This is a genomic window from Micromonospora sp. NPDC005413 (assembly GCF_040606435.1).
GTDB lineage: Bacteria > Actinomycetota > Actinomycetes > Mycobacteriales > Micromonosporaceae > Micromonospora.
Map to the genome: position 1 here is coordinate 1 of NZ_JBEXEV010000001.1, position 114,674 is coordinate 114,674.

Genomic DNA, 114,674 nt, shown 5'->3' on the forward strand with positions numbered 1-114,674 from the left:
TACGGATCAGATCGGTACGCATGATGGCGTGCTCCTCTGCATTCAGGGGGAACCCACACGACACTCAACACGGGGGGACGGTGCGACCGTGCGGGGAAAAGTTCACGGGAACGGCCCGGCGATCCGGGGGGGGGACCTGCTCGGTGTTCCGGGGGGATGTAACCGGGGCGGCCTACCGGATGTTCCCGGCGGCTGCCGCGCACCGGGCCCGGGGGCCACGGTCGCATGCCAGGTATAACGACGTCGGCCGGCCCCCGATTCCGTCGTCAGGGTGGCACCCGCCACGGGACGAAACCCCCAGACGGAACAAATCGCGCCCAGGCCGATCCCGGGTAGTGGGCAACGGGCGATGATCCACTCCGGTTCGGCGATGTTGCGGTGTCCGGAGGTGGGGATGCCCCCATGTCGGCGATACGGAGTCGATCACGGCCGGATTGTCCGTTAGCGCCCTCGGGCGGGACCTCGGGCGGGACCCCGGGGGTTGGCCCACCCCCATGCCTCGGGCGCGAATCAGACAAGGACCCGCATACCGCCCAGCCCTGACCGCAGGTCGATGGAGGGTGTCACCTTCACGCCGCCTCGGACCAGCCCCGACAGGACCAAGGGCCGTTGCGCGACGGGCATCGTCGAGCCTCGGTGGTGTCGATCGAGGGACTTCCGCTCTGCCACGTCGACCGTCCAGCGCGGAGATTCAGGCGCTGTCGGAGGGCTTCGCGGCGTCGCCGGCCTGGGCGTGCCGCTCCAGCAGCCGCTGCCGGATCTCCTCCGGGGTGTACGCGCGCCGGCGTCGTTCGGCCCGCGCGATGACCACGCCGGAGGCCGCGACGCCCGCGAGGCCGGCCAGCCCGAGGACCTTCCACCACCGCATTCGTTGCCGCATCGGCCTAGGCTAGACCCCCATGAGCATCAGCCTGGACGAGGCCGTCGAGTTGACCCGCACCGGCGACGTGTGGGTGTTCCGGGGTAGTAGCGTGCCGGACCGGGCGATCCAGTTCACCACCAACAGCCCGGTGAACCACGTCGGGATGGCGGTGGTGCTGGACGACATGCCACCGCTGATGTGGCACGCGGAGCTGGGCAGGTCGTTGCCGGATCTGTGGTCGGGCAGCCACCAGCGCGGTGTCCAACTGCACGACCTGCGGGACGCGGTCTCCGTCTGGGCCAACCGCTACGGCCAACGGGCCTGGCTGCGGCAGCTCGATCCGCCGGCCGACGGGGAGATGGAGCGGGCGGTGCTGCGTACGATCGCGCGGCTGGACGGCACGCCATTTCCCTCGACGGCGCAGTTGGCGTGGCGATGGGTGCGTGGCCGGGTGCCGGCTCTGCCACACCTCGGTCGGCCGGCGCTGCCGCGTCTCGGTCGGTCGGCGCTGCCGCGTCTCGGTCGGTCGGCGCTGCCGCGTCTCGGTCGGCCGGCACCTCGGCCGACCCCGGACAGGTCGGCCGCCTCCCCGGTGGAGCGGGACCGGGCGCTGGAAACGGCGTACTGCGCCGAGGTGGTCGCGGTGACCTATGAGGCGATGGGGTTGCTGCCGGCGGGCCGGCGTCCAAACTGGTACGACCCGGGGCGGTTCTGGAGCGGGGACGACCTGGGTCTGGCCGCCGACGCCCGCCTGGGCTCGGAGATCGAGGTGCGGGTGCCGCCGCGCTGAGGTTTGACCTGGGCGGTGACCGGCAATTGCTGTCGCCGTGAATGCCTCCACGGATCTCGACACGTTGGCCGACTTCTTCGACCGGTACGGCGTGGCGTTGACCTCCGGCGACGTGCCGGCCATCGCCGGCTGTTACGCCCTGCCGGGGCTGGTGGTGGCCGACACCTACAGCTTCTCGTTCACGTCGCCAGCGGCGGTGGCGTTGTCCTTCGTGGGCGCCGCACCTGACTACCAGGACCGGGAGGTGGTCGCGGCGCATGCCCAGATCGAGGACGTGCAGCCGGTGTCCGCGCGGTTGACGATGGTGGCGGTGGAGTGGGAGTTCCTGGACAGCCGAGGGCAGGCGGTGCCGGGGGAGCGGTACCGCTACCTGTTGCGTACCTCGGATGAGGGGCCGGTCATCTGCACGGTCATCCGGACGGGCTGACCAACCGGGACCGTCCGCCCGCCGAGCCGTTTTCCGTAATGGGTCGGCCGGTCGGCCCGATCCGTACCCGCTGGGTTCCCGGTCTGCCCGGTGCTGGCTACGCTGTCGCGTCGGTGGGGACGAGGGGAGACCTGATGGCGGTGCGGCCGGACGGTGCGGCGGGGTCGCGGGCGGCCCGGGTGTTGGCATCGGTGCCGTGGATCGTGGTGCTGCTCGGTGTGGGTGCGCTGGTGGTGCTGCTGGTGGTCGCGTTGCTGTCGTTCCGGACCAGGGAGCGCGATGCCCCGCCGCATGCCGCGCCTCCGGTGTTTCTGCCGACCATGCCGGCGGCCGCATCGGCCACGGGTGGGCCGACGCCGGCCGCCGTGGAGCGGCGCACGGTGTCGCCGCGGCCGTCGCGCAGCAGTCGGGCGCCGTCGCCGCGGGCCACGGTGACCGGCTCGCCGACTCCGGGGCGGACGAGTGCCCCGCCGGTGCTGGCGGCTCCGGCGAACGACACGGTGAGCGCCCGGTACCAGGTCGGTACGGACGGCTGGGACGGGGACGCGGCGGTGCTGTCGATCGCCAACGAGTCGAGTCGGTCGGTGGATTGGCTGGTGGAGTTGGCGTTCGACGACGACATGTGGGCTCTGCGAGTCGCTGACGACTCGGGGATCTCGGTACGGGGGCGCGGCAACGGCGAGTTCGTGTTGCGCGGCACCCGTTCGCTGGACCCGGGTGACTCTCGGACGCTGCGGCTGCGCCTGGGCCGGGGTGAGTCGGCGGAGCGGCCGCTCCGGTGCACGATCAACGGGGTCGACTGTCGGCTCGACTGAGCTGGAGCCGGGTCGGTGGCGCCGCAGAGGGTGCGCCGTCGGCGCTTCCGGGCCCGCCCGCCGATCGCTACGCTGCCCGGACGGTCCGCTGAGGGAGGTACATGTCCGGCATGCGTCGCGTCCCGCGACTGTCGCGTGGTCCGGCCGCGATCGTGTCATCGCCCTGGATCATGGTGGGTGCTGGTGTCGTCGTGATGGTGGTCCTGCTCTTCGTGGCCCTGGGCGCGTACCGGGGGCCTAGTCCTGCGCCGGACGCCGCGTCGGTGCCGCCGGCGTTGCCGCTGCCGTCGGCGGTGGCCGCGCCGAGCGCACCCGCGCGGGTGTCGTCTCCGGCGCCGGTGGTGCCGGGGTTGTCCGGGCGTGCGAGTGGGCTGCCGCCGAGCACCGCGCCCGGGTCGCGATCACCGTCGGCCGGCCCGTCTGTCGGCTCGACACCTGGGCCGACGGCGACGCGGTCGCCGAGCCGGGCTCCACAGGGGCAGCCGGCGGTGAGTGGGCGGTACCGGGTGGTGCAGAGCTTCGACGGGGGTTTCATCGGCGAGGTGTTGATGGTCAACGCGTCTGCCGAGAGCCGTGGTTGGACAGTGGTGTTCGAGTTCTCCGGTGGGCGGTTGGTGACCACCTGGGTGGAGGGCGTACCACAGGGGACGGTGCGGCAGACCGACGGCGGCTTCACGTACGTCAGCGGGGTGGACGTGCGGCCCGGTGGTTCGGTGTCGTTGCGGTTCCACCTGGAGCGGGCGTCCGACATCCCGCGGGAGTGCACGGTCGACGGGGTGCGCTGCAGCGGGTTCTGACCCGGATGGACACGGCGCTTCCGCAAGGAGGCTGCTTTGTTGCGACCATGTTTGCAAGGTATTGCAGAATGTTTCGGCGAGGGTTAGCGTGCGGCCAATCAGCGACCAGAGGAAGGCGTCGATGAAACCCCCGCCGAAACCGCGCACCGCCCTGCTGGCCCTCGTCTCCCTGCTCACTCTCACGCTCGTCGGCACCCCGGTCGCCGTGCATCCAGCCGCCGCCGCTGCCCCCCGGCCGTCCGGCAGTGCTTTCCTCGCCGTCGGCGGCGCCGCCCAGTGGCGCGATGAACCCACCGCCGACGCGCTGCTGAAGGCGGGCGGCAACTCCGCGCGGGCCGAGCAGTTCTACTTCGTCCTGCCGGACCGGTTCGCCAACGGTGACCCCCGCAACGACCGCGGTGGCCTCGCCGGTGACCGGCTGCGCACCGGGCTGGACCCGACCGACAAGGGCTTCTACCACGGCGGTGACCTCAAGGGTGTCATCGACAAGTTGGACTACATCCAGGGGATGGGCACCACGGCCATCTGGCTCGCCCCGATCTTCAAGAACCGGCCGGTGCAGGGTGCCGGCAACGACATCTCGGCCGGTTACCACGGCTACTGGATCACCGACTTCACGCAGGTGGACCCGCACTTCGGCACCAACGAGGAGATGAAGCGGCTGGTCAAGCTCGCCCACCAGCGCGGCATCAAGATCTACCTCGATGTGATCGTCAACCACACCGCCGACGTCATCAAGTACGCAGAAGACACGTACGCGTACGTGGACAAGGCGACCTCGCCGTACACCGACGCGCAGGGGCGGGCGTTCGAGGACCGCAACTACGCCGACGGCAGCCGTGCCTTCCCGCCGGTCAACCAGGGGTCGTTCCCGTACACCCCGACGTTCGCCGACCCGAAGGACGCGACCGTCAAGGTCCCCGCCTGGCTCAACGACGCCACCATGTACCACAACCGGGGTGACTCCACCTTCGCTGGCGAGAACAGCGAGTACGGCGACTTCTTCGGCCTCGACGACCTGTGGACCGAGCGCCCCGAGGTGGTCCAGGGGCTGACCAAGGCGTACGGGGACTGGATCGGCGCGACCGGCGTCGACGGGTTCCGGTTGGACACCGTCAAGCACGTCAACATGGACTTCTGGCCGCAGTTCAGCCAGGGCATCGAGCGGGCCGCCGAGAAGGCCGGCAAGAAGGACTTCTTCATGTTCGGCGAGGTGTACAGCGCCGATCCGGAGATCAGCTCCAGCTATGTCCGGCAGGGTGGCCTGCCGGCGACCCTCGACTTCGCCTTCCAGGAGGCCGCGCGCGGGTTCACCGCCGGCGCCGGCTCGGCGAAGGCGCTGGCCGACGTGTACGCCCGCGACGACCTCTACGCCGCCCGGGACACCGATGCCGGCCGGTTGACCACCTTCCTCGGCAATCACGACATGGGCCGGATCGGTTCGTTCATCGCCGGCGGTGGCACCGACCCGGCCAGCCATCTGCGCCGCGACCAACTCGCGCACCAGCTGATGTTCCTGACTCGTGGCCAGCCGGTGATCTACTCCGGCGACGAGCAGGGCTTCACGGGCCCCGGCGGGGACAAGGACGCCCGACAGGACATGTTCGCCTCGTCGGTTGCCGACTACCTCGACGACGACCTGCTCGGCACCGACCGCACCCACGCCAGCGACCAGTTCGACACCGGCCACCCGCTGTACCGGACCATCGCGGAACTGGGCCAGCTGCGGCAGGCGCACCCGGCGCTGCGCGACGGCGTACAGGTCACCCGGTACGCCGCCGACGGACCCGGCGTCTTCGCCACCTCCCGGATCGCCCCCGCCGATCGCACCGAGTACGTAGTGGCGGTGAACAACGCCGACACCGCGCAGACTGTCACCGTGGACACCTGGTCCGCCGGCGCCACCTTCACCGGCATCTACGGCGGCGCACGCACCACGACGGCGGGTGCGGACGGCAGGCTGACCCTGACCGTGCCGCCGCTGTCGGCGGTGGTGCACCGGGCCGGCACCCCCATCGCGCGCCCGGCCGGCGCGCCGCGCATCACCATCACCGCCCCGGACGCGCCCGTCGCCACCCGGGCCGCGGTCACCGCCCAGGTGACCGGTGACCCGCTGGCCACCGTCACCGTCGCCGCCCGGGTCGCGGGCGGTCGGTGGACGTTGCTGGGCAGCGCCGACCACGCGCCGTACACCGTGCAGCACGACCTGACCGGCCTGGCCGGTGGCACCCGGGTCGAGTACAAGGCGGTGGTCCGCGACGGCCGGGGACGCACCGCGACGGCCCGGTCCACCGCCATCGTGGGCACGCCGGCGCAGGGCGAGTCCCGGGAGTGGGCGGTGGTGCACTACCAGCGCCCGGCCGGTGGGTACGACGACTGGGGGTTGTACGCCTGGGGGGACATCGACCCGGCGTACGTCACCGAGTGGCCCAAGGGGCAGCCGTTCGCCGGGGAGGACTCCTACGGCCGGTTCGCCTGGGTGAAGCTCAAGCCGGGCGCGAAGTCGGTGAGCTTCCTGGTGGTCGACCGGAACGGCACCAAGGACGTCGACGCGGACCGCAGCATCGACGTGACCCAGACCGGCGAGGTCTGGCTCAAGCAGGGTGACCCGGCGATCTACCCGAGCAGGCAGGCGGCCACCGGTGAGCCGGCGCCGCCGGTCGAGGAGGGCACCGGCGTGATCCACTACCGGCGGGCCGACGGCAACTACGACGGCTGGGGCCTGCACCTGTGGGACGGCGCGGCCAACCCGACCGAGTGGTCCACCCCGTTGCGGCCGACATCCGTCGACGCGTTCGGGGCGGTGTTCCGGGTGCCGCTGGCGGCCGGTGCCACCGGGCTGAACTACATCATCCACCAGGGCGACACCAAGGACCTGCCCGACGACCAGCGGCTCGACGTCGCCAGCGTGGGCCGCGAGGTGTGGCTGCTCGCCGCAACGCCGGGCCGGTTGCTGCCGTCGACGACGACCAGCGCCAGCGGGGACACCGACATCAGCAAGCAGAAGGCGCACTGGATCGACCGGTCCACCGTGGCGTGGCAGACTCCGCCGACCGACGGCAAGACGTACGCGCTGGTCGCCGCGCCCACCGGCGGGGTCAGCGTGGTCGACGGGGAGCTGACCGGGACGTACACCACGTTGCCGTTGCGGGCGCAGCGCAACGGGCTCACCGAGGCTCAGCGCACGGCGTTCCCGCACCTGTGGTCGTACCGCGGATTCGCCCTTGACCGGGCGGACCTGGCCAAGGTCCCGGCGGCGCTGCGGGGGCAACTGCTGGTCACCGAGCGCGATGCCGAGGGTGCCCTGCTCGCCGCGACGGGCGTGCAGATCCCCGGTGTGCTCGACGACGTGTACGCGGGGGCCACCGACGCCACGCTCGGGCCGACGTTCGCGGGCCGTACGCCGAGCGTCGCGCTGTGGGCGCCGACCGCCCGGACGGTGGCGCTGCACCTGTTCGACTCGCCCACCGCCGCGCCGAGGACGGTGCCGATGCGTCGCGACGACCGCACCGGCGTCTGGTCGGCGCGCGGCGACCACACCTGGACCGGGAAGTACTACCGGTACGAGGTGCAGGCGTGGCAGCCAGCGGCGCAGCGGATGGTCACCGCGTCGGTGACCGACCCGTACTCGGTGGCCCTGGCGGCGGATTCCACGCACAGCCTGCTGGTCGACCTGAACGACCCGGCGCTGGCACCGGCGGGCTGGCGCACGCTGCGCAAACCGGCGCCGGTGCCCCCGGCGAAGGCGCAGGTCTCCGAGCTGTCGGTGCGGGACTTCTCCATCGCCGACGACACCGTGCCGGCGCAGCGGCGGGGGACGTTCCTGGCCTTCACCGACCCGAAGACCGCCGGCATGACCCACCTGAAGGCGCTCGGCGACGCCGGTGTCACCCACCTGCACCTGCTGCCGGCGTTCGACTTCGCGACGATCCCGGAGAAGCGGGCCGATCAGCGTCAGCCCGCCTGCGACCTGGCGGCGCTCCCGCCGGATTCCGCCGAGCAGCAGAAGTGCGTGACGGCGGTCGCCGAAACCGACGGCTACAACTGGGGGTACGACCCACTGCACTACACCGTGCCCGAGGGCGGCTACGCCGTCGACCCGGCCGGTGCGGCGCGGACCACCGAGTTCCGCCGGATGGTCGCCGGGGTGAACGACGCCGGGCTGCGGGTCGTCATGGACGTGGTGTACAACCACACGTCGGCCGCCGGCACCGACGACAAGTCGGTGCTCGACCAGATCGTGCCCGGCTACTACCAGCGGCTGCTGGAGGACGGCACGGTCGCCAACTCCACCTGCTGCGCCAACACCGCGCCTGAGCACGCCATGATGGGCAAGCTGGTCGTCGACTCGCTGGTGACCTGGGCCCGGCAGTACAAGGTGGACGGTTTCCGGTTTGACCTGATGGGCCACCACCCCAAGGCGAACATCCTGGCCGTACGAAAGGCCCTGGACCGGCTGACCATCGCCCGCGACGGTGTGGACGGCAAGGCGATCCTGCTCTACGGCGAGGGCTGGAACTTCGGCGAGGTCGCCAACGACGCCCGGTTCGTGCAGGCCACCCAGGCCAACATGGCGGGCACCGGCATCGGCACCTTCAACGACCGGCTGCGCGACGCGGTACGCGGCGGTGGGCCCTTCGACACCAACCCGCGGGTGCAGGGCTTCGCTTCCGGGCTCTACACCGACCCGAACGGCGACGCGGTCAACGGGTCACCGGCCGAGCAGAAGGCCCGGCTGCTGCACGCCCACGACCTGATCAAGGTGGGGCTGACCGGCAACCTACGCGGGTACCGGTTCACCGACACCGCCGGGCGGCAGGTCACCGGGGCGCAGGTGGACTACAACGGCTCCCCGGCCGGCTACACCGCCGCGCCGGGGGAGGCCGTCACCTACGCCGACGCGCACGACAACGAGATCCTGTACGACGCATTGGCGTACAAGCTTCCGCAGGCCACCACGGCGGCGGACCGCTCCCGGATGCAGGTGCTGGCGCTGGGCACGGTGGTGCTGGGACAGGGCACCGGGTTCGTCACCGCCGGCACCGAACGGTTGCGGTCGAAGTCGCTGGACCGCAACTCGTACAACTCCGGTGACTGGTTCAACCAGATCCGCTGGGGCTGTGAACGGGGCAACGGGTTCGGCGCCGGTCTGCCACCCGCGCAGGACAACGAGGACAAGTGGTCGTACGCGAAGCCCCTGCTGGCGGATCCGGCGCTGGTGCCGGACTGCGCGGCGATCAACACCACTGACGCCCGGTACGCCGAGTTGCTGCGCGTCCGGGCGTCGTCGCCGGTGTTCGGGCTGGCCACCGCCGAGCAGGTGCAGCAGCGGGTGGCGTTCCCGCTCTCCGGCGAGACGGAGACGCCGGGCGTGCTGACCATGACGCTGGACGCCCGCGGGCTGGGTGGGACGTGGAAATCAGTGACCGTCGTCTTCAACGGCACCCCGGAGACGGCGAAGCAGACCCTGACCGGTCTGCGCGGGGCGAACGTGGCCCTGCATCCGGTGCTGGCCAACTCGGCCGATCCGGTGCTGCGTACGGCCTCCTTCGACCGGGCGTCCGGCACGTTCACGGTGCCGGCGCGCAGCGTGGCGGTGTTCGTCCAGAAGTAGTGCGAACCGGCCCCCTTCCGCGTCTCGCGGAAGGGGGCCGGCCCGGTTTTCGGTCATCGTGCCGCCGTCACCGGCCGCACATCACCGTCAGGCGAAGCAGTTCTCGATGGTGCCGCCCGGGATGGCCAGGCAGTTCGTCGGGCGGTTCGCGGTGATCGCGGACTTGTCGTCCACGTTCACCTCCCCGAAGAAGCTGAAGACACCGCCCGGAGCGAAGGTGGAGAAGTTGTGGGCGACCTTCGTCTTCGACAGGTTGACCTCGCCGAAGATGTTGAAGATGCCACCGCCGACCCCGATCGGGCCGATGGCCCGGTTCCCGACGACCTCGCTGTCGCGCAGCGTGGTGACGCTGTCGGCGTTGAACAACCCGCCGCCGAAGAAGCCGGCGGTGTTGTCCTTGATGCTGCTCTTCTCGAACGTGACCGCGCTGTCGAAGGCGATGGCCACACCGCCACCAACTCCGGCGGTGCTGTTCCTCTCGATCGAGACGTTGTGGAGGTTCAGCTGGCTGTCCGCCGCCGCCAGACCGCCACCGGCGAGAACCGCGGTGTTCGAGACGAACTTGGTCTCGTACGCGGTGGTGTTGCCCTCGATGTCGAGGAGGCCACCGCCGAAGCCCAGCGTCTCGTTGTCGCTGATCTCACCCTTCTTGATCTCGACGGTCCCGCCGTCGACATCGTCGGTGAAGATCCGTGCGGCGCCGTTCGAGATACCGCCACCACCGATGACGGCGGTGTTGTCCTTGATCTTCGACTCCTCGACCTTGAGCAGGCCGGCGTTGAAGACGCCGCCACCGAAGAAGAAGGCGGTGTTACGGGTGACGGTGCTATGCCAGATCTTCGTGGTGCCGAAGTTGGCCACGCCGCCGCCGTTGCCGCCCGACTGGTTGAGGACGACCTCGGACTCGAGGATCTCGGCGGTGCCGCCCGGCTGGACCAGGATGCCCGCGCCGTCGCTGTCTTCCGGCTCCTCAACGAGCGGCGTGACGACGCCCTCCTGAGCGGTCGGCGCGGCCTTGGGCGTGGCCTTCGGAGCCGCCTTCAGCCCCGCCTTCGGGTTGGCCTGCCGCGTGGTGAGCGCCTGGTTCAGCGGGACACCGGACTTCACCTGCGCCGCGATCGCCTCGGAGTCCGAGTAGGTGCCCCAGACCGCCGCCGGCTCGACGGACATGTACCGCTCGAGGGTCTGGCCGCCCTTGATGGTCAGGCCCTTGATCGTGAGTTGCCCGCCCGGGCCGACGTTGAGGATGCGGAAGTAGTCGGCCGTCGCGTCCCGGACGATCGTGGTGTGCTCGCCCTTCAGCGTGATCCGCTCGGTGATCACCGGCAGGCCGTTGCCCTCGTAGTCGTTCCGGGTCAGGTTGTAGGTGCAGCCCTTGGCCAGTTCCAGCACACCGCCGTGCCTGCCGTTGGCGAAGACGATCGCCTGGATCAGCTTGTCGGTGTCGCAGGGCACCTCCTTCCCGCGCTCGCGGTCCTTGTCCTTGTCCCGGTCCTTGTCCTTGTCCTTGTCCCGGTCACGGTCACGGTCGCGACCCTCGTCGGCCCGCTGGTCGCCGTCCCTGCTGACCTGCGCGGTGTTCCACTTCAGGCCGGCCACGCCGACAGCTCCGGCGCTGCCCGCGACTGCTACCGCGGCGAGGCTGACCACGCCCGTCAATCCGGCTACGCCACTGGCGAGCCAGAGCTTGCGGCGGCGCTTGGCCGCCGCCCGCCCGGAGGCTTCGTTGTTCGTTAGGTAGTTGGACATCGGAGCTCTCTGCCCTCTCCTCGTACCAGACAGGGTCGCCGCCCTCAGGCGGGTGTCCCCTGCTACAAATCGGTTGTAGCTCCCAAAAACACCGTATGAGAATGTTCCTCGCTTGGCGGGCTTATCCGAAAGAAGCCCACATTCGGTTCATGTTCGGCCCCTCATGGCTCGGACGCCCCGGCCGGGCACGCCACCGCCCAACCCGGCCGTGCACCCTTGTGCACTGCCCAAACGGGTACGCCCCTCCGGGCCGGCGATCGGCTCGGAGGGGCGCACCCTCTATGTGGTTCAGCCCCACCGATCAGGCGAAGCAGTCCGGAACGTTGAAGCAGTTGGTCGGTCGGTTGGCGGTCACCGCGGACTTGTCGTCCAGGGTCACCGTGCTGCCGAGCCGGTTGAAGATGCCGCCGGGCGGGAGGGTGGCGAAGTTGTGCGCCACCGTCGTCCGGTGGAGGCTGACCTCGCCCCCGTCGGTGTTGTAGATGCCGCCTCCGCGGGCGAACGGACCGATGGCCCGGTTGCCCACCACCTCGCTGTCGCGCAGCGTGGTGACGCTGTCCTCGTTGAAGAGGCCGGCGCCGAAGAATCCGGCGGTGTTGTCCTTGATGGCGCTGTTCTCCACGGTCGCGGTGCTGTCGAAGGCCACCGCCACGCCGCCACCCACGCCGGCGGTGCTGTTCTTGGCCACCGTCGCGTACTCGAGGGTGAGCTGGCTGTCGGCCACGGCGACGCCGCCACCGGCGAGGACGGCGGTGTTGTCGCTGACCGTCGTGTAGTGCAGCGTCGTGGTGCCCCCGACGTCCAGGACGCCGCCGCCGAAGCCGAGCGTCTCGTTGTCGGTGACCTCGCTCTTGTAGACCCAGACCGATCCGCCATCGACGTCGTCGGTGAAGATCCGCGCCGCGCCGTTGGAGATGCCGCCGCCGCCGATGATCCCGGTGTTGTCCTTGATCTTCGACTCATCGACCTGGAGCACCCCGGCATTGAAGATGCCGCCGCCGAAGAAGAAGGCGGTGTTGTACGCCACCGTCGTCTTGCTGAGCCTGGCGCTGCCGAAGTTGGCCAGCCCGCCGCCGTTGCCGCCGGACTGGTTGTAGAGCAACTCGCTGTCCAGGATCTCCGCGCGACCACCGGGCTGCACGAGCACCCCGGCGCCGTCGGTGAACGCGGGCTGTTCCACCAGCGGCACCACCGCTGGCCCGGCCGCCGTCGGCTTCGTCGGCTTGGCTGCCGTCGGCGCCGCGGTCTTGGCTGCGGGCCTGGCAGTCGTCGCTGCCGCGGCCTTGGCGGCGGTAGCCGCACCGGCCTTGGCGGCCGTCGTCGCGGCGGCCTTGGCCGCGGGCTTTGCGGCCTCCGGCTTGGCCGGCTTGGCCGCCGTGCCCGGTGCGATTGCCGGGTCGGCCGGCTTGGCCGCCGTGGTCCGGACCGACGCCGAGTACGGCGCCCAGGCCGTCGCCGCGTCAGTTGTCATCGCCCGCTGGAGGGTCTGGCCACCCTTGATGCTCAGGCCCTTGAGGGTGAGGTGCCCGCCCGGGCCGACGTTGAGGATGCGGAAGTAGTCGGCGGTGGCGTCGCGGCCGATGGTGGTGTGCTCGCCCTTGAGGGTGATGGGCTGGGTGATCACCGGCAGGCCGTTGCCGTCCTGGTTGCGGGTCAGGGTGTAGGTGCAGCCCTTGGCCAGCTCCAGCACGGCGCCGTCCTTGTTGTTGGCGAAGGTGATCGCCTGGATCAGCTTGTCGGTGTCGCACGGGACCTGTTCGGTGCGGTCCTTCTCATCGCGCTTGTCGCGGTCGTCGCGCTTGTCGTCCTTGCCGGACTGGTCGTCGAAGCCGCTCCAGCCGTCGCCGCTCCACTCGTCGTCCTGACCGCCGGCATCGTTGGCGCCGTCTCCCTTGGCACCGTTGTCGTCCGCGCCGCCGGCGTCGCTGACGTTCTGCCGTTCGGGTGACGACTGCGCGTCGGACACCCGGTCGGAGGTGGGTTTGTCGTCCCGGGCGGCCAGGCCGCCGAGGGCCGCCAGGCCGACCACACCGGTCAGCCCGGCCACGCCGGCGACCCAGAGCACCCGTCGTCGTCGTGTCGGCGGAGCTGTCGATGCCCCGCCGTCGGTACTCGTTACGTCGTTGGACATCAGAGCCTTCCGCCCTTTCCTGCTATCAGACGGGGTCGCACCGCCCGAGGCGCCACGACCAGCTACAAATGGGTTGCAGCCTCTGATCCCCACCGTATGAGAACCATCTTCGCGATGCGGACGTATCCGAGATAAGCCCACATTCGGCGCAGGTTCGCCCATGGGCGAGCAACCGGTCCTGGTCGACAGGAAGGGTGTGAGCAGCACAAACACCGACGGACCTCGTCGCCGGAGCGCTGACGTTCGAAACGTCGCGGCCCGGCGGCGAGGTCCGCCAAGGGTCGAGGTCGGTGCTGCGGTCAGCCGGGCAGGCGGGGGCCCGCCTCGCGCTGCTCGGCCAGCCAGGTCTCCACCTCGTCGGAGGTGCGCGGCAGCCCGGCCGAGAGGTTCACCGCGCCGGTCGCGGTGACCAGTACGTCGTCCTCGATCCGGATGCCGACGCCGCGCAGCTCGGCGGGGACCAGCTCGTCCTCCGGCTGGAAGTACAGCCCCGGCTCGACGGTGAGCACATAGCCCTCGCCCAGGGTGCCGTCGCGGTAGGTCTCCTTGCGGGCGTTCGAGCAGTCGTGCACGTCGATGCCGAGCATGTGACCGAAACCGTGCAGCGTCCACCGGCGGTAGATCGAGGACTTCTCGTCCATCGCCTCGTCCACGCTCACCGGCAGCAGACCCAGCTCGGCCAGACCCTCGGCGAGCACCCGCATGCAGGTCAGGTGGACGTCCTTGAACGCGACCCCGGGCCGGATGGCGTCGATGCCGGCCTGCTGTGAGGCGTACACGATGTCGTAGACCTGGCGCTGCAGGGCGGTGAACCGCCCGCTGACCGGCAGCACCCGGGTCACGTCGGCCGTGTAGAGGTTGCGGCCCTCGACACCCATGTCCATCAGCAGCAGGTCACCCGGACGGGTGGCGCCGTGGTTGTGCACCCAGTGCAGGATCGTGGCGTGCTCACCGGCGCCGACGATCGAGCTGTACCCGACGTCGTTGCCGTCGTGCCGGGCCCGCAGCGCGAAGACACCCTCCAGCAGCCGCTCCGAGACGGCGCGGTCCGCCGGCAGGATCCGGGCCACGTCCTCGAAGCCGCGTACGGTGGCGTCGATCGCGTCCTGGAGCTGGCCGATCTCCCACTCGTCCTTGACCAGCTTCTGCTCCGAGATGGCGATCGCCAGCTCCCGGTCCCGGGCCGGCTGCCCCTGGGCGCGGACGCCGTCGTACGGGCGGACGGCCGCGTCCACCTGTGCGTCGAAGCCGCGCAGCACCCGGGTACGCCCCGGCGCCAGGTCGGCGAGCGTCGCCTCCAGGCCGGTCAGGTCGGCGGTCGGCAGGCCCAGCTCGGTCGACTTCTCGCTGAGCGTGTGCCGCCGGCCCACCCACAGCTCGCCGTGGCGGCTGCGGAAGAACTCGTCGGTCTCCCGTGACGACCGGGGCCGCATGTACAGCGTCGCGTCGTGCCCCGAGCCGTTCGGACGCAGCACCAGAACGCTGTCCGCGTCGTGGTCGCCGGTCAGGTAGGCGAAGTCACTGCCCGGCCGGAACGGGTAGGCGGTGTCGTTGGCCCGGACCTTCTCGGGGCCGGTCGGGATCACCAACGTCTCGCCGGGGAAGGCCGCCGAGAGCGCCGCCCGGCGCTTGGCGTAGTTGGGCACCTCCGGAAGGGGTGCGACCGGGAGCGCGGTGTCGCGCCAGCCCTGCCGCATGAAGGACAGGAAGGCCTCCGGGAAGTCCGGATCGTGCGATTCCGTACCGTCCGTCGGCGTACCGTCGGTGCGTCCCTCGGTCATTGCGCCGCTCCCTCCGCGTCGTTGCTGGTCCCGACGGTACCGCGCGCCCGGTTCGCGGTGACGCCCGCCGGGAGCCGTGCGGATCGACGGACGGCTGCGACGGGCCGAAGCGCGCGTGGGAAGATGACCACCATGTGCGGACTCCTGGCCTTCTTCAGCGCGAACGGTAATGCCGCCGCGCACCGCGACCACATCGCCGGAGCATTGGAAAGCCTGCACCACCGCGGCCCCGACGAGACCGGGGTCGAGGTGGTCGGCGACGCCTCCGGCCGGTACGCGGACGGCGTGTTCGCCCACAAGCGGCTGGCCATCATCGACGTCGCGTCGAGCCACGAGCCGCTGCCCTACGCGAACGGCCGTTACCTGCTCACCTTCAACGGTGAGATCTACAACTACATCGAGCTGCGCGAGGAGCTGGTCCGGAACTTCGGCGCCCAGTTCGCCACCGCCGGTGACGGTGAGGTGATCGTCGCCGGCTACCACTTCTGGGGCGAGCAGGTGCTCACCCGGCTGCGGGGCATGTTCGCCTTCGTCATCTGGGACCGGCAGGAGCGGCGCGCGTTCGGTGCCCGCGACTACTTCGGTATCAAGCCCATGCACTACCTGGAGACCGCCGACGGCCTGTACCTGGCGTCGGAGAAGAAGGCGTTGCTGCCGTTCGCGCACAGCAACTACCAGGGCGACGCGGGCGTCGACACGGCCAACCTCAGCCACTACCTGACCCTGCAGTACGTCCCTGAGCCCGGCACCCTGCACAAGGGCATCAGCCGGATCGGCTCCGGGGAGTACCTGAACTGGACCCCGGGCGGGCGGATCGACGTACGGCGGTGGTACCGGCCGGTGTTCCGTCCGGCGCCGGTCGACGACGAGCAGAAGCTCTACCACGAGATCCGGGAGACTCTGCGGGAGAGCGTGCGCATGCACATGCGCTCCGACGTGCCGGTCGGCTCGTTCCTGTCCAGCGGCATCGACTCGACCGCTGTGGTCGCGCTGGCCCGGGAGTTCAACCCGAACATCCTCACCTTCACCGTCGGCTACGACGTGCCGGGGTATTCGGAGATCGACGTCGCGCAGGAGTCGGCCCGGCACCTGGACGTCACCACCATCCCCACCAAGATCGGTCCGCAGGACATGATCGACGCGCTGCCGAAGATCGTCTGGCACCTGGACGACCCGGTGGCGGACCCGGCGCTGGTGCCGCTCTACTTCGTGGCCAAGAAGGCCGCCGAGCACGTCACCGTGGTGCTCTCCGGTGAGGGCGCGGACGAGTTCTTCGGCGGCTACACGATCTATCGGGAGCCGCTGTCGCTGGGCACCGTCAACGGTTTGCCCGGCGGGGTGCAGAAGGGTCTGCGGGCGGTCTCCAAGGCGATCCCGCAGGGGGTCAAGGGCAAGAGCTTCCTGGAACGCGGCACCACCCCGATCGAGGAGCGCTACTACGGCAATGCGCGGATGTTCACCGAGGAGGAGAAGCAGCACCTGATGCGGCGCTACGACCCCTCGGTGCGCTACACCGACGTCACCGCCCCGATCTACGCCGAGTGCACCGAGCTGGACGACGTCACCAAGATGCAGTACGTCGACCTCTACACCTGGCTGCGGGGCGACATCCTGGTCAAGGCCGACCGGATCTCGATGTCGCACTCGCTGGAGGTGCGGGTGCCGTTCCTCGACCGTGAGGTCTTCGACGTCGCGGCGAAGATCCCGGTCGACCTGAAGCTGCCGCCGCGCTCCGACGCCACCAAGTACGCGATGCGCCAGGCGTTGCAGGGCGTCGTTCCGCCGGCCATCGTCAACCGCAAGAAGCTGGGCTTCCCGACCCCCACCCGGGTCTGGCTGCGCGGCGAGATGTACGAGTGGGCCCGGCACGTGCTGAGCACCTCGGGCGCGGGCGACCTGCTCGACCTGTCGTACGCGCTGCGGCTGCTCGACGAGCACAAGCGGGAGGAGGCCGACCACTCCCGCAAGGTGTGGACGGTGCTGATCTTCTGCATCTGGCATGCCATCTTCGTGGCCAAGACCCTCGACCCGGGCATCCAGCGCAACCAGTCGGCCCTGCTCACGAAGCCGGTCGTAGGCTCCATGGTCCGCTGACCGCACCCCCACCCTTGTTGATCAAGAGGTTTGCGTCATCCGGAGCTGTTCCGATGACGCAAACCTCTTGATCATCTAGTGGGTGGTGGTCAGCGGCGGGCGCAGGTCACCGTTGGTAGGGCATTGGTGCCGGTGGTGCTGGCCAGGAAGCCGAAGGTTGTGGTGCCTTCCGGTGCGACCGTGCCGTTGTAGGAGACGTTGGTCGCCGTCACCGACGAGCCGGACGACGTCTGTGTCGCGCTCCAGATCTGACTGATCGACTGCCCGCTGGGCCAGGTCCAACTCGCGGTCCAGCCGGCGAACGGCGTACTGCCGTGGTTCATGATCATGATCTCGCCCTGGAAGCCGCCCTGCCAGGCGCTGACGACCTTGTAGACCGCCATGCAGTCACCGCCGCTCGGCGGCGGGGTGGTCGGGTTCGGCGGGGGAGTGGTCGGGTTCGGGGGTGGGGTGGTCGGGTTCGGCGGGGGAGTCGTCGGGTTCGGCGGCGGGGTGGTCGGGTTGGGGGTCGGCGACGTGCCACCCGGACCCACTCCGGTCACCTGGCCGTTGCCGCCGTCGAAGGTCACGTCGGAGCAGCCGAAGAAGTTCTCCTGCGAGTCCGCGCGCACCCAGCGGGAGTAGATGATGTGCTGGCCGCTCTTGCCCGACGGCAGGTTGCCACTGAAGTAGTAGTGCCCGTCGTTGGTGCCGACCGCGCCGCGCTGCGGCGGGTTGGTCACCGTGAGGAACGGCTGCTCCTCCAGGTCACCCCAGGCCAGGGCCCGGGTCGGGCTCCAGCTGTTCTTCGTCACGTAGAAGTAGAAGGTGCCCGGGTGGTGCGCCCAGTTGCTGTACCGGAAGTCCAACCGCGCACCGGAGGTCAGGTGGGTCAGCGGCCAGTCGGTGCGGGCCAGGTCGTAGCCGCGGTAGCCGGGGTTGCCGCCGCTGCACAACTGCCCGTCCGGAATGAAGCCGGTGGTCCGGCCACCGGCATCGGAGCGCAGCACACTGAACCAGTTGTAGAGCGAGTTCGCACCGCTCTGCCCCACGGCCGCGGAGCACGCGGGGTTGTTCGGCCTGATCTCACCGGTCTGGCTGAGGCCGTCCTGCCAGCAGAGGTAGGTGCGGCTGCCCGGGGTCATCGCGGCGCCATGCGCGGCGGCGGGCTGCGGACTGGACGCCAGGGCGACAGCGCCCAGCGCGAGGGTCACGGCCGCGATGAGCAACGCGGCCGTACGGGAACGGTTCACGGGTTCTCCTGACTCGCGAGGCGCGCCGCCCGTGCCGCCCCGCCGCAATCGGGTGGGATGTGGCCTGATCGCCCCGCTGTCGTCAGCGGTGCGACGATCACGGCGACGTGCCCCGGCGGAAAACCGGCCGGTGGACGTGCGCCGTCAACGGTCCTGTCAGGGACCGGCGCCCTCGCGTCTAACGAACCCGGCAACCGGCGGCGCGGCAGCCCTCGCACCGCCCGGTACGCGTCATCCCACCACGCCGCGCGGCCACAGCGCAATAGTCGGTCCTCGATGAATGGGATGACCCCCCGGTCGCCGGTGGACGCCATATCCTGCGTACGGGGATGACAAGACGGAGAGGCGCAGCCGGTGCCGGACGTGTTCGACGAGGTGCACCGCCGTTGCCGCTCCGGCGAGCCGGTCGCTCTGGCCACCGTCGTGGCCACCTGGCGCTCAGCGCCGCAGCCGCCCGGCGCCACCATGCTGGTCGCGGCCGACGGCACGGTCACCGGCAGCGTCTCCGGCGGCTGCGTGGAGGCGGACGTCTACGAGCGGGCCCGTCGCGTGCTCGAAACCGGCACACCAGAGCTGACTCGCTACGGAATCAGCGACGACGACGCGTACGCCGTGGGCCTGACCTGCGGCGGCATCCTCGACGTGTTCGTGGAACGCGTCGACGCCCGCGACCTGCCGGAGTTGGACGCGGTCGACGCCGCCCGCCGGGCCGGGCAACCAGCGGCAGTGGTCACCTGCGTGGCGGCCGATGCCGCCGAATCACCGGGCGCGGTGTCGACCGACCCGGCCCGGCGGCTGGGTCGGCGGCTGGTGCTGGCCGGCCAGCGGGTGATCGGCTCGCTCGGCGACGACCGACTCGACGACGCCGCCAGCGCCGATGCCCTCGGGCTGCTCGCGGCCGGGCGCAGCGGGGTGCTTCGGTACGGCTACCAGGGGCAGCGCCGAGGCGGCGGGCTCAGTCTCTTCGTGGCCGCGTACACCACCCCGCCCCGAATGATCGTCTTCGGGGCGATCGACTTCGCCGGCGCAGTGGCCCGGCTCGGCGCGTTCCTCGGCTACCGGGTCACCATCTGCGACGCCCGGCCGGTCTTCACCACCGCGCGGCGCTTTCCCGAGGCGGACGAGGTGGTGGTGCAGTGGCCCCACCGCTACCTGCGCGCGGAGGTGGACGCCGATCGGGTCGACGGGCGGACGGTGGTGTGCGTGCTCACCCACGACCCCAAGTTCGACGTGCCGTTGCTGGAGTTGGCGCTGCGCCACCCGCTGGCATACGTCGGCGCGATGGGTTCGCGGCGCACCCACGACGAGCGGCACAAGCTGCTGCGCGAGGCGGGGCTCAGCGAGGCGCAGCTCGCCCGGCTCGCCTCCCCGATCGGGTTGGACCTCGGTGGGCGTACACCGGAGGAGACCGCGGTTAGCGTGGCCGCGCAGATCGTCGCGGCCCGCTGGGGCGGCACCGGCCGTCCGCTGGGGGCGCTCGACGGGCCGATCCACCAGCCGGGATAGCGCGCGCCGTTGCACCGTCTTCGGCACCCGCCGGGCGTTGCGCTGTGCCAGCCTGGTGCCACGCCGTTCGTCTCCGCGTGCGGCGGGCACTGGCGACGACGAAAGGAGCAGCATGGGATACGCGGTGGTGCTCGGCGAGGCGCTGGTCGACCTGCTCGACACCGAACGCGACGGTGAGCGGGTGTACCGGCAGGCGATCGGCGGCGGTCCGCTCAACGTCGCCGTCGGGGTGACCCGGCTCGGCGGCGCGGCACAGTTCGTGGGGTCGCTCGGCGACGACGTGCTGGCCGGCCGGATCCGCGCCTTCCTGACCGCGCTCGACGTCGGGCTGGCCGGCGCGGTCACGGTGCCCGCGCCGACCACGCTCGCGGTGGTCACCTTCGCCGGCCCGGAACCCGACTTCCGCTTCTACGGCGAGCCGCCCTCCTACAGCCTGCTGGGCCCCGACGATCTGGACCTGGCACTGGTGGAGGGCGCCGACGTGCTCTACTGCGGGTCGGTCGTGCTGCTCCAGCCCGCCACGCTGGCCGCCGCGAAACGCGCCTGGTCGCTCGCCACCGGTCTGCGGGTCTTCGACCCGAACGTACGCCCCTGGCTGCTGAACGGTCCGGCCGCGCTGGAAGGGCTGCGCGAGGTGGTGGCCGAGTTCGCCGCCAGCGCGCATCTGGTCAAGCTGAGCACCGCCGACGCCCAGCTGCTCTACCCCGGCGAGCCGGTGGAGGGGGTGGCCGCGTACCTGCGCGAGCTGGGCGCCACCACGGTGGTGGTGACGCTGGGCGCGGCCGGCGCGGTGCTCGCCGCCGCCGGGGCGGATCCGGTACGCGTACCGGCCGCGAAGGTGAACGCGGTCGACGCCACCGGCGCCGGCGCCTCGGTGATGGCCGCGTTGATCGCCGATCTGCTCCTCGACGGCGAACCGGCCGACCCGGCGGTCTGGGTCGATCGGGTGGCCTTCGCGCTCCGGGTGGCCGGCCTGGTCTGCGAGTCACCAGGCGGCGCCACCGCCATGCCCACCCGCGCCGACGTGGAGCGCCGCTTCGGAGGCTAGACCGTGCCGTTGAGCTCGTTGTAGCCGCGGCGGGCGGCGATCAGGGCGGCGCGGGCGCCGAAGGGCGCCTCGGCGGCCACCCGTTCCGGCGGCGCGCTACCGGTGTGCGCGGCCCGGATCAGCCAGGCCAGCCTCGCCAGCTCGGCGTGCTGGGCGCGGACGAAATCGACGTCCACCGGGTCACCGTGGCCCGGCACCACCACCGTGCGCGCGGTGGTCAGTCGCAGCAGGTCCGCGACCGCGTCCGGCCACTGCAGGGGGTACGAGTCCTCGAACGCGGGCGGTCCGCTCTGCTCCACCAGATCCCCGGCGACCAACACGTCGGCGTCCGGCACGTGCACCACCAGGTCGGCCTCGGTGTGCCCCCGCCCCGGGTGCCGCAGCAGCACCCGCCGGCCGCCCAGGTCGAGAGTCGTCTCGGTGTGCACGGTGTGCGTCGGGGCGAGCAGCGGGGTGTCGGCCAGCTCGGCGGCGAGCGCCGGGTGCTCCGTCCGCACCTCCTCGTACGCCTCCCGGCGCAGCCGCTCCGGCTCCTCACGCAGGGCTGCGGCGGCCAGCTCGTGCGCGTACACCGGGCGGGGTGGGTCGCCGGCCAGGACGGCGTTGCCGAAGCAGTGGTCGTAGTGGTGGTGGGTGTTGACCAGCGTCAACGGACGGTCGGTGACCGCCCGGACGGCGGCGGCCAGTTCGGTGGCCTGAGCGGCCGACGAGAGCGTGTCCACCAGGAGCGCCTCGTCGTCGCCGACGACCAGGGTGACGTTGACCCGCAGCAGCGGCTCGCGTCTCACGTGCACCCGGTCGGCGACCTCGACGAAACCGGCGTTCACGACGCCCGCCCGGCACGGTCGACGAAGCGTTGCCGGTCCACCAGGATCCGGTCCACGCGGCCCCGCGCCACCGTCTGGTCGCCGTCGCTGACCGTGACCTCGAACGACAGCCGGCGACCGTCGACGGTCGCCAGCAGGGCCTGCGCCCGGACCGTCCGGCCGACCACGGTCGGCGCCAGGTGCTCCAGCTCGACCCGGGTCCCCACGGTCGTCGACCCGGCCGGCATCCCGGTCGCCGTCGCCGCGACGGTGGCCGCTTCGGCCAGGGCGAGCACCCGGGGAGTGCCCAGCACCGGTACGTCCCCGGAACCCACCGCCTGGGCGGTGTCCGCGTCGGTGACCGTCAACTCGACCTGCGCGGTCAGACCCGGCGCGAAGGCCGGCTCGGGCTGCTCCTGCATGGTCGTCAGCCTAGGTGCTCGCCGAGCCCACCGAGCACGCGCCCGGGGATCCTGACACCGACCGCCTCCCACCTGTGCCCGGCTTCGCCGGGTGGTCCCCGTCGGTCGATGCCGGCCCCGTCGCTAACCTTGACCACGATGGCCGTCGTGACTGACCCCCAGCCCCCCGCCCGGACCGACCCGCCCGCGTCCCCCGACGGGGGTCGTCGGCGCGTCGTCGCCATGACCGTCTGGGCGGTCGCCTTCGTCGCCGCGTGGCTGGCCATCGGGCTGCCCACCGACCCCACGTACGCCTTCGTCTGGATCTGGGCCGCGACCATCGCCTGGAACAGCGACCGCCCGTGGCGTAGTCACCTGCGCTTCGCCCGGGACTGGGTGCCGGTGGTGCTGCTGTTCGTCCTCTACAACCTCTCGCGCGGGTTCGCCGACAACGGCGCCACCCCGCACGCGATGGAGTTGATCGTCGCCGACCGGTTCATGTTCGGTTGGGCCACCGGCGGTGAGGTGCCCACCGTCTGGTTGCAGCAGCACCTCTACCACCCGCAGGTGCACTGGTGGGACGTCGCGGCGAGCTGGGTGTACTTCTCGCACTTCGTGGTGGCGCTGACCGCCGCCTCCGTGCTCTGGATACGCGACCGGCACCGCTGGGCCGCGTACATGCGGCGCTGGGGCTTCCTCTGCGCCGCCGGCCTGGTCACCTACTTCATCTACCCGGCCGCCCCGCCCTGGTGGGCAGCGCAGAACGGGCTGCTCACCGAGGTCGCCCGGATCTCCACCCGGGGCTGGAAGGCGTTCGGCATGCACGGTGCCGGCAACGTGCTCAACGCCGGCCAGATCGCCTCCAACCCGGTCGCCGCGATGCCGTCGCTGCACACCGCGTGGGCGCTGTTCGTGGTGCTGTTCTTCCTGACCGCCACCCGCCGCCGCTGGTGGCCGCTGCTGCTCGCGTACCCGCTGGCGATGACCTTCACCCTGGTCTACTCGGGTGAGCACTACGTGATCGACGTGCTGGTCGGCTGGGCGTACGTGGGGCTGACCTTCCTGGTGGTCGGCCTGGCCGAGCGCGGCTGGGCCGCCTGGCGGGCCCGCCACCCAAGGGCCGGAACGGACCCGGGCCCCGGAAAACCACCAGGGCGGATCACCGCCACCCCCGACGACACCGCCGGACCACCGACCGACGAGCAGCCGGCGTCACGCGGACCGATCACCCCCGACCAACCAGCGGTACCCGTCGACCGCTGACCCCGATCAGCGGGGTGGGGCCAGGCGGGCGGAGTGTGCGCGGGCGGTCAGGTCGGCTGCCAGGGCCCACGCCTCTGCCAGGTCCCGGTCCTGGGCCGTGGCGCCGGATCCGCCTGCGGTGTCCGCGTGCACGGAGGCCAGCCCCAGGCGGCGCTGGACCGGCCCCTGCACCACCCGCACACTCTGAATCCGGGCGTACGGCACGATCACCAACTGCCGGGTGAGCCGCCCGGACCGGGTGACGAACACCCGCTCGAACAGCCCCGCACCGAACGCGCCACGGCCCAGCGGATGCAGCCAACGCGTGCGGCGCGGCGGCGGGCTCAGCGCCAGCGCGTCGAGGCGTACCCCCGGCAGCACCTCGGCGACGATCATCGTGGCTGTCGGCAGGTCACCGACCGGCAGCAGCCGGTCGGGCCGGTTGCGGTCGTCGGCCTCCGCGACGGAGTAACCGGCCACCTCCAGGCGCAGCCGCAGCCAGCCGTTTCCCCGCCACAGCAACGGCCAGGTGGCCCGCACCGTCTGCACCCGCTCCAGCGGGACGGTCTGCGCCCGCGTCTCCAGCAGGCCGTTGTGCACCCTCAGCGTGCCGCCGTCGCGGGCCAGCCGGAAGTTCCAGTCGTCGAGGACCCGGCGGATCGGTTGCAGCAGCACACCGGCCATCGCGGTCAGCGTGCTCGCCACCGCGACGAACGACCACGACCCCGCGGTGAGGAACTGCATCACGACGAAGGCCACACCGAACGGGAGCAGGAACGCCTGCGGGGTGAGCAGTTGGCTGATCAGCAGGCTCTGGTTGCGTACCGCATGCAGTGGCCGGCCCGGCGCAGCCGTCGGTGGCACCGCCGCCCCCGGGGCCACCGCGTGGTCCGGCGCGGGCGCCTGCGCCCCCCGCCCGGCCAGCACCAGCAGACGCTCGCGCAGCAGGGCCGCGTCGGCCACCCCGAGGTACGCCAGTGGCGCCTCGGTCTTGCCCCCGCCGACCACCTCAAGACGCAGCTCGGCGAGGCCGGTGAGCTGGGCGAGCAGGGGCCGGACCACCTCCACGGCCTGCAGTCGCTCCAACGGGATGGCCCGGGTACGCCGCCAGAGCAGCCCCTCGTACACCCGTAGCTCACGGCCCACCACGTGGTAGCCGGTGTTGTACCAGCTGATCACCGACAGCACGGTCGCGCCGAGCGCCAGCACCACCACCATGGCGGCGAACCAGCCGAACCCCACCCGGGACAGGGTCGACCAGGACAGCCCGGCGATCACCACGACCAGTGACTTGGCGCCGTGCAGCACCGGGCTGAGCGGGTGCAGTCGCTGCCGGGGCTCGCCCTCGCCGCCGCTCGGCGGTGTGGGCCACGGATAGGGGGCCCCCGGCGGCACCGGCCCGTGGGGGGTCGGGCCGGCGGGTGGCACTGTGCTCGGCTCGGTGGGGCCGTCGCTCATCGGGCCGGCCCCCGGCGCGGCCCGCGGTCGCCCGCTCGGGTGCTCACAGCCCCTCCGCCCGGTCCTCGCCAAGCGCGGTGAGCCGGTCGCGTAGCCGGGACGCCTCCGCCGGGCGCAGCCCGGGCACCCGGGCGTCGCTCGCGGCCGCCGCCGTGTGCAACTGCACGGTGGCCAGGTCGAAGACGCGCTCCAGCGGCCCGGCGCTGACGTCGACGAACTGCATCCGCGAATACGGCACGATGGAGAGCCGGCGGACCAGCAGCCCGTGCCGGACCAGCAGGTCGTTCTCCCGCTCGGCGTACCCCCAGGCCCGGACCGCGCGGACGATCGCGATGGCCCGCCACACGCCGAGCACCAGCACGAGGGCGAGGGCGAGCCCGAACAGCCAGTGGCCGCTCAACGCCCAGCCGACCGCCGTCACCGCCAGCCCGATGGCGACCACGATCGCCAGCCGGATCAGCTCCACCCAGATCAGGTCGGTGGAGATCGGCTGCCAGTGGACCGTGTCCGGCCAGGGCTCCAGCGGCCCTCGCGCCACCGGCCCACGCGTCACCAGGGAGTCGGGCGGCAGGAGGCCTGGCGCCGGCAGTTCGGGCGGGCGCTGGTCGGCGCCGGGCGCCGGCCGGTGGCCCGGTGCCGGCAGCGCGGCCGGCGGTAGCGGGGCGGGCGACGACACGTCGGGCGCGGCGGGCTCCGGGCCGAGCGTGCCGGGCGCCGGGAACGCGCCGGGCGGCGGCGGGACGCCGGGTGGTGTGGTGGCCGGGGTGGGCGGCCAGGACGGGGAGGTGGGGCCGGGGGAAGCCGGTGGGTCGCCGCTCACGTGTCGAGCGTAGGCGATCCGGGCACCGGAGTGACGGCACGCAGGAAGCCGCGAGCGTCCAGGAAGTCACCGAGGCTGCCGCGGTGCTCGGCGCAGGCCAGCCAGGTCTTGCGTCGATCGGCGTCGTGCAGGCGTGGATTGTTCCACTGCAGGGCCCACACGGCAGGGGCCCGGCAGCCCCGGGCCGAGCAGACCAGTGCCTCGTCGGCGGGGGAAGGGATGCTCATCCCGGCCAGTCTAGGGCGGCGGGACGGAGAGCTTGAGCGCCGGGCGACCACGGGGGGAGTCGCCCGGCGACGGGGTGAATCGTACACGCGGTGGCCGGTTGGTGAACACCCGCGATGCGCGATTCGGCTGCTGGGGACGGCGCGGCGAAAATCGGCTTCTCCCCACCTCGACACTCAGCAAGGCGTGCGAGTCTTGATACCGCACGAGCCGCGACGACCGACCAACGCTGTGGAGGACCGGTGGCCCAGCCGACCATGCCCGAAACCCCGACGCCGAACGGGGCGGCACCGCAGCCACCTGCGCCGGTGACCACCCCCGCGGAGGACGCCACGCTGCTGGAGCGGGCGATGTTCGAGATCAAACGTGTGATCGTCGGGCAGGACCGGATGGTGGAGCGGATGTTCGTCGCGTTGCTCGCCCGTGGTCACTGCCTGCTCGAAGGGGTGCCCGGGGTCGCCAAGACCCTGGCGGTGGAGACCCTCGCCAAGGTCGTCGGCGGGTCCTTCGCCCGGATGCAGTTCACCCCGGACCTGGTGCCGGCCGACATCATGGGCACCCGGATCTACCGGCAGTCGAGCGAGAAGTTCGACGTCGAATTGGGCCCGGTCTTCGTCAACTTCCTGCTCGCCGACGAAATCAACCGGGCTCCGGCGAAGGTGCAGTCCGCGCTGCTCGAAGTGATGAGCGAGCGGCAGGTCTCCATCGGCGGGGAGAGTCACCGGGTGCCCGACCCGTTCCTGGTGATGGCCACCCAGAACCCGATCGAGCAGGAGGGCGTCTACCCGCTGCCGGAGGCGCAGCGCGACCGGTTCCTCATGAAGATCGTGGTGGGCTACCCGACCGACGCGGAGGAACGGGAGATCGTCTACCGGATGGGCGTGACCGCGCCCGAGCCGACCGCGGTCTTCGACACACCCGAGTTGATCGCCCTGCAACGCAAGGCGGACCAGGTCTTCGTGCACAACGCCCTGGTCGACTACGCGGTCCGGCTGGTGCTGGCCACCCGAGCCCCGGCCGAGCACGGGATGCCCGACGTCGCCCAGCTGATCCAGTACGGGGCCAGCCCGCGCGCATCGCTGGGTCTGGTCCGGGCGACCCGCGCGCTGGCGCTGCTGCGTGGGCGGGACTACGCCCTGCCGCAGGACGTGCAGGACATCGCGCCGGACATCCTGCGGCACCGGTTGGTGCTCAGCTACGACGCGCTCGCCGACGACGTGCCTGCCGACCACATCGTGCACCGGGTGATGTCGACCATCCCGCTCCCGGCGGTCGCCAGCCGACAGCAGGCCTCCCCGTCACCGACCGCCCCGCCGCCGCCGGGCGCAGGCTGGCCCGGGCAACGCCCGTGACCTCACCCACCCCTCGACCCGCCCCCCTCGCCGATCGCAGCGAGGCCGTGCTGTCCCGGCTTCAACTGCTCGTCACCCGCAAGCTCGACGGTCTGCTTCAGGGCGACTACGCCGGCCTGCTGCCCGGACCGGGCAGCGAGGCGGGAGAGTCGCGGGAGTACCGCCCCGGCGACGACGTCCGCCGGATGGACTGGCCGGTCACCGCGCGGACCACGACACCGCACGTGCGGCGTACGGTCGCCGACCGGGAACTGGAGACCTGGCTCGCGGTGGATCTCTCCGCCAGCCTGGACTTCGGCACCGGACAGTGGCTCAAGCGGGAGGTGGTGGTCGCCGCCACGGCTGCCATCACCCACCTGACCGTGCGCGGTGGCAACCGGATCGGCGCCGTGATCGGCACTGGCGGCGGGGCGTCCGCGCCGGCCCGACGCTGGCGAGGTGGACCACCGCCGGTCGGGCCCGGCGTGCTCACCCGACTGCCGGCCCGCTCCGGTCGTAAGGAGGCGCAGGGCCTGCTACGTGCCGTCGCCGGCACCACCATCCAGCCCGGCCGTGGTGACCTCGGTGCCCTGATCGAGATGCTCAACCGTCCGCCCCGTCGGCGCGGGGTGGCCGTGGTGATCTCGGACTTCCTCGCGCCGGCCGAGCAGTGGGCCCGGCCGATGCGCAAGCTGCGGGTCCGTCACGACGTGCTGGCGATCGAGGTGATCGACCCGCGAGAGCTGGAGCTGCCCGACGTGGGCGTGTTGCCGGTGGTCGACCCGGAGAGCGGCGAGCTGCACGAGGTGCAGACCGCCGACCCGCGGCTGCGGCAGCGCTACGCCGAGGCCGCCGCCGCCCAACGGGCCACGATCGCCGCCGCCCTGCGCGGCGCGGGCGCGGCCCACCTGCGTCTGCGTACCGACCGAGACTGGCTGCTGGACATGGTGCGATTCGTGGCCGCGCAGCGGCACGCGCGCACCCGGGGGACGACACGATGATCCGTTTCATGCAACCGTGGTGGCTGCTGGCCGTACTGCCGGTGCTCGCACTTGCCGCGTTCTACATCTGGCGGCAGCTGCACCGCCGGGCGTACGCGATGCGGTTCACCAATGTGGACCTGCTGCGCACGGTGGCGCCGAAGGGGCTCGGTTGGCGTCGACACGTTCCGGCGACCGCGTTCCTGCTCTGCCTGCTGGTGCTGGCCACCGCACTGGCCCGGCCCGCGGTGGACACCAAGGAGCCGCTGGAGCGGGCCACCGTGATGCTCGCCATCGACGTGTCGTTGTCGATGCAGGCCGACGACGTGGCACCGAACCGACTGGAGGCGGCACAGGAGGCGGCCAAGCAGTTCGTCAGTGAGCTGCCGGAGAGCTACAACCTGGGGCTCGTGTCGTTCGCCAAGGCGGCCAACGTGCTGGTGTCGCCGGGCAAGGACCGGGACGCGGTGACCAGTGCCATCGACGGGCTGGTGCTGGCCGAGGCGACCGCGACCGGCGAGGCGGTGTTCACCTGCCTGGAGGCGATCCGGTCGGTGCCGGCCGACGGCGCGGCGGGCATCCCGCCGGCACGGATCGTGCTGCTCTCCGACGGGTTCCGCACCTCCGGGCGGGCGGTGGAGGAGGCGGCGGCGGCAGCGCAGGCGGCCAACGTCCCGGTCTCCACCATCGCCTTCGGCACCGACACCGGCCAGGTCGACATCGGCGGGCAGTTGCAGCGGGTGCCGGTGGACCGGTTGGCCCTGGCCGAGCTTGCCGAGACCACCGAGGGCTACTTCTACGAGGCGGCCTCGGTGAGCGAGTTGAAGCAGGTCTATCAGGACATGGGCAGCTCGATCGGCTTCCGCACCGAGCCCCGTGAGGTGACCCAGTGGTACGCCGGGCTGGCGTTGCTGCTGGCGCTCTGCGCCGGCGCGCTCAGCCTGCTCTGGTCGTCGCGGATGCTCTGACCGGGAGGCCGGCGGTGGTCAGTAACCGCCGCCGGCCAGCACGAAGACGATGGCCACCCAGACGGCGGCGAGGGTGAAGCCCAGCGGGGCGACGTAGCGGCTCATGGACGGCTCCGGGTGGCGGCTGGACGGTCCGCGTGCGGGGGCGGACCGCAGGGGGTGGGGACGCGCACACGAAGTCGTGACCGGGCGGCTCCCGGCGACCGTCCGGGATCGGACGGCGCGGCACACACACCCCGGCGTGGGCCGAAGCGGTGGGGGAGCGGAGCGGGGTCAGCTCACCAGACTGAGTCGTGGCTCAGCGGGGCTGACCATTGGCCCGGCCACGACTAGGAGGATCGCTATCTCGCACAGCGATCACCTCCTGCAAGTCGAGCGGGCCGGAACGTCGATGATCGTACACCTGCGATGGCGACGGGACGCACTCGGCCGAGCGGCCGGCGACCCCTCCACCACCCGGCTGACGCCACCTCCTCGGGTGGCCCGCCGGCCGGCCCGCCCGCACGACCGTGACCAGCACCGCGGCGAGCAGTGGCAGCCAGCAGAAACGCGCCAGCACCCAGCCCAGATCGTCCGGGACGGTGTGCAGCCCCGGCAGGGTCAGCCCGCTGCGGGCGGTGAGCGCTGTCACCGCCACCAGCACCGGCTGATGCCACAGGTAGATCCGGACCGCGGATCGGTTCGCCTCGGTCACCGCCCGGCCCGGCAGCGGCCGGGTCAGCAACCGTTCCAGCGCCGGCCGAGCGAGCAGCGCCAGCCCGACCTGGGTGACTGCCAGGGCCACCGCCAGCAGTGATGGCGGGTTCAGGTTGGACACCCCCGCCCCGGGCACCCCGACCGCGCTCACCGGGTAGCCCAGCGCCAGCAGTACCGCCAGGACGGCCACCCCACCACCCACCAGCGTGCTGGCCGCCCGCCGACCGGCCAGCAGCCCATCGGCGTGTGCCACGCCGAGCAGGTACGGCACCGACCAGGCCGCCACCACGGTGGCCGGTGGCAGGTGGGTGCCGACCGGCAGCAGACGCACGGTCAGATCGGCCAGCGCGACAACGGTCACCGCCGGTACGACGCAGCGCCCCAACCCCCACCGGCGTACGGCGACGCGTAGCGGGCCGGTCGACGCGACCAGGAGGAGCAGCGGCACCAGGAACCACAGCGGGCTGACCGCGAGCCGTAGTGCGACGGTGAGCGTGTCGTCCGGAGTGCCGACGACGGTGGCGGCGAGCAGCACGGCGGCGCCCACTCCCAGCAACGCCACCGTCGGCAGCAGCAGCCCGCGCAGCCGACGAGCCAGCCAACCGCCCGCGCTGCCCTCGTGGCGAGCCAGCGATCGGGCCGAGCCGAACCCGGCGGCGAAGAAGAACAACCCGAGCGTCTGCAACACCCAGGTCAACGGGGCCAGACCGGGCAGCGCGGTCAGCGGGCTGGCCTGGTGCAGCCCACCGTCGCCGGCCACCACCAGCCCGGTGACCAGCCAGTGCCCCAGCACCACCCCGCCGATGGCGTACGCCCGCAGCGCGTCGACGAAACGGTCGCGGCTCACCGGGTGTCCCCGACCAACTCGCCGCCCAGGACGACCGCCGCGACCGCGCCCAGGGTGGAACTGCCCGGCGCGAGGTAGCCGTCGTGCCCGGCGACCCCACCCACCGGCAACGGCCGGGCCCCGAACGCCGGGTCGCCGGGGCGACGGCCGAAGCCGAGGCCGGGCAGTCGCACCGGCGGCACCCGACGGATCCAGTCGGTGGGTGCCTCGGCCGCCCAGAACCGCCGCCCGCGCAGATCATCGGCGCGCTGCACCCCGGCCCCGATGCCGCCGAGGCTGACCACGTCGCGGACCTGGGCCGGGGCGTCCGTCGCCGCCAGCGACACCACCAGCGCCCCGTAGCTGTGCCCCACCAGCGTGATCGTCGCCGCCGGGCTCCGCGCGGCCAGTTCCCGCAGCAGCACGGCCAGCCCGGCCGCGCCGCGTCGGGCGCTGACACCACCGGCGGCGGTCAACACCCCGTCGGGCGGGTCGTAGCCGAGCCAGGCCAGCACCGCGACCCGCGCCGCCGGGTCGGTCGCCCGCAGCTCCCGGTAGAGCTGCCCGGCCTGCACCGCTGGCGCTCGGTGGGCCACCCCGCCCAACCCCCGGTCGAAGTCCGCGAGCGTGCTGCCCACGCCGGGCACCAGCACCGCGATCCGGTCCGCGTCGGCCAGGTCGCCGAGCACCTCGACCGCGCGGCCGTCGCCGCGCGGGTCGAACAGCAGAAACCGACGCCCGTCGGCGGCCCAGTCCGCGTACGGGGGGCCGGCCGCGCCCATCGCCGCCGCCATGACCGGGTACGCCTCGACGAACCCCGCCGCCGCGACCGGCTCGGGTCGGGTCGGCAGGACCAGGTTCACGCCGAGCAGCGCGGCCAGCGCCACACGGCTGGCACCTCGTCGTCGCATCACGTTCTCCCTCCGGAATGTCGTCCGGAGGCAGAGTGCGCGGGTGGTCGGCCATCGGTCGTCGTCCCGGGGAGCCGTTCGTGGGCTGGCTCCACGGTGCTACTCGCCGGCTGCCACCAGACCTGTCTCGTAGGCCAGCACCACGGCCTGGACCCGGTCGCGCAGCCCCAGCTTCGCCAGGATCCGCCCGACGTGCGTCTTCACGGTCTGCTCTGCCACCACCAGGTCACCCGCGATCTCCGCGTTGTTGCGGCCCCGAGCGATCAACCGCAGCACCTCGGTCTCTCGTGGAGTGAGCCCGGCCAGGTCGGTGGGGCGCGGCCGGCGGCGGTCCGGGCGGGCCGCGAACTCGGCGATGAGCCGGCGGGTGACCGCTGGGGCGAGCAGTGCGTCCCCGGCCGCCACCACCCGCACCGCCTGCACCAGGTCGGCTGCCGGGGCGTCCTTGAGCAGGAAGCCGCTGGCTCCGGCGCGCAGCGCCTCGTACACGTAGTCGTCCAGGTCGAAGGTGGTGAGGATGAGCACCCGGGGGCGCTGCGCCGAACGGTCGCCGAGCAGCTTGCGGGTGGCGGCCAGCCCGTCCAGCACCGGCATCCGCACGTCCATCAGCACCACGTCCGGGTCGAGCCGGCGGGCGGCGGCGACGGCCTGCGCACCGTCGGCGGCGTCACCCACCACCAGCAGATCCGGTTGGGCGGCGAGCAGCGCGCCGAAGCCCTGCCGGACCATCGCCTGGTCGTCGGCGATCAGCACCCGGATCATCGGTCCCCGCTCTCCGTGTCGTACGGCAGCTCGGCCGCCACCGCGTAACCCCCGTCGGGCAGCGGCCCGGCGCTGAACGTACCGCCCAACGAGGTGGCCCGCTCCCGCATGCCGGTCACCCCATGCCCGGCGTCCAACTCGGTCTCCGGCCGGGCGCGCCCGTCGTCGGGCGGCGCGTTCTGCACGCGTACCCCCAGGGTGGACTGATCGGCGTGGACGGTGACCCGCACCGCGGCCCCGGCCGCGTGCCGGGCCGCGTTGGCCAGGCCCTCCTGCACGATGCGGTACGCGGCCAGCCCGACCGGCGCGGGCACCTGTCCGTCGTCCACCGGCCCGGCGTCCAGGGTCACCGGCATGCCGGCTCGGCGCGCCGCGTCCACCATCGCGCCCAGGTCGGTCAGGTCCGGCTGCGGAGCGGTCTGCGGACCGGTCGACTCGCTGCGCAGCACCCCCAACAGCCGCCGCATGTCGTTGAGCGCGTCGCGGGCCGAGGCGGCGATGGCGACGAATTCCGCGGCTGCCGGCGCCGGCACGTTGGTCAGCCGGTACGGGGCGGTCTCCGCCTGCACCGCGATCAGCGACATGTGGTGGGCCACCACGTCGTGCATCTCCCGGGCGATCCGGGTGCGTTCCTCCAGCACCGCGCGGCGCTCCTGCTCCCGCTCGCTCAGCTCGGTCTGCGCGGCCAGCGCACGCCGGGACAGCCGGTTACGCCGGATCAGGTCGCCGACGATCGCCAGCGCGCCGAGCAGCAGCAGGACCGGGACCCGGTTCGCGGGATGGACCAGGGCGAACACCGGCACCGTGCTGATCGTCACCACCCAGGCCAGCACCGGCCGGTCGACCCGCGCGACGACCACCGCCAGCACCGCGATCGACCCGAGCGCCAGAGGCGGGGTCCACGGCCAGGCCTGGTCGGCTGGGGCGTTGAACGTGCAGATCAGCAGGGCCAGCACCGTCAGCCGCCAGGCCAGCAGCGGACGCCGGGGTAGCGCCAGCAGCGGCGCCACGGTCATCGCCGCGAACAGCACCGCGACCGGCATCGGCAGGGCCCACTCGCTTTCCACGGTCAGCGTGATCGAGAAGAGGCCGAGCGCGGCGAGCAGCCCGGCCGGGGCGGCGTAAGGGGCCAGCCTGGGCCAGCGGGCCGCCAGCGGCCGGCCGGGCGGGGCGTCGGGGCCCAGCAGGGTCTGCCGCAGGGCCCGCAGGGCCACGACGATCGGTTGCCGGTTCACCACCGGGAGGCTACGGGCCGACGCCTCGTAAGGGCGTGCCACCAGGGGTTGATCCCGGTGTCGTACCCCAGTCTGACGCGGTCCCCGTTAGCGCTTACCTGTCGGTAGCGCCTAGGCTCGCCTGCGACTGAGATCAGCTGAGCAAGGGGGAACCGTGGCCCGTACCGTGCTGGTGACCGGCGGCAACCGGGGAATCGGCCTGGCCATCGCGCAGGCCTTCGCCAAGCAGGGCGATCGGGTGGCGGTCACCCACCGCAGCGGCGAGGCCCCGGAAGGGCTGTTCGGCGTACGGGCCGACGTCACCGACGCGGCCTCGATCGACGCCGCGTTCACCGCGGTGGAGGCCGAGCTGGGGCCGGTCGAGGTGCTGGTCGCCAACGCCGGCATGACCGCCGACACGCTGCTGCTGCGGATGACCGAGGAGCAGTTCACCGGCGTGGTGGACACCAACCTCACCGGTGCGTTCCGGGTCGCCAAGCGGGCCTCCGGCAAGATGCTCCGCGCCAAGTGGGGTCGCATGATCTTCATCTCCTCGGTGGTCGGCCTCGCCGGCGGTGCCGGGCAGGTCAACTACGCCGCCAGCAAGGCTGGTCTGGTCGGCGTGGCCCGCTCGATCACCCGGGAGCTGGGCAGCCGCAACATCACCGCCAACGTGGTGGCGCCCGGCTTCATCGACACCGACATGACCGCCGGCCTGCCCGAGGACCGCAAGGCGGAGATCCGCAAGTCGATCCCGGCCGGGCGGATGGCCAGCCCGGACGAGGTCGCCGGGGTGGTCACCTGGCTGGCCTCCGACAGCGCCGGGTACGTCTCCGGCGCCGTGATCCCGGTCGACGGCGGCCTCGGCATGGGCCACTAACCCTTTTGAGTACGGAGGAAACCCTGCATGTCCGGACTGCTCACCGGTAAGCGGCTGCTCGTCAGTGGTGTCATCACCGATGCTTCGATCGCCTTCTCGGTGGCGAAGCTCGCCCAGGAGAACGGCGCGCAGGTCGTGCTGACCGGCTTCGGCCGGCTCTCCCTGGTCGAGCGGATCGCCAGGCGGCTGCCCGAGCCGGCGCCGGTGATCGAGGTGGACGTCACCAACACCGAGCACCTGGCCAGCCTTGCCGACCGGGTCCGCGAGCACGTCGACGGGCTCGACGGTGTCGTGCACTCGATCGGCTTCGCCCCGCAGAGCTGCCTGGGTGGCGGCTTCCTCGACGCCCCCTGGGAGGACGTGGCGACCGCCCTGCACGTCTCCACCTTCTCGTACAAGTCGCTCGCCATGGCGGCGCTGCCGCTGATGTCGCCCGGCGGCGCGGTGGTCGGCCTGACCTTCGACGCGACGAAGGCGTGGCCGGTCTACGACTGGATGGGCGTGGCCAAGGCCGGCCTGGAGTCGGCGTCCCGCTACCTGGCGCTGCACCTGGGCAAGCAGGGCATCCGCAGCAACCTGGTCGCCGCCGGGCCGCTGCGCACCATCGCCGCGAAGTCGATCCCCGGCTTCGACCAGTTCGAGGACGCCTGGGCCGAGCGGGCCCCGCTGGGCTGGAGCCTCACCGACCAGGAGCCCGCCGCCCGGGCCTGCCTGGCGCTGCTCTCCGACTGGTTCCCGGCCACCACCGGCGAGATCGTCCACGTCGACGGCGGCTACCACGCCATCGGTTCCTGACGCTCCTCCGACGACGCCCCCGACCGCCGGACGCGTGACCCACGCGTCCGGTCCAGGGGGCGTCGCCGGATGGTCGGGGCCGACCGGCAAGAATGACCCCATGTCGTACGACGCGGTGGTGCTGGTGTCCTTCGGCGGCCCGGAGCGGCCCGAGGACGTGATGCCGTTCCTGCAGAACGTCACCCGGGGCCGGGGCGTGCCGCCCGAGCGGCTGGCCGAGGTCGCCGAGCACTACCAGCACTTCGGTGGGGTGTCCCCGATCAACCAGCAGTGCCGTGACCTGCTGGCCGCCGTCCGGGCCGACTTCGCCGCGCACGGTCTCGACCTGCCCGTCTACTGGGGCAACCGCAACTGGGACCCGATGCTCGCCGACACCGTGACCCAGATGCGCGACGACGGGGTGACCCGGGCCCTGGCCTTCGTCACCAGCGCGTACGGCGGCTACTCGTCCTGCCGGCAGTACCAGGAGGACATCGCCGCCGCGCGGGCCGCCGTCGGCCCGGACGCCCCGGTGATCGAGAAGCTGCGCCAGTTCTGGGACCACCCCGGCTTCGTCGAGCCGCACACCGACGCGGTCCGGGCGGCCCTGGGCCAACTCGACCCGGCGAAGCGGGACACCACCCGGCTGGTCTTCACCGCCCACTCCGTCCCCACCTCCATGGCGGCCAACGCAGGCCCGCACGGCGGCCGGTACGAGGCGCAGCTGCACGAGAGCGCCCGGCTGGTGGCCGCGGCCGCCGCACCCGACCTGGCGTACGACCTGGTCTGGCAGAGCCGCTCCGGCCCGCCGCAGATGCCATGGCTGGAACCGGACATCAACGACCACCTGGCCACCCTCGCGCAGGGCGGCACCACCAGCGTGGTGGTCAGCCCGATCGGGTTCGTCTCCGACCACCTGGAGGTCGTGTGGGACCTGGACACCGAGGCGCTGGAGACGGCCAAGCAGCTCGGCCTGGACTTCGTACGGGCGGCCACCCCGGGCACCGACCCCCGTTTCGTGACCATGGTGCGTGAGCTGGTCACCGAGCGAACCGACCCGGACGGTGCGCAGCTGCGCCGCCGCCTCGGCGAGCTGCCGATCTGGGACACCTGCCCCACCGTTTGCTGTGTGCCGACCCGCCGCCCCTGACCTCTGAGGATCATCATGCATGACCGCAAACCCGTGCAGAGTTGGCTGACCGACATGGACGGCGTACTGGTGCACGAGGGCCAGCCGGTGCCCGGCGCACCGGAGTTCATCAGCCGGCTGCGATCCTCCGGCAAGCCGTTCCTGGTGCTGACCAACAACTCGATCTACACCCCGCGTGACCTGACGGCTCGGCTCAGCCGGATGGGGCTGGACGTGCCGGAGGAGTCGATCTGGTCGTCCGCGCTGGCCACCGGCCAGTTCCTCGCCGACCAACGGCCGGGCGGCACCGCGTACGTGATCGGGGAGGCCGGGCTGACCACGGCGCTGCACGCGGTCGGTTACGTGCTCACCGACTTCGCCCCGGACTACGTGGTGCTCGGCGAGACCCGCACCTACAGCTTCGAAGCGATCACCAAGGCGGTCCGTCTGATCAACGACGGAGCCCGGTTCATCTGCACCAACCCGGACGTGACCGGCCCGTCCGTGGAGGGCGCCCTGCCCGCCGCCGGCTCGGTCGCCGCCATGATCTCCAAGGCGACCGGGGTGGAGCCGTACTTCGTCGGCAAGCCGAACCCGATGATGATGCGCTCAGCGCTCAACACCATCAACGCGCACTCGGAGAGCACCGCGATGATCGGCGACCGGATGGACACCGACATCCTGTGCGGCCTGGAGGCCGGGCTGGAGACCATCCTGGTGCTCACCGGGATCAGCAGCCGCACCGAGGCGGAGCGCTACCCGTACCGTCCGTCCCGGATCATCAACTCGGTCGCGGACCTGCTCGACGAGGTCTGATCGTCGCGCGGTCGGCTGCCGGCTGCCGGCTGCCGGCTGCCGGCTGCCGGTGCCGGTGCGGGTGCCGATGCCGGTGGCCGGCTCGGTGATGATCGCGCTGTAACCAGGAAGTAGTGCCCACGCTCCTCCGCGGAGGCCACTACATCCTGGATCGAGCACGATCATGCCTACGTCTGGCCGCGCCGCGGCGAACCGCGGCACGGCTGCGCGGCGCGGCGGCGGGGTGTGGCAGTGCGGTGCGGTGCGGCGGGGTGTGGCAGTGCGGCGCGGTGCGGTGCGGCGGGGTGTGGCAGTGCGGTGCCGCGGCGGGGCGCGGCGGTGGGATGCGGTGCGGTGCGGCGGCGGGGCGCGGCGTTGGGATGCGGTGCGCGGCGGGGCGCGGCGGCGGCGCGGCGGTGGGGTGTGGCGCGGCGGTGGGTGCGGTGGGGTGTGGAGTCAGGGGCGCAGTGGGGCGTTGCAGGCAGCCACCAGCGCCTGGCGACAGGCCGTGGTGAGTGGGCGGAGAGCCGCGTCCCGCTGCTGCGCCTCATAGTTGTTGATCGCGCCGCCCGGCGCGGCGTGCCCCGCCAGGGCGAGCACCCGGTCAAGCACCGCGGCCCGGGCGAAGAGCCGGCGGGCTCGCGGGTCGAAGCCCGGTGGCAGGTCGGTGGTGCCGTCGGGGCGGCGCAGCGCGGCCAGCGCGCCGGCCAGCTCGGGCCGCCACTGGGCCACGTCGAGACGGGTCAGCGCGGCGGTCGTCTCGGCCAGCGCGGCGGCCAACTCGGCCTCCGCCTCAGCGGCACCGGGCAGGGAGAGTGAGGCGGCCGGCGCGTTGGCCGGCAGCGGGTACACCCGCCAGAGCACCGTCTCGAAACAGTCCCCGGAGCCGGAGGTGTGCAACCGCACCTCAGGGATCAACCCGAGCCCGCCGGCGACCACCGCCTCGCCTGTGACCAGCGCGGCACCGGCGAAGTCGCCAGGGCCGGGCAGCCCTCGGGGATCGCCGGGCGCGGGCAGCACCAGGCGGATGTCGTCCGGGGAGAGCTTGGCCAGGGTGGGCAGCGCGGCGCTCAGCGGGACGTCGGTCCAGGTGCCGGGTGCGTCCGCGACGAGGTGCTCCTCGTCGCCGGCGATGGCGTCGGCGACCTCGTCGTACGGCACCAACCCAGCGCGCCACGCGCGCACCCAGGCAACGAACCGGCTCGACCGGCGCGGCGCGAGTGTGACCGAGCCCGTTGCGGGGGTGGACATGCCGAAAGGGTACGTGGTCACGACCGGCCCTGTCTCGACTGCCGCTCCGGCTGACCGGCCTGCCCCGAACTGCCCCCTTCGCCCCACTCCCGGCCGCTCCTGCCCCCTCCGCCCACCCACTGCCCTCCGCCCACGTTGATCATGGATCTGTGGTGGCCGATCCCTGCTGGTTCATGGCGTTCCGTGAGGCACCACAAGCCCATGATCGACGCGGTGGGGCGGTGGGGCGGTGGGGCGGTGGGGCGGTGGGGCGGTGGGGCGGTGGGGCGATGGGGCGATGTGGTGGGGTCGTGGGCGGCGAGCCAGGGCTGTGACGGGTGGGGCGGTGTGTCGGGGTCGTGGGCGGCGGTGTCGGGGTTAGCGTGATCGACATGGCGGGGCGATACGGCGAGGACGTGTTGGCGGGGGACTGGCGGCGGCGGAAGGTCACCCCCGAGGTGGACGCCGAACCGGATCTCGTGGTGGAGGACGCCGACTCCGGGTTCTGCGGCGCGGTGGTGGGCTTCGAGGCCGGGGCCGTGGTGCTGGAGGACCGGCACGGTAAGCGGCGCAACTTCCCGCTGCTGCCGGCGGCGTTCCTGCTCGACGGTCGCCCGGTGACTCTGCGCCGCCCACCCCGCGCACCAGTGCCGGCGGCCCGCCGGCGGACCGCGTCCGGTTCGGTGGCGTTGGACAACGTTCGCGCCCAGGTGGCCAAGGCCAGCCGGATCTGGGTGGAGGGCATCCACGACGCCGCGCTGGTCGAGCGGATCTGGGGCGACGACCTGCGGATCGAGGGCGTGGTCGTGGAGCCGTTGGACGGCATCGACGCCCTCGATGCCGAGGTGCGCGACTTCGGCCCCGGCCCGACCCGACGACTCGGCGTACTCGTCGACCACCTGGTGCCCGGCAGCAAGGAGAGCCGGATCGTGGCCCGGGTGAACTCGCCGTACGTGCTGGTGACCGGACACCCCTACGTGGACGTCTGGCAGGCGGTCAAGCCTGCGGCGCTGGGCATCGCGGCGTGGCCGGTGGTTCCGCCGGGGCGGCCGTGGAAGGAGGGGGTCTGCGCAGCCCTCGGGGTGGCCGAGCCGGCCGACATGTGGCGGCACATCCTGTCCCGGGTGAACAGCTTCGCCGACGTGGAGACCCCGTTGATCAACGCCATGGAACGCCTGATCGACTTCGTCACCGAACCGGCCTGAGGCTGCCCGCGCCGCGCTGCCCGCGCCGCGCTGCCCGCGCCGCGCTGCCCGCGCCGCGCTGCCCGCGCCGCGCCGCCCGCGCCGCGCCGCCCGCGCCGCGCCGCCCGCGCCGCGCCGCCCGCGCCGCGCCGCGCCGCCCGCGCTGCCCGCGCCGCGCAAGATCCGCACAACTTCCGGGATGTAGTGGCCTCGTCGACCCGCGGAGGCCACTACATCCATGATTCTGTGCGGATCTTGCCGCGAAAGCGGGCGAGCCGGACCTGCCCGGGACAGTGGGCGAGCGGTCAGGGTTCCTGGTCGGGGGTGCGGGTGTAGACGAAGGTGGCGATGTCCAGGGCGACTGCCCTGCCCTGCCCGTCGCGGCGCACCGTGAGGATCTCGCCGTCCTGCCCGCCGGCCCGGCCCCGCCAGCGGTCCGGGCCCTCGGCGACGAAGTGGAGGTTCGGCGCTCCGACCGGGCCGGCGCGCAGGTCGCCAGCGGCGTCCGCGTACACCTCGATGGTGGTGCCCATCCACCACCAGCGGCCGGTCAGCTCGGCCAGTTCGGCGGGCGGCGCGGCGGCGGCCGGCCGCCACGGGGTGACTGGCGCGGGTTCGGTGTCCAGGATCAGGGTGAGCAGTTCCCGCCCGAGCGCGCCGAGGTGCACGCCCCGCAGGGTGTACGCGTTGACCAGGGCGACCACGGCGGTGCGGCTGGGTCGGTGCACGGCCAGCGAGGCGCCGTAGCCGGGCATCGAGCCGCCGTGCCCGACGTACACCCGGTTGCCTTCCCGAAAGAGTTCCAGCCCGAGACCGTGCCCGTGGGTCCACGCTTCCAGGTCACTGATCACCACGGGGGAGCACATCTCGGTGAGTGTGGTGGGGGCCAGGACCGACGGGTCGGGGTCGGCGAGGAAGGCCGCCCATCGACCCAGGTCCTCGATCGTCGACCAGAGCTGCCCGGCCGGCGCCATCGCCCCGGTGTCGGTACGTGGCTCCTCGCGCAGGGTGTCGTGCCAGGGGTGGACGACGTAGCCCTGGGCGAACGGTTCGGTGGCCGCGTACGTGGTGCGGCGCAGGCCCAGCGGGGTGAGGATCCGTTCGTTGAGCAGGTCGGCCCAGGGCTTCCCGGTGAGCCGTTCGAGGACGCCGCCGAGCAGCCCGTACGCCAGGTTGGAGTAGTGGTACGTGGCGTGCGGCGGGTAGGCGATCTTGTCGGCGGTCACTCCGGTGAGCAGGGTGCCCAGGTCGACGCCCGCGACCCGCTCCCACCAGTCGCCCTCGGGTTCGCGTTGGATGCCGCTGGCGTGCCCGAGGAGTTGGCGCAAGGTGAGCGTGCCGACGCCGGTGCCTGGCAGGTGTGCCTCCAGCGGGTCGTCGACGGTGAGCTGCCCGGCGTCACGCAGCTGCATGATCAGGGTTGCGGTCATCGTCTTGCTGATCGAGCCCAGCCGGTACTGGAGGTCGACGCCCGGGTGGGGGTGTTCGCCGGCGGTGGCCAGGTGCGCCAGCGTGCCGTCGCGGACCACGCCCAGCGCCAGCGAGGGGGCGTGCCCGTCGGCCTGTGCCTGGGCGACCCGGGTGTCGATCTTGCGGGTGGTCTCGGGCAGCAGCGTCAAGGGGATCTCCTCGTTCAGCCGGTCGGATTCGGTGGACGGCGGTGGCTTCGCCGAGCCTACTGATCATCACGGGTGGGCTGCTCGTGCATTAACGTGTCACCCTTGCGGTGTGGACGCCGTGGTGTGGATCGTTTTGGGTGTGGTGCTGGCGGTCGCCGAGATTTTCACGACGACCCTGTTTCTGATCATGTTCGGGGTCGGCGCGTTCGCCGCCGCGGGCGCTGCCGCCCTGGGTGCGCCGGTGGCCGTGCAGGCGCTGGTCTTCGCGGTGGTCTCGGCGCTGAGCCTGGTGGTGGTCCGCCCGGTCATCCGGCGGCACAGCCGGTCCGCGTTGGAGAACGGCGAGCAGCCGTTCGGCGTGGAGGCGATCGAGGGCTCCACCGCGCTGGTGCTGGAACGGGTGGACGCCGAGCGCGGCCTGGTCAAGATTGACGGGGAGCTGTGGAGCGCCCGGTCGTACGACACGACGCAGACTTTCGAAGCCGGTCAACGGGTTCGGGTGATAAAGGTCCGGGGCGCGACCGCCCTGGTGTGGCAGGACGATGTTTCTTCCGCCGGCGAGCTGCCGGAAGCGAGAGGGTGAACGGGATGACGGTCATAGGTGTGCTGATCATCGCGGTGGCGTTGATCGCCGTGATTACTCTGGCCAAGGCGGTACGGATCGTGCCGCAGCAACGCCAGGATGTGGTGGAACGGCTCGGCAAGTACAAGCGCACCCTCAGCCCCGGCCTCAACCTGCTGGTGCCGTTCGTCGACGCGGTGCGTACCAAGGTCGACATGCGGGAGCAGGTGGTCAGCTTCCCGCCGCAGCCGGTGATCACCTCGGACAACCTGGTGGTCTCGATCGACACGGTCCTCTACTTCAAGGTGGTCGACTCGGTTCGTGCCACCTACGAGATCTCCAGCTTCCTGCAGGCGATCGAGCAGCTGACCGTCACGACGCTGCGTAACGTGATCGGCTCGTTGGACCTGGAGCGGGCTCTGACCAGCCGGGACGAGATCAACCGGCACCTCTCCGGCGTGCTGGACGAGACCACCGGCCGCTGGGGCATCAAGGTGACCCGGGTGGAGATCAAGGCGATCGAGCCGCCGGCCAGCATCCGCGACTCGATGGAGAAGCAGATGCGCGCCGAGCGCGACCGCCGCGCGGCGATCCTCACCGCCGAGGGGCACAAGCAGTCGGTGATCCTCACCGCCGAGGGTGACAAGCAGTCCGCGGTGCTGCGCGCGGACGGTGACCGGCAGGCCCGGATCCTGCAGGCTGAGGGTCAGGCGAAGGCGATCCGGACCGTTTTCGACGCGATCCACCAGGCGAACCCGAGCCAGAAGGTGCTCGCCTACCAGTACCTGCAAGCCCTGCCGCAGATCGCCCAGGGCAGCGCCAACAAGGTCTGGATCATCCCGGCCGAGCTGACCAAGGCCCTTGAGGGCATGGGTGGCGCGCTGGGTGGTTTGAGCAAGATGGTGGGGGACCTTCCCGCACCGGAGGCGGCCGAGCACGCGAGCCAGGTCGAGCGCGAGGCCGCGGAGGCGGCGCAGGCCGCGGCGGCCGCCGCGCAGCAGATCCATGACGAGGTACGCGTCGCCGAGGCGCAGGCCACCGGTGGCAACAAGCCGCAGGGGCTGCCGGCACCGGAGCCGGTCTCCCCGGCCAGCCTGGTCGAGGACCCGGCCGACCAGCGCGAGCGCGGCTGATCCAGTACACCGGCCGCCTGGCCGGGTAAATGCGAGAAAGACTCATGGGGCGCTCCGACGCCTGCCACGATCGGTCCTAGGACGGGTGGTGACCAGGCAATCGGGGCGCCCCGGCGCGTCTCGCACCGCTCGTGGACGAGCGAGGTGACGCATGAAGGATCCGGCGAATCGGATGTGGTCCTCCGCCCCGGTGCCCGGCGCGCACGACCCGGCCGGCCCACTGGGCTCCCGACGGGCCGGCGGAGGGTTCGGCGTACTGCCATTCGTGGGTGAGCCGACCCCGGCCGGACCGGCAACGAACGCCAGTTGGGCCTGGTCGATACGCCGGTTCGCGCGGGCGGCGGTGTGGCTGCTGCCCGCGTACGCCATCCTCTACGGCGTGGTGGCGATGGCCAGCGACGGCGGGGTGGGCAACGATCCCTATCCGGCCGACGGTCGGGCCGCGTACCTCATCGGTTGGGTGGCCGCCGTCTGGCTCGGCCTGCTCGCGCTGCTGGCCCTCACCGGGCTGCTGGCCGCGACCCGCAGCCGTCGGATCGCCGCCGCCGGGCTGCTGGTCAGCATCGCCGGCACCGTGCTGATGCTGCCGTTCGCCGGGCTCGCCGAGCAGACGCCGGTCTTCGGCACCACCGCGCGTTCGCTGGTCCTGCTCGGTGCGACCTTCTACAGCGTGGGCTGGTTCCTCACCGGGTGGGCGGTAGCCCGTTCGGGCACGTTCAGCCTCGGCGACGGCGTCATGCTGATCATCGCCGCGCCGCTGCTCGGCCTGGGTGGCGCCCTGATCGGCTCGCTGCAGACCTTCGGCGCGATCTTCGTACTGATCGCCGGCATCGGCATCGGCTACCGCTCCGGTCGCCTGATGCCCCGCGAAACGGCCCGCGACGCAGCCAGCGCCAGCCTCTCCACCCCAACCCCCTAAACCCACCCCACCCCCGGGTGGCCCGCGCCCACCCGGACTTCGTTGATCATGAAGTTATTGCCCTCGGCCTCGGCGTGTCGTGGCAATAACTTCATGATCAACGGAGTCCAGCGTGGTGGGGGTGGGGGAGCGGGATTGGTGGGAGTTGGCTGGTGGGGGGTGGTGAAGTTGCTGACAATCTCGGGCTGAGGGTGGTGGGTTGGCGGCTTTCGTGGCAATCCTGGGGAGCATGGCCGCCTCCCGCTCGCCGCTGTCGCGGCTGTTCACCGTGCTGCTCGCCGGCTTGCTGGCCGGGCTCGTGCTGGCAGTCGCCGCACTGCCGGGCAACCTGCTGCTCGGGTTCGCCGCCCGCTCGGCAGTTGAGTCGTACGCCGCGTTGCCCGCCTCGCTGCGCACCCCGACCACCCCGCAGCGGTCGTACCTCTACGCCAACGACGGCAAGACGCTGATCACCACGTTCTACGAGGTGAACCGCACCGACGTCGCGTTGGCCGACGTCGCCCCGGTGATGCGGCAGGCGATCGTGGCGGCCGAGGACCGGCGCTTCTACGACCACGGCGGCGCCGACCTGCGCGGCCTGGCCCGGGCGCTGGTGGCCAATGTCAAGGGCGGCGGCACCGAGCAGGGCGGCTCGACGCTGACCATGCAGTACGTGCGTAACGTCCTCAAGACCGATCCCACCCGCACCGCCGAGGAGCGCGCCGCCGCCACCGACCCCACCGTCGGGCGCAAGATCCAGGAGATCCGGTACGCGAGCGCGCTCGACAAGAGCCTCGGTAAGGACGAGATCCTCGACCGGTACCTGAACATCGCCTACTTCGGCTCCGGCGCGTACGGGATCGCGGCGGCCAGCCAGCGGTACTTCGGCAAGGCTCCGGCCAAGCTGACCCTCGGCGAGTCGGCCCTGCTCGCCGGCCTGGTGCAGTCTCCGGACGCGTACAGCCCGATCGACGGGGACAAGGACGCGGCGCTGGCCCGCCGGTCGTACGTGCTGGACTCGATGGTCGCCACCGGCGCGGTCACCGCCGCGCAGGCGGCCCAGGCGAAGACGGAGCCGCTGGCCCTGCACCCCACCGCCCAGCCCAACGGTTGCACCGCCGTCTCCCAGGGCCACGACGACTGGGGCTACTTCTGCGACTACCTGCGCCAGTGGTGGCTGACCCAGCCGGCGTTCGGGGCCACGGTCGCGGAACGCGAGCAGGCCCTGCGCTCGGGTGGCTACACCGTGGTCACCTCGCTGGACCCGAAGGTCCAGGCCACCGCGCAGCAGCAGGCCACCAAGGTCTATGGGTACGACAACAAGCGCGCCCTGCCGATCGCGGCGGTCCAGCCGGGCACCGGGCAGGTCCTCGCGATGGCGGTCAACCGGCACTACAGCCTCGCCGACAACCCGAATGGGCAGGCCAACTACCCGAACACCGTCAACCCGCTGATCTCCGGCGGGGCCAGCGTCGACGGGTACCAGGCGGGTTCGACGTTCAAGCTGTTCACCATGCTCGCCGCGCTGGAGTCGGGCCGTACCCTCTCCACCGGTTTCGACGCGCCCGCCAAGCTACCCACCCGGTACGCCGCCGAGGGCCCCGGCAGCTGTGACGGCCGCTGGTGCCCGGCGAACGCCAACCCGGCCTGGATGGACGGGTACCGGATGATGTGGGACGGCTTCGGCCGCTCGGTGAACACCTACTTCGTCTGGCTGGCCGAGCAGGTCGGCCAGGACAAGGTGGTGGAGATGGCGCAGCGGCTCGGCATCACCTTCCGCGCCGACTCGGACGCTGCCTTCGCCAAGGACAACGCCGCGAACTGGGGTTCGTTCACCCTCGGCGTGGCAGCCACCACCCCGCTGGACCTGGCCAACGCGTACGCCACGGTGGCGGCCGAGGGCACCTACTGCACACCGGTGCCGGTGGTCTCGGTGACCGCGGCGAACGGCGAGAAGGTGCCGGTCGGGCAGCCGTCCTGCAAGCGGGTCCTCGACGCCGACGTCGCCCGCGCCGCGACCGATGCCGCTCGCTGCCCCGTGGGCCAGCAGTCGGCGTACGGGCAGTGCAACGGCGGCACCGCCACCGGTGTGAACAGCATGCTCGACGGTCGGCCGGTGGCCGGTAAGACGGGTAGCTCGGAGCAGAACTCCACCGAGACGTTCGTCGGTTTCACCCCGCAGGTCGCGGTGGCCGGCATCGCCGCCAACCCGGACGACCCGGCCGACTCGGTGGGCTCCGCGGTGCAGGCCAAGGTGATCGACGCGGTCGCCCGGGTCATCGCCACCGCCGTCAAGGGTCAGCCGGAGAAGGCGTTCGTCGCACCCAGCCGCGAGCTGGCCGGCGACCCTCGCCGTCCCGTGGAGCGCCCCACCGTCCCCGACCGCGAGCCCACCCAGGATCCCCGCTCGACCCTGCAACGCTGGCTCGACCGCCGCGGCTGACCCCTCGTACCCCCGCGATCTTGCACTTTCTGTCACCGATTTGCCCTGCTTGGCTCATTTTGTCGGGGCAGGAAGTGCAAGATCGCGGGGTGAAGAAGGGGGTTAGCGCTCGCGGCGACGGGGGCGGTAGCTGCTGATCGTCGCGGGTAGGCCGCGGCGGATTATTCCGGCCCAGTCGGTGTCGCCGCGGAGGACCGCCGCCGCGGTCTTGCGGGCCTGCGCGGCGGTGAAGTGCGGCGGCAGCATCAGCTCGGCCGGGTCGATCAGGGCGTTGATGACCACTGGCCGGTCGGCGGCGAGCGCCCGGTCCCAGACACCGGGCACCTGTTCGGGCGAGTCGACCAGTTCACCGTGCAGCCCGAGCACCTGCGCCCACTGGTGGTAGGCGATGTCCGGCAACTGCTGGCTGTCCGGAAACATCGGCGTCCCCTCCGTGGAGCGCTGTTCCCAGCTGACGAACGCCAGATCCCGGTTGTTGAGCACGAGCACCACGAATCGCGGGTCGGCCCAACTGCGCCAGTACTTGGCGACGGTGATCAGCTCGTTGACGCCGTTCATCTGCATGGCGCCGTCGCCGATCAGCGCGACGAGCGGTCGGTCCGGGTGGGCGAACTTGGCGCTCAACGAGTACGGCATGGCGCCGCCCATGGACAGCAGCGTGCCGGACAGGCTGGCCAGCATCCCGGGGCGGACCTGTACGTGGCGGGCGTACCAGGCGGTGGTGGTGCCGCAGTCCACGGCGAGCATCACGTCGTCGGGCAGCCGCTCATTGAGGGTGTGGAAGAGCAGTTGTGGGTTGACCGGGTCAGCGGTCTGCTCGGCCAGGTCGCGTTGCACGCGGCGCCACGCCGAGGTGGCCTCCGCGATCTCCGCCCGCCAGGCGGTCGGCCCGGGGCCGGGGCCCAGCTCGCGCAGCAGCGCCCGCAGCGTGGGGCGGGCGTCGCCGGTCAGGTTCACCTCGGTCGGGTACCGCAGCCCGAGCTGGGTGCCGTCCAGGTCGATCTGCACGGCGCGGGCCTGCCCGGGCGGCGGGTAGAACTCCGAGTACGGCATGTTGCTGCCCACGATCAGCAGGCGGTCGCACTCGGTCATCAACTGCCAGCTGGGCCGGGTGCCGAGCAGCCCGATCGCACCGGTCACCCACGGTTCCCGGTGATCGACGGCGGTGAAGCCGAGCAGTGCGGTGGCGACTCCGGCACCGAGCCGATGGGCGATCTCACGGACCTCGTCCTGCGCGCCGAGCGCACCCTGCCCGACCAGCATGGCCACCCGCTGCCCGCCGCCGAGCACCTCGGCGGCCCGGCGCACGTCCGCCTCCGGCGGCACCGTCGGAGTGCTGCTCGGTACGTTGCTGGTCTGGTAGTAGCCGTGCGCGTGCGGCGGGTCCGGGATCGCCGGCTCGTCCTGGAGGTCCAGCGGAAGGATCAGGGCGGTGACGGTACGCCGGGCCAGCGCCGTACGGCACGCCCGATCGACCAGGTGGCGTACCTGCGCGGGGTGGTCGAGCTGGGCCAGGAACGCCGCCGCCACGTCCTTGTAGAGGGCGAGCAGGTCGACCTCCTGGTAGTAGCCGCCGCCCTCGGCGGTGACCGCGGTGTGCCCGACCAGGGCAACGACCGGCTGGTGGTCGAGTTTGGCGTCGTACAGGCCGTTGAGCAGGTGGATGGCGCCCGGCCCGCTGGTCACCAGGGCGCAGCCCAGCGGCCCGCCGCCGTACTTGACGTGCGCGGACGCCGCGAAGCCGGCGGTCTCCTCGTGCCGTACCTGGATGAACTGGGCCCGCCCGTTGGTGCGTTGCAGCGCGGAGGTGAGGCCGTTGATGCCGTCGCCGGGATAGCCGAAGTAGCGGTGCACGCCCCAGCTGAACAGTCGGGAGACGATGTGGTCCGCGACGGTCGGGTGTCGGGGCAGGGTGCCTGGTTCGCCCGGTACGGCGTGGTCTGAGCTCACCTGGCTGGTCCTTCCCGTCGGGTCCGATACTGTGCCGGCCATTCCCCTTCTTCTCCGGACAAAACACCTCGTAGGGCGGGCGTTGGAGGGCGACACTCGTCGTCCGGCAGAATCGTCGGGTGCCCGTCCACCAGATCACCGACCCCGACGACGACCGGATCGCCGACTACCGGGCGCTCACCGACGTCGAGCTGCGCACCCGCTGGGAGCCGCCGCACGGCCTGTTCATCGCCGAGGGGGAGCTGGTGCTGCGCCGGGCGCTGCGTGCCGGCTACCCCGCCCGGTCGTACCTGGTCGACGCCAAGCGGATCGACCAACTCGCCGACCTGGACACCGGCGACGCGCCGGTCTACGCGGCGACGCAGGACGTGCTGCAACGGGCCACCGGCTTCCACGTACACCGGGGGGTGCTGGCGTCGTTTCACCGCCGGCCGCTGCCGACGGCGGCCGAGGTGCTCGCCGCCGCGCGCCGGGTGGTGATCCTGGAGGACGTCAACAACCACACCAACCTCGGCGCCATTTTCCGGGCGGTGGCGGCACTCGGGGTGGACGCGGTGCTCCTCTCGCCGAGCTGCGCCGACCCCCTCTACCGACGCAGCGTCCGGGTCAGCATGGGCGAGGTGTTCGCCGTGCCGTACGCGAAGCTGGACCCCTGGCCGGACGCGCTCGCCGAGGTCCAGGCGGCCGGGTTCACCGTGTTGGCGATGACCCCGGCGCCGGACGCGGTGCCGATCCAGCGCCTCGACGCGACCCAACGGGCCCGCTCGGCGCTGCTGCTCGGTGCCGAGGGCGCCGGGCTGACCCGGGCCGCGATGGACGCCGCCGACGCCCGCGTGGTCATTCCGATGCGCCGTGGCGTCGACTCGCTCAACGTGGCCGCCGCCACCGCCGTCGCCTGCTGGGAGTTGAGCCGCGACGACCCGTGGTGAGGGCGGACGCCCCCACCACGGCGGACGCCCCCACCACGGCGGACGCCCCCACCACGGCGGACGCCCCCACCACGGCGGCCGTCACGCGAGGTACGTCGACCAGAGGTTGTGCGTCGGCCAGCTCGTCACCGCGCACGACGCTGCCCAGAGCGCGGAGTCGATGTCGCCGTAGGTCAGCCCGGATTCGTCGTCGCGCCGGTTGAACACCGCCGCCCAGCTCAGCCCGTGGTAGGTGCGCACGACGATGCTGTACGTGCCCGGCAGGCTGCCGGTGTGCCAGGTGTTGCGTCCGGTGCCGCCGGTCGTCACCGGGCGGACCTGCCAGCCGAGGCCGTAGTACCAGCCGTTGTCGTTGACGCCGGTCGGGCTCGGCACCGCCCAGAACCGGCCCAGCGAGGTGCTGTTCAGAATCGGGCTGCCGGTGTCGAAGGCCGACGCCCAGCGCGCCAGGTCCACGGCCGACGCGATCCAACCGCCGTTGGCGTCGTGCAGGCGCATGCTGAACGAGCCGTACGGAGAGGCCACGGTGGCGCCGGAGTTGTCCAGCACGGTCGTGCCCGTGTACTGCGATTCGTACCCGACCTCACCGCTGTGCCGGGCGACCGACCACCCGTTCGCCATCCGGGTGATGCCCAGCGGTGCCAGCAGCTTCTGCCGCACGTACGTCTCGTAGGGCTGGCCGGACACCGCCTCGATGACCCGCCCGGCCAGCAGGTAGCCGTAGTTGCTGTACGACACGTACGAGCCCGGGTCGTGGCTGAGCGGCTGGCCGGACATGAACCGGATCACGTCGGCGTGGGTCAGCTCCAGCGGTACGCCGAGCGACCGGGCGATGACCAGGTCCTTGGCCACCGGGTCGAACCTGGTCAGGTCCCGGTCCCAGCCCCCGGTGTGCTGGAGGATGCGCCACAGGCTGACCTGGGCCAGCCGGGGGTCCGCCGCCTGACCGGCCGGCGCGGTGAGGTCGAGGTACTTGCCGATCGGGTCGCCGAGGCTGAGCTTGCCGTCCTGGGCGAGTCGGACCAGCGCCGCCGCGGTCAGCGATTTCGACAGGCTGGCCACCCGGAACAGCGAGGTCGGCTGAATCGTCTCCGGCGAGTCGTTGCCGTAGCCCCGGGCCAGCACCAGCCGGCCCTTGTACGTCACGGCGAGCTGCCCGGCGGAGATGTGCCGGGCCTGCATGAAGGTCCTCATGGCGTTGTCGAACGGGTGCAGCGCAGTGGCCGTCGTGCCGGTGGCCGCCCAGATGGGCACCAACGCGGCCTGGGCGCGCGTACCGCCCAGCGCACCGGCGGCGAGCGTTCCCGCGCCCGCCGCCCCCACCAGCTTGCCGAAGGACCGCCTGCTGAATCGCGTCCTGTTCATGCCTCCCCCTCCCAAAGATCACGATCAGCGAAGGCTAGTTGATGTGATCTTGCGATGGTGTCCCACGGCGGGAGATGTCGAGTTCCGGCGTCACGGACGGTAGCGTGTCGGCCGTGTTCCCTACCGTCCGTGAGGTCCTCGCCCTGGACCCGGTCCGCCACGGTGCGCCACGCGTGGTCGCCGGGGACGCCGGCCTGGATCGGCCGGTCCGCTGGGTGCACGTCGCCGAGGTCCCGGACATCGCGACCCTGCTCGGCGGCGGCGAACTGGTGCTCACCACCGGCATCGGCCTGCCCGGGGACGACGCGGGGCTGCGCGCGTTCATCGGGGACCTGGCCGACGTCGGCGTCTCCGGACTCGTCGTCGAGCTGGGCCGCCGCTACGTCGGCGGGGTGCCCCGGGTGATGGTCGCCGCCGCCGAGCGGCGCGGGCTGCCCCTCGTGGAGCTGCGCCGGGCCACCCCCTTCGTACGGATCACCGAGGCGGTCCACGCGCTGATCGTCGACGCGCAGCTCACCGAACTGCGCGCCACCGAGGAGATCCACCAGCGCTTCACCGACCTGTCCGTCGAGGGTGCCGACGCCGCCGAGGTGATCCGGCAGGCCGCCGAGCTGTCCGGTTGCCCGGTGGTGCTGGAGAACCTGTCCCGGCAGGTGCTGGGGTACGACCCGGCGGGGGAGAGCGCCGAGCTGCTGCTCGACGGCTGGGAGCAGCACTCCCGGCGGATCCGACCGGCCGGGCGGACCGCGTACGACCTGGACAGCGGCTGGCTGGTGACGGTTGTCGGCGCCCGGGGGCAGGACTGGGGGCGGCTGCTGCTGCGCTGGCCGGCCAGCGGAGAGGTTCCCACGCGCCGGGCCAGCGAGCCGCCCGCGCCGGACGCCGGACCGCCCACCCGGCTGACCATCCTGATCGAGCGGGCCGCGTCCACCCTCGCGCTGGGCCGGCTGATCCGCCGTGACGCCGAAGGGCTGGAACGGCAGATCCACCGCACCCTGCTCACCGCGCTCCTCGACCACTCCCGACCGGTGGACGAGGTGGCGCTGCGAGCCAAGGCGCTCGGCGTGGTGCTCGACCGCCGGCACCTGGTTGGCGTGATGGTCCGACACCGGGCTGAGGACCCAATCGGGGAGGGCGGCCCGGAGGCGGGTCAGGCCCGGCTGCGGGACCTGTCCGAGGCGGTCGGACAGGCGCTGCGGGAGGCGAAGCTGACCGCATTGACCAGCGCGGTCGACGACAACTCGGTAGGCGCCCTGTTGGCCCTGCCCGATCAGGCCGCCGAGGACCGCGCGCTGTCCGCGTTCGCCAGCGCACTACGTCGGGTACGCCTCGACGCCGGCACCGGTCGGGCAACGTCCGGGACCGATCCGTCGCAGGCGGTCTCGCGCGCCGATGCGTCCCGGGCAACGTTGGGCGCTGAGGCGCCTCTGGCGGTCTCGCGCGCCGATGCGTCCCGGGCAACGTCCGGCGCCGAGGCGTCCCGCTCGACGGCCGGCGTCGATCCGTCTCGGACGGCGTTCGGTGCCGAGGCTCCTCGGGTGGCGGGCGGCGCTGATTCGTCCCGGGGCGCCAGCGGTGTTCCGGGTGGGGTGATCGTGGCCGCCGGGTCCGGCGTGGGCAGCCTGCGGGAGGCGCGACGGTCGCTCGTCGAGGCGCGGCAGGTCGCCGAGGCGGCCCGCCGGGACCGGCGTGACCTGCCGATCTTCCGGCTGCCGCACGTCGGGCTTGCCGGCCTGCTGCACCTGCTGCGCGACGAGCCCCGGTTGCAGACCTTCGTGGAACGTGAACTCGGCGCCCTGCTGGAGTACGACGCCCGGCACCCCCGGGAGCAGTTGCTCGACACCCTGCGCGCGTACCTGGAACAGGGGCGCAACAAGACCGCGGGCGCTGCGGCCGCCCACCTGTCCCGGCCCGCGTTCTACGAGCGCCTGGCCCGCATCGCCCGCATCCTCGACGTCGACCTCGACTCGGTAGAAGCCTCCCTGTCCCTACACGTAGCCCTGCTAGCCCTAGAAGCAGTCCGCACTCCGTAACCCTCCCGGGCCCGCGCCCCGCGCGCCCCCCGGCCCGCGCTGATCTAGGGCATATCACCGTGAGTTGATCTCTTAGCACAGTGATATGCCCTAGATCGACGCGCTGGGGCGGGCGCGGGGCGGCGCGCGAGGGCGGGGGAGGGCGCGCGGGGGCGGGCGCGCGGGGCGGGAGCGAGGGAGGGGAGGGGAGGGGTGGGTTAGGTGAGGGTGGTTAGGGCTTTTGCGTAGGTTGGGGGGATGTGGTTGGGGCCGCCGGGGGTGAAGACGTCCGAGGTGGCCACTGCGGACCAGGCTGTTGCCGGGACGGCGTCCACCAGGGCTTGGATCACCGGGGCGTCGCGCCACTGGTCCTGCTCGGCGAGCAGGCCGAGGGCCACCACCGACTCCTCGACTTCGCCCACGCACTCGAACGGCTTGTGCCCGTCGACGCCCAGCAGCTCCCGATAGCCGGGGATCTGCGACTCGTCGGCCAGCAGGTCACCGCCGAAGATGCCCACCACCCGTTCCCGTGGCATGAACGGCGCCATGGCCAGAAAGACGAACCGGCACTTCGGGCAGTTACGGCACCAGCGCTCGCTCGCGTCGTGCAGCTTGAACGCGGAGTTGCAGCTGGTCACCACATCGTCGTACCGGGTGAATTCGGCGAACAGCCGGGCGATGTGCAGCTCGGACAGCGAGCGCAGCAGCGAGAAGTACGGGTCGGTCAGGCCGGCGTGCTCAGCCAGCGCAGACCGCAGCAGCCCTTCCGCCTCGACGCCCTTGGACCACTGGTGGTTGATCTCGTTGTCGTTCCAGACCAGGTTGGGGTCGGACGCCGAGCGCTCGTTGGACATCACCACCGGGCCCAGCCCGTGCAGCACCGCGGTGGCCACCGCGATCAGCGAGTTGATGGCGGTGACGGGGATGTGCCCGTTCAGTGCGCCGGCCGCGTTCAGGTCGAACAGCACCGGGTCGATCCGCCGCCGGGCGGCCAGCGGGGTCAGCCCGGACGCCTCGTTCACCGAGACGATCACGTGGTTCGGGTTGACCGAGAACGGCACCGGATCGAGATCGGCCCGGCGTAGCGCCTCCAGGCTGACGATCGAGTCCTTGCCGCCGCCGACCGCGGAGAGCGGACGACGGTCGGAGTTGTCGTACACGCGTGGTGACTCCGGCGAACCCGCTGGCACCTCCGGGCGCAGTTGGAGCACGTGCGGCAGTTGGTTGCGGTACGCGTACTCGGCGAGGCCCTTGGTGTAGATGGCCGTGACGTAGTCGACGGTGGCCGCGCCCAGCGGCGCCGGCAGCACGAGCCGGGGCGGTGCGGCTGCCTTGTAGTAACTGACGCCGGCGACGAGGTGCAGCACCTCCAGCACCCGGCCGAGGGTCGCCACCGTCTCGTCCGAGGGCGGCTCTGCCGGCAGTGGGAGGGTGATCGCCTCGGTGAATCGCTGCTCGCCGGCTGGGCCGGTCAGGGCGTAGTCGAACAGCACCTCGCCAGTGGCGAAGTCGATCGAGTAGGACGGGAAGGTGAAGGCGTCCATCCGCCGGAGCTGCTCGTTGGGCACACGCCATACTAGGCCCTGGTTCGTCCGGCCGTGTCCGGACCGGGCCCGCCCTGCCGCCGCCGCGACCCCGAGGAGAGCCCAGTGCGCCTGTCTGACCTGCGCGGACGTACCGTCGCCGTCTGGGGCACCGGCCGGGAGGGCCGGGCTGCGGTGACCGCGATCGCCGCGCACGGCCCGGCCGAGCTGGTCGCCGTCGACGACAGCGCGAACTTCCTCTCGCTGCCCTGGGACGGCCCGCTGGCCGAGGCTGCTCCGCTGGTCACCGGCGAGGCGGGCTTCGAACGGCTCGCCGCCGCCGACGTGGTGGTCCGCTCCCCGGGCGTCCCGCAGACCCACCCGTGGCTGATCGAGCTGCGTCGACGCGGTGTCATGGTGACCCAGGGCACCGCGCTGTGGATGGCCGACCACGCCGCCCGCACCGTCGGGGTCACCGGCAGCAAGGGCAAGAGCACCACCTCCAGCTTGATCAGTCACCTGCTGACCGCGGTGGGCCGGCCGAACGTCTTCGGCGGCAACATCGGCGTGCCGACCCTGGACCTGCCGCAGGCGGAGCTGTACGTGTTGGAGCTGTCCAGCTACCAGTGCAGCGACCTCACCGACTCGCCCCGGGTGGCTGTGGTCACCGCGCTCTTCCCCGAGCACCTGGACGCGCACGGCGGGGAGCGGGAGTACTACCGGGACAAGCTCAACCTGCTCGCCCACGGCCCGGAGACGATCGTGGTCAACGGCGCCGACCCCCGGCTCGCCGCCGAGCTGGGTGAGCTGAGTGAGCGGGGTGAGCGGGGTGAGCTGGGTGACCGGTCGACGGTCCGGGCCGGTCGCCCCGACACCACCCACGTCGCCACCGGCGCCGACGGCACCGCGTGGTTCCACCTCGGTGCTCAGCCGCTCTTCCCGCGCGCCGTGCTGCCGCTGGTCGGCCGGCACAACGAGGGCAACCTGTGCGTCGCGCTCGCCGTGCTCGACGCGCTCGGTGTGGACGTCGTGGCCGACAAGGACACCCTCGCCATCGCGGTCGCCGAGTTCCAGGGGCTGGCCCACCGACTCACCGAGATCGCCGACCCGTCCGGGCTGACCTTCGTCGACGACACCCTGGCCACCAGCCCGTACGCGGCCATGCACGCCATCGACGCGTACGACGGGCGTCCGTTGACCGTGATCGTCGGCGGCAACGACCGAGGTCTGGACTACACCCCGCTCCGGGAGCACCTGGCCGAGCGGGAGATCACCGTCATCGGCATCCCGGACAGCGGCCCCCGGATCGTCGAGGCGCTCGCCGGGCTGCCGGCGGTGCGCACCGAGCTTGCCGAGGACCTGGTTGCCGCGGTGGGGCTGGCCCGCAAGCTCACCCCGGCGGGCGGGGTGGTGCTGCTCTCGCCGGCCGCCCCGAGCTACGGGCGGTTCCGTAACTTCGAGCACCGCTCCGAGGTGTTCGCGCAGGCGGTCGCCGACACCGCCCGCTGACTCAGCCCCGGTCGGCGGGGGTCGGGTCTGGCGTCTGCATTCCGGGCAGCAGGGCGGTGTCGGCGTCATCCTCGGATTCGCGTGGTGCCGGTGCCACGGGCTCCGCTGCGGCGACGGCTGGTCGACGCTGTTTGTCCGGGGTCCAGGCGAACGCCATTGCCCCGCCGATCAGGGCCAGCAACATCCCGATCAGGAAGCCGCCCAGGTTCGAGGTCAGCCAGGAGACCAGCCCGAGCACCAGGGAGAGCAGGGCGTAGAAGACCCGCTGCTGCGGGGTGGTGATCAGCAGCACCCCGCAGAGAATCAGGACGGCCGGCACCAGGTACGCGGCCAGCCCTTGCGGCCCGACGTGCAGCAGCACCCCGAGCGACGCGCGCAGGGTCACGAGCATCTCCGTGCCACCGAGCGCGATCAGCACCCCGGCCGTGAACGGTCGGGCCCGCCGCCAGCGGCGCCACCGCCCGCCGAGTTGGCGGGCGGCCGGCGCCGGGTGGTGTCGTCCGGTGGTCACCTCAGCACCCGTCGGAGGTGAATGCCATGCGCAGGTTGGGCAGGTTGAAGACGGCGGCCGTGGTGGCGAAGTTGTTCTGCCGCAGGTTGGTGATGGTCACCTTGTCGGCCTGCTGGGCGAAGACGCCGGGGTTGCCTGTCACGCCGGGCACCTGGTCGAGGGTGCTGGCGTCCTGCCCGACGTCGATGTTCTCGAAGGAGGCGTTGCCGGCGACCGAGTCACCGTCGACGACCAGGGTCCGGGCGGTGACCGGCTTGCCGTTGCCGCCAGCGGTGATCTTCAGGTTGACGCCGCCAAGATTGATGCTCTGGCAGAGGTTGGTCAGCTCCGCCTTGTCGATCGCCGACACGATCACCAGGACCTGCCCGCCGGTGTCGCCCTGGTTGGGGCTGTCCGGAATCATCTGGTCGAGGGTGGCGAACTGCTCGAACCCGGTGCCGGTGAGCTTGTCGGCGGTGACGGTGAACGGCATGCCGGAGATGGCGAACTGCGCGCCCAGCACGCCCTGGGCGGTCAGCATGATCATGCCGGCGGCGCCCGCCGCGACGGTGCCGAACGTGATGGCGAACCGGCGCCAGCGCAGGCCGCTTCGCGGCGGACCGGGTTCGATGGGTGCGGTCTCCTCCGACATGGCGGCTCCCCTTAGAGATCAATTCGTCAGCGACAATGGGAATTGCGACCCGGATGCTGTGTATCCAGGCACAGGCCGAAGTTACCGCCGAGTAAAGGGTGGGTCAACAGCGTGTAGAGGCGGCCGGTTGGGCAGCATTTGTAAAATGCGGCCAAAGTGAAAAACCGCTGCGGTTTTCGACTGGGCGATCAGGAATGGAAGGTTGGCTCGCTGGTCGACACGCACGGCGCGGTCGTGCTCGGGCCGTCGTCCGGGCGGATCGGCCGGGTCGCTTGAGCCGCACCGTCGGTGCCGAGGAACGGCGCGGTGGCCGCGTAGGTGAGCAGCGGCAGCAGTTGCGGCAGCTCCGACGCCTGCCCCTGCCCCACCCTGCCGCGGATGGTGGCGTAGATCCCGCCAACCACTGTGGACACCAGCGCGTCCCGGTCCACACCGGCGATCGTCGGCCCTGGGCCGGCATCGGCGAAGAACCGGCGGAAGCTGCTGAGCAGGGCATCCCGCTCCCGGCGGGCATCCGGGCCAGCCACGTCCACCTCGACGAGCGCCATCCGGGCGAACGCGGGCACGCTCGCCAGCACCTCCAGCAGGGTGCGCAGCGCGGCGCGGGCCGCGTCCGGCCAGGCCGGGCCGGCATCGCGGTAGGCACTCTCCATGAGCTGTGACACCACGGCGATGCCGTGCCGGTACGCGGCGAGGAAGGCGTCCTCCTTGCCGGTGAAGAGGGCGTAGAAGGCGGGGCGGGTCACCCCGGCGGCGTGGCAGATGTCGCTGACCCGGGCGTTGTCGTAGCCCTTCGTCGCCACCTCGTGCACGAGCCCGTCGAAGAGGCGGTCCCGCTGAGTCGCGGCCACCACCTCGGCGGAGACCCGGCGCGGACCGCGCTTGATAGCGCGGTCCGGGTCGCGCCCAGGGCGCGCGCCCGGCAGGGGCATCGGCGCCGTTGCTGAATGTGGGTGGCCCTGCGTGGTCAACTTATCGACCTCCTTGGATGCGTTGACTTTGCGACCCTCCGGGGTTTATAACTTTCACCACGCTCGGTTGATGGCTAGTCACCGTTGGTGATCTCTCCGGATGGTCACCCTGGCTCGTCGAAGGAGGACTCGATGACTGCCATTATCGCCGAACTCGAGCGCACTCCCAAGGCAGGAAAGTCGCAGGTGACGCGGCTCCGCCGCAGCACGGCACGCTGGACCGCCCGCTGACGCGCGGCACCTCCGTCACCGCCGGCCGGCCCCGACGGCCGCCGGCACCCTCCACCACCGCCGTCCATCACGGATGGCCACAATCGCCGCCCGGGCGTCCCCGCCCGGCGGTGACCGCCTGTGCGGTCCGCTCATTCCCGTCCCACCGCCGGAAGGAAGAACCATGCTCAGGTACGGAAAAATCGGTGGGGGCCTCGCCGCCCTCGCACTGCTGGCCGGTCTCGTCGGCGCCACCCCGGCCGCCGCCGCGCCGCCCACCGCCCCGTCCGCCGCGCTCGCCGGCAACGTGCTGACCTATCCGACGGCCGGCGGCACCGCGGTCGCCGTCAACGACATCATCCAGGCCAGCCTCAAGACCGGCACCAACGCCACCTTCTACAACTCCACCAGCGGCACCACCGGGATCAAGTGCGCCGCGTCCACCTTCACCGCCAAGGTGCTGACCAACCCGATCGCCCCGGGCACCGCGACCGAGAACCTCACCGGACAGAGCTTCGGCACCTGCACCACCAACGTGCTCGGCACCACCGGGGTGCAGAGCATCACTCTGAACAACCTGCCGTACGCCACCTCCGTCACCAGCGCCGGCGTCGTCAAGCTCACTGGCACCGCGGCGGCGCCGATCCAGAGCACCGTCGTGCTGAACTCGCTGCTCGGTACGGTCAACTGCGTCTACCGGACCAGCACCAACAGCCTCACCGGCGCGGCGGTCAACGCCTCCAACTCCATCATTTTCACCAACCAGCCACTGACCAAGTTCTCTGGCTCGGCTCTCTGCTTCAGCACCGCGTACTTCTCGGCGACGTACTCGCCGGTGCGCGACACCAGCAAGGGGAACGCCGCCGTCTACGTGAACTGATCACGGTCCACGGGGCCGGTGCGCGGCGATCCGCCGTGCGCCGGCCTTCGGACGTGCGCCGCTCAGCCGGCGGCGAGCGCCGTGTGCAGGGCGCGCATCGCACGGATCGCCGAGCGGATCTCCTGGAGGTAGCGGCCGGGGCTGAGTGTTGGCTCGGGCAGCCGGGCAAGGTCCACCAGGGCCGGGTCGACCCCGACGGTGTCGATGCCGCAGCCGTACGGCACGGCCAGGGTGCGCAGCGCGTCGCAGTGCTGGAACGGCACGTAGATCGGCGCGGTGACCATCAGCACGTCGTCGCCCGGGGCGAGCTGGACGTGGCCGGCCCAGAACCGCTGGGTGTCCGCAGTGTGCGCACGCCGCCGCTGTGGCTCGCTCGACGGCGCGGCCAGCACCCGCACCGGCGGCAGAGAGTCCGGCAGATAGGTGCGCGACGACCACGAGTGGTGCGCGTGGCCCGTGTCGACGCCGTCCTCCCGAGCCGGCGCGGTCACCCCGAATGCCAGCCGGACCGCCGCGTCCAGGGCGTCCACCTCGGTCTCGCAGCGGGGTGCCCCCGCCTCGGCCAACATGCGGTGCTCCAGGTCGGAGAGCGGCCGGAAGCTGCCCAGCACCGCGACCTCGCCGGTCACCCGCAGCCCGCCGCGCAGCAGGTGCGCGGCGTACGCGACGCGCCGCAGGCAGGCGTGCGCCAGGCCGCCCAGCACGACCTGGTGGGCGTACGCCGATGTGATCGGTGGCGCGGGCCGGACGAGCCCCAGCGCGCCGGCGGCGGCGCGTACCAGCTCGGCGGTGCCGGCGTCGAGGTTCGGCTCCCGGGCGTCCGGCCGCTCCCGGCCGCCCCGAAAGTCCCAGTGCCGGGCGGAGAACTCGTCGAGGAACCGGAGAGCGTCGGCGAGGTCACCGGCCGGCCACGTGCCGCCGAAGCGCGCGACGAGCTGGCGCAGCGGATCGGCGTCGACCCACCCGGCGATCCCTGCGGTCATCGCCGTGGTCGGTGCGCCCGCGACCCCGGCGGGCAGCGGCACGTCCGGCCCGACGAGCACCGACCCGGAGGTCACTGGCGTGTTGCCGATCGGTCCATCCGCCGTCCGTAACGGTGGCGGAGCGGGGATGTCGTGCACCGCCGAATCGTACCGAGCGGCGGTCCCGGCGCGGGTCGGCGTCGTCCGGTCCGGTTGGCAGGGCGGCTCACCCTGGCGACAGTCGTCGCCGGCTGACGCACTGTCAGGAGCTGGCGCTCCCTGCGCTACACAGTGGCAGTTGTCCACACCGGCCGCCGGTGGGAGCGTGCGGTATCCGCGAACGCCGCTGAAGGGTTGCCACGATGACCGATGACCTGCTGGCCCGGCACCGGGCCGTGCTGCCGTCCTGGATGCCGCTGTACTACGCCGAGCCGCTCGAGCTGGTCGCCGGCTCGGGCCGCCGGGTCACCGACGCCCAGGGGCGCACCTACCTGGACTTCTTCGGCGGCGTGCTGACCAACATGATCGGCTACGACATCCCGGAGATCCGGGAGGCGGTCGAGCGTCAGCTCGCCACCGGCATCGCGCACACCTCGACGCTCTACCTGATCCGGCAGCAGGTGGAGCTGGCCGAGAAGATCGCGCAGCGCTCCGGCATCCCGGACGCCCGGGTGTTCTTCACCAACTCCGGCACGGAGGCGAACGAGGCGGCGCTGCTGGTCGCCACCAACCACCGCCGCTCGCACCAGATCCTGGCGGTGCGCAACAGCTACCACGGCCGGTCGTACGCGGCGATGGGCGTCACCGGCAACCGCAACTGGTCGGCCAGCGGGCTCAACCCGCTCCAGGTGGCCTGGCTGCACTCCGGCGACCGGGTGCGCGGTCTGCTGGCCCGGTTGAGCGCCGAGGAGCAGGTCGACGCGGCGGTGGAGGACCTGCGCGAGGTGCTGGCCACGCAGACAGCCGGTGACGTGGCCGCGTTGATCGCCGAGCCGATCCAGGGTGTCGGCGGTTTCGTGCACCCGCCGGACGGGCTCTTCGCGGGCTGGAAGAAGGTCCTCGACGAGCACGGCATCCTGTTCATCGCCGACGAGGTGCAGACCGGTTGGGGGCGCACCGGGGAGCACTTCTGGGGCTACCAGGCGCACGGCGTCACCCCGGATCTGCTCACCTTCGCGAAAGGCATCGGCAACGGGTTCGCGCTGGCCGGGGTGGTCGGCCGGGCCGAGGTGCTCCAGGCGGTGCCGGCGATCAGCTTCTCCACCTTCGGCGGCAACCCGATCTCCACGGCGGCCGGCAACGCGGTGCTCGACTACCTGATCGAGCACGACCTCCAGGCGAACGCGGCCCGGGTCGGCGCGATCCTCGCCGACGGCCTGCGGTCCGCCGTGGGCGGCCTCGACTGCGTCGCGGAGGTACGCGGGAAAGGGCTGATGCTCGGCGTCGAGTTCGTCCGGCCGGGCACCAGCGAGCCGGACCCGACGCTGACCAACCGGGTCTTCGAGGCCGCGCGGGAAGGTGGCCTGCTCGCCGGCAAGGGTGGCCTGTACGGCAACGTCCTACGGATGGGCCCACCGTTGACGCTGACCGAGGACGAGGCCCGCGAGGGCCTGGCGATCCTCGTCGACGCGATCCGGTCGACGGCGGGGGTGGCGGCATGAGCATCGGCCACTTCATCGACGGTAAGCGGGTCGGCGGCACGTCCGACCGGCGCGGCGACGTGTTCGATCCGGCAACGGGTCGGCGTACCACCGAGGTGGAGCTGGCCTCGACCGCGGACGTCGACGTCGCGGTGCAGGCCGCAGCCCGCGCCGCGCGGGCCTGGCGGGACGCGTCGCTGGCGAAGCGGTCGGCGGTGCTGTTCGCGTTCCGCGAGTTGGTGCACGCCCGCCGGGACCAGCTCGCCGAGGTGATCACCGCCGAGCACGGCAAGGTCCTCGCCGACGCCGCCGGCGAGGTGCAGCGCGGTCTGGAGGTCATCGAGTACGCGTGCGGCCTGCCGTCGGCGCTGCGCGGCGCGTTCAGCGAGAACGTCTCCACCGAGGTCGACTCGTACACCATCCGTCAGCCGGTCGGGGTGGTCGCGGTGATCTCCCCGTTCAACTTCCCGGTGATGGTGCCGCTGTGGTTCGTGCCGGTCGCGGTGGCCTGCGGGAACGCGGTGGTGCTCAAGCCGAGCGAGAAGGACCCGAGCGCGGCGCTGCTGCTGGCCGAGTGGTTCGCCGAGGCGGGCCTGCCCGACGGGGTGCTCAACGTCGTCAACGGCGACAAGGAGGCGGTCGACGCGCTGCTGGAGCACCCAAAGGTGCGGGCCGTGTCGTTCGTCGGCTCCACCCCGATCGCCCGGTACGTCTACCAGCGTGGAACCGCCGCCGGTAAGCGGGTGCAGGCGCTCGGCGGCGCGAAGAACCACATGGTGGTGCTCCCGGACGCCGACCTGGACCTGGCCGCCGACGCGGCGGTCAACGCCGGCTTCGGCTCGGCGGGGGAGCGGTGCATGGCCATCTCGGTGCTGGTGGCGGTGGAGCCGGTCGCGGACGCGTTGGTCGAGCGGATCGCCGAGCGGATGGCCGGGCTGCGGACCGGCGACGGCCGGCGGGGCTGCGACATGGGTCCGCTGGTCACCGCGGCGCACGCGGCGAAGGTGCGCTCCTACGTGGTCGCCGGGGTGGCCGCCGGAGCGGTGCCGGTGGTGGACGGGCGGGACGTGACGCCGGACGGCGACCCGGACGGCTTCTGGCTGGGCCCGACCCTGTTCGACCGGGTGACCCCGCAGATGTCGATCTACACCGACGAGATCTTCGGGCCGGTGCTCAGCGTGGTTCGGGTCGGCTCGTACGACGAGGCGGTCGATCTGGTCAACGCCAGTCCGTACGGCAACGGAACGGCGATCTTCACCAACGACGGCGGTGCGGCCCGGCGCTACCAGCACGAGGTGGAGGTGGGCATGGTCGGCATCAACGTGCCGATCCCGGTGCCGATGGCGTACCACTCGTTCGGTGGCTGGAAGTCCTCGCTCTTCGGTGACCTGCACGCCCATGGGGAGGACGGGGTGCGCTTCTTCACCCGCGGCAAGGTCGTCACCAGCCGGTGGCTGGACCCGCGCCACGGCGGGGTCAACCTCGGGTTCCCCACCCAGACCTGAGCAGCCGCAGCACTCCCGCCCCGACCAGGTACACCAGCAGCGCCGCAAGGGGCGTGCCGAGTGGATCCGGGGCCCGCTTCGTGGTCGCGCTGTTGATCAGCAGCGCGACCACCACGGCGGTGTACCCGGCCCCGGTCAGCGCCGCGCGGGTGGTGGTGCCCCGGCCAACCCGCCGTGCGGTGCGGTGCCGGGCGCTGCGCGCCTCGACCGGGCCGAAGATCGCGACCAGCACCGCCAGGACGGCCGCGAGCAGCAGCAGCCAGGGGACTCGCCACGCCCACCAGGCGCCTGAACCGGCGGCCGGAGTGGGCAGCGTCCCGGTCGTGTCGAGCAGCCCGATGAGCAGGATCGCGGCGGTCAGGTGCCAGAGGAAGATGGTCAGCACCACCAGGTTGACCCCGATCACCAGCTGCCACGGGCCGGTGCGGCGCAGCAGGCGTTCCGCTGGGCCGCGCAGCAGCAGGATCAGGCCGAGCTGGGCGGTGGCGACGGCCAGCAGCGCGAGGCTGGGCGGGCTGAGGTTGTCCAGGCGCTCGCCGGGCACGTGCAGCATGGCCACCGGCCACGGGCCGGGCCCGGTGAGCAGCAGCAGAGCGGCCAGCCCGCCGGCCAGGAACGCCAGTCCGGCCCGCCGGGAGGTGGGCAGCCGCCGCCGGCGTACCCCCGGGTGGTCGGGAGTCGATGGCCCGCCGGCGTCGGCGGCGGCTGACGGTGGCGCGGTCTCGGCGGTCGGCGGCGCTGCGGGCGCGGTCTCGGTGGCGGTCGGCGGGGTGGCGCGGGCGTCGTACCAGGCGAAGCCGAGCTGGTGTACGGCCAGCCAGCCGAACAGGTAGCTGCCGTAGCTCAGCTCCTCCGACCCGGTCAGCCGGGCCAGGTCGCCGAGGCCCACCAGGGCGACCAGCACCAGCGGGACGGTCAGGCCGAAACGGCGGTGCAGCGCGTACATGGCTGGGGTGAGCACGACGACCGCCAGGTAGGCGACCAGGAACCAGAGGGGGATGGTGGCGAACCAGACCACCTCGCGGATTCGGGTCGGGTCGACGCCGCGCAGCCGGGCCACCGCCGCCGCCCCGGTGAGCACGAGCAGCAGCGCGCTGGTGGGGCGGACCAGTCGGGCACTGCGGTCGAGCAGCCAATCCGCGGCGTCGCCGCCCCGGGCCCGCAGCCGGGTCAGCGAGGCCGCGTTGGCATAGCCGCCGACCAGGAAGAAGATGGGCATCACCTGGGCCACCCAGGTCAGCGGGTACGCCCAGGGCAGGTCACCGAGCGCGGAGTGCCCGGTGGGTTGGCCGGCGGCGTCCCGCCCGATCACCGTGACGCCCCAGTGTCCGAGAACGACCATGGTGATAGCGAGGGCGCGGAGTAGGTCGACGTACCGCTCCCGTCCGGCCGGGGTGCGGTCGGCGAGGTCGCGCAGACGGCGCATCTTCTCAGGCTAGGCGACCGACGGCGGCCGGTGGTGATAACGGTTCGACCGTCAGGACTTGAAGTCCGGGCCGGCCTGTCGTAGAAATTCTTCAGCAACAGAGCATGAACTGAAGAGAATCGACGTGCCTCGCGCGGCGGACGCCTCCCCCCAAGCCGGCGGCCCGCCCGACCCGACCCGAGGAGATACCTGATGAACAGGCGTGACATCCTGCGGCGCAGTGCCGCCGCCGGTCTGCTGGCCACCCCCGCCGCCGGCCTGCTGGCTGGCTGCGCCACCGGCGGTGGCGACAAGGGCGACAATGCGGCCTACAAGGGCACCAAGAGCGAGCAGAACCCGCTCGGTGTGAAGGAGGACGCCCCGCTCGAGGTGGTGATCTTCGGCGGTGGGTTCGGCGAGGAGTACGCCAAGGCCCACGAGGCCATGTACACCGAGAAGTACCCGAAGGCGAAGGTCAAGCACTCCGCCACGCAGGAGATCAGCAAGACCCTTCAGCCGCGCTTCGTCGACGGCACCCCGCCGGACGTGGTCAACAACTCCGGAGCCGGCCAGATCGACTTCAACGGGCTGGTCAGCCAGAACGCCATCGCCGACCTCGGTGAGCTGCTCACCGCACCGAGCCTCGACGTCCCCGGCAAGACGGTCAAGGACACCCTGCTGCCCGGCGCGGTCGAGGTCGGCTCGTACGACGGCACGTTCCTCGTGCTGAACTACACCTACACCGCCTACGGCATCTGGCACTCCAACAAGCTCTTCACCGAGCGCTCCTGGGAGTACGCGAAGAACTGGGACGAGCACATCGCGCTCTGCAAGCAGATCAAGGCCGCGGGCATCGCCCCCTGGACGTACGCCGGCCTGCACCCGCGCTACATGAGCTGGCCGCTGATCTCCACGGCGATCAAGCTCGGCGGCCCCTCGGTGGCCACCGCCATCGACAACCTGGAGCCGAACGCCTGGAAGTCCGACTCGATGAAGGCCGCCGCCGACGCGTGGCACCAGATCGTCAAGGACAAGTACATCCTGGAGGGCTCGCCCGGCCTGGACCACAAGCAGTCGCAGACCGCCTGGTGCCAGGGCAAGGCCGCCTTCATCTCCTGCGGCTCCTGGCTGGAGAGCGAGCAGAAGGACGTCACCCCGGCCGGTTTCAACATGACCATCGCGCCGACGCCGAGCCTGGGCAGCGGCGACAAGCTGCCGTTCGAGGCGATCCGGGGCACCGCCGGGGAGCCGTTCATGGTGCCGGCCAAGGCCCGCAACGTCGCCGGTGGCCTGGAGTACTTCCGGACCATGCTCTCCAAGAAGGGCGCCCAGGACTTCACCCGGAAGGTCGCCAGCCTCACCGTGGTCGCCGGTGCCACCGAGGGCGTCGAGCTGCCGTACGGGCTGACGACCGTGGTCAAGGCGCTCGACGCGTCCGGTGCCAACGGCTTCAACTGGGTCTACAACAACTACTACCGCAAGCTGGAGCGCAACCTCGTCGACGCCGCGTGCGGCGAGTTCTTCAGCGGTCGGATCGGCCCGGCGGACTTCCTCAACCAGTGCCAGAAGGGCGCCGACTCGATCGCCCAGGACAGCTCCGTCAAAAAATACAAGCGAACGGCCTGACAGCCCGGCCGGTGGGGGTGGAGGCACCCCCACCGGCCGTACACCGGGGAAAGGTCCCTCATCGTGAGACATGGCAAGTGGCCGCTGATCGTCACCTTCCTGGTGCCGCCGGTGCTGCTCTACGTCGTCTTCGTCGTCTCGCCGTACCTGCAGGCGTTCCAGATCTCCACCACCGACTGGCTCGGCTACTCGGCCGACGCCAACCAGGTGGGCCTGGCGAACTTCAAGACCCTCTGGCACGACGACTACGTGTGGAACGCGCTGAAGAACAACGCGGTCCTGCTGGGCCTGGTGCCGGTGCTGACCATCGTGCTCGGGCTCTTCTTCGCCACCATGCTCGCCATGGGTGGGCGCAAGGGCCGCGCCGGTGTGACCGGGGTACGCGGCGGCGCGCTCTACCGCACGGTGTACTTCTTCCCGCAGGTGCTCTCCGTGGTGATCATCGCGCTGCTGTGGAAGGAGGTCTACCACCCGAACAAGGGGCTGCTCACCGCCGCTCTGCAGTCGATCGGCCTGTCCGCGCCGACCTGGCTCGGTGACCCGGCGACCGCCTTCTGGTGCGTGCTGGCGGTGATGGTCTGGAGCAACGTCGGCTTCTACGTGGTGCTGTTCGGCGCCGCGATGTCCGCCGTGCCGAAGGAGATCTACGAGGCCGTGCTGCTCGACGGCGCGTCCCGGTTCACCACGCTGCGCCGGGTCACCCTCCCGCTGCTCTGGGACACCGTCCAGGTCGCCTGGGTCTACCTGGCCATCTTCGCCCTGGACGGGTTCATCCTCGTGCAGCTGATGACCAACGGTGGGCCGAACTTCTCCACCGACGTGATCGGCGTACGGATGTACGACACCGCCTTCGGCAGCGAGACCAAGTTCGGCTACGCCTCGGCGATCGGCGTGGTGATGTTCTTCCTGACCCTCTCGGTGGCGGTGCTGTCGCTGCGGGTCGGCCGGCGCGAACGGATCGAGTACTCGTGACCACTCTGGATCAGCCCACCCGCACCGTCACCGCACCAGCGTCGACCGCTGGCCGGGACCGCCCGGTGCGGCGGGAACTCGGCGTGGCCAACGCCCTCTCGCACGGCTTCCTGCTGCTCTGGGGCCTGCTCACCGTGCTGCCGCTGCTGTGGATGTTCATCAGCTCGTTCAAGACCAACGGTGAGATTCTCGCCGACCCGTGGGGGCTGCCCGGGGCGCTGCACCTGGACAACTGGGCGCGGGCCTGGACGGGCGCGCACATCGGCCGGTACTTCCTCAACAGCCTGGTGGTGGTCGCCGGCTCGGTCAGCCTCACGATGCTGATGGGCGCCACCGCCGCGTACGTCTTCGCGCGGTACGAGTTCCGCGGCCGCCAGGTCGTCTACTACCTGTTCGTCGGCGGCCTGATGTTCCCGGTGTTCCTCGCCCTGGTGCCGCTCTTCTTCGTGGTCCGCAACGCTGGCCTCTTCGGCACCTGGACCGGACTGATCCTGGTGTATGCGGCCTACTCGCTGCCGTTCACGGTGTTCTTCCTGACCGCGTTCTTCCGGACCCTGCCGACCTCGGTGGCGGAGGCCGCGATGGTCGACGGCTGCGGTCACTTCCGGCTCTTCTTCCGAGTGATGCTGCCGATGGCGCGTCCGGGATTGATCAGTGTCGCGATCTTCAACTTCCTCAGCCACTGGAACCAGTTCCTGTTGCCGCAGGTGCTGATGCAGGGCGACGAGTCCAAGTGGGTGCTGGCGCAGGGGCTGTTCGCGCTCTCCGTCAGCCAGGGCTACGCAGGCGACTACGCGCGGCTCTTCGCCGGGCTGAGCATCGCGGTGCTGCCGGTGCTCGCGGTCTACGTGGGCTTCCAGCGGCAGGTGCAGGCCGGCCTGACCGCTGGCCAGCTCAAGTAGCCACCGGTTCACGTTCGACGCCCTGCCCGCGCCCCGCCGCGCGCCGCGCCGCCGCGCGCCGCGCCGCCGCGCGCCAGGCCGCCGTGCCGCGCCGCCGCGCGCCAGGCCGCCGTGCCGCGTCGCACGCTCATGATCGCGCTCGATCCAGGATGTAGTGGCCTCCCCGCCGCGAGGTGGGGACTACATCCTGGATCGAGCACGATCATGCGGGTCCGTCCGGCGCCGGGCGCCGGGCGGTGCGCGGCCGGGCGGTGCGCGGCCGGGCGGTGCGTGGCCGGGCGGTGCGTGACCGGGGGTGGGCGGTGCGCCGGGCCGGTAGCCGGGCGCGGGCGGGGTCAGTGGGCCGGGAAGAGGCGGGCGTGCAGGGCGGCCGGGTCGGCCAGCTCGGGTAGCTCGCGCGCGGCGAGCCAGGCTGCGGCGGCGGCCCCGTCACCGGCGGTGCGCAGCGGCGCGTGCGGCCAGTGCCAGCCGATCTCGGCCCGCACGGCGGCGGCCAGCGGGGTGTCCCCGGTGAGCAGTCCGCCGCCGAGGACGATCGGTGTCACCGCCCCGGCCGGGCGGATCCGGCCGACGCTGGTGGCGAGGTGTGCGGCGGCCTCGGCGACCAGCGCGGTGGCGACGGGTTCGCCGTCGGCGGCGGCGGTGACGACAAGCGGCGCCAGTCTGGCCAGTTCGACAGGTGGCCGGCGGGTGACCGCCTGGATCGTGGCGTCCACGGTGTCCCGGGGGCGGGAGGCGATGGTGGCGCTGCCCATCAGCTCGGTGAGCACCGCCGTGGCCAGCGCGCCGGGGGTGTGGCCGGCGTCCAGGTCGGCGAGGAGTCGGCGGACCGACTCGCGGCCGAGCCAGAAGCCCGATCCGGCGTCGCCGAGCAGCCAGCCGTGACCGTCGGCGACGCGGTCCAGCCGCAGGTCGCGGACCTGCGCGGTGATGGCGCCGGTGCCGGCGATGAGCACCGTTCCGTCCGGGGCGGCGGTGCCGGAGGCGTAGGCGACCAGGGCATCACCGTGCACCGCGTACGGGCAGCGCAGGCCGGCGTCGTGCCAGGCCCGGTCGAAGGCGGCCCGCCCGGTCGGGTCGGCGAGCAGTCGGGCCGCCCCGGCCAGCCCGATCGTGCCGGCGGCCACCCGGGTCGGGTCGACGTGGGCGAGCGCCTGGCGTAGTGCGGTCAGCAGCTCGGTGGCGGCCCGTTCGGCGCCGTGACTGGTGGGGTTGCCACCGCCGGCGAGGCCGGTGCCGAGGCGGTCGCCGTTGAGGGTCAGGGCGGTCGCCCGGGTGGACGTACCGCCGACGTCGAGGCCGACCACGACGGAGTCGGACATCGGCTCGGTCTCCTTGCGCTGCTCGGCCATCGGGACTGTTCATGCTGGTCGGAACGGTCGCGCGGAGCAAGAGCCGGCGGTTGCGGCGGCCTGTGCGTCAGGTAACAGTTTGAAAACTTCGCCCACGGTCTTGACATAGACGGTCGTTCAGTAAGAAATTTTACCACTAACAGTAAACAGTCTTTTCGAAAAGGTGAGGCGTCGCATGGTTGATCACGAGGTGGACACCGCCGCGGGGACCGCGGTGGTCGACGCCGATGCGATTGACCGGCGGGGCAGCCTCGGACCAGCCTCCGACGGGGTGCTGGCCCGGGTCCGCAATGGCCTCGGCGAGCTGACCGGCGCGTTGCGCCGGGTCGCCGAGCACGTGCTGAGCGACCCGGAAGCCGCCGCCCGAGCCACCATAGTGGAGCTGGCCGAGCGCAGCGGCACCTCACCGGCGACCATCACCCGCTTCTGCCGGGCGATGGGCTTCGAGGGCTACGCCGACCTGCGGCTGGGCATCGCCTCCGAGACCGGCCGGGCGCGCTCGGCCGGCTGGACCATCGACATCGGCCGGGAGATCCAGCCGAGCGACCCGCTCGCCCGGGTGCTCGGCCAGATCATGGCCGCAGACACCCGGGCCATGCACGACACCGCCACCCTGCTCGATCTCGCCGAGGTGGAGCGGGCGGCGGTGGCGATCGCCGGCGCCAGCAGGGTGAACATCTTCGGCGCCAGCGGCAGCGCGTTGGTCGGTGAGGAGATGCAGTTCAGCCTGCACCGGATCGGCGTGGCCGCGTGGGCCTGGAACGACGTGCACGAGGGGCTGGCCAGCGCCGCGCTGCTGCGCGCCGGAGACGTGGCGCTCGGCATCTCACACACCGGCCAAACTCGGGAGACCATCGAGATGCTCGCGGAGGCGGGCAGCCGGGGTGCCACCACCATCGCCCTCACCGGCTTCCCCCGCTCACCGCTGGCCGAGCTGGCCGACATCGTGCTGCTCACCGCCAGCCAGGCGACGACCTTCCGGCCGGACGCGCTCTCGGCCCGGCACCCCCAACTGGTGGTGCTCGACCTGCTCTACATCGCCGTCGCCCAGCGCACGCACGACCGCGCCCACGCGGCCTTCCGGCGTACCGCGCAGGCCGTCGACGGGCACAAGGCCGCGAAGGGAGCCCAATCATGATCAGCGCCCAGGGGTACGCGGACGCGGTCCGTCCGGTGCTCGACCGGCTGCTCGACTCCGAGGCCGACGGGATCACCCGGGCCGCCGACCTGATCGCCGACAGCCTGCGCGCCGGCGGTGTGCTCCAGGCGTTCGGCGCCGGGCACTCCGAGGCGTTCGCCGCCGAGCTGGTCGCCCGGGCCGGCGGGCTCGTCCCCACCAACCGGCTCTCGGTGCGGGACCTGGTGGTGCACGGCGACGCCCCGCGCGACGTGCTCGCCGACCCCAAGCTGGAACGCGACCCCTCCATCGCCCACCAGATCTACGCGCTCGCGGCGCCACAGCCGCGCGACGTGTTCGTGGTGGCGTCCCAGTCCGGCATCAACGGCTCGGTGGTCGAGCTGGCGGCGCTGGTCACCGAGCGCGGTCACCCGTTGATCGCGGTCACCTCGGTCGAGCACACCGCACGGGTCGCCCCACGGCACCCGTCCGGCCAACGGCTCGCCGACCTCGCCGACGTCGTGCTGGACAACGGCGCGCCGTACGGCGATGCACTGCTGCCGCTCGAGGGCGGCGGCGCGGTCTGTGCGGTCTCCTCGCTCACCACGGCGCTGCTGGCGCAGCTGCTGACCGCGGAGGTCGTACGACGGTTCCACCAGGCCGGAGAGGTGCCCCCTATCTACCTCTCCGCCAACGTCCCCGGTGGGGACGAGCACAACATCGCCCTCGAGTCGCGGTACGCCGGGCGTCTCCGGCGCACCGCCTGACCCGAATTCCACAAGGAGAGACGACGATGTCGATTACCCCTGAGCACCCTGCCGCACTAGACCGTCGCACGGTGCTGCGTCGCGCCGCCGCCGTGGGCATGCTCGCCACTCCGGCCATCGGTCTGCTCAGCGCCTGCGCGACCAGCAGCGGTGACAAGGAGAACGAGCAGGTTGCCGGCGGCACCAAGAGCGCGGCCAACCCGTTGGGCGTCAAGGAGGACGCCCCCATCGAGGTGATCATCTTCAACGGTGGCTACGGCGAGAAGTACGCCACCGACGTGCACGAGCCGCTCTACAAGAAGGCGTTCCCCAAGGCGGAGGTGAAGCACCAGGCCACCCAGGCCGTCTCGACGGTGCTCCAGCCGCGCTTCGCCGCCGGCAGCCCGCCGGAGTTCGTGAACAACTCGGGCGAGAAGCTGATGGACTTCGGCGCGCTGGTCGCCGACGGTCAGCTCCAGGACCTCACCGAGCTGTGGGACGCCCCGTCGGTCGACGACCCGGCCAAGAAGGTCCGCGACACCGTGGTGCCCGGCACCATCGAGGCGGGCTCGTTCAACGGCAAGCCGTTCGTCCTGTACTACGTCTCCACCGTCTTCGGCATCTGGTACTCCGGCAAGCTGTTCAAGGACAACGGCTGGGCGCCGGCGAAGACCTGGGACGACTTCATCGCCCTGCTCACCGCCATCAAGGCCAAGGGCATCACGCCCTACGGGTACGCCGGCTCGAACGCGGCCTACTACCAGTGGAACGTGATCCTCACCCAGGCCGCCAAGATCGGCGGCACGGACGTGCTGAAGAACATCGACAACCTGGAGGACGGCGCCTGGAAGCAGGACGCGGTCAAGCAGGCTGCCACGGCGTGGGCCGAGGTCGGCGCGAAGTTCAGCGACAAGAGCTTCGAAGGGCTCAAGCACACCGACGTGCAGCTGCGGCAGAACCAGTACAAGGTGGCCATGTACCCCAGCGGTGACTGGCTGGAGGGTGAGCAGAAGCAGGACACCCCGGCGGGCTTCGACTACCAGCTCATGCCGGTGCCGAGCCTGACCGCCTCGGACAAGTTGCCGGCCACGGCACTGCGCGCCACCGCGGGTGAGGGCTACTTCGTCTCGGCGAAGAGCAAGAACCCCAAGGGCGGCCTGGAGTACATGCGCCAGATGCTGTCCAAGGCGGGTGCGAAGGGCTTCACCGAGGTGGTCAAGGCCCCGACCGTGGTCACCGCCGGTTCGGAGGGCTTCGCCTTCCCGCCGGGTGTGGCCAGCTCGCAGGCCGCGCTCAAGGCGGCCGGTCAGGACGTGTTCAACCTGTACTTCGACGGCTGGTACAAGGAGCTCGACACGGAGGCGCGGACCGCCACCAACGAGCTGATGTTCGGCCGGATCAACGCTGACGCCTTCGTGGAGCGGATCCAGAAGCGCGCCGACGCGATCAAGAAGGACAGCTCCGTTACCAAGTTCAAGCGTTGATCGATCGGAGCTAGGGTCATGCGGCACGGCAAGTATCCATTCGTGATCGGGTTCCTGTTCGCCCCGGTCGCGCTGTACGTGACCTTCGTGATCTGGCCGTACGCGCAGGCGTTCCAGATCTCGATGACCAACTGGCGGGGGCTGTCCGCCCCGCAGTGGGTGGGCTTCGACAACTACCGGAGGCTGCTCGACGACGGGGCCTTCTGGAAGGCGGTCCAGCACCACGGCGTACTGCTGCTTGCCCTGCCGCTGATCACCATTGCCATCGCGTTGTTCTTCGCCTTCCTGCTCAACGTGGGCGGCAAGAGCAGCGGGGGGCAGCGCCAGGGGGTCTGGGGGGCGAAGTTCTACCGGGTGGTGTTCTTCTTCCCCCAGGTCCTCGCGGTGGCCATCATCGCGGTGTTGTTCCAGATGGTGTACCGGCCGAACGAGTCCGGCCTGATCAACGGCGTGCTGATGAAGCTCGGCATGGACCCGATTCTTTTCCTGGTCCGCCCGAACCTGGCCCTGTGGTCGATCATCGGGGTGCTCGTCTGGCAGGCCGTCGGCTTCTACGTGGTGCTGTTCTCTGCCGGGATGGCCTCCATCCCGGGTGAGATCTACGAGGCCGCGGAGATGGACGGGGCGACCAAGGTGATGCTGTTCTTCCGGGTCACCCTGCCGCTGCTCTGGGACACCCTCCAGGTGGCCTGGGTGTACCTCGGCATCGCGGCGTTCGACGCGTTCGCCATCGTGGCGGTGCTCTCGGTCGATGGTGGCGGCCCGGACGGCGCCACCACCGTGCTGGCCATGGAGATCTACCGCAACGCGTTCGTCTACTCGAAGTACGGCTACGCCTCCGCGATGGGCGTGGCGCTGTTCTTCCTCACCCTCACGTTCGCGGCGCTGACGCTGCGGCTCACCAAGCGGGAAAGTGTGGAGTACTGATGAACCCGCAGTCGACGCTGCCGCCGACACCGGCGGCCCTACCGCCGAAGACCGGCGACCCGGACGCGACCGGCCGGCGGGGGCGAAAGGGCCCGCGCTCGGAGGTACGGCTCTTCGCCGGTATGGGGCACATTGCGCTCGCCGTCTGGGCGGTGATCGTGATCGTGCCGATCCTCTGGACCTTCCTCGCCGCGTTCAAGAACACCAGCGAGATCTTCAGCAGCCCGTGGACGCTTCCGGCGGAGCTGCGCTGGGAGAACTTCGGGCGGGCCTGGACCAAGGCGCACGTCGGCCGATACTTCCTCAACAGCGTCATCGTGGTCTCGTGCAGCACGTTCCTCACCATGCTGCTCGGCTCGATGGCCGCGTACGTGCTGGCCCGCTACAAGTTCTGGGGCAACCGGGCGGTCTACTTCCTCTTCGTCTCCGGGTTGGCGTTCCCGGTCTTCCTCGCCCTGGTGCCGCTCTTCTTCGTGGTGAAGAACCTGGGTCTGCTGGACACCCACACCGGCGTGGTGCTGGTCTACACCGCGTACTCCTTGCCGTTCACGGTGTTCTTCCTGGCCGCGTTCTTCAAGACGCTGCCGTCGTCGGTGGCCGAGGCGGGAATGATCGACGGCTGCGGGCACACCCGACTGTTCTTCCAGGTCATGATGCCGATGGCCAAGCCGGGCCTGATCAGCGTGGCGATCTTCAACATCATCGGTCAGTGGGCGCAGTACCAACTTCCCCTGGTGCTGCTCTCCAACGCCAAGGACAAGTGGGTGCTCACCCAGGGCATCGCCGACATCTCGGTCAACGCCGGTTACGAGGCGGACTGGTCCGGGCTGTTCGCGGCGCTGACCATCGCCATCCTCCCGATGATCATCGTGTACGCGGTCTTCCAACGGCAGATCCAGGCCGGCCTGACCTCCGGTGCGGTGAAGTAGACAAAGGACACCCGCACCGCAGGGGCCCCTCGGTCGACGAGGGGCCCCTGCGGTCATCTCTGCTGCGGGCGCTCGTCGGCGTGGGTGTGCCACGAGTGCCAGAGATCGGCGTACGCCCCGCCGGCCGCCACCAGGTCGTCGTGGCTGCCGATCTCGGTGATCCGACCGTCCGCCAGCACCGCCACCCGGTCGGCGTCGTGCGCGGTGTTGAGCCGGTGCGCGATCGCGATGACGGTCCGCCCGACGAGCACGGCGGCCAACGCCCGCTCGGTACGACGGGCCGTGGTCGGATCGAGCGCCGCGGTCGCCTCGTCGAGGATCAGCGTGTGCGGGTCGGCGAGCACCAGCCGGGCCAGCGCGAGCTGCTGCGCCTCGGCCGCGCCGAGTTGCCGGGCCCCGTCGCCGAGCGCGGTGTCCAGGCCGTCGGGCAGCTCGGCATACCACTCGGCACCCACGGTGACCAGCGCGGAGCGCATCTGCTCGTCGGACGCGTCGGGCGCGGCGAAGGACAGGTTGTCGCGTACCGAGCCGATGAAGACGTGGTGCTCCTGGGTGACCAGGGCGATCCGGCGACGCCGCTCGGCGGGGTCGAGATCGGTGACCGGGCAACCGCCGATGCTGACGACGCCGTCCCGCGGTGCGTCGATCCCGGCCAGCAGCCGGGCCAGGGTGGACTTGCCGGCACCCGACGGACCGACCACGGCCAGCCGTTCACCGGGCTGCACCTCCAGATCGATGCCGTGCAGCACGTCCTGCCCGCCGGTGTAGGAGAACCGCGCCCCACGCACCACGAGCCGTTCTCCCCGTGACGTTGCCGTCGTGCCGGGCGGCTCCGGCGGGACCAGGCCGACGCCGAGCACCCGGGCGTACGACGCGAAGCCACGCTGGGCCTGCTCCGTCCACTGCAGCAGCCGGTCCATCGGGTCGATCGCCTGTTGCAGGTAGAGCGCGGCGGCGATCACGGAGCCGAGCGAGACCATGTCCCTGGAGAGTAGATTGCCGCCGACGAGCAGGACCAGGGCGATCGGCAGCGGATAGCTGGCCTCGACGACCGAGAAGAACACCGTACGTAGCGCGAGGGTCGCCCGCCGGGCGCGCCACACCAGGGCGATGCGGGTGGTGCCGTGCCGAATCCGGTCGTCGGTCAGCCGCAGCGCCTCCACCGTGCGGGCCCCCTCGGCGGTGGTGGTCAGCGTCTCGGTCAACTCGGCCGACACCGCGCCCTCGGTGAGGTATGCGGCGCTGGCCCGACGCAGGTACCAGCGGGTCACCGCGATGATCGACGGGAGCCCGGCCAGCGCTGCCAGCCCGAGCAGCGGATGCAGCAGGAAGACCGCCCCGAACAGCAACGTCAACTGCACCGAGGCGATGACGATGATGGGCACCACGTCCCGGACGGTGGTCCCGACGGTCGCCACGTCGACCGAGCTGCGGGTGGCCAGGTCCCCGGAGCCGGCGCGCTCGACGACCGAGACCGGCAGCCGGAGAGTCCGGGAGACGAACTCCTCGCGCAGTTCGGCGACGGCCCGCTCACCGAAGCGGTGACCGGCGTACTGGGCGTATCGGGAGAGCAACGCGCTGACCAGGACGCAACCGGCGATGGCCAGCGCCAGCCTGTCCACGGTGGCCACGCCCGCGCCCGCGGTGACCCGGTCGACGATGGTGCCCAGCAGCCACGGCGGGGCGAGCCCGGCGACCGCGGCGGCGCTGTGCAGCGCCAGCACGATCCCGACCGCGCGCCGATGCCGGCTGATCATGTCTCGCAGGGCCCGGCGTACGTGGCCGCGGTCGGCCACCGGCAGCCGGCTCACCGGTACGCCCCCTCGGTGTCGGCGGGCTGCTCCAGGTCGGGATCCTCGCTGTCACGGGCCACCAGGTGCCGGTAGTCGGCGTCCTGGTCGAGCAGGTCGGCGTGGCTGCCGGTGGCGGTGATCCGTCCGGCGCTCAGGTGTGCGACCAGGTCGGCCCGGCCGAGCAGCAGCGGCGACGTGGTGATCACCACGGTGGTCCGCCCGGCCCGTGCGGCACGCAGCCGCTCGGCGATCCGCGCCTCGGTGTGCGCGTCCACCGCGGACGTCGGGTCGACGAGGATCAGCACCTCCGGCTCGGTGTGGAGCGCTCGGGCCAGGCGTACCCGTTGGCGCTGACCTCCGGAGAGCGTCCGACCTCGGGCGTCGATCGGGGTGTCCAGCCTGGCGGGCAGGGCGTCGACGACGTCCTCGGCCGAGGCGACCCGCAGTGCGGCCCCGATCCGGTCGTCGTCGGCGTCAGCCCCGTGCAGGATGTCCCGCAGAGTTCCGGCGAAGAGGTACGAGTCGTGGTCGGCCACCAGGATCCGGGCCCGGACCTCGTCCAGGGCGACCCCGGTCAGCGGCACACCGCCCCAGGTCGTCTCGCTCACGACGTACCGGCCGAGCCGGTCGGCCAGGGCCACGGCCGCTGCCGGGTCGTCTGCCGCCACCCCGGTCAGCCGGCCGGCGCGCACGGTCAACCCGGTCACCGGGTCGTGCAGGTCGGCGGGGCCGGTCGGCGCGGCCAGAGCGCCCGGCCGGCGTGCGTCGGGCACGGAGCCCGGCCACCGACGGCCCGGGCCGCCGACATCGTCCGGGCTCACGGTGAGCAGGTCGGCGATCCGTCGGGCGGCAACCCGACCTCGGATCAGCTGGTAACTGCCCTCCATCAGAAACCAGACCGGCACGATCAGGGTCGCCACGTAGCCGTAGACGGCGACCAGCTCACCCACCGTGACGTCACCGCTCACCGCCATCCGAGCCGTCAGCCACACCACTGCCGCCAGGAACAACCCGGGGATGGCGACGGTGGCCGCGTCGATCCAACTGTTGACCGCGCCGACCCGGTAGCCCTCGGCGCGCAGGTCCTGGGACCTGGCCGCGTACCGCCGCGCGAACAGGTCCCGGCCGCCCACCCCGGCGAGCACCCGCAGCCCGGCCACGATGTCGCCGGATCGGGCGGTGAGCGCGCCCTGCTGCCCGCGGTAGACCGACTCCGCCCGTTCCAGGCGGCGCAGCAGCGGCCCGACGACCAGCCCGACCAACGGCACTCCCACCAGCACGCAGAGCGCGAGCATCGGGGAGATCGACCAGAGCACCACGGCGATGACCCCGTACGCGACGACCGCGCCGACACCGGGCCCGGTCAGCGTCAGCACCTCCGCCGTCCAGTTGATGTCGGAGCCGCCGACGGTGGCCACCTCGCCCGAGGCGACCCGGCGTGGCAGCGCGGCGCCGATCCGGGACAGGTGGCGCAGCAGGACCTCCGCCGAGCGGGCCTTGGCGTCCTCCCGGATGAACGTCATCGTGCGGTGCCGCATGGTGCCCACGACTGACAATGCCACTCCCGCGACGACGATCGCCGCGACCCAGAGCGCCAGGGCCCGGGTGTCGCGGGCGCGCAGCCCGTCGTCGACGGCGCGGGCGATCAGGTAGGGCCGTGCCGACAGCCCGACCATCCAGACCGTCCCGAGCAGGCTGCCACGCAGCACCCGCCAGGGTTGGCAGCGGACCAGCCACCACATGTATGGCATCGGACCCCGGGTGTCCGGAGTCCCAGGTTCGGAATGCGGGATCTGCGGAGGCACCCGATCACGCTATCGGTCCGCTCCGACACCCACCGACCCTCCAGCTGTAAGGTGCGCCTCCTTTCCTGTCGGAGGGGAGAGGCAGAATCACGTTCGTGCTGGTGGCAGTGGTGTCCGACGAGCGGGGTGGGGGAGTGCTGCGCCCACTGGACGCCGCCGGCGGGCCAGCCGGCCCGACCGAGGTCGTCACCGACCTGATCGCCGCGGTCGCCGCGCGCGAGGCCGCCGAGCACCCGCGCTGGGTCTGGTCGGCCACCGCATCCGTCTACCCGGCGCTGCTGCGTGCCGGCGTCCGGGTCGACCGGTGCCACGACGTGGAGTTGACCGAGGCGCTGCTGCTCGGGCACGCCGGCCGCTGGGGCGAGCCCCGCTCGCTGGCCGCCGCCTGGGCCCGGCTGAGCGGCGCGGCGGTGCCGCCCGACCCACCGCCGCGCGCCGCCGCGCCGCCCGGGCACGGCCAGGGCGCGCTCTTCGACACGATGCCCGGCCCGCCGGGCCCGGGCATCGAAGCCCTGACCCAGGTGTACGCCGACCAGCTCGCCCGCACCGCTGCCACCGAGCATCCGGGCCGGTTCCGGTTGCTGGTGGCCGCCGAGTCGGCCGGCGCGCTGATCGCGGTGGAGATGGGCGTCGCCGGGCTGCCCTGGCGTGCCGACGTGCACGACGAGATCCTCAACGAGTTGCTCGGCGAGGCGTCCCCGGTCGGTGGCCCGCCGCGCCGACTCGCCGAGTTGGCCGCCCGGATCGCCGACGCGTTCGGCGTGCGCCGCCTGCACGCCGACTCCCCGGCAGAGCTGTTGAAGGCGTTCGCCCGGGTCGGGGTGGAGCTGCCCAGCACCCGGGCCTGGGTTCTGCGCGGGGTGGACCATCCGGCCGTGCCACTGGTGTTGGAATACAAGGAGATCTACCGGATCTGGACGGCGCACGGCTGGTCCTGGCGCGAGCAGTGGGTGCGTGACGGCCGGTTCCAGCCGGAGTACGTGCCGGGCGGGGTCGTCTCCGGCCGATGGGCCACCCGGGGCGGTGGCGCTCTGCAGATTCCCAAGGTGATCCGGCGTGCGGTGGTGGCCGATCCGGGCTGGCGGTTGGTGGTGGCCGACGCCGGTCAGTTGGAGCCTCGGGTGCTCGCCGCGGTCTCCGGCGACGCCCGGCTCGCGGCGGCGGGCGGTGCCGGCGATCTCTATGCCGCGCTGGCCCGCGACTCGTTCGGCGGCGACCGGGCCCGGGCCAAGGTGGCCCTGCTCGGCGCGATGTACGGGCAGACCGGCGGGGCTGCGGTGCCCGCGTTGGCGGTGCTGAAGCGCAGTTACCCGACGGCGTTCGGTTACGTCGAGGCGGCGGCGCGCACCGGTGAGGCGGGTGGGCTGGTGCGGTCGTGGCTGGGGCGGACGTGCCCGCCCGGTTCGGCCGGCTTCGGTGATCCCGACGATGCGCCGTCCGACCCGGATGGGGCTGCCGACCCGCACAGTCCCCGGGCCCGTGCCGCGCGGTCCCGGGGGCGCTTCACCCGCAACTTCGTCATCCAGGCGACCGCCGCCGAGTGGGCGTCGACCCTGCTCGCCACGCTCCGGGCGGAGCTGGCCGGCACCGACGCCGAGCTGGTCTTCTTTCAGCACGACGAGGTCGTCGTGCACTGCCCCGCCGTGCAGGCCGACGCGGTCGCCGCAGCGGTCAGCCGCGCTGGCGACCGCGCCACCGCACTGCTCTTCGGTGACACCCCGGTCCGCTTTCCGTTGGACCTGTCCATCGTCGACTGCTACGCCGACGCGACCTGACCGGCGCAGTGTCCGTGCCCGGAGGTGCCGGGCATATAACGGTTGCGCTATTTCTCCTTTTCGCACCGCCACCCTCGGCCGGCCGTCCTCGTTGCAGTGTCCGTAGGAAGGGATCGACCGGTCACGGTCGGTGCCGTGCTGGAGGGGGCGCAGCTGAACCGGATCGCAGGAATGATCATCGCCGCGGGCGGGGGACGACGGATCGGTGGTCCCGAGGCGCTGCTGCACCAGGGTGAGAAGCCCCTGGTCAACCAGATGATCGACACGATGACCGAGGCGGGCTGCGAGCAGATCGTGGTCGTGCTGGGTGCCGCCGCCGATCAGGTCCGGGAAACCGCTGATCTGGGCAAGGCCACCGTAGTGATCAACAAGGCGTGGGGCACCGGGGTCGGTTCGTCGATCCGGGCCGGCCTGGCCGCCATGGACGACGAGGGGATCGAGGCGGTGGTGGTCGTCCCCGTCGACATGCCGGGCCTGACCGCCGTAGCGGTCCGCCGGGTGGCCGCGCTGCCGTACCCGGACGTGCTGGTCTGCGCCACCTACGACGGGTTGCGCGGCTACCCGATGCTCTTCGGCCGCCGGCACTGGCCCGGCATCGCAACCCTGGCCAGCGCCGACGTGGGCGCCCGGCCCTACCTGCTGGCGCACAAGGACCAGATCGTCGACATCGCCTGCGACGCGGTGGCCGACGGCAGCCGGGTCGACACCCCGGAGTTGATGGCGCTCTACGGGCTGACCGTCCCGCCGCAGCGGGTGGGCGTCTAGTCAGCTGGTGTCACATGGGTAGGCGCCCACCCCTCGCTGCCTTTGCTCTGCTTCAACCCACGCAACACCGCGCGTCCGATATCCGAACACCGAGTGTTGCGTCCGTTGAAGCAGAGCAAAGGCAAACCGACCACCCCTGCCCGCCGGCCGAGGTGCGGTTACTCCGAGGCCTGGTCCAGTTCGCCGGTGGCGGCGAGCCGCTGGTACCAGTGGGCGCTGTCCTTCCAGGTCCGGACCTGGGTGTCGTAGTCGACCCGGATGATCCCGAAGCGCCGGTCGTAGCCGTAGCCCCACTCGAAGTTGTCCAGGAGCGACCAGACGAAGTAGCCGCGGACGTCCGCACCCTGCGCGCGGGCGTCGGCCATCGCGCCGATGTGCCGACGCAGGTAGTCGATCCGCCGGTCGTCGTGGATCCGGCCGTCGGCCGACACCACGTCGTCGAAGGCCGCACCGTTCTCGGTGATCATCATCGGCTGGCTCGGGTACTCGCGGCGCAGGCGCAGCAGCAGTTCGGTCAGGGCCGGCGGGTCGATGTTCCACCCCATCGCCGTGTGCGGGCCGGGCTGCGGCAGGAAGTCGACGTTGTCGGCGGCGACCCACGGCGTCGAGGTGGAGGCGCCGTGCCCATCGGCGTCGGAGCGGGCCGACACCCCGTCCCAGGCCTGGACCAGGGTGCTTGAGTAGTAGTTCACCCCGAGCACGTCCAGCGGCACCGCGATCAGTTTCTCGTCACCGTCGCGGACGAACGACCAGTCGGTGACAACTGCGGTGTCGGCGAGCAGGTCGGCCGGGTACGCCCCGTCCAGCATCGGGCCGAGGAACGCCCGGTTGGCCAGCGCGTCGATCCGCCGTACCGCGTCCTGGTCCGCGTCCGAATCGGACGCCCCCCGGATGACGTGCAGGTTCAGCGTCACCGACAGCTCGGCGGCCGGGGTCAGCTCCCGGACCACCCGGCCCGCCAGGCCGTGCGCGAGGTTGAGGTGGTGCACCGCGGCCAGCGCCGCCGCCGGCTCGGTTCGACCCGGCGCGTGCACCCCGGAGGCGTAGCCCAGGTACGCCGAGCACCACGGCTCGTTCAGCGTCGTCCAGGTGTGCACCCGGTCGCCCAGCGCACCGACGATGCCCGCCGCGTACTCCTGGAAGCGCAGCGCGGTCTCCCGCGCCGCCCAGCCGCCGCCGTCCTCCAGCTCCTGCGGCAGGTCCCAGTGGTACATGGTTGCCACCGGGCGGACGCCCCGGTCCAGCAGACCGTCCACGAGCCGGGAGTAGAAGTCGATCCCGGCCTGGTTGAACCGGCCCGAGCCGCCCGGCTGCACCCGCGGCCAGGAGATGGAGAACCGGTACGCGCCGAGCCCGAGGTCGGCGATGTGCCCGAGGTCGTCGGCCCACCGGTGGTAGTGGTCGGCCGCCACGTCACCGGTGTCGCCGTTCAGCGTCCGGCCGGGCGTGTGGCTGTACGTGTCCCAGATGGACGGTCCGCGCCCGTCTTCGGTGACCGCGCCCTCGATCTGGTACGCCGCCGTCGCCGAACCCCAGACGAAGCTCTCCGGGAAGTGGTGTTGCGTCATCGTTCCGTCCCCTGGATCTCGCAGATGTAGCCCGTCGAGGTGCCGGCGACCAGTTCGGCACTGGCCGTCCCACCCTCGTAGCGCACGTCGAACTCGGCGCCCGGCCCGTCCCCGGGTGACGGTACCCGTACCCGGGTCCGCTGCCCCTCGGCCGGTGCGTACAGCCGTAGCCGTACGTTGTCGGCCCATTCGTAGTCCGGTCGGTCGTCGCGGGCACCGAACGGGATGACCGCGCCCGGCCGTGCCAGCACCGGCAGGCTGTCGAACCCGTGCTTCTCGGTGACCCACGCCGGGCCGGTGACCTGCGCGCCGGTGACCAGGTGCGTCCAGGTGCCCGCGGGCACGTAGTAGGTGACGTCGCCGTCAGCGCTGAGCACCGGAGCGACCAGCACGTCCGGGCCGAGCATGTACTGCCGGTCCAGGTGCGCGGCGGTCGGGTCGTGCGGGAACTCCAGGATCATCGGCCGCATCATCGGCGTCCCGTCGCGGTGCGCCTCCTCGGCCGCGACCGCCAGGTACGGCATCAGGCGGAGCTTGAGCTGGGTGAAGTGCCGCAGCACGTCGACGGCCTCGTCGTCGAATGCCCACGGCACCCGGTACGAGCCCGAGCCGTGCAGCCGGGAGTGCGAGGAGAGCAACCCGAAGGCGGTCCACCGCTTGAACACCGCCGGGTCGGGGGTGCCCTCGAAGCCGCCGATGTCGTGGCTCCAGTAGCCGAAGCCGGACGCCGCCAGGGACAGCCCGCCGCGCAGCGACTCGGCCATGGCGACGAACGTCGACTCGCAGTCGCCGCCCCAGTGCACCGGGAACTGCTGCCCGCCCGCCGTCGCCGAGCGGGCGAACAGCACGGCCTCGCCCTTCCCGCGTTCGGCCTCCAGCAGCTCGAAGACCGCCTTGTTGTAGAGGTACGAGTAGTAGTTGTGCATCCGCTGCGGGTCCGAGCCGTCGTGCCACACCACGTCGGTCGGGATGCGCTCACCGAAGTCGGTCTTGAAGCAGTCGACGCCCATGTCCAGCAACGCCTTGAGCTTGCCGGTGAACCAGCGCACCGCGTCCGGGTTGGTGAAGTCGACCAGCGCCATGCCGGCCTGCCACTTGTCCCACTGCCAGACCGATCCGTCGGGGTTGCGGACCAGGTAGCCCGCCTCGCGGCCCTCCTCGAACAGGTACGAGCGCTGCGCGATGTACGGGTTGATCCAGACGCACACCTTCAGGTCGCGCTCGTGCAGCCGACGCAGCATCCCCTCGGGGTCGGGAAAGGTCGCCGGGTCCCAGACGAAGTCGACCCAGTGGAACTGGCGCATCCAGAAGCAGTCGAAGTGGAACACCGACAGCGGCAGCCCCCGCTCGGCCATCCCGTCGACGAACTCGGTCACCGTCTTCTCGTCGTACGAGGTGGTGAACGAGGTGGACAGCCACAGCCCGTACGACCAGGCGGGAACCCGGGCCGGCCGGCCGGTCAGCGCGGTGTAGCGGCGCAGAACGTCCTTCGGGTTGGGCCCGTCGATGACGTAGTAGGTGAGCGTCTGCCCCTCGACGCTGAACTGGGTCTGCGTGACGACCTCGGAGCCGACCTCGAACGACACGTGCTCCGGGTGGTCCACGAACACCCCGTAGCCGGCACTGCTGAGGTAGAACGGCACATTCTTGTACGCCTGCTCGCTGGCGGTGCCGCCGTCGGCGTTCCAGATGTCGACGGTCTGGCCGTTCTTGACGAACGGGCCGAAGCGCTCGCCCAACCCGTACACCGTTTCTCCGACGCCGAGGGCGAGCCGCTCGTGCACGTGCCGGCGGCCCTCGGCGTCGGTGACGACGCCGACGCTGCGCGCGGTAGACGCGGTCACCAGCCGATCGCCGTGCAGGAAGTCGACCCGCCACCCGTCGATGAGCGCGACCCGCGCGGTCAGCTCACCGGTGGTCAGCGTGGCGCTGATCCCGGTGACGTCGACGGTGACCGGGTGCGTCTCGTCGGTGCTCAGCCCGAAGTGGGGCTCGCGGGGCAGCCCGCCGGTGTGGTGGGCGATGGTCACCCCGATGACGCCGGGGGCGGGGGAGAAGAACCGGACGGTGACCAGGGGCCGGTTGAGGGTGTCGCCGCGTCCGGTGATCTGACCGGTCGGCGCGAAGACGGTGAAGCCGCGCTCGTCCGGCTCGACCGACTCCACGGTGCCGGGACGCAGGACGTTGACACCGGGGCGCAGTTGCCAGTACCCGTCGGTGAACTTCACTTCTCGGCTCCTGCCGTGATGCCGCGCGCCAGGGTGCGCTGGAAGATGAGGAAGAAGAGGATGGCCGGCACCAGGCTGATCAGCGCCCCGGCGTTGGTGGTCGGAGCGTCCATCAGCCGGTCACCCTGCAACGACGCGAGCGCGACCGGGATGGTCTGCGTCTGGTTGTCGATCAGCATGACCAGCGGGATGAGGAACTCGTTCCACGTCCAGATGAAGAAGAAGATGAGCAGCACCGCGAGGGTGGGCCGCAGGTTGGGGAACACCACCCGCCACAGCACGGTCCACTTGCCGGCGCCGTCGAGCGCGGCGGCCTCCAGCAGCGAGCGCGGGAACGTGCCCATCACCGAGGCGAGCAGGTAGGTGCCGAACGCGCTCTGGATCACGGTGAAGATGATGATCACCGCGAGTCGGGTGTTGTAGAGCCCGACCTCCTTGGCCACGTAGTACAGCGGGTAGATCAGCGCCTCCTGCGGCAGCATGTTGGCCAGCAGGAAGAGACCGACGATCCAGAGCCGGCCGCGAACCCGGCCGATGCCCAGGGCGTACGCGTTGAGCAGTGACACGACGACGCCGAGCACCGCCACGGAGCCGGCGATGAGGGCCGAGTTCCAGAGCTTGAGCGGAAAGTTCACCTCGGTCCAGTACGTCCGCAGACCCTTGGTGTAGAACTCCGTCGGCCAGCTCAGCGGGCCGCCCGACGAGTAGTCACCGGGCGACTTGAACGCGTTGAGCAGCATGAACGCGAACGGCACCAGCATGACGAGAGCGCCGAGCGTGACCAGGGTGAGCACGACCCAGCGGCTGACGCCGCGGTGGTGCCGATCGCGGACGGGCCGGCGCGGCGCCACCGGCGCGCTGGTCGGTGTGAGCGTGACGGCCATGTCAGATCCCCCGGTCCCGGCGCTCGCTGCGGGCCTGCATCCAGATGAAGACCACGGCCACCACGATGATGATCAGCGTCAGCACCGTGGAGATCGCGGAGCCGTAGCCGACCTGGAGCTTCTTGAAGAACGTGTAATAAGCGAAGTAGGACGGCACGTTGGTGGCGTTCTCCGGGCCGCCCCGGGTCAGGGCGAAGATCGGCCCGAACACCTTCAGCGCGGCGATGGTGCAGGTCAGGGCCACCACGAAGGTCTCCGGCCGGATCTGCGGGAGGGTGATCGCCCGGAACCGGTGGAGCCAGTTCGCGCCGTCGACCTCGGCGGCCTCGTACAACTCGGGGTCGACCCGCTGCAGCGCCGCCATGAAGACGACCACCGGGTAGCCGATCTGCACCCAGATCATCACCGCCATCACGGCCGGCAGTGCGGTGTCCGGGTCGCCGAGCCAGTCGTGGCGTAGCGCGCCGAGGCCGATCGCGTCGAGCAGGCTGTTGAACGCGCCGTCAGGGCGCAGGATCCAGCCCCAGACGATGCCGGCCACCACGACGGGCAGCACCTGCGGGAGGTAGAAGGCGGCCCTCAGCGCGGCGGCGGTGCGAGGTTTGAACCGGCGGCCGATGACGTCGAAGAGCACCGCGGCGAGCACCAGCCCGAGCAGGGTGGGCACCACCACCATCGCGACGAGCATCGCGACGGTGTTGCGGAACGACGCCCAGAACACGTCGTCGTGCAGCAGCTGCTGGTAGTTGTCCAGGCCGACCCAGGTGGGGTCGCCGATGCCGGACCACTTGGTCAGTGACAGGTAGAGGGTGCCGATCAGCGGTGCGCCGATGACCAGGATGAAGAGCACTGCCCCGGGGAGCAGGTAGAGCCAGTACGCCGCGTTGCGGCCGCGACGTCGGCGGCTCGGCACGGGCGGGGTGGGGGTCGCGGCCGGCGATGTGGCGGCGACGGTCTCGGAGACTGCCATGGAAGATCCTTCCCGGCGGGGCGGGCGGGCGCGCCGGTCGTGCCGGTCGCGCCCGCCGCTCGCCGTCTCACTTGCCGGTGATCTCCTTGACGCCATCGGCGTACGGCTTGGCGATCGAGTCGAGAACCTGGTCGGGCGACTTGGAGCCGTTGATCAGGCCCTGGAAGCCGGAGACCAGCACGTCGTAGTAGCCGGGGACCGGCCAGTCCGGGTAGAAGGCGAGCCCGTCCTGCTTGCTGACTGTGTTGAAGTCCTCGATCAGCTTGCGGTCCTTCGCATCGCTGATCTTCGCCGGGTCAGCGGCGACCGGGACACCACCGTTGTTGCCGATCAGGTCCTGGATCTCCGGACGCAGGGTGATGTCGATGAAGTCGTACGACAGGCTCTTGGCCTTGCTGTTCTCCGGGACCACCCAGAGGTTGCCGGAGGAGCCGGCCTGCAGGGTGTTGCCGGGGAAGAGGAAGGTGTCCCAGTTGGCCTTCATCTCGGTCTTGAAGCGGCCGTACCACCAGCTGCCCGAGACGATCATCGGAACCTTGCCGCCGATGAACGCGGTGCCCATGTCCTCGGCCTTGAGGCTGGCCGAGTCCTTGGCGACGTAGCCCTTCTTCACCCACTCGGCGAAGGTGTCCGCGCCGTACTTCAGCGGGTCGGCCTTGAAGTCCACCGGGTTCTTGTAGAGCTGGTAGTTGTCGACGAACTGCCGGTCCGCCTTGGCCAGGGCCAGCTGGTAGAAGAGCTGACCGGCCGGGTACTCGGCGCCGGCCATGCCCAGCGGGGTGACGCCCTTGCCGACGAAGGTGTCCATCGCGGCGGTCATCTCGGGCAGGGTGGTCGGGACCTTGACGCCGTTCTGCTGGAAGACGTCCTTGTTGTAGTAGACCGTGACGTACTCGCCGTAGTTCGGCACGCCGAACCATTTGCCCGAGCCCATCACGCCCTTGTCACTGTAGCGGGCGGTGGTCTGCAGGCTGGGGCTGAGCTTGCCGGCCCAGCCGCGCTTGTCGGCCTCGGCACTCAGGTCGGCGAGCAGGCCCTGGGAGGAGAGCAGGCCGGCGGTCGCGTTGCCCTTGTTGTACTCCATGATGTCCGGGCCCTCGGACGAGTTGATGATCATGCCAGCGTTCTGCTGGATCTGCTCGAACGCCTTGCGCTCGAAGCGCACCTCGACGCCCGGGTGCTCGGTCTTGAAGATCTCGATGGCCCGGTTCCAGGCGACCCCCATGGCGCTGTTCTCGCTCTCGTAGTGCCAGAGCTTGAGGGTCTTGGCCCCGCTGTCGTCCCCGCTGTCACCACCGCCGCAGGCGGCCATGGAGGTCGTCGCGGTCGCCGCCAGGGCGATCGCGGCGACGAGCCGGCGGAATCGCTGCATTAGAATCCTCCTCGTTGAGTATCGAGCCGGTACTTCACTGGGCCCGTCGTCGCGTTGCCGCGCGGCGGCGGGCTGTCTTCGCTGGTCAGCCCCCGTCGGTCGACGGTGGATCGGCGATGGTCACTGCCGGCCGCCGGGGCACGGCGGTTGATCCCCGGATCTCCAGCGCGCACGGCAGCAGTTGCTGGTGGCGGTGGTCGCCGGGGCCGTCCAGATGGCGCAGCAGCGCCTCGATCGCGATCCGGCCGAGGGCCGAACCGGGTGACGTCATCGCGGTCAGCGCCGGGGTGGCCAGCTCGGCGACCTGCGGCGAGGTGACCATCGAGACGACGGAGACGTCGTCGGGCACCGACAGCCCGCGGCCGGTCAGCTCGCCGAGGATGCCGAAGATCGCGGTCTCGTTCATGGCCAGCACGGCCGTCAGCTCCGGGGCCTGCGCGAAGGCGGCGGCCAGGGCGGCACGCCCGCCTGCGGCGCTGTCCTCGGCCGCGATCATCACCGGGTCCAGGCCGTGCCCGGTCATCGCCGCGACGAAGGCGTCACGGGTACGCAGCGCGGGCCCGTAACCACTGGCCAGCGTGGCAGCCGAGTGGTTGACGTAGACGATCCGCCGGTGCCCGAGGCCGACCAGGTGCGCGACGGCCTCCCGTACGGTCTGGTCGAAGTCGATGTCGACGTAGGAGAGCGTGCTGGTGTCGCCGGTGCGGCCGATCAGCACCAGCGGCACGCCGGTCTCCTGGAGCACGGTGACCCGTTCGTCGGCCAGCTGGACCTCCATCAGCACGACGCCGTCGAGCATCCGCTGGCTGGCCAGCCGACGCAGGTCGTCGAGGTCGCCGCCGCCGACCGGCGAGAGCACCAGGTGATAGCCGGCCGCGCTCGCCGCGGCGGCGGCACCGGTGACGAAGGCCGTCTCGGTGGCGCCGAGGCCCCGTTCGTCCATCGGCATCAGCAGGCCGAGGATCCGGCTGCGCCGGCTGGCCAGGCCGCGGGCCATCGCGTTGGGCTGGTAGTCGAGCTCGGCCATCGCGGCGAGCACCTTGTCCCGGGTGGCCTGGGAGATCGGCCGGGTGCCGGTGAGCACGTACGAGACGGTGCTGACCGAGACGTGCGCGAGGCGGGCGACGTCGTGCATGGTGGCCACCGCGTACCTCCTCCGGCCAGCCGTGGGATCGCTCCCGCTGATGATCGTCGAAACGCTTCGACGAAGCGGTTCGACAGACGCTAGGCCACCTGTTACGGCGCCGTCAATAGCCGATGTCGAAAAGAAGTCGGTGCTCCGCGCGTGCCCTCGGGCGGGACGACAGCATGATCGCGCTCGATCCCGGAAAGAGTCCCCTCGTGGCCGCGCGGAGACCACAACATCCAGGATCAAGCGCGATCTTGAGGGGAGGGGGAGGGGTGAGGCGAGAGCGGGGGCGGGGTGTGGCGTGGTTGTTCAGGGTCTGGCGCGTCAGCGCAGGTCGAACAGGGCGGCGGCGCTGTCCCAGCAGACCGCGCGCAGCCAGTCGTCGCCCAGGTCGAGCCGGGCCAACCCGGTCAACTGGTCGGCGTACGGGTAGGGGATGTTCGGGAAGTCGCTGCCGAGCAGCACCTTGCCGGCCAACCCCAGCTCGCGCAGCCGGGGCAGTTCATCGGCAGGGAACGGGACGAACTGGTCGAAGAAGGGCGTGAACGCCATAGTGGTGTCCAGCCGGACCTGCTCGTACGCCTCGGCGAGGTCCAGGAACGCCCGATAGTCCGGAGCGCCGAGGTGCGCCACCACGGCGGCCAGCCGGGGATGGCGGGCGAGCAGGGCGGCGAACTGCTCCGGTCCGGTGTGCGACGTCCCCACGGGTGCGTGGCCGGCGTGCACCACCACCGGCACACCCGCGTCGGAGAGCATCCCCCACACCTCATCGAGCGCCGGATCGGTCGGCGGGAAGCCACCGACCTGCACGTGCACCTTGAACAGCCGGGCCCCGCCGGCCAGCGCCGCCTCGACGTACCCGGGCGCGTCCGGCTCGGGGAAGAAGGTGGCCGAGGGCAGACAGCCCGGGGTGGTCCTGGCGAACTCCAGCGTCCACCGGTTCAGTTCCGCCGCCATGCCCGGTCGGTGGGGGTACGCCAGTGCGCTGAACGCCCGTACGCCGAGCCGGTGCAGGTACGCGACCCGCTCGGCATCGCTCCACCGGTACCGGATCGGCCACTCGGTGCCGACCAGTGGCCCGGCAGCGTCGAAGTACGCCCATACCCGGCGGAGCAGGCGCGGCGGCAGGAAGTGCACGTGCACGTCGGCCAGCCCGGGCAGCCCCAGCGCGCGCCAGAACTCCGGCACCCGCGCGTCGGCGGCTGGCGGTGGCTCCGGCGCCGGCTCGGTCATATGTCGATGTCGAACCGGCTCAGCACCGAGGGCGCGATCAGGCCGACGGTGGCGAGCGCCGAGACGACGGTCAGCGCGATGCGCACCCCGACCACCTCGGCCTTGCTGCCGACGCGCAGGGCGATGCTGTTCGGTAGGCCGACCATCATCCACATGCGTCGTTTGATCGGGATCGGCCAGAGGATCGGCACGCCGGCTCGGGTGATCATGTCGCCGATGATGTGCACGAAGCAGCCCACCCCCACGGCGGTGCCGATGAGGGGATAGCCGCGCCCGCCCGGGAGGTTGACGAAGGTGAACCACGCCGCCCCGGCCGACGCGAGGGTCACGATCACCCAGCCGGCGCGTTCCGCCCATTTGTCGAACAGCCCGCGCAGGGCGAGGCCGAACATGAAGAACAGGATCGTGATCACCGCCCACTTGCCGTAAGCGGCGCAGAGCGCGGTGGTGCCCCAGCCGACGAGCACGGTGAACGGAAGCGTGTGGGTCAGCGTCCGGTGCCCGTTGTTGCGGCGCGGGTCCTTGCTGAGCTTCGTGGCGTAGTAGACCCCGAGTGAGATCTTTTCCATCACCTCGGCGGCGAAGAGCGAGAAGACCCCGAAGGTGCGGGCCACGGTGGCCCCGCCCTGGTTGCGGGTCACCTTGCCCGACATGTCGAGGTCGGGAAAGAGCGCGCCACCGGCGCACACCGCGGTGCCCACCGCCAACGCGAGCGGTGACTGGTGGTAGTCGGCGAACTGGTCCAGTGCCCAGGACCCGGCCAGCCACACCGCCGCGCCGGATAGCGCGTGCGACGGTCCCATCATCTCGGCTCACCCTCCCCAGGGATCTTGAGCGCCCAAAGCTACGCCACTGTAGTCAGCGTCGGCGCCGCAGGGGCATCACCCAAAGAGTCCACATCGGACGGCGTCACAGGGCGGGGGTGAAGCTCTGCCGGATCATCGGCAAGTATGCCGCGTTGACCTGCCAGTCGAACTCTTTTGTCAGCCACGAGACGGTGTAGGACCGCTCGGCCGACGTGTTGGTCAGCAACCGGAAGCTGTGTACCTGCTCGCCGGCGGCGTTCTCCCAGCTGCACTCCCAGACCGCGCCACCCTCGAAGATGTCCATCGCGGAGATTTCCACCTTGCGGTAGCCCGGAAGCAACGCGTCGCCGGTGGTGAGTCGCGCCTCCTCGGCCTTCCAGTACGCCACCGGGTCGGCCCGCTCCGGCCCCGCCTCGACGCTCAGCACCCGGGCCCCGTCGAGCTCCCGGAAGCAGGTCACCGCGCCCTCGGTCCAGCGTGCCCAGGCCACCGGCGCGGCGATCCGAAAACCGGTCGGGTCGTCGTGCCAGGTCCAGCCGGCACGCAGCCGGTACCGTGCGTCGGCCGGCGGCGACACCGACGCCACCGGCGTGGCCGCTGCTGGCGGAGGCGCCGCGCAGGCGAACGCGGCCGGCCGGGCGGTCAGCGCACCGCCACCGGAGCCGGACGGTGGTGTCCGCTCGTCGGGTCGGTCGACCAGCGCCAGCGTGATGCCTCCGGCGACGAGCAGGGCGGTGGCCGCGCCACCGAGGGCGATCAGGCGTCGACGCCTGCCGGGGCGGCTCGCCGGCTGCCCGTTCGGCGGCGCCGGATCGACCGGCGGGGCCTCCGGGTGGGGCGCCACGGCACGGCCCGCGTCAAGGACCGCCGCCACCGCCGAGGACCGGGTCGGCGCGGCGGGCTGGCTGGGGTCCGCCGCGGCACTGCTCAGTAGCGGCTCCGCCTCGGCGGCGGTCAACCGTCGCCAGGGGTCGCGCTGCAACAGGCCGGTGAGGACGGGACGCAACGGCCCGGCGCGGCGCATCGGGTCCGGTGGTTCGGTGGCCAGCGCGCTGAGCGTCGCCATCGCGCTCGACCGGGCGTACGGCGACTTCCCCTCGACCGTCGCATAGAGCGTCGCGCCGAGCGACCACATGTCGGTGCGCGGATCCGACACTCCTTCGCGGGCCCGCTCAGGGGCGACGAACTGCGGTGAGCCGAGCACCGTGCCCGGCCCGGTCATCGCACCTTCGCCACCGTCGAAGGTGGCCAGCCCGAAGTCGGTGAGCACCACCCGCCCGTCGTCGGCCACCAGCACGTTGTGCGGCTTCACATCGCGGTGCAGCACCCCGGCGGTGTGCGCGGCCCGCAACGCGGCGAGCACCGCCAGCCCGATCCGGGCCGTACGCTGCGGGCTCAGCGGCCCCTCGGCGCCGATGATCTGCTGCACCGAGCGGGACCGCACGTACTCCATCACGATCCATGGGCTTTCCCGGTCGTGCACCACGTCGTAGATGCGGACCACGTTGGGGTGGTTGAGCCGCGCGGCGGTGCGTGCCTCGCGCAATGTCCGCAGCCGCAACTCCGCGCGTTCGGCCTCGGCCAGCCAGGACGGCGGGACGACCTCCTTCACCGCGACGTCGCGGTGCAGCATCTCGTCGCGAGCAAGCCACACCCGGCCCATTCCGCCGGTGCCGACCAGGTCGAGCAGCCGGTACCGACCCGCGATCAGCAACTGCTGCACGGTCGCTCCCCCTCGGTCACCCCGAGTTACACGATAGCCACCGATGCCGGCTTTCTCATCCGCTGAGCGGTCTCGATCCACGCCGGACGGGGTCCGGGTCATGACAAACGGTGCAGGTCAGCGGGGTGGTCGGAAACTGTTTCGCACCGTCGTCCAGTCCGCGTCGGCGCGGGTCCAGTCCGCGTCGTCGGTGATCCAGCCCAGCGTCCAGCGGTTGGCCCCGACGGTCTGTTGTCGAGCGTGCAGCCAAACCCCGTACGGCGCCTTCCAGCGGCACTCCCACTCCGCTGCGCCGTCGCTCGCGGCGAGTCGGATCTCGTCGTACCCCGGCAGTGCCCCGACCCCGGCCGCCGCGTCGCGGACCGCCCGGAGCCGGGCCAGGGGATCGGCGGCGCCGCCCTCGGCGACGCTGAGCGCCCGGCCGGTCGCCGGGTCCTGGAAGCACGCCACCGCGCCGTCACGGAAGTAGTGCCAGGTCGCCGGTACGGAGACCCGGAAGCCGGTGGTGTCGGCATGCCAGACCCAGCCGGGCGGCGGCCGGAATGGTTCGCCCGGGGCCGCTACGCCGGCCAGCACCGGCGCACCAGAGATATTGGGGCGGACACACGCGAACGGGGGCGGGGGGACGTTCCCGCCACCCGGCGGTGGGCCGGGCCGGTCCGGGCCGGCGTCTGACCGCCCGTCCGGACCGCCGTCGGAGGGACGGCTCGGCTGCAGCGCGGTGGGTTGGCCGGCGCTGCCGTCTGGCTCGTGACCGGTGACGGCCAACGCGGTGCCCACGCCGACGGCGGCGGCCACCAGCAGCGCTACGGCGATCAGGGCCGCCCGGCGTGCGGTACGCCGCCCGCCCGCGCGGTCGGGCCCTGGAGTCGAGGCGGTGGACGCCACGGCTTCCGGGGCCGGATTGGCGGGATCGGGCAGCGGGATGGTGGGGTCCTGGTCGTCCAGCCCGTCGGCCACGGCGGGCCGCTCACCCGGATCCGCCACCAGGCCCGGCCGCTCGGAGGCCCGGCGCGGGTCAGGCATCGGCGGCGGGTCGACGCGGCCGGCCACCGCCGCGAGCAACCGGCGCGCGGCGTCGTGGTCGAGGCGGTCACGCGGGTCGCGACGCAGCAGGCCGGCGAGCACCGGCGCGAGCGGCCCGGCGTGCGGGGCCGGGTCCGGCGGCCCGGCGGCCAGTGCGCTCAGGGTGGCCATCGCGGTGCTGCGGGCGTACGGGGAGCGGCCCTCCACAGCGGCGTGCAGGGTTGCCCCGAGCGACCAGAGGTCGGCGGCCACCGTGGACACCCCCTCGGCGGCCCGCTCCGGGGCGACGTACTGGGGGGAGCCGAGGACCATGCCGGGGCGGGTCATCATTCCGTCGCCGCCGTCGAAGGTGGCCAGCCCGAAGTCGGCGAGCATCACCCGCCCGTCGTGCGCCACAAGCACGTTCTGCGGCTTGATGTCGCGGTGCAGCACACCGGCCGTGTGCGCGGCGTGCAGCGCGTCGAGCACGGCCAGCCCGATCCGGGCCGCGCGGGACGGCTCCAGTGGCCCCTCCGCGTCCAGCACGTCCTGCAGGGTCCGGGACGGGACGTACTCCATCACGATCCACGGGCTGCCCTCGACCGGGACGACGTCGTAGAGCCGGACCACGGCGGGATGGTTGAGCCGGGCCGCGGCGCGCGCCTCCCGCAGGGTGCGCGAGCGCAGCTCGGCCCGCTCGTGATCGGCCAGCCAACTCGGCGGCACGATCTCCTTGACCGCGACCTCACGGTGCAGCATCTCGTCGCGGGCACGCCACACCCGACCCATGCCCCCGCGACCCACCAGGTCGAGCAGCCGGTACCGACCGGCGATCAGCACCTGCGCACGCTCCTCCTCAGCCGCTGTCCGGGCTACACCCTAACCAGCGGATCGGAAGTCACCTATCGGTCGTCCGACTCAGCTCAGCAGGCGGCGTGGTCGGCGTGGGTGAGCAGATTGCCCTCCGGGATGGCGATCCGGGTACGTCCGCCAGCCAGTCGGGCGGCGGCCCGCCGAGCCTGCAGCGGGCCGTGCTCCCGGCGGGCAGCGGTGTAGCTGGCGGCGGTACGGGCGGCGATGGTGGCCCACCCGTACCGCTCGCCGACCATTCTTCGGGCCCGGCTGGCCACCCGCCGGGCGAAGACCTCATCGCCGAGCAGTTGACCGACCGCGCCGGCGAGCGCGTCCGGGTCGCTGTGCGGAAAGGTCACCCCGGTCACGCCGGGCTCGACGATCTCGGCGAGACCGCCGGTGCGGGCCACCGCGAGGGGTGCTCCGGCGGCGGCCGCCTCCAGTGCCACCATGCCGAACGGCTCGTAGAGGCTGGGCACCACGGTCGCGTCGGTCGCCCCGAGCATCGCTGGCAGTTGGGTGGTGTCGAGGAAGCCGGTGAACCGGACGGTCGAGCTGAGCGCCAGCCGCCGGGCCTCCGCCTCCAACTCGGCGCGGTACGGGCCGTCGCCCGCGATCACCACGCGCAGCCCCGGGTGCAGCTCGCGCAGGCGGGGCACCGCGTGCACCAGGTGCTGGACGCCCTTTTCGTAAACCAGCCGTCCGGCGTACCCCACCAACGGGCCGTCCCCGGCGAACCTCGCTCGGGCCGACGCGACCGCCCGCGGCCGGGCCCGCCAGGCGCGGCCGTCGACCCCGTTGGGCACCACGTCGACCTGCCCGGCCGGCACGTCGAACAGCGTGGTCACCTGCTCGCGCATGTACCCCGAACAGGTGATCACCCGGATGGATGAGCCGCTGAGCCAGTGCTCGACGCCGTGGATGGTGCGGTTCATCTCCTCGGGCAGCCAGCCCTGGTGCCGCCCCGCCTCGGTGGCGTGCATGGTCGTGACCAGGGGCAGGTCCAGGTGGTCGGCCAGGGTGATGGCGGTGTGGGCGACGAGCCAGTCGTGGGCGTGGATGACGTCGTAGGTGCCGGCTTCGGTGGCGCGCAGCGCGGTGCGGGTGAGGGTGTGGTTGAACGCCATGGTCCAGGCGAGCAGGGATCCGGTGGCGAGGGGGAAGGTGACGGGGTCTTCGGGGGCGCGCAGGATGCGGACGCCGTCGGCGTATTCCTCCAGGGGTGCGCCGTCGCTGTGGCGGGTGATGACGGTGACGTCGTGGCCGGCGGCGACGAGGGCGACGGAGAGGGCGTGGACGTGTCGGCCGAGGCCGCCGACGAGCACCGGCGGGTACTCCCAGGAGAGCATCAGCACCCGCAGCTGTCGGGCGGGGTGGATGTCGATCACGTGGGCATCGGGTGACATGCGGCCCCCTTTGAATTGTCCCCGGGCGCGCGCCGACCGACACCGGAATCGATGTCGCCGTCGCGTCTGGATCGGGGCCAATCCTGCCGGGATCGAGATAACCAGCGGCGACACCACCGTTGCGGTCGTGTAAAGCGCTACTGGCCCTTTCGACGCACCCGCAGCAGCTCGGCCACCGACCACGCCTGGAACGGGCAGCCGGTCGCGGCGTGCGGCGCGAGGCCGTCGGCCGTCTCGCTCACCGAGCCTAACCCATATTCGGTCAAATGGGACTCAATGCCGACGAACGCATCATCGGCTGACATCTTTCCTCGGCGGCAGGCGTCCACGTACGGGCCGAGCAGCCACGGCCAGACCGTGCCCTGGTGGTAGCCGCCGTCCCGGTCGGCCGGGCCACCCCGGTGCCGGCCCACGAACTCCGGCGAATCCATCGCGAGGCTGCGCGGCCCGAGCGGGGTCAGCAGCCCGGCCGCGACCCGGCGCAGCGTCGGCTCATCCGGTTCCAGCGGTGCGAACGGCAGCGACCAGGCCAGCAGTTGGTTGGGGCGCAGCGCGTCGTCGTCGTGCAGGGCCGCCCCGCCCAGCGGGTACGCCGGCGCGGGCGCGTCCAGCACGTCGTGCAGCCAGCCGGTCGGCGCCGGGAAACGCCCCCGGAACGAGGCGGTGGCCTGCCCGTGCCGTCGCCACAGCTCGTCCGCGTCCTGCCCGGCCAGCTCGGTCAGCTCCGCGAGCCCGGCCAACCCGTTGATCCACAACGCGTTGACCTCGACCGGCTTGCCGGTACGCGGGGTGACCGGCACCCCGTACACCCGGGCGTCCATCCAGGTCAGCGCCGTGCCCGGGGCGCCCTGGGCGAGCAGCCCGTCGGCCGGGTCGACGCCGATGCCGTAGCGGGTGCCGGCCACATGGGCGTCGATGACCGTGCGCAGCGCGGGCAGCAACTCGTCGCCGAGATCGGTGTCACCGGTGACGGTGACGTGTCGGCTCACCGCGTGCAGGAACCACAGCGTGCCGTCGACGGTGTTGTACTCCACCCGACCGGTGTCGGCCGTGTTGGCGAGCATCCCCTCGGACAGCGTCGCCGCGTACGCCCGCAGCAGCTCCCGGCCCTCGTCGGCGCGACCCGTACAGAGGAACAACCCCTCGTACGAGATCATCGTGTCGCGCGACCAGGCCCCGAACCACGGGTAGCCGGCCACCACGTCCACGGCCGCTTGGTTGGTGCGCACCACGAACGCGTCGGCGGCCAGCACCAGGCTGGCTTCGGTGTCGTCGGCTGGCTTCGCCGTCGCCACCACCTGCCGGTTGCGTCGCCGGGCCGTCGCCACGATCTCCTCCGCCGACATCGGCTCCAGGTCGAGCGGCGCGGCCCAGGCCCGCACCGACACCGTGTCACCGGGGCGTTCCAGCTCGCCGACGAAGCGTCCCGCGTACCAGAGGTCCTCGTCCGGGTGCAGACCCCGGTTGGCCTCCTCGCGGTGGTGCACGCCCAGCCACCACTGCCCCTCGGGCGTCCAGCCCGGCCCGGCCAGCCGGTACGCGCCCTCGACCACCGCACCGTCGGCGACCGGCTCGACCTGCGGCGTCGGGCCGTCGGCCCGCCGTTCGCCGTGCGCGTCGCGCCAGGTGCAGGCGGCGGAGAGCTCCAGCCGGACGGGCCCGCCGGCGACCAGCCGGTGCACCACCGCCACGCAGGAGCGGCCGGGCAGCATGGCCAACTCCCGCTCGATCACCACCGCGCCGATCCGCCACCGCCACCGGGGCAGCCCGTCGACCAGGTCGAAGCGTTCCAGCAGCTCGAAGCCGCGCGGGTCCACGTCGCCGGAGGACCACTCGTGCGCGCCGAGCCGTACCCGCGCGCCGGACGGCAGGGTGACCGCCGGGTCGAGACTGACCAGTCCCACGCGGCGGGACGCCGGGGTTTCGCCGGGCACCACCAGCAGACCGTGGTAGCGGCGTGTCCGCAGCCCGGCGACGGTGCCCATCGCGTACCCGCCGATGCCGTCGGGCACCAGCCATTCCCGGCTGGAGGCGCTCGTCAGATCGCCGCAGACCTGCGGGCCGAAGTGAATGTCGATCAACTTTCCTCCACCGGCGGCGGGGTGTAACACGCCACGACGAGAATGGCCGCTGTGGTCAAGTACCGAGGCGACGTCAAAGATGTGCACGTGATCACTGACCGATCGTCCTCCGACGCCTCGCCACCCGACGCTGAGCGGCTTCGGCTCGCTCAGGCCGACTCGGGGGAGCAGGACTGGCGCGCATGGGGTCCCTATCTGTCCGAACGGGCGTGGGGGACGGTACGGGAGGATTACAGCGAGCACGGTACGGCCTGGGACTACTTCCCGCATGACCACGCGCGGTCCAGAGCCTACCGGTGGAATGAAGACGGGATGGCGGGCGTCTGCGACGAACGACAGACCTTCGCCTTCGCCCTCGCGCTGTGGAACGGCGAGGACCCGATCCTCAAGGAGCGGATGTTCGGCCTCGGCGGCGACAGCGGCAACCACGGCGAGGACGTCAAGGAGTACTGGTGGTACGAGGACTCCACACCCACCCACTCCTGGATGCGCTGGCGCTACCACTACCCGCAGGCCGCGTTCCCGTACGACGAACTCGTCGCGGTGAACGCGCTGCGCGGCCGGGACGACACCGAGTACGAGCTGGTGGACACCGGGATCTTCGACGACGACCGGTACTGGGCGGTGACCGTCGACTATGCCAAGGCGTCCCCGACCGACCTCTGCATGGTGGTGACCGTCGCCAACCGGGGCGACCGGGCGGCGACCCTGCACGTGCTGCCCACCCTGTGGTTCCGCAACACCTGGGCCTGGGGCCTGCCCGGCGGCGACCGGATCCCCCGGCTGACCGGCCAGGGCACCCGGCTCGTCGGCGAGCACCGGGTGCTCGGCCAACTGTTGCTGGAGGGCGACGGCGGCCCGGTCCCACTGCTCTGTGACAACGACACCAACGCCGAGCGGCTCTGGGGCCTGCCCGGCCGCTCGGAGTACCCGAAGGACGGCATCAACGACCACGTGGTCAACGGCGCGGCCACGGTCAACCCGGCGCGGGAGGGCACCAAGGGCGCGTTGCACTACGTGCTCGACGTGCCGGCCGGCGGGCAGCGCCAGATCCGGCTGCGGCTGACCCGCACCGCGTCGCCACCGGCCGCCGCGCCGCCGCCCCCGGCCGACCTCAGCGACGGCTTCGAGGCTGTGGTGTGGGCGCGGCGGACCGAGGCGAACCGCTTCTTCGCCGATGTGATCCCGCAGGCCGCCACCCCGGACGAGGCGCTGGTGGCCCGGCAGGCCATCGCCGGGCTGATGTGGGGCAAGCAGTTCTACCACTTCGACGTCAAACGCTGGCTCGACGGCGACCCGGGCTCGACGCCGCCGCCGGCCGGGCGCCGGCACGGGCGCAACAGCGCCTGGTGGCACATGACCAGCTTCGACGTCATCTCCATGCCCGACCCCTGGGAATATCCCTGGTACGCGGCCTGGGACCTCGCTTTCCACTGCGTGAGCATCGCCCGGGTCGACCCGGGCTTCGCCAAGGAGCAACTGCTGCTCCTGCTCCGCGAGTGGTACCTGCACCCCAACGGGCAGATCCCGGCGTACGAGTGGGCGTTCGGTGATGTGAACCCGCCGGTGCACGCGTGGGCGGCGCTGAAGGTGTTCGAGATCGACGGCGGGCGGGACTACGAGTTCCTGGCCCGGGTGATGCACAAGCTGCTGCTCAACTTCACCTGGTGGGTCAACCGCAAGGACACCGGCGGCAACAACGTCTTCGAGGGCGGCTTCCTCGGGCTGGACAACGTCGGGCCGTTCGACCGCTCGGCGGCGCTGCCGGTGGCCGGCGTGCTGGAGCAGTCCGACGGCACCGGCTGGATGGCCATGTACGCGCTCAATATGCTGGACATGGCGATCGTGCTGGCCGAACACGACCGGACCTGGGTGGACACCGCCACCAAGTTCTTCGAGCACTTCGCGTACATCGCCGCCGCCGCGTACGAGCAGGGGTTGTGGGACGACGAGGACGCCTTCTTCTACGACGTGCTGCGGTTGGCCGACGGCACGAAGGTGCCGCTGAAGGTCCGTTCCGTCGTCGGGCTGCTGCCGTTGGCCGCCACCACCCGGCTCACCGCGAAGACCCTGCACCGGCTGCCCGAGTTGGGCGCCCGGTTGCGGTGGTTCCTCACCAACCGCCCCGAGTACGCCGAGGTGATCGGCACCCGCCGGCTGGGCCCGGACGGGCGGCAGCAGCGACTGCTGTCCATGGTCGGCCCGGAGCAGGTGGTCCGACTGCTCGCCCGGATGCTCGACCCCGACGAGTTCCTCTCCGACTTCGGCCTGCGGACGCTGTCCCGCGCGCATCTGGACAAGCCGTTCTCGGTCACGCTCGGCGGGCAGGAATTCTGCGTCGGCTACGAGCCGGCCGAGTCGACCAGCGGGCTCTTCGGCGGCAACTCGAACTGGCGCGGCCCGATCTGGATGCCGACGAACTTCCTGCTGATCAGCGCACTGCGCGACTACGCGGCGTTCTTCGGCGACGACCTCCAGGTGGAGTACCCGACCCGCTCCGGGGTGAAGCGCACACTGGACGAGATCGCCGACGACCTGTCCGCCCGGCTGATCTCACTGTTCACGCAGGACGACTGGGGCCGGCGGCCGATCTACGGGGCCGCGCGCCTGTTCCAGACCCACCCGGACTGGCGGGACCTGATCGCCTTCCCCGAGTATTTCCACGGCGACAACGGGGCCGGCCTGGGCGCCTGGCACCAGACCGGCTGGACAGCCCTGGTCGCCGATCTGATCCTCACCCTGCGCCGCTGACCCCGCCCGCCCGCGCTGGCCGTGCCCGCGCTGGCCGTGCCCGCGCTGGCCGTGCCCGCGCTGGCCGTGCCCGCGCTGACCGCGCCCGCGCTGACCGCGCCCTGGCGGCATGATCGTGCTCGAACCATGTTGTAGTGGTGTCCCTGGCGCCGGGAGGCCACTCGATCCTGGTTCGAGCACGATCATGCGGGCCCGGTGGGCGTCTCCTGCCGGATCACCTGCTCACGGAGATGAAGTCACCGGGTGTCGGGGGCGGCAGGTACGGGCTCGGGCTGGCCTGGTGGCGGGACACCCCCCGTGCGGGGTTCGCGTGTACGGCAACGACCGCGATGCCCTGGCGTACCAGTCCTGGTCGTACTCCCCGGAGGACAGGCGTCACCAGGTCACGGTCGCGCTCACGCCCGACTTCCACGGTGACCCCGACGACGCCGTCGACGCCTTCCTGAACAAGGCTCTCTGCGGCTGACCCGATACCGACTCTGAGGCGCGGCCTAGAGGCTCCGAAGGCGCGCGATCGGTGACCCCGCGCGGACGGCGCGGCGAGCCGATGAGTGGACGTGGTGATCGTTGCTCAGACGGTGTTCGCGAGCGGCGAAGGGTTGAGCCTGGCGAAGCCTTCCTGCCGCTGGTAGGGGAAGTACGGGTAGGGCGCGGTGCGGGTGCTGGCGTTGTCGAGACGGGCTGTCTGTTCGGGTGTGAGTGACCAGCCGACAGCGTCGATGTTCTGCCGCAGTTGTGCTTCGTTGCGCGCGCCAATGATGACGGTGGCGACCGTGGGTCGTCGGAGTAGCCAGTTGACCGCGATTTGTGGCACTGCTCGGCCGGTCTCGCGGGACAGGTCTTCGAGGACGTCTACGACGCGGAACAGGTGCTCGTCGTCGACCGGCGGGCCGTAGGCGGCGGTGGCGTGCAGTCGGCTCGTGGGGGGTGGCGGAGTGTCGCGGCTGATCTTGCCGGTGAGGCGTCCCCAGCCGAGTGGGCTCCACACCACGGCTCCGACGCCTTGGTCGAGGCCCAGGGGCAGCAGTTCCCACTCGTAGTCCCGACCAACGAGTGAGTAGTAGATCTGGTGTGCCACGTACCGGCTGCGATGGTCCCGGTCGGCTGTGGCGAGGGACTTCATGAGCTGCCAGCCGGCGAAGTTGGAGACGCCGAGATAGCGGATCTTCCCGTCCCGTACCAGGTCGTCCAGTGTCGCTACGACCTCTTCGACGGGTGTTGCGGCGTCGAAGGCATGTAGCTGGAACAGGTCGATGTAGTCGGTGCCGAGTCGGCGAAGGGCCGCCTCGACCGATCGGATGAGCCGCGCGCGTGAGGTTCCCGCGTCGTTGGGTCCGTCGCCGGTCGGCAGGCCGCTCTTGGTCGAGATCAGGACGGCGTCGCGTCGGCCTTTGATCGCCTGTCCCAGCACCTCCTCGGACGCGCCGTCGGAGTACACGTCCGCGGTGTCGAACATGCTTATCCCGGCGTCCAGACAAATGTCCACGAGGCGTCTCGCCTCGCGGGCGTCCGTGTTGCCCCAGGCGCCGAAGAGCGGACCGGAGCCGCCGAAGGTGCCGGCGCCGAAGCTGAGGGCGGGCACGGTGAGTCCGGATGCCCCGAGTCGTCGGTACTCCACGATGACAGCCTTTCACTAAAGGTACTGCAGTTCCGTTAAGACGTCGGCTACGATAGCAGCCATTCGCAGTTAAGGGAACTGGAGACCCGTTATGGCCGTCGGTGTGATCCGACCCGGAGGGCGGACCGCCCGGGTCCGCGCCGCCGTGCTCCAAGCTGCCGGTGACGCACTCGTCGAGCACGGCTTCGACCGTCTCGACCTCGCCGACGTGGCGCGCCGCGCCGAGGTGGGCAAGACAACGGTCTACCGCCGCTGGGGTACGACCGCACGCCTCGTCGCCGACTTGCTGACGGACATGGCGGAGCAGTCGCTACCGCGAGCCGACACCGGATCGCTGATCGGGGACCTGCGCGCCAATGCCCGGCTCGTGCAGCGCACCCTGGTCGACTCGCGTCAGGGTGCACTGTTCCGGGCGGTCATCGTCGCCGCGACCTGCGACCCTCGTACGGCGGAGGCTCTTCATCGCTTTTACGCCGTCCGGATCGCTGAGTGGGTCCCCTGCGTGGAGCAGGCTGTGCGGCGGGGGGAACTGCCCTCGGGCACGGACGCGGCCGAGGTCGTCCGCGCCGTGTCGGCACCGCTCTACTACCGCCTGCTCGTCAGCGGTGACCCCATCGACAGGGCCACGGCAGACCGGGCCGCCGAAGCGGCAGCGGCAGCCGCCCACGCCGGCGTCTACACGCCCACCAGCAGTCCCAACTGACGACACGGCCGGATCTGCCGCCGACCGTGCGCACGGCACCCCCGACGTGCCCCGAAACGCCTGAGTCGCCCGGTCACGACCGGATGCCGCCGCGCCGGCCGGCTACGGCGTCCAGTCGCGCCGGAGCAGACCGTAGATCACCATGTCCACGAAGCCGTCGCCGTCGTACTCGCGCTCCCGCTGGGTGCCTTCGTGGGTGAAGCCGCACGACTCCGCGGTCCGGCGCATGGCCGTGTTGCTGGCCAGCGTCTCCAATTCCAGACGGCGTAGGTTGCGGTTGCGGAATCCGTACCGGCAGAGCAGCCGGATCACCTCGGTCCCGTACCCCTGGCCACGCGCCTCGGGGAGCAGCGAGATGCCGAGGTGGGCGTACTGGTTGAAGGCGTTGATCCCCCACAGCACGCTGCCACCGAGGAAAGTGCCGTCGGCCACCGTTTCGGCCAGCAGCGACACCGTGGTCTGGCCGTCGGGCGGCTCGGTGACCTGTTTCTCCAGCCGGGCTCGGACTTGGCCGACGTGGCGCGGCATGAACGGCTCGCCGTCTGTGATCAGGTGCAACTCGGGATCGCCGTACAGGCGGAACATGTTCGGCGCGTCGTCGGGCGTGGGCGGGCGCAGTCGGACCCGGTCGGTGGCGAACATGCCGCGACGCTAACAGCCGGTATGGAGATCCACGACCGGGTTAAACCGGGGCACCCGGACCGCGCGGCGTGCCGGACTCCGCCGTACTGATGACGGTCGTGCGCGTTGATGCGACAACACGACGCGGTTCTCGCTCCCGTACGCCGACCCGCGGAGCGCGGTGTAACGGGTCGGCGGAAAAACTTCTGGAAGGGTGTCGAGCGGGCCGACCGCCGTTCGACGCGTAGGTGAGAAGGCACCCTGACATGAGGAGACAGCGATGCGGTTCATGGTGATCACCAAGGCCACCGCGGAGAGCGAAGCCGGCGTGCTGCCCGCTACCGAAGATTTCGACACGATGGGCCAGTTCATCGAGGAGTTGGTCGACGCCGGCGCGCTACTGGACGCCGGCGGCCTCCAGTCCAGCGCCAAGGGCGCCCGGATCTACTTCGACGGCGACAAGAAGACCGTGGTGGACGGGCCGTTCACCGAGACCAAGGAGCTCATCGCCGGCTATTACCTGGTCGAGATGAAGTCGCTCGAGGAGTGCGTCGAGTGGTTCAAGCGCTGCCCGATCCAGCATTCGGGCGTAGGGGCGCCGACCAACATCGAGATCCGGCGGGTCTTTCACGCCGAGGACTTCGGCGAGGACTTCACGGCCGAGCAGCAGGAGGCCGTGGAGAAGCGACGTGCGAGGGTCGCCGGAAACAACTGATCGGCACAGCCTGGGTAACGCGGTTCGGATCAAGAGGGAACCGGCCCGCGCGGCCTGAGCACTGTTGCGTCTGATCGCGCGGTGGGGTAGACGGAGGCCGTGGCCACTGACACCCACCGTGCGATCGAGGCTGCCTGGCGGATCGAGGCGCCCCGGCTCATCGCCGGACTGACCAGGCTCGTCCGCGATGTCGGAGTGGCCGAGGAGTTGACGCAGGACGCGCTGGTCGCGGCTCTGGAGCAGTGGCCGGGGGAGGGTGTGCCGCGCAATCCGGGCGCGTGGTTGATGACCACCGCCAAGCGTCGCGCCATCGACCAGATCCGGCGCAACGAGACCTTCAGGCGCAAGGTTGAGGAGGTTGGCCGGGAACTTGAGGAATCCCACCCGGACATCGGCGCGATGGTCGCTGAGGACGACGGTATCGGCGACGACCTGCTGCGGCTGGTGTTCGTGGCCTGCCACCCGGTGCTGTCCACGGAGGCCCGCGCCGCGCTGACCCTGCGGCTGCTCGGCGGCCTGACCACCGACGAGATCGCCCGGGCCTTCCTGGTGCCGGAACCGACCGTGGCGCAAAGGATCGTGCGGGCCAAGAAGACCCTGGCCAACGCCCAGGTGCCGTTCGAGGTGCCGCAGGGCGACGAGCTGGCGGCCCGGCTCTCCTCGGTGCTCGAGGTCGTCTACCTGATCTTCAACGAGGGCTACTCGGCCACCACCGGCGACGAGTGGATGCGGCCGGCGCTGTGCGAGGAGGCCCTGCGGCTGGGCCGAATCCTGGCCCGGCTGGCCCCGCGCGAGCCCGAGGTGCACGGCCTGGTGGCGCTGATGGAGATCCAGGCCTCCCGGGCGGCCGCCCGCACCGGTCCGGGCGGCGAGCCGATCCTGCTGGCCGACCAGAACCGGGCCCGCTGGGACCAGCTGCTGATCCGCCGCGGCTTGGCCGCGCTAAAGCGGGCCGAGGACCTGATCGACGCCACGCCCGGCCCGTACGTGCTGCAGGCGGCCATCGCCGCCTGTCACGCCCGGGCCCGCCGCTTCGAGGACACCGACTGGGAGCGCATCGCCTGGCTCTACGAGCATCTGGCCGAGGCGATGCCGTCCCCGGTGGTCGAGCTGAACCGCGCGGTGGCGCTGTCCATGGCTTTCGGGCCGGAGACCGGGCTGGCGCTGCTGGACCAGCTGATGGCCTTCCCGGTCATGCAGAACTACCACCTGCTGCCCAGCGTGCGCGGCGACCTCCTGGCCAAGCTGGCCCGGCATGCCGAGGCGCGGGTGGAGTTCGAGCGGGCGGCGTCGCTGACCCGCAATGAGCGGGAGCGCACCCTGCTGCTGGACCGCGCCACCGCCTGCGATCAGCCGGTGCGAACGGAGCATTCCTGAACTCCGAGTTCAGGAGTGTCTTCTTGCCGTCCTGGTCTCCGGATCTGCCGCTGACAAAGGGCGGCGCCGACGTCCGGCCAGCGGGGCCGAACTCAGGCGCTGCCGGGGGCGGGTGGGCACTATCGTTCTGGCGTGCACATCCGTTTTGACATCCCAGCCGATCCCGCCTACCCAGGCCGAGTGGCCGCCGTACTCAGCAGCGTTCGATTGCGCATGTACGGCTACATCGGCGCGGCGCTGGCGGCGGTCGGGGCGATCGGTCTCGCCGTCTCGCGGGGATTCGCGTGGGGCGAGCAGATCTCACCGCTGTGGATGGCGATGATCGTGGGCGGTCTGCTGTCGATGCTGTATGGGCCGTGGGTGCGGTTGCGAGCCCGGCGCCGCTCCAGTCGCTACGCGGTCGAGGGCGCCTACGACATCACCGAGGACAACATCATGATGCGCAGCGGCTCGGAGGCCGGCGGCATCGCCTGGGACGGGGTCGCCCAGGTACGGGACACCCCTGAGTTCTGGATCGTGTACGTCGGCCGGATGCCGGCGACCGTGATTCCACGCCGCTTGATGTCCGCCGAGGACGCGGAGACGTTGCGAGCCTTCATGGCGAAACGTGGGCTGCTCTAGTTCGGTGAGCTCATCTGCCGCCGATCGTTCGCGCCGACAACCTGCGAGGCGTCTGGGCTTGGTGCGGACGCGGTGGCGAGACGTCGGCCGAGCGGGGGGTGACAGCTGATCAAGGTTGCTTCCCGTGGCCGAATGCGTTACGGCGCGGATGTCGTGCCGTGAATGAGCGCAGTCCGGGATACCCTTGGCGTATATGGCTACCTATCGCAGCGCCTCAGTGCTTCTTTCCTCCGACGGCACCCGGACCCCCGGCACCGCCGCGCTCTTCGCCGAGCCCGCCCGCAAGGGTGGAACCCCGCCGTGGGCAGGCGACTTCCGACCCGCCAACAGCGCCGGCAATGGTCCCAAGAACGCGGTCGGGAAGACCTTCACGTTGGAGCTGCCCGACGGCAGCACCGGCAAGGTCGTGGTCCAGAGCCTCAAGAGTGGAAAGGGAGGCGTCGTTCTGGCGTTGATGGGCGAGGACGCACCCCCCTTCTGATCAGCAGACTGATCGCCACCGGCTGGAGACAGCCGGTATACCCCCTGTCGATGTCAATGCGTTCGGATAGCTGCCGGGCGCATTGCCTCACCCATGGCGGGGCGTCGACGGTGTCGTGGGCGGTGCAGCTGCGCTGGTGACGGCTCGGGTCCGGGCTGCCCTGGGTCGACGGCGGACCACCAACCCAGGGCCACCGGTCAGCGGCGGCCGGCGGCCAGGGCGACGAGGTACTGTCCGCCGCCTGCGTCGACGCTTGCGGTCACCGGCAGTCCGGGCACCAGCCGGGAGAACCGGTCGACCAGCCAGTCCGCCGCCTCCTGGGCGTCCTTCTTGCTCGGACAGCGGGCGACCAACTCGCGGCCACCCTTGCGTTCGAGTCGCTCGGCGACGGTGATCAGCGGCGCGGGCTCCACGACGTGCAGACGGTCCGGCCAGGCGATGACCACCTTGACCGCGCCCTTGCGGGTGTTGCAGGCACGGTGCGCGAGTCGTTCGGCGACCTTGGCCTTCTTGTCGGCGGTGCGGCTGTCGACGCTGGGACCACGCGGATCGTTCACCGACATGTCGGCATCGACCGGCTCGTCGCACACCCAGCATCGCCAACCGTCACGCCTCGCGACGTCATCGAGGAGACTCATCCGAGCAAACTAGCCTGTCAGCTCCCGACCAACGACAGCCCCGGCCGCGGCGCGCGCCGCCAGTCCGAAAACTCGACCTGCATCCTGGCCGCCTACACGGGCTCGTACTGCTTGCGGCGGGTTGGGGTGACGTGGGGGCATTGGGGCGTTGGGCCTCGGGGTTGTTCGGTTGTCTTCGCCACGAGACGCCGCTGCCTCGGCTCAACGGCCGGACCGGCGTGGGCGTAGGCCGTTGAGGGCTGTGGCGACGACGCGGTCGGCGTACTCGGCGGTGAGCGGCCCACTGCGGTGCAGCCATCGGTTGAGCAGGGGGCCCCAGATCATCTCGACGGCCACGTCGAGGTCGAGGTCCTCGGCGAGCTGCCCGGCCTGCTGGGCACTGCGCAGCCGATGTCGCTTGGCTTCCTTCAGCGGCCCATCCAGCCGTTCGGCGTAGACGGCGGCCAGCTCGGGGTCGTGCGCGATCTCGGTGGCCAGCGCGCGCATCGGCTGGTCGTACCGGGGATCGTTCAACTCCTCGATCGTGGCGCTTAGCACCGCGGTCAGGTCGGCTTCCAGGTCGCCGGTGTCGGGCAGCACCGGAGGCTCGCCCTCGCTGGCGCTGAGGAGGAGGAAGGCGTCGAAGATGATCGCGCCCTTGGATGGCCACCAGCGGTAGATGGTCTGTTTGCCCACACCGGCGCGCGCGGCGATGCCCTCGATGCTGAGTTTGGCGTACCCGACCTCTTGGAGCAGCTCGAACGCCGCAGTGAGGATGGCCTGCCGCGAGGCCTCTTTCCGACGGGCCGCGTTGGGCGTGGCTCTGCGCTGCGTCGTCATGCGCCGAAGGTACCAGAGTCAAGACGGACCGTCTCGTCTTGACTCTGGTATCGGTGTGGGCCTACCTTCATCTCAGTAGCGAGACGGACCGTCTCGTCTCTAGGCGAGGGATGGAAATCGACTATGCGCACCTCATCCGGCACCGCACCGCGTACCTGGTTCATCACCGGAGCCAGCCGCGGTCTGGGTCGCGCGTTCACCATCGTCGCGCTCGAACGCGGCGATCGGGTGGTCGCTGCCGCCCGGACCATCTCCCGGGACGACTTCGACGAGCGCCACGGTGACAGGCTGCTCGCCCTGACGCTCGACGTGACCGACCGGCTGGCGGTCTTCGCCGCCGTGGCTGTCGCAGTCGAGCACTTCGGCCAGCTCGACATCGTCGTCAACAATGCCGGCACCTTGTCCATGGGCATGATCGAAGAGTTCACCGAGGCGGAGGCGCGGGCCCAGTTCGAGGTCAATGTGTTCGGCGCGCTCTGGGTCAGCCAGGCCGCGCTGCCGCACCTGCGCGCCCGACGGGCCGGCCACATCGTGCAGATCTCCAGCATCGCCGCACTCGGCGGCTTCCCGAGTACGGGGATGTACAGCGCGAGCAAGTTCGCGCTCGAAGGTATGAGCGAGGCTCTGGCGATGGAGGCGGCGACCTTCGGCATCAAGGTCAGCATCGTGCAGCCCGGCGGCTACTGGACCGACCTTTACACCAGCACGACCTCCACCACGCCTATGGAGACCTACGGTCCACTGCGCGCCGAGTTGGAGCGGCAGTGGGCCGACAGCTCGATCGACAGTGACCCCCGTCTGGCCGCCGAGGCGCTGCTGAAACTGGTCGATGCCGACGACCCGCCGCTGCGGCTCCTGCTCGGCAGCATGGTGTATGACCTGGCGTTCGACATCTCACGCCGGCGAATGGACACCTGGGCGGGCTGGGAGCAGGTCAGTCGAGCCGCCGAGCATGCCGTCCCGGCCCCCGGTGACCCGCACTGACGCCTGCCGGCCGAAGGCCCCAGCGTCCGCAGGGGACGACAAAGGCAAGGAGCCGAGCTCCTTGCCTCCTTCAACATATATCGCAACGGGGGGCTTGCGGCAAGACCCGGGTCGTGGCGCAGAATCTCCAGCCGAAGCCAGAACCTGCTGAAATCAGCGACTCGCGTACTGCATGCGCTTTGTCGACAATGGGGGTTTTCATGATCGACGTGATCGTCGTCGGCGGCGGGCCGACCGGCATGATGCTGGCCAGCGAGTTGCGGCTGCACGGAGTGCACGCACTCGTGCTGGAGAAGGAAGCGCAGCGAACCCGGCAGTCCGGCGCGCTCGGCCTGCACGTACGCAGCATCGAGGTGATGGACCAGCGCGGTCTCCTGGACCGGTTCCTCGCGCTCGGCCAGCAGCACCCCGTCGGCGGGTTCGCCGGCATCGCCAAGCCGTTGTCGGGTCCGCTGGACACCGCACACCCGTACATCCTCGGCATCCTGCAGAGCGTCACCGATCGCCTGCTGGCCGAGCACGCCGCCGAACTCAATGCCGAGATCCGGTACGGCTGCGAGCTGGTCGCGTTGAGCCAGGACGACCAGGGGGTGACCGCCGAGCTGGCTGACGGTACGCAGCTGCGTGCGCGCTACCTCGTCGGCTGCGACGGCGGCCGCAGCACGGTACGCAAGCTGCTCGGCGTCGGCTTTCCCGGCGAGCCCGCCAGAGCCGAGTGGCTGCTGGGCGAGATGGAGGTCGGTGTTTCGCCGGCGACGCTGGCCGCCAAGGTGGCAGAAGTCCGCAAGACCCAGGTCGGGTTCGGCGCGGGACCCGTGGGGGACGGGGTGTACCGCGTCGTCGTGCCCGCGGCGGGGGTGGCCGAGGACCGCGCGGCCCTGCCGACCATCGAGGAGTTCAGTCAGCGGCTGCGGGTGTTCGCCGGCACCGACTTCGGCGTGCACTCACCGCGCTGGCTGTCCCGCTTCGGTGACGCCACCCGGCTGGCCGAGCGCTACCGGGTCGACCGGGCGCTGCTGGCCGGCGACGCGGCGCACATCCGCCCACCGCTGGGCGGGCAGGGCCTCAACCTCGGCATCCAGGACGCGTTCAACCTCGGCTGGAAACTGGCCGCCGAGATCAACGGCTGGGCGCCGGAGGGGCTGCTGGACAGCTACCACGTCGAACGCCGCCCGGTGGCCGCCGCCGTGCTGGACAACACCCGCGTACAGAGCGAGCTGATGTCCACCGAGCCGGGCCCCCAGGCGGTGCGTCGGCTGATGTCGGAGCTGATGGACTTCGAGGACGTCAACCGGTACCTGGTCGAGAAGGTCACCGCGATCGGGGTCCGCTACGACTTCGGCGAGGGACATGAACTGCTCGGCCGGCGGTTGCGGGACGTGGGGCTGAAGCGGGGGCGCCTCTACGATCTGATGCACGGCGGCCGGGGACTGCTGCTCGACCAGACCGGCCGACTCTCGGTTGCGGGCTGGGCAGACCGGGTCGACCACGTCGTCGACGTCAGCGAGGAACTGGATCTGCCCGCCGTGCTGCTGCGGCCGGACGGTCACGTGGCGTGGGTCGGTGAGGATCAGCAGGATCTGCTCGACCAACTGCCCAGGTGGTTCGGCGCTGCCGTCAGCTGAGCGCGCAGTTGTGACTCGTTCGGGCGCTCGCCCGTCGTGCGTGATCGTGCTCGATCCACGATGTAGTGGCATCCACGGCGTTGGGAGGCCACTACATCCAGGATCGAGCACGATCATCGGGTCGCGGGCATGGTCAGCCGCACGGCCTGGGTGGACGCCGGCTGGAAGCCCAGGGCCAGGCCAGCCTCACGGTCGAGGTTGGAGTCCGCTTTGACCGCGGTGTCGAACGGGTACGGCGCAGTCACCAATCCGTCACCGCGCCACTACGGCCAGTGCCTTCCACTTAGGCTCGTGGGCGTGTCCGCACCTACCGAAGGCGCCACCGACGAGGACCGCCGTGACTTCATCGTCACGGTCGCTCGGGAGTTGGCCGAGGCCGAGGGCTGGACGGGGGTGAGCACCCGACGGCTGGCCGAGCGGGCCGAGGTCGACGTCGGCGACCTCTACCAGCACTTCGCCGATCAGGAGGCGCTGCTCGCCGCGGTCGCGGTGTGCGCCTTCGCCGACCTGGCCGCCGACCTGGCCGAGGCTCACGCGGAGGCCACCGAGAGCCCGGAGGCCACCGAGAGCGCGCAGGCCCCCGAGAGCGCTCAGGCCACCGGGAGCGCTCAGGCCACCGAGAGCCCGCAGGCCACCGGAGGTGCGGAGGCAACCGAAGGCACGGCGACCACCGAAGGTGCGGGACGGGCCTGGCCGGCGGTGGTGAACGCGTACCTCGACTTCGCGTACGCGAATCCGGAGGTCTACGACGCGATGCTCGCGCTGACCCCCGACCTCGCTCTCGGCGTGGACGGTGTGCCGGCCGCGCCCCGGGCCGTCTTCGCCGAGCTGCGCGCGGCCCTGACCCCACTGGCCGGGGGGCGTGACCCGGACGTCATGGCCGAGGTGGGCTGGAGTCTGCTGCACGGCGTGGTGATGCTCACCAGGGGTGGTCGGCTGCGCCCCGAGGCGCAGGAGGAACGGGAGACGATGATCGCGGATCGGTTGCTGCGGTGGCCCTGATCGGCGGGCGGAAAGTCGTTGGGTCCGCCGCGTAATACGCCCTAGAGTCCCGGATCGTCGGAGGGGTCGATCACGAGGAGACGGCGGCATGACGGTGGACGCGATGGCGCGGTGGCAGGCACAGGTGCTGATCTTCGACGCGGACGACACGTTGTGGGAGAACAACGTCGTCTTCGAGCGGGTGATCGACGACTTCCTGGCGTGGCTCGACCATCCCACCCTGGATCGGGCCGAGATCCGGGCGATCCTCGACGACATCGAGCGGGCCAACGCGGTGGCGCACGGCTACGGCAGCAAGGTCTTCCTGCGCAGTCTGGCGGAGTGCCTGGAGCGACTGCGCGAGCGGCCGGCGACCGACTCCGAGCGCCAGGAGATCGACCGGCTGGCGGTGGCCCTGATCGAGCACCGGGTGGAGCTGATGCCCGGCGTGGCCGATGCGCTCGACGAGTTGGCAGGCCGGCACGAACTGCTGCTGCTGACCAAGGGGGACCAGGCGGAGCAGCGGCGCAAGCTGGACGCCTGCGGGCTGCTGCACCACTTCCGGGCCGCGCACATCGTCGCCGAGAAGAACGTCGACACGTACCGGTGGCTGGTGCGGGAGCACGGCTTCGAGCCGTCCGGCGCCTGGATGATCGGTAACTCTCCGAAGTCGGACATCCTGCCGGCACGGGCCGCCGGGCTGAACGCGGTGTTCATCCCGAACGACAACACCTGGGTTCTGGAGGACGACGAGCTGGACCCGACCGATGCGGGCGTGCTGCGGCTGGCCGCGTTCCGCGACCTGCTGCGGCACTTCTGACCGCCCCGGTCGCCCTGGCGTGGCGTGGCCCGGCTCGGGCGGCCGAACAGCGCTGGTGATCAAGGGGCTGTTACACCGACATGCCGCTTTTTCACCTTGAGATCAGTCACGCCCCGGACGGTCCGCTGCGGCTTGTCCGGCCCGTCGTGACCCGCCTAACCTGGGCCGGCGCTCACGGCCACGGGGTTTGCCGGGGCGCATGGGGCGTCCGACGGGTGGGCACCGTGGAGCTGAGTGCAGGGCGGTCGGACGGCCAGGGTCAGGGCCGGGTAGTTGCGGACCCGGCCCTGACCGCCACATCAACTCGTCGCCGCTGCCAGCTCAGGAAACCTCGCCTCGGACGATCGCCACCGCCACCCGGCAGAACTCGTCCATGTCCGGGTTGAACCCGGCCGCGATGTCGGGATGCAACCCGGAGCGGGTCTCCTCCAACAGTCGCTGGCAGACCTGCTCGACCGGTTCGCCGGTGTAACCGGCGCGGACCCGGTCGATGGCCGCCTGAAGCGCCGAGGTCAGCTGCTCCTCCAGCGGGCCCTGCAGCTTCTGCTGCACAGGGTCGAGCCCGCGTGGGTCGAGCGTGACATGTGGCTCCGACATCGGTGCTCCCTTCGTCGGCGTCCGCGGTACCCCACCGCAGACGTCGGTCAAACCCCGGTCGATACGGCGGCAACCCGCACCTGGTACGAGAAGTCCTCCGCAGGCTCCTCGTGGTATGACAATCGGCGGATCTGCCGGTCGTCGTCGTAGAGAGCGACGTCCACCAGGACGCCGAGGTGGGCCAGGCCGATGGCCGACACCCGCCTCTTGTCCTGCAGCACCGCGCAGACGCCGCCGAGCAGGGTGCTGGCGTCGGCCGTACGGTGCCCGGGCGGGCAGCGCAGGAGCAGGTCGACCTCGATCGGCCCGGGCAACGGCGTCCAGCCGGTGCGCTGGGCCGCCGTGAGGGCGGCTTGGAGCAGGGTGCGGACCCTCGTCGCCTGCCGATGCCCGGCGGCGAAGATGGACAACGCTTCGGTCTTGACCGGTGGCAGGCCGCTCACCTCGAATGTCAGGGCGAGAGCGCGGGTGTCCTGCACGACGGCACCTCCTCGTTGGGACGATCCTGCCGAACCGGGGGAGCGGCGGTGGGACGTTCCCGCGATTACCAACCGATCGGGCAGGCTGGGATCGGCCGGAGGCGTGTCGACGGCGGCGGCGAACGCGCTGGCTGCGGCGCTAGGAAAACGCTAGCCGACGCTGCCCGCGCTGGGTAGTCGGTCGTTCACCCGGTGGGACGCGGTGCGAAGGCGCAGAACTCGTTGCCCTCGGGGTCGGCCAGCACCCACCACCAGTGCGCCTCGTCGAGCGGCTCCCGCAGCAGCGTCGCGCCCGCCGTGATCAACGCCATCGGCTCCGGGTCGGCCAACTCGACGTCCCAGTGCAGCCGGTTCTTGACCGTCTTGGGCTCGGGCACCGCGTCGAACTCCCAGTAGTCCCAAGGGAACCCGGTCGCGCCGATCACCGACGCGTTGGTCGACCCGAACTCGACGGTGCCGCCGAGCACACCGGCCCACCAGGTCGCCTGGGCGGCCGGGTCGGCCGAGTCCACGACCAGCGCGAACGGGCCCGGTCGGGTGCCCTCGCTGGCAGGGAACGCGCAGAACGGGTTGCCCTCCGGGTCGTCCAGCACCCACCAGGTGGTCTCGCGGGACGGTGTGCGGACCAGTTGGGCGCCGGCCGCGAGCAGCGCCGCCGGCTCCGCGTCGGCCATCCGCAGATCCAGGTGTACGCGGGTCTTGCCGGTCCGCGGTTCCGGCACCTGGTTCACCCAGATCGACTCGGCGTCCGAGCGCGCCGAGCGGGGGTCCACCCGAGTGTCGTCGTCGCCGGCATCGGCCACGTCACCGTCGAGCACCCGGGCCCAGAAGGCGCCCAGTGCGAGCGGGTCGGCGGCGTCCAGACAGAGATCCTTGAAGCGCGCGATCATGGTCCCAGCATGCCTGGTCGGGGGCGGACCTGTGGGGCTCAGTGCTGCTTGGCGTAACCGACGAACGCCTTCCAGGCCGCCGGGTCGACGCGGAGGGTGCCGCCTTCCCGGTCCTTGGTGTCACGCACCAGCACCACGGTCGGCAGGTTGTCGGCGACCTCGACGCAGGCTCCGCCGTTGCCGCCGGACCTGGTCGACTTCCGCCACTGCGGGGTCATCATGTCCATGACTTCGCCACTTCCTTGATCAACTCGATTGACTGCCGGCGGGGAAGCGCTTCGTTCCGCACGATCTCCCACGTCTTCGCCAGCTTAGCGATATCGGTCATTGCATTGACGAGTTGAGCCGTGAGCTGGTTGTCCGCGTAG

Annotated in this window: 97 protein-coding genes and 2 pseudogenes (1 of these 99 running past the window's edge); 49 read left to right on the forward strand and 50 right to left on the reverse strand. The window is 71.5% G+C overall.

Features of this window, described 5'->3' with window-relative positions:
• Positions 1-691: 691 nt before the first annotated feature.
• Positions 692-880, reverse strand: coding sequence for a hypothetical protein (locus tag ABZS37_RS00005; protein ID WP_355165087.1), 189 nt, complete (start codon positions 878-880; stop codon positions 692-694).
• A gap of 19 nt (positions 881-899) precedes the next feature.
• Here ABZS37_RS00005 and ABZS37_RS00010 point away from each other — a divergent pair, with 19 nt between their 5' ends.
• From ABZS37_RS00010 to ABZS37_RS00020, 3 genes are all read left to right on the forward strand, one after another.
• Positions 900-1,652, forward strand: a complete 753-nt coding sequence (locus ABZS37_RS00010; RefSeq protein ID WP_355164575.1) for a hypothetical protein — start codon at positions 900-902, stop codon at positions 1,650-1,652.
• Between the two features lie 37 nt (positions 1,653-1,689).
• Positions 1,690-2,079: a hypothetical protein gene (locus tag ABZS37_RS00015; protein WP_355164576.1), complete on the forward strand. Its 390-nt coding sequence runs from the start codon at positions 1,690-1,692 to the stop codon at positions 2,077-2,079.
• A 134-nt stretch (positions 2,080-2,213) separates the two neighbouring features.
• A complete protein-coding gene (locus ABZS37_RS00020) occupies positions 2,214-2,894 on the forward strand; it encodes a hypothetical protein (RefSeq protein WP_355164577.1) in 681 nt (226 codons plus the stop codon).
• 67 nt (positions 2,895-2,961) lie between these two features.
• On the opposite strand, the gene ABZS37_RS00025 is transcribed toward ABZS37_RS00020, so the two are convergent.
• Positions 2,962-3,429 (reverse strand): hypothetical protein, encoded by a 468-nt coding sequence (locus ABZS37_RS00025; protein WP_355164578.1) that lies wholly within the window; start codon positions 3,427-3,429, stop codon positions 2,962-2,964.
• 13 nt (positions 3,430-3,442) lie between these two features.
• On the opposite strand from ABZS37_RS00025, the gene ABZS37_RS00030 reads away from it, so the two are divergent.
• On the forward strand, positions 3,443-3,691 hold the full coding sequence (locus tag ABZS37_RS00030; protein ID WP_355164579.1) for a hypothetical protein: 249 nt from the start codon (positions 3,443-3,445) through the stop codon (positions 3,689-3,691).
• Between the two features lie 121 nt (positions 3,692-3,812).
• Positions 3,813-9,305, forward strand: coding sequence for a pullulanase-type alpha-1,6-glucosidase (pulA, locus tag ABZS37_RS00035; RefSeq protein ID WP_355164580.1), 5,493 nt, complete (start codon positions 3,813-3,815; stop codon positions 9,303-9,305).
• 87 nt (positions 9,306-9,392) lie between these two features.
• Here the strand turns inward: pulA and ABZS37_RS00040 are convergent, their stop codons facing one another.
• The 3 genes from ABZS37_RS00040 to ABZS37_RS00050 all read right to left on the reverse strand — a co-directional run bounded on the left by ABZS37_RS00040 (position 9,393) and on the right by ABZS37_RS00050 (position 14,966).
• Positions 9,393-11,054, reverse strand: a complete 1,662-nt coding sequence (locus ABZS37_RS00040) for a hypothetical protein (RefSeq protein ID WP_355164581.1) — start codon at positions 11,052-11,054, stop codon at positions 9,393-9,395.
• 301 nt (positions 11,055-11,355) lie between these two features.
• Positions 11,356-13,185, reverse strand: coding sequence for a right-handed parallel beta-helix repeat-containing protein (locus ABZS37_RS00045; RefSeq protein ID WP_355164582.1), 1,830 nt, complete (start codon positions 13,183-13,185; stop codon positions 11,356-11,358).
• Positions 13,186-13,484: 299 nt separating this feature from the next.
• Complete coding sequence (locus ABZS37_RS00050) at positions 13,485-14,966, reverse strand: aminopeptidase P family protein (RefSeq protein WP_355164583.1); 1,482 nt, start codon at positions 14,964-14,966, stop codon at positions 13,485-13,487.
• A gap of 132 nt (positions 14,967-15,098) precedes the next feature.
• On the opposite strand from ABZS37_RS00050, the gene asnB reads away from it, so the two are divergent.
• Positions 15,099-17,060, forward strand: coding sequence for an asparagine synthase (glutamine-hydrolyzing) (gene asnB, locus ABZS37_RS00055; protein WP_354997291.1), 1,962 nt, complete (start codon positions 15,099-15,101; stop codon positions 17,058-17,060).
• Positions 17,061-17,149: 89 nt separating this feature from the next.
• Here asnB and ABZS37_RS00060 read toward each other — a convergent pair whose 3' ends face one another.
• Entirely contained in the window at positions 17,150-18,292 is a 1,143-nt protein-coding gene (locus tag ABZS37_RS00060) for a lytic polysaccharide monooxygenase (protein WP_355164584.1), read from the reverse strand.
• A 354-nt stretch (positions 18,293-18,646) separates the two neighbouring features.
• Between ABZS37_RS00060 and ABZS37_RS00065 the strand changes: the two genes are divergently transcribed.
• Positions 18,647-19,798 carry an XdhC family protein gene (locus ABZS37_RS00065; RefSeq protein ID WP_355164585.1) on the forward strand — a complete coding sequence of 384 codons (1,152 nt, stop codon included), beginning with the start codon at positions 18,647-18,649 and terminating at the stop codon, positions 19,796-19,798.
• A 112-nt stretch (positions 19,799-19,910) separates the two neighbouring features.
• Positions 19,911-20,846, forward strand: coding sequence for a PfkB family carbohydrate kinase (locus ABZS37_RS00070; RefSeq protein ID WP_355164586.1), 936 nt, complete (start codon positions 19,911-19,913; stop codon positions 20,844-20,846).
• On the opposite strand, the gene ABZS37_RS00075 is transcribed toward ABZS37_RS00070, so the two are convergent.
• Both ABZS37_RS00075 and ABZS37_RS00080 read right to left on the reverse strand, forming a co-directional pair.
• Positions 20,843-21,673 carry an MBL fold metallo-hydrolase gene (locus ABZS37_RS00075; protein ID WP_355164587.1) on the reverse strand — a complete coding sequence of 277 codons (831 nt, stop codon included), beginning with the start codon at positions 21,671-21,673 and terminating at the stop codon, positions 20,843-20,845. The genes ABZS37_RS00070 and ABZS37_RS00075 overlap by 4 nt on opposite strands.
• The gene (locus ABZS37_RS00080; RefSeq protein WP_355164588.1) at positions 21,670-22,074 is read right to left on the reverse strand and encodes a hotdog domain-containing protein; all 405 of its coding nucleotides are present in this window, start codon (positions 22,072-22,074) and stop codon (positions 21,670-21,672) included. The genes ABZS37_RS00075 and ABZS37_RS00080 overlap by 4 nt, the downstream gene beginning before the upstream one ends.
• 138 nt (positions 22,075-22,212) lie before the next feature.
• Here ABZS37_RS00080 and ABZS37_RS00085 point away from each other — a divergent pair, with 138 nt between their 5' ends.
• Complete coding sequence (locus ABZS37_RS00085) at positions 22,213-23,316, forward strand: phosphatase PAP2 family protein (RefSeq protein ID WP_355164589.1); 1,104 nt, start codon at positions 22,213-22,215, stop codon at positions 23,314-23,316.
• Between the two features lie 6 nt (positions 23,317-23,322).
• Here ABZS37_RS00085 and ABZS37_RS00090 read toward each other — a convergent pair whose 3' ends face one another.
• The 3 genes from ABZS37_RS00090 to ABZS37_RS00100 form a co-directional block, all read right to left on the reverse strand.
• On the reverse strand, positions 23,323-24,753 hold the full coding sequence (locus tag ABZS37_RS00090; protein WP_355164590.1) for a PH domain-containing protein: 1,431 nt from the start codon (positions 24,751-24,753) through the stop codon (positions 23,323-23,325).
• Between the two features lie 43 nt (positions 24,754-24,796).
• Positions 24,797-25,324 (reverse strand): PH domain-containing protein, encoded by a 528-nt coding sequence (locus tag ABZS37_RS00095; protein WP_355165064.1) that lies wholly within the window; start codon positions 25,322-25,324, stop codon positions 24,797-24,799.
• A gap of 245 nt (positions 25,325-25,569) precedes the next feature.
• On the reverse strand, positions 25,570-25,800 hold the full coding sequence (locus ABZS37_RS00100) for a hypothetical protein (protein WP_355164591.1): 231 nt from the start codon (positions 25,798-25,800) through the stop codon (positions 25,570-25,572).
• Between the two features lie 240 nt (positions 25,801-26,040).
• Between ABZS37_RS00100 and ABZS37_RS00105 the strand changes: the two genes are divergently transcribed.
• From ABZS37_RS00105 to ABZS37_RS00115, 3 genes are read left to right on the forward strand one after another with little or no spacing between them, the layout of a single operon-like run.
• On the forward strand, positions 26,041-27,150 hold the full coding sequence (locus tag ABZS37_RS00105) for a MoxR family ATPase (protein ID WP_354997300.1): 1,110 nt from the start codon (positions 26,041-26,043) through the stop codon (positions 27,148-27,150).
• The gene (locus ABZS37_RS00110; RefSeq protein ID WP_355165065.1) at positions 27,129-28,130 is read left to right on the forward strand and encodes a DUF58 domain-containing protein; all 1,002 of its coding nucleotides are present in this window, start codon (positions 27,129-27,131) and stop codon (positions 28,128-28,130) included. The genes ABZS37_RS00105 and ABZS37_RS00110 overlap by 22 nt, the downstream gene beginning before the upstream one ends.
• Positions 28,127-29,077, forward strand: coding sequence for a VWA domain-containing protein (locus ABZS37_RS00115; protein ID WP_355164592.1), 951 nt, complete (start codon positions 28,127-28,129; stop codon positions 29,075-29,077). Before ABZS37_RS00110 ends, ABZS37_RS00115 begins: the two co-directional genes overlap by 4 nt.
• Before the next feature lie 298 nt (positions 29,078-29,375).
• On the opposite strand, the gene ABZS37_RS00120 is transcribed toward ABZS37_RS00115, so the two are convergent.
• From ABZS37_RS00120 to ABZS37_RS00135, 4 genes are all read right to left on the reverse strand, one after another.
• Positions 29,376-30,620 (reverse strand): acyltransferase family protein, encoded by a 1,245-nt coding sequence (locus tag ABZS37_RS00120; RefSeq protein WP_355164593.1) that lies wholly within the window; start codon positions 30,618-30,620, stop codon positions 29,376-29,378.
• The gene (locus tag ABZS37_RS00125) at positions 30,617-31,510 is read right to left on the reverse strand and encodes an alpha/beta hydrolase (protein WP_355164594.1); all 894 of its coding nucleotides are present in this window, start codon (positions 31,508-31,510) and stop codon (positions 30,617-30,619) included. Before ABZS37_RS00125 ends, ABZS37_RS00120 begins: the two co-directional genes overlap by 4 nt.
• 99 nt (positions 31,511-31,609) lie before the next feature.
• On the reverse strand, positions 31,610-32,272 hold the full coding sequence (locus tag ABZS37_RS00130) for a response regulator transcription factor (RefSeq protein ID WP_355164595.1): 663 nt from the start codon (positions 32,270-32,272) through the stop codon (positions 31,610-31,612).
• Complete coding sequence (locus ABZS37_RS00135) at positions 32,269-33,507, reverse strand: histidine kinase (protein WP_355164596.1); 1,239 nt, start codon at positions 33,505-33,507, stop codon at positions 32,269-32,271. Before ABZS37_RS00135 ends, ABZS37_RS00130 begins: the two co-directional genes overlap by 4 nt.
• 154 nt (positions 33,508-33,661) lie before the next feature.
• Between ABZS37_RS00135 and fabG the strand changes: the two genes are divergently transcribed.
• The 4 genes from fabG to ABZS37_RS00155 all read left to right on the forward strand — a co-directional run bounded on the left by fabG (position 33,662) and on the right by ABZS37_RS00155 (position 37,085).
• Entirely contained in the window at positions 33,662-34,366 is a 705-nt protein-coding gene (gene fabG / locus ABZS37_RS00140; protein ID WP_355030443.1) for a 3-oxoacyl-ACP reductase FabG, read from the forward strand.
• Between the two features lie 27 nt (positions 34,367-34,393).
• Entirely contained in the window at positions 34,394-35,161 is a 768-nt protein-coding gene (gene fabI, locus ABZS37_RS00145; protein WP_355164597.1) for an enoyl-ACP reductase FabI, read from the forward strand.
• Between the two features lie 100 nt (positions 35,162-35,261).
• Positions 35,262-36,290, forward strand: coding sequence for a ferrochelatase (locus ABZS37_RS00150; RefSeq protein WP_355164598.1), 1,029 nt, complete (start codon positions 35,262-35,264; stop codon positions 36,288-36,290).
• A 15-nt stretch (positions 36,291-36,305) separates the two neighbouring features.
• The gene (locus ABZS37_RS00155; RefSeq protein WP_354978315.1) at positions 36,306-37,085 is read left to right on the forward strand and encodes an HAD-IIA family hydrolase; all 780 of its coding nucleotides are present in this window, start codon (positions 36,306-36,308) and stop codon (positions 37,083-37,085) included.
• A gap of 435 nt (positions 37,086-37,520) precedes the next feature.
• On the opposite strand, the gene ABZS37_RS00160 is transcribed toward ABZS37_RS00155, so the two are convergent.
• Entirely contained in the window at positions 37,521-38,315 is a 795-nt protein-coding gene (locus ABZS37_RS00160) for a hypothetical protein (RefSeq protein WP_355164599.1), read from the reverse strand.
• Positions 38,316-38,686: 371 nt separating this feature from the next.
• Between ABZS37_RS00160 and ABZS37_RS00165 the strand changes: the two genes are divergently transcribed.
• Positions 38,687-39,499 carry a DUF3097 domain-containing protein gene (locus tag ABZS37_RS00165; RefSeq protein ID WP_355164600.1) on the forward strand — a complete coding sequence of 271 codons (813 nt, stop codon included), beginning with the start codon at positions 38,687-38,689 and terminating at the stop codon, positions 39,497-39,499.
• 284 nt (positions 39,500-39,783) lie between these two features.
• Here the strand turns inward: ABZS37_RS00165 and ABZS37_RS00170 are convergent, their stop codons facing one another.
• On the reverse strand, positions 39,784-41,097 hold the full coding sequence (locus ABZS37_RS00170) for a serine hydrolase domain-containing protein (protein WP_355164601.1): 1,314 nt from the start codon (positions 41,095-41,097) through the stop codon (positions 39,784-39,786).
• Between the two features lie 109 nt (positions 41,098-41,206).
• Here ABZS37_RS00170 and ABZS37_RS00175 point away from each other — a divergent pair, with 109 nt between their 5' ends.
• From ABZS37_RS00175 to ABZS37_RS00190, 4 genes are all read left to right on the forward strand, one after another.
• Positions 41,207-41,680 carry an NfeD family protein gene (locus ABZS37_RS00175; RefSeq protein WP_355164602.1) on the forward strand — a complete coding sequence of 158 codons (474 nt, stop codon included), beginning with the start codon at positions 41,207-41,209 and terminating at the stop codon, positions 41,678-41,680.
• A gap of 5 nt (positions 41,681-41,685) precedes the next feature.
• The gene (locus ABZS37_RS00180) at positions 41,686-42,792 is read left to right on the forward strand and encodes an SPFH domain-containing protein (protein ID WP_355164603.1); all 1,107 of its coding nucleotides are present in this window, start codon (positions 41,686-41,688) and stop codon (positions 42,790-42,792) included.
• 151 nt (positions 42,793-42,943) lie between these two features.
• Entirely contained in the window at positions 42,944-43,711 is a 768-nt protein-coding gene (locus ABZS37_RS00185) for a hypothetical protein (RefSeq protein WP_354997831.1), read from the forward strand.
• Positions 43,712-43,940: 229 nt separating this feature from the next.
• Positions 43,941-46,133, forward strand: coding sequence for a transglycosylase domain-containing protein (locus tag ABZS37_RS00190; protein WP_355164604.1), 2,193 nt, complete (start codon positions 43,941-43,943; stop codon positions 46,131-46,133).
• Positions 46,134-46,235: 102 nt separating this feature from the next.
• Here the strand turns inward: ABZS37_RS00190 and ABZS37_RS00195 are convergent, their stop codons facing one another.
• Positions 46,236-48,083, reverse strand: coding sequence for a thiamine pyrophosphate-requiring protein (locus ABZS37_RS00195; protein ID WP_355164605.1), 1,848 nt, complete (start codon positions 48,081-48,083; stop codon positions 46,236-46,238).
• Between the two features lie 119 nt (positions 48,084-48,202).
• Here ABZS37_RS00195 and ABZS37_RS00200 point away from each other — a divergent pair, with 119 nt between their 5' ends.
• Positions 48,203-49,012, forward strand: a complete 810-nt coding sequence (locus ABZS37_RS00200; protein ID WP_354997834.1) for an RNA methyltransferase — start codon at positions 48,203-48,205, stop codon at positions 49,010-49,012.
• Between the two features lie 81 nt (positions 49,013-49,093).
• Here the strand turns inward: ABZS37_RS00200 and ABZS37_RS00205 are convergent, their stop codons facing one another.
• Positions 49,094-50,377 (reverse strand): serine hydrolase domain-containing protein, encoded by a 1,284-nt coding sequence (locus ABZS37_RS00205; RefSeq protein WP_355164606.1) that lies wholly within the window; start codon positions 50,375-50,377, stop codon positions 49,094-49,096.
• A 74-nt stretch (positions 50,378-50,451) separates the two neighbouring features.
• Between ABZS37_RS00205 and ABZS37_RS00210 the strand changes: the two are divergent.
• Together ABZS37_RS00210 and ABZS37_RS00215 are read left to right on the forward strand one after the other, a co-directional pair.
• Positions 50,452-51,753 (forward strand): annotated as a pseudogene (locus ABZS37_RS00210) (PucR family transcriptional regulator ligand-binding domain-containing protein); the annotation flags it as partial.
• A gap of 216 nt (positions 51,754-51,969) precedes the next feature.
• A pseudogene (locus ABZS37_RS00215) lies at positions 51,970-52,410 on the forward strand (helix-turn-helix domain-containing protein); the annotation flags it as partial.
• Between the two features lie 197 nt (positions 52,411-52,607).
• Here the strand turns inward: ABZS37_RS00215 and ABZS37_RS00220 are convergent.
• Complete coding sequence (locus ABZS37_RS00220) at positions 52,608-53,957, reverse strand: hypothetical protein (RefSeq protein WP_355164607.1); 1,350 nt, start codon at positions 53,955-53,957, stop codon at positions 52,608-52,610.
• Between the two features lie 81 nt (positions 53,958-54,038).
• Between ABZS37_RS00220 and murD the strand changes: the two genes are divergently transcribed.
• Entirely contained in the window at positions 54,039-55,421 is a 1,383-nt protein-coding gene (gene murD, locus ABZS37_RS00225; RefSeq protein ID WP_355164608.1) for a UDP-N-acetylmuramoyl-L-alanine--D-glutamate ligase, read from the forward strand.
• Position 55,422: 1 nt separating this feature from the next.
• Here murD and ABZS37_RS00230 read toward each other — a convergent pair whose 3' ends face one another.
• From ABZS37_RS00230 to ABZS37_RS00240, 3 genes are all read right to left on the reverse strand, one after another.
• The gene (locus tag ABZS37_RS00230) at positions 55,423-55,932 is read right to left on the reverse strand and encodes a DUF6114 domain-containing protein (protein WP_355164609.1); all 510 of its coding nucleotides are present in this window, start codon (positions 55,930-55,932) and stop codon (positions 55,423-55,425) included.
• A gap of 1 nt (position 55,933) precedes the next feature.
• Positions 55,934-56,563 carry a DUF6230 family protein gene (locus tag ABZS37_RS00235; RefSeq protein ID WP_355164610.1) on the reverse strand — a complete coding sequence of 210 codons (630 nt, stop codon included), beginning with the start codon at positions 56,561-56,563 and terminating at the stop codon, positions 55,934-55,936.
• 188 nt (positions 56,564-56,751) lie between these two features.
• Complete coding sequence (locus ABZS37_RS00240; RefSeq protein WP_355164611.1) at positions 56,752-57,495, reverse strand: TetR/AcrR family transcriptional regulator; 744 nt, start codon at positions 57,493-57,495, stop codon at positions 56,752-56,754.
• Positions 57,496-57,928: 433 nt separating this feature from the next.
• Here ABZS37_RS00240 and ABZS37_RS00245 point away from each other — a divergent pair, with 433 nt between their 5' ends.
• Entirely contained in the window at positions 57,929-58,624 is a 696-nt protein-coding gene (locus ABZS37_RS00245; RefSeq protein WP_355164612.1) for a Tat pathway signal sequence domain protein, read from the forward strand.
• Between the two features lie 62 nt (positions 58,625-58,686).
• Here the strand turns inward: ABZS37_RS00245 and ABZS37_RS00250 are convergent, their stop codons facing one another.
• Positions 58,687-59,745, reverse strand: coding sequence for a hypothetical protein (locus ABZS37_RS00250; protein ID WP_355164613.1), 1,059 nt, complete (start codon positions 59,743-59,745; stop codon positions 58,687-58,689).
• 203 nt (positions 59,746-59,948) lie between these two features.
• Between ABZS37_RS00250 and ABZS37_RS00255 the strand changes: the two genes are divergently transcribed.
• Together ABZS37_RS00255 and ABZS37_RS00260 are read left to right on the forward strand one after the other, a co-directional pair.
• Positions 59,949-61,247, forward strand: a complete 1,299-nt coding sequence (locus tag ABZS37_RS00255; protein ID WP_355164614.1) for an aspartate aminotransferase family protein — start codon at positions 59,949-59,951, stop codon at positions 61,245-61,247.
• The gene (locus ABZS37_RS00260; protein WP_355164615.1) at positions 61,244-62,731 is read left to right on the forward strand and encodes a CoA-acylating methylmalonate-semialdehyde dehydrogenase; all 1,488 of its coding nucleotides are present in this window, start codon (positions 61,244-61,246) and stop codon (positions 62,729-62,731) included. Before ABZS37_RS00255 ends, ABZS37_RS00260 begins: the two co-directional genes overlap by 4 nt.
• Here ABZS37_RS00260 and ABZS37_RS00265 read toward each other — a convergent pair.
• Complete coding sequence (locus tag ABZS37_RS00265) at positions 62,703-64,157, reverse strand: acyltransferase (RefSeq protein ID WP_355164616.1); 1,455 nt, start codon at positions 64,155-64,157, stop codon at positions 62,703-62,705. The genes ABZS37_RS00260 and ABZS37_RS00265 overlap by 29 nt on opposite strands.
• A gap of 192 nt (positions 64,158-64,349) precedes the next feature.
• On the opposite strand from ABZS37_RS00265, the gene ngcE (ABZS37_RS00270) reads away from it, so the two are divergent.
• From ngcE (ABZS37_RS00270) to ABZS37_RS00280, 3 genes are all read left to right on the forward strand, one after another.
• Positions 64,350-65,762 carry an N-acetylglucosamine/diacetylchitobiose ABC transporter substrate-binding protein gene (gene ngcE, locus ABZS37_RS00270; RefSeq protein ID WP_355164617.1) on the forward strand — a complete coding sequence of 471 codons (1,413 nt, stop codon included), beginning with the start codon at positions 64,350-64,352 and terminating at the stop codon, positions 65,760-65,762.
• A gap of 63 nt (positions 65,763-65,825) precedes the next feature.
• Positions 65,826-66,734 (forward strand): sugar ABC transporter permease, encoded by a 909-nt coding sequence (locus ABZS37_RS00275; protein WP_355164618.1) that lies wholly within the window; start codon positions 65,826-65,828, stop codon positions 66,732-66,734.
• Between the two features lie 83 nt (positions 66,735-66,817).
• A complete protein-coding gene (locus tag ABZS37_RS00280; protein ID WP_354997850.1) occupies positions 66,818-67,636 on the forward strand; it encodes a carbohydrate ABC transporter permease in 819 nt (272 codons plus the stop codon).
• Positions 67,637-67,971: 335 nt separating this feature from the next.
• Here ABZS37_RS00280 and ABZS37_RS00285 read toward each other — a convergent pair whose 3' ends face one another.
• Positions 67,972-68,958 (reverse strand): BadF/BadG/BcrA/BcrD ATPase family protein, encoded by a 987-nt coding sequence (locus tag ABZS37_RS00285; protein WP_355164619.1) that lies wholly within the window; start codon positions 68,956-68,958, stop codon positions 67,972-67,974.
• 205 nt (positions 68,959-69,163) lie between these two features.
• Between ABZS37_RS00285 and ABZS37_RS00290 the strand changes: the two genes are divergently transcribed.
• The 5 genes from ABZS37_RS00290 to ABZS37_RS00310 are packed head-to-tail and all read left to right on the forward strand — an operon-like array spanning position 69,164 to position 74,191.
• Positions 69,164-70,126, forward strand: a complete 963-nt coding sequence (locus ABZS37_RS00290; RefSeq protein ID WP_355164620.1) for a MurR/RpiR family transcriptional regulator — start codon at positions 69,164-69,166, stop codon at positions 70,124-70,126.
• The gene (locus ABZS37_RS00295; protein ID WP_354992497.1) at positions 70,123-70,872 is read left to right on the forward strand and encodes an SIS domain-containing protein; all 750 of its coding nucleotides are present in this window, start codon (positions 70,123-70,125) and stop codon (positions 70,870-70,872) included. Before ABZS37_RS00290 ends, ABZS37_RS00295 begins: the two co-directional genes overlap by 4 nt.
• A 26-nt stretch (positions 70,873-70,898) precedes the next feature.
• Positions 70,899-72,335 (forward strand): N-acetylglucosamine/diacetylchitobiose ABC transporter substrate-binding protein, encoded by a 1,437-nt coding sequence (ngcE, locus tag ABZS37_RS00300; RefSeq protein ID WP_355164621.1) that lies wholly within the window; start codon positions 70,899-70,901, stop codon positions 72,333-72,335.
• An 18-nt stretch (positions 72,336-72,353) separates the two neighbouring features.
• A complete protein-coding gene (locus ABZS37_RS00305) occupies positions 72,354-73,262 on the forward strand; it encodes a sugar ABC transporter permease (RefSeq protein ID WP_355164622.1) in 909 nt (302 codons plus the stop codon).
• Positions 73,262-74,191: a carbohydrate ABC transporter permease gene (locus ABZS37_RS00310; RefSeq protein ID WP_355164623.1), complete on the forward strand. Its 930-nt coding sequence runs from the start codon at positions 73,262-73,264 to the stop codon at positions 74,189-74,191. Before ABZS37_RS00305 ends, ABZS37_RS00310 begins: the two co-directional genes overlap by 1 nt.
• A gap of 53 nt (positions 74,192-74,244) precedes the next feature.
• On the opposite strand, the gene ABZS37_RS00315 is transcribed toward ABZS37_RS00310, so the two are convergent.
• Together ABZS37_RS00315 and ABZS37_RS00320 are read right to left on the reverse strand one after the other, a co-directional pair.
• The gene (locus tag ABZS37_RS00315; protein ID WP_355165066.1) at positions 74,245-75,948 is read right to left on the reverse strand and encodes an ABC transporter ATP-binding protein; all 1,704 of its coding nucleotides are present in this window, start codon (positions 75,946-75,948) and stop codon (positions 74,245-74,247) included.
• Positions 75,949-75,998: 50 nt separating this feature from the next.
• Positions 75,999-77,735 carry an ABC transporter ATP-binding protein gene (locus ABZS37_RS00320; protein WP_355164624.1) on the reverse strand — a complete coding sequence of 579 codons (1,737 nt, stop codon included), beginning with the start codon at positions 77,733-77,735 and terminating at the stop codon, positions 75,999-76,001.
• A gap of 119 nt (positions 77,736-77,854) precedes the next feature.
• Here ABZS37_RS00320 and ABZS37_RS00325 point away from each other — a divergent pair, with 119 nt between their 5' ends.
• Positions 77,855-79,564 (forward strand): bifunctional 3'-5' exonuclease/DNA polymerase, encoded by a 1,710-nt coding sequence (locus tag ABZS37_RS00325; RefSeq protein WP_355165067.1) that lies wholly within the window; start codon positions 77,855-77,857, stop codon positions 79,562-79,564.
• A gap of 171 nt (positions 79,565-79,735) precedes the next feature.
• On the forward strand, positions 79,736-80,329 hold the full coding sequence (locus ABZS37_RS00330; protein ID WP_354992520.1) for a nucleotidyltransferase family protein: 594 nt from the start codon (positions 79,736-79,738) through the stop codon (positions 80,327-80,329).
• Positions 80,330-80,487: 158 nt separating this feature from the next.
• On the opposite strand, the gene ABZS37_RS00335 is transcribed toward ABZS37_RS00330, so the two are convergent.
• The 12 genes from ABZS37_RS00335 to ABZS37_RS00390 all read right to left on the reverse strand — a co-directional run bounded on the left by ABZS37_RS00335 (position 80,488) and on the right by ABZS37_RS00390 (position 97,586).
• On the reverse strand, positions 80,488-81,897 hold the full coding sequence (locus tag ABZS37_RS00335; protein WP_355164625.1) for a GH1 family beta-glucosidase: 1,410 nt from the start codon (positions 81,895-81,897) through the stop codon (positions 80,488-80,490).
• Positions 81,894-84,125, reverse strand: coding sequence for an alpha-xylosidase (gene yicI / locus ABZS37_RS00340; RefSeq protein ID WP_355164626.1), 2,232 nt, complete (start codon positions 84,123-84,125; stop codon positions 81,894-81,896). The genes ABZS37_RS00335 and yicI overlap by 4 nt, the downstream gene beginning before the upstream one ends.
• Positions 84,122-85,009, reverse strand: coding sequence for a carbohydrate ABC transporter permease (locus tag ABZS37_RS00345; RefSeq protein ID WP_355164627.1), 888 nt, complete (start codon positions 85,007-85,009; stop codon positions 84,122-84,124). Before ABZS37_RS00345 ends, yicI begins: the two co-directional genes overlap by 4 nt.
• Position 85,010: 1 nt before the next feature.
• Positions 85,011-85,979, reverse strand: a complete 969-nt coding sequence (locus ABZS37_RS00350; protein ID WP_355164628.1) for a sugar ABC transporter permease — start codon at positions 85,977-85,979, stop codon at positions 85,011-85,013.
• A gap of 67 nt (positions 85,980-86,046) precedes the next feature.
• The gene (locus tag ABZS37_RS00355; RefSeq protein WP_355164629.1) at positions 86,047-87,351 is read right to left on the reverse strand and encodes an extracellular solute-binding protein; all 1,305 of its coding nucleotides are present in this window, start codon (positions 87,349-87,351) and stop codon (positions 86,047-86,049) included.
• Positions 87,352-87,436: 85 nt separating this feature from the next.
• A complete protein-coding gene (locus tag ABZS37_RS00360) occupies positions 87,437-88,486 on the reverse strand; it encodes a LacI family DNA-binding transcriptional regulator (protein ID WP_355165068.1) in 1,050 nt (349 codons plus the stop codon).
• 318 nt (positions 88,487-88,804) lie between these two features.
• Entirely contained in the window at positions 88,805-89,713 is a 909-nt protein-coding gene (locus ABZS37_RS00365) for an amidohydrolase family protein (RefSeq protein ID WP_355164630.1), read from the reverse strand.
• A complete protein-coding gene (locus ABZS37_RS00370; RefSeq protein WP_355164631.1) occupies positions 89,710-90,519 on the reverse strand; it encodes a metal-dependent hydrolase in 810 nt (269 codons plus the stop codon). The genes ABZS37_RS00365 and ABZS37_RS00370 overlap by 4 nt, the downstream gene beginning before the upstream one ends.
• A gap of 103 nt (positions 90,520-90,622) precedes the next feature.
• The gene (locus tag ABZS37_RS00375; protein ID WP_355164632.1) at positions 90,623-92,242 is read right to left on the reverse strand and encodes a protein kinase; all 1,620 of its coding nucleotides are present in this window, start codon (positions 92,240-92,242) and stop codon (positions 90,623-90,625) included.
• Positions 92,243-92,359: 117 nt separating this feature from the next.
• A complete protein-coding gene (locus ABZS37_RS00380) occupies positions 92,360-94,087 on the reverse strand; it encodes a serine/threonine-protein kinase (RefSeq protein WP_355164633.1) in 1,728 nt (575 codons plus the stop codon).
• A gap of 83 nt (positions 94,088-94,170) precedes the next feature.
• Entirely contained in the window at positions 94,171-95,505 is a 1,335-nt protein-coding gene (locus ABZS37_RS00385; RefSeq protein ID WP_355164634.1) for a glycosyltransferase family 4 protein, read from the reverse strand.
• 137 nt (positions 95,506-95,642) lie between these two features.
• Entirely contained in the window at positions 95,643-97,586 is a 1,944-nt protein-coding gene (locus tag ABZS37_RS00390) for an amylo-alpha-1,6-glucosidase (RefSeq protein WP_355164635.1), read from the reverse strand.
• A gap of 42 nt (positions 97,587-97,628) precedes the next feature.
• Between ABZS37_RS00390 and ABZS37_RS00395 the strand changes: the two genes are divergently transcribed.
• Positions 97,629-100,337 carry a glucosidase gene (locus ABZS37_RS00395; RefSeq protein ID WP_355164636.1) on the forward strand — a complete coding sequence of 903 codons (2,709 nt, stop codon included), beginning with the start codon at positions 97,629-97,631 and terminating at the stop codon, positions 100,335-100,337.
• A gap of 310 nt (positions 100,338-100,647) precedes the next feature.
• Entirely contained in the window at positions 100,648-100,803 is a 156-nt protein-coding gene (locus ABZS37_RS00400; RefSeq protein ID WP_355164637.1) for a hypothetical protein, read from the forward strand.
• Between the two features lie 105 nt (positions 100,804-100,908).
• On the opposite strand, the gene ABZS37_RS00405 is transcribed toward ABZS37_RS00400, so the two are convergent.
• The gene (locus ABZS37_RS00405; RefSeq protein WP_355164638.1) at positions 100,909-101,955 is read right to left on the reverse strand and encodes an aldo/keto reductase; all 1,047 of its coding nucleotides are present in this window, start codon (positions 101,953-101,955) and stop codon (positions 100,909-100,911) included.
• 91 nt (positions 101,956-102,046) lie between these two features.
• Here ABZS37_RS00405 and ABZS37_RS00410 point away from each other — a divergent pair, with 91 nt between their 5' ends.
• On the forward strand, positions 102,047-102,658 hold the full coding sequence (locus ABZS37_RS00410; protein ID WP_355164639.1) for a TetR/AcrR family transcriptional regulator: 612 nt from the start codon (positions 102,047-102,049) through the stop codon (positions 102,656-102,658).
• Between the two features lie 102 nt (positions 102,659-102,760).
• Here ABZS37_RS00410 and ABZS37_RS00415 read toward each other — a convergent pair whose 3' ends face one another.
• Positions 102,761-103,300, reverse strand: a complete 540-nt coding sequence (locus tag ABZS37_RS00415) for a GNAT family protein (protein WP_355164640.1) — start codon at positions 103,298-103,300, stop codon at positions 102,761-102,763.
• A 259-nt stretch (positions 103,301-103,559) separates the two neighbouring features.
• Here ABZS37_RS00415 and ABZS37_RS00420 point away from each other — a divergent pair, with 259 nt between their 5' ends.
• The 4 genes from ABZS37_RS00420 (at position 103,560) to ABZS37_RS00435 (ending at position 106,473) form a co-directional block, all read left to right on the forward strand.
• Positions 103,560-103,994, forward strand: a complete 435-nt coding sequence (locus ABZS37_RS00420; protein WP_355164641.1) for a YciI family protein — start codon at positions 103,560-103,562, stop codon at positions 103,992-103,994.
• Between the two features lie 99 nt (positions 103,995-104,093).
• Complete coding sequence (locus ABZS37_RS00425; RefSeq protein ID WP_355164642.1) at positions 104,094-105,371, forward strand: RNA polymerase sigma factor; 1,278 nt, start codon at positions 104,094-104,096, stop codon at positions 105,369-105,371.
• 132 nt (positions 105,372-105,503) lie between these two features.
• Positions 105,504-105,992: a YcxB family protein gene (locus ABZS37_RS00430; protein WP_355164643.1), complete on the forward strand. Its 489-nt coding sequence runs from the start codon at positions 105,504-105,506 to the stop codon at positions 105,990-105,992.
• 193 nt (positions 105,993-106,185) lie between these two features.
• A complete protein-coding gene (locus ABZS37_RS00435; protein ID WP_074310625.1) occupies positions 106,186-106,473 on the forward strand; it encodes a hypothetical protein in 288 nt (95 codons plus the stop codon).
• Between the two features lie 197 nt (positions 106,474-106,670).
• Here ABZS37_RS00435 and ABZS37_RS00440 read toward each other — a convergent pair whose 3' ends face one another.
• Both ABZS37_RS00440 and ABZS37_RS00445 read right to left on the reverse strand, forming a co-directional pair.
• Positions 106,671-107,111: a hypothetical protein gene (locus ABZS37_RS00440; protein WP_355164644.1), complete on the reverse strand. Its 441-nt coding sequence runs from the start codon at positions 107,109-107,111 to the stop codon at positions 106,671-106,673.
• A 201-nt stretch (positions 107,112-107,312) separates the two neighbouring features.
• Positions 107,313-107,930: a TetR/AcrR family transcriptional regulator gene (locus tag ABZS37_RS00445; protein WP_355164645.1), complete on the reverse strand. Its 618-nt coding sequence runs from the start codon at positions 107,928-107,930 to the stop codon at positions 107,313-107,315.
• A gap of 123 nt (positions 107,931-108,053) precedes the next feature.
• On the opposite strand from ABZS37_RS00445, the gene ABZS37_RS00450 reads away from it, so the two are divergent.
• Both ABZS37_RS00450 and rox read left to right on the forward strand, forming a co-directional pair.
• Positions 108,054-108,914 (forward strand): SDR family oxidoreductase, encoded by an 861-nt coding sequence (locus tag ABZS37_RS00450; protein ID WP_355164646.1) that lies wholly within the window; start codon positions 108,054-108,056, stop codon positions 108,912-108,914.
• 200 nt (positions 108,915-109,114) lie between these two features.
• A complete protein-coding gene (gene rox, locus ABZS37_RS00455) occupies positions 109,115-110,539 on the forward strand; it encodes a rifampin monooxygenase (protein ID WP_355164647.1) in 1,425 nt (474 codons plus the stop codon).
• A gap of 113 nt (positions 110,540-110,652) precedes the next feature.
• Here rox and ABZS37_RS00460 read toward each other — a convergent pair whose 3' ends face one another.
• Positions 110,653-110,784 carry a hypothetical protein gene (locus tag ABZS37_RS00460; protein WP_355164648.1) on the reverse strand — a complete coding sequence of 44 codons (132 nt, stop codon included), beginning with the start codon at positions 110,782-110,784 and terminating at the stop codon, positions 110,653-110,655.
• Between the two features lie 52 nt (positions 110,785-110,836).
• Between ABZS37_RS00460 and ABZS37_RS00465 the strand changes: the two genes are divergently transcribed.
• Both ABZS37_RS00465 and ABZS37_RS00470 read left to right on the forward strand, forming a co-directional pair.
• Positions 110,837-111,541 (forward strand): WHG domain-containing protein, encoded by a 705-nt coding sequence (locus tag ABZS37_RS00465; RefSeq protein WP_355164649.1) that lies wholly within the window; start codon positions 110,837-110,839, stop codon positions 111,539-111,541.
• 88 nt (positions 111,542-111,629) lie between these two features.
• The gene (locus tag ABZS37_RS00470; RefSeq protein ID WP_355164650.1) at positions 111,630-112,340 is read left to right on the forward strand and encodes an HAD family hydrolase; all 711 of its coding nucleotides are present in this window, start codon (positions 111,630-111,632) and stop codon (positions 112,338-112,340) included.
• 321 nt (positions 112,341-112,661) lie between these two features.
• Here ABZS37_RS00470 and ABZS37_RS00475 read toward each other — a convergent pair whose 3' ends face one another.
• The 5 genes from ABZS37_RS00475 to ABZS37_RS00495 form a co-directional block, all read right to left on the reverse strand.
• Positions 112,662-112,937 carry a hypothetical protein gene (locus tag ABZS37_RS00475; RefSeq protein WP_355164651.1) on the reverse strand — a complete coding sequence of 92 codons (276 nt, stop codon included), beginning with the start codon at positions 112,935-112,937 and terminating at the stop codon, positions 112,662-112,664.
• A gap of 47 nt (positions 112,938-112,984) precedes the next feature.
• Positions 112,985-113,416, reverse strand: a complete 432-nt coding sequence (locus ABZS37_RS00480) for a hypothetical protein (RefSeq protein ID WP_354992464.1) — start codon at positions 113,414-113,416, stop codon at positions 112,985-112,987.
• A 185-nt stretch (positions 113,417-113,601) separates the two neighbouring features.
• The gene (locus tag ABZS37_RS00485; protein WP_355164652.1) at positions 113,602-114,306 is read right to left on the reverse strand and encodes a VOC family protein; all 705 of its coding nucleotides are present in this window, start codon (positions 114,304-114,306) and stop codon (positions 113,602-113,604) included.
• A gap of 38 nt (positions 114,307-114,344) precedes the next feature.
• Positions 114,345-114,527 carry a DUF397 domain-containing protein gene (locus ABZS37_RS00490; protein ID WP_355165069.1) on the reverse strand — a complete coding sequence of 61 codons (183 nt, stop codon included), beginning with the start codon at positions 114,525-114,527 and terminating at the stop codon, positions 114,345-114,347.
• Positions 114,524-114,674: the end of a helix-turn-helix transcriptional regulator gene (locus ABZS37_RS00495; protein ID WP_355164653.1), read on the reverse strand. It continues 647 nt past the right edge of the window; 151 of the gene's 798 nt are visible here — the last part of the coding sequence; the start codon falls outside the window, past its right edge — the gene reads right to left on this strand; its stop codon occupies positions 114,524-114,526. The genes ABZS37_RS00490 and ABZS37_RS00495 overlap by 4 nt, the downstream gene beginning before the upstream one ends.

Coding starts and splice junctions, on each gene's coding strand:
- ABZS37_RS00005 (WP_355165087.1), bottom strand. CDS start 880: ATGCGGCAACGAATGCGGTGGTGGAAGGTCCTCGGGCTGGCCGGCCTC.
- ABZS37_RS00010 (WP_355164575.1), top strand. CDS start 900: ATGAGCATCAGCCTGGACGAGGCCGTCGAGTTGACCCGCACCGGCGAC.
- ABZS37_RS00020 (WP_355164577.1), top strand. CDS start 2,214: ATGGCGGTGCGGCCGGACGGTGCGGCGGGGTCGCGGGCGGCCCGGGTG.
- ABZS37_RS00025 (WP_355164578.1), bottom strand. CDS start 3,429: ATGAAACCCCCGTCGAAGCTCTGCACCACCCGGTACCGCCCACTCACC.
- ABZS37_RS00030 (WP_355164579.1), top strand. CDS start 3,443: ATGGTCAACGCGTCTGCCGAGAGCCGTGGTTGGACAGTGGTGTTCGAG.
- pulA (WP_355164580.1), top strand. CDS start 3,813: ATGAAACCCCCGCCGAAACCGCGCACCGCCCTGCTGGCCCTCGTCTCC.
- ABZS37_RS00040 (WP_355164581.1), bottom strand. CDS start 11,054: ATGTCCAACTACCTAACGAACAACGAAGCCTCCGGGCGGGCGGCGGCC.
- ABZS37_RS00045 (WP_355164582.1), bottom strand. CDS start 13,185: ATGTCCAACGACGTAACGAGTACCGACGGCGGGGCATCGACAGCTCCG.
- ABZS37_RS00050 (WP_355164583.1), bottom strand. CDS start 14,966: ATGACCGAGGGACGCACCGACGGTACGCCGACGGACGGTACGGAATCG.
- asnB (WP_354997291.1), top strand. CDS start 15,099: ATGTGCGGACTCCTGGCCTTCTTCAGCGCGAACGGTAATGCCGCCGCG.
- ABZS37_RS00070 (WP_355164586.1), top strand. CDS start 19,911: ATGGGATACGCGGTGGTGCTCGGCGAGGCGCTGGTCGACCTGCTCGAC.
- ABZS37_RS00080 (WP_355164588.1), bottom strand. CDS start 22,074: ATGCAGGAGCAGCCCGAGCCGGCCTTCGCGCCGGGTCTGACCGCGCAG.
- ABZS37_RS00085 (WP_355164589.1), top strand. CDS start 22,213: ATGGCCGTCGTGACTGACCCCCAGCCCCCCGCCCGGACCGACCCGCCC.
- ABZS37_RS00090 (WP_355164590.1), bottom strand. CDS start 24,753: ATGAGCGACGGCCCCACCGAGCCGAGCACAGTGCCACCCGCCGGCCCG.
- ABZS37_RS00100 (WP_355164591.1), bottom strand. CDS start 25,800: ATGAGCATCCCTTCCCCCGCCGACGAGGCACTGGTCTGCTCGGCCCGG.
- ABZS37_RS00115 (WP_355164592.1), top strand. CDS start 28,127: ATGATCCGTTTCATGCAACCGTGGTGGCTGCTGGCCGTACTGCCGGTG.
- ABZS37_RS00125 (WP_355164594.1), bottom strand. CDS start 31,510: ATGCGACGACGAGGTGCCAGCCGTGTGGCGCTGGCCGCGCTGCTCGGC.
- ABZS37_RS00130 (WP_355164595.1), bottom strand. CDS start 32,272: ATGATCCGGGTGCTGATCGCCGACGACCAGGCGATGGTCCGGCAGGGC.
- fabI (WP_355164597.1), top strand. CDS start 34,394: ATGTCCGGACTGCTCACCGGTAAGCGGCTGCTCGTCAGTGGTGTCATC.
- ABZS37_RS00150 (WP_355164598.1), top strand. CDS start 35,262: ATGTCGTACGACGCGGTGGTGCTGGTGTCCTTCGGCGGCCCGGAGCGG.
- ABZS37_RS00155 (WP_354978315.1), top strand. CDS start 36,306: ATGCATGACCGCAAACCCGTGCAGAGTTGGCTGACCGACATGGACGGC.
- ABZS37_RS00160 (WP_355164599.1), bottom strand. CDS start 38,315: ATGTCCACCCCCGCAACGGGCTCGGTCACACTCGCGCCGCGCCGGTCG.
- ABZS37_RS00165 (WP_355164600.1), top strand. CDS start 38,687: ATGGCGGGGCGATACGGCGAGGACGTGTTGGCGGGGGACTGGCGGCGG.
- ABZS37_RS00180 (WP_355164603.1), top strand. CDS start 41,686: ATGACGGTCATAGGTGTGCTGATCATCGCGGTGGCGTTGATCGCCGTG.
- ABZS37_RS00185 (WP_354997831.1), top strand. CDS start 42,944: ATGAAGGATCCGGCGAATCGGATGTGGTCCTCCGCCCCGGTGCCCGGC.
- ABZS37_RS00190 (WP_355164604.1), top strand. CDS start 43,941: ATGGCCGCCTCCCGCTCGCCGCTGTCGCGGCTGTTCACCGTGCTGCTC.
- ABZS37_RS00205 (WP_355164606.1), bottom strand. CDS start 50,377: ATGAACAGGACGCGATTCAGCAGGCGGTCCTTCGGCAAGCTGGTGGGG.
- ABZS37_RS00235 (WP_355164610.1), bottom strand. CDS start 56,563: ATGTCGGAGGAGACCGCACCCATCGAACCCGGTCCGCCGCGAAGCGGC.
- ABZS37_RS00240 (WP_355164611.1), bottom strand. CDS start 57,495: ATGCCCCTGCCGGGCGCGCGCCCTGGGCGCGACCCGGACCGCGCTATC.
- ABZS37_RS00245 (WP_355164612.1), top strand. CDS start 57,929: ATGCTCAGGTACGGAAAAATCGGTGGGGGCCTCGCCGCCCTCGCACTG.
- ABZS37_RS00255 (WP_355164614.1), top strand. CDS start 59,949: ATGACCGATGACCTGCTGGCCCGGCACCGGGCCGTGCTGCCGTCCTGG.
- ABZS37_RS00260 (WP_355164615.1), top strand. CDS start 61,244: ATGAGCATCGGCCACTTCATCGACGGTAAGCGGGTCGGCGGCACGTCC.
- ABZS37_RS00265 (WP_355164616.1), bottom strand. CDS start 64,157: ATGCGCCGTCTGCGCGACCTCGCCGACCGCACCCCGGCCGGACGGGAG.
- ngcE (WP_355164617.1), top strand. CDS start 64,350: ATGAACAGGCGTGACATCCTGCGGCGCAGTGCCGCCGCCGGTCTGCTG.
- ABZS37_RS00285 (WP_355164619.1), bottom strand. CDS start 68,958: ATGTCCGACTCCGTCGTGGTCGGCCTCGACGTCGGCGGTACGTCCACC.
- ABZS37_RS00290 (WP_355164620.1), top strand. CDS start 69,164: ATGGTTGATCACGAGGTGGACACCGCCGCGGGGACCGCGGTGGTCGAC.
- ABZS37_RS00295 (WP_354992497.1), top strand. CDS start 70,123: ATGATCAGCGCCCAGGGGTACGCGGACGCGGTCCGTCCGGTGCTCGAC.
- ngcE (WP_355164621.1), top strand. CDS start 70,899: ATGTCGATTACCCCTGAGCACCCTGCCGCACTAGACCGTCGCACGGTG.
- ABZS37_RS00305 (WP_355164622.1), top strand. CDS start 72,354: ATGCGGCACGGCAAGTATCCATTCGTGATCGGGTTCCTGTTCGCCCCG.
- ABZS37_RS00310 (WP_355164623.1), top strand. CDS start 73,262: ATGAACCCGCAGTCGACGCTGCCGCCGACACCGGCGGCCCTACCGCCG.
- ABZS37_RS00315 (WP_355165066.1), bottom strand. CDS start 75,948: ATGATCAGCCGGCATCGGCGCGCGGTCGGGATCGTGCTGGCGCTGCAC.
- ABZS37_RS00320 (WP_355164624.1), bottom strand. CDS start 77,735: ATGCCATACATGTGGTGGCTGGTCCGCTGCCAACCCTGGCGGGTGCTG.
- ABZS37_RS00330 (WP_354992520.1), top strand. CDS start 79,736: ATGATCATCGCCGCGGGCGGGGGACGACGGATCGGTGGTCCCGAGGCG.
- ABZS37_RS00335 (WP_355164625.1), bottom strand. CDS start 81,897: ATGACGCAACACCACTTCCCGGAGAGCTTCGTCTGGGGTTCGGCGACG.
- ABZS37_RS00345 (WP_355164627.1), bottom strand. CDS start 85,009: ATGGCCGTCACGCTCACACCGACCAGCGCGCCGGTGGCGCCGCGCCGG.
- ABZS37_RS00350 (WP_355164628.1), bottom strand. CDS start 85,979: ATGGCAGTCTCCGAGACCGTCGCCGCCACATCGCCGGCCGCGACCCCC.
- ABZS37_RS00355 (WP_355164629.1), bottom strand. CDS start 87,351: ATGCAGCGATTCCGCCGGCTCGTCGCCGCGATCGCCCTGGCGGCGACC.
- ABZS37_RS00360 (WP_355165068.1), bottom strand. CDS start 88,486: ATGCACGACGTCGCCCGCCTCGCGCACGTCTCGGTCAGCACCGTCTCG.
- ABZS37_RS00365 (WP_355164630.1), bottom strand. CDS start 89,713: ATGACCGAGCCGGCGCCGGAGCCACCGCCAGCCGCCGACGCGCGGGTG.
- ABZS37_RS00370 (WP_355164631.1), bottom strand. CDS start 90,519: ATGATGGGACCGTCGCACGCGCTATCCGGCGCGGCGGTGTGGCTGGCC.
- ABZS37_RS00385 (WP_355164634.1), bottom strand. CDS start 95,505: ATGTCACCCGATGCCCACGTGATCGACATCCACCCCGCCCGACAGCTG.
- ABZS37_RS00395 (WP_355164636.1), top strand. CDS start 97,629: ATGGCCGCTGTGGTCAAGTACCGAGGCGACGTCAAAGATGTGCACGTG.
- ABZS37_RS00410 (WP_355164639.1), top strand. CDS start 102,047: ATGGCCGTCGGTGTGATCCGACCCGGAGGGCGGACCGCCCGGGTCCGC.
- ABZS37_RS00415 (WP_355164640.1), bottom strand. CDS start 103,300: ATGTTCGCCACCGACCGGGTCCGACTGCGCCCGCCCACGCCCGACGAC.
- ABZS37_RS00420 (WP_355164641.1), top strand. CDS start 103,560: ATGCGGTTCATGGTGATCACCAAGGCCACCGCGGAGAGCGAAGCCGGC.
- ABZS37_RS00435 (WP_074310625.1), top strand. CDS start 106,186: ATGGCTACCTATCGCAGCGCCTCAGTGCTTCTTTCCTCCGACGGCACC.
- ABZS37_RS00440 (WP_355164644.1), bottom strand. CDS start 107,111: ATGAGTCTCCTCGATGACGTCGCGAGGCGTGACGGTTGGCGATGCTGG.
- ABZS37_RS00445 (WP_355164645.1), bottom strand. CDS start 107,930: ATGACGACGCAGCGCAGAGCCACGCCCAACGCGGCCCGTCGGAAAGAG.
- ABZS37_RS00450 (WP_355164646.1), top strand. CDS start 108,054: ATGCGCACCTCATCCGGCACCGCACCGCGTACCTGGTTCATCACCGGA.
- rox (WP_355164647.1), top strand. CDS start 109,115: ATGATCGACGTGATCGTCGTCGGCGGCGGGCCGACCGGCATGATGCTG.
- ABZS37_RS00470 (WP_355164650.1), top strand. CDS start 111,630: ATGACGGTGGACGCGATGGCGCGGTGGCAGGCACAGGTGCTGATCTTC.
- ABZS37_RS00475 (WP_355164651.1), bottom strand. CDS start 112,937: ATGTCGGAGCCACATGTCACGCTCGACCCACGCGGGCTCGACCCTGTG.
- ABZS37_RS00485 (WP_355164652.1), bottom strand. CDS start 114,306: ATGATCGCGCGCTTCAAGGATCTCTGTCTGGACGCCGCCGACCCGCTC.
- ABZS37_RS00490 (WP_355165069.1), bottom strand. CDS start 114,527: ATGATGACCCCGCAGTGGCGGAAGTCGACCAGGTCCGGCGGCAACGGC.